A 113,070-nucleotide genomic window follows, 5' to 3' on the forward strand; every position below is an offset into this window, starting at 1 on the left:
TTCGTCACGGGTGCGCCCGTACCGGTGGACGGGGGGGGCCGCGCCGTCTGAGCCCTGACCGCCCGCGCTCCGGCCGGCCCAGGGCCGGCCGGAGCGCGGGCGTCAGTAGGCCGGACCGCTCAGACCCCCGCTCCCGCAAGGCCCCTGGACACGCCGTCCGCGCCGCCCGCGTCCGCGCCGCCGCCCCGCCACACCGTGCCGGCCGCCGCCTCCGTGTCCAGCGTGCGCAGCAGGGCGTCGTCGATCTCGTGCAGGGAGCCGACGAGGTGGCGTACCCCGGTCTCCCGCATGAGCTCCGCCTGATGGCTGTGCTCGAAGGTGCTGGGGTGGCCGATGAACGGCGCGCCCAGCGCTTTGGCCGCCTCGGCCACCCGCGCCACGTCGTCGATGAACAGCACCTCGCCGTGGTCGAGGCCGAAGTGCGCGGTGATCTCCTTGAGGCCGGGCCGCACCTCGTTCGTGCAGATGTACTGCGGCTCGGCGAACAGGTGGGCGTACGCGCCCAGATGCTCGTCGAAGTGCGACTTGTCGAGCCCGCCGTAGCAGACGAAGGGCAGGCCCGCGGCGCGCAGCCGGCCGAGGAGGCCGAGCGCGCCGTCCATGATCTCCACGGGGTGGTCGGCGAGATAGTCGGCGCGCTCCTCGAAGTACGCCTGAAGCGCCTGCGGGCCCGTCATGTCCTGCGGCACCGACTCCGCCATGGCCTGGCCGGCGACGGCCTGGCGCTGGGAGAAGATCCTGCGCTCGACGGCGGCCGAGTACACGCCGCCGCGTCCGGTGACGAACCGGTGGATCAGCGGACTGAACGTGTCGTTGAGCAGCACGCCGTCGATGTTGACGGCGGCGAGCCGCAGCCGGCGAGGCAGGTCAGTCATCTTCGCTCCCCTTGTCGTGCGCGCCCAGTGCGGTCCACAGGGACTTCGCGCGCTCCTGGCTGTTCTCGATCAGGCCGAGGGTCCGGTCGGCGGCGATGCCGGGCAGCAGCAGCTTCCACATGTTCACCGTGCGCCGCGGCAGGTCCGCCCGCTTGGAGACGACCTGCGCGTACTCCTGCATGCCGGTGCACGCGCCGACGACGAACTCGGCGAGCTCGCCGAGTTCCACGTGCTCACGCAACTCGCCGCTGTCGCGCGCCACTTCGAGGCAGTCCTCGAAGCTGCGCGCCCAGACCGCGTACGGGGACGCGTCCTGGAGGCCGAAGCTGGCCTGTTCGCCGGTGAGGCGCACGCCCGCCCGCAGCAGCGGGTCGGCCTGCAGCGAGTGCGACCAGATGAGGGTGATGTCCACCAGGCGCTGGAGCCCGGTGGACGGCACGTGCGGCTCGATGGTGGTGCGCTGGGCGTGCATGACTTCCAGCGCGAGGTCCTGCTTGTTCTTGAAGTGGAAGTAAAGCGCCCCCGCCGTCACGCCCGCCCGCTGGAGAATCTTGTTGATCCCCGCGCCGGCGTAGCCGTACTCGTCGAAGACCTCGGCCGCGGCCCTCAGGAGCTGCTCCCGGGTCTGAACTGCGCGTTCCTGCTTCGGTGCTGCCATGCCACGTCCCGGTCTCGACAAAAAAAAGAACGCCCTCTATGTTACTGGCTGTGGCGCGGATCCGCTACCGCGTCGGGGGCAGCGCATGACAGCGCTCACACAGGGGGGTCACTGATGAACGACATGGCTTCGACGATCACTTCGATACCTGCTCGCGTCACCAAGGAACTTGTCCACAAGCACGACGCCTCGCAGGTTCTCCTCACGGACCTCAGACGCATCGGCGACGACGAGTTCCTGATCACCGCGGACTGGACGGACACCAGCCGCCTGATGAGCACCCAGGACAGCCGCCGCGACGACGCGGTGCTGCTCACCGAGACGATCCGGCAGACCTTCCCGCTGCTCGCGCACGCGGGTTACGAGGTCCCGTTCGGCCATCACCTGCTGTGGGACGAGTACCGCTACGCGCTCGGCCTGGAGGCGCTCGGCCGCGGCGGCGCCGGCGGCAGGCCCCAGCTGCACATCAAGTGCTACGACATCGTGCGCCGCCGGGGTGTCGTCTCCGCGCTCTCCCTCGACATCACGGTCCTGCGCGACGGCGAGCAACTGGCCACCGCCCACACCCGGTTCGACATCCAGCCCGCCGCGATCTACCGGCGCCTGCGCGGCGCCCGCGGCGACGCAATGGAGATGCTGGCGCTGGCCCGCAGCCGCCCGCTGCCGCCCCCGGTCTCCGGGGCGAGCGAGGAGTTCCGCGACGCCGTCCTGTCGCCCACCGACGAGCGCGACCGCTGGCAGCTGCGCGTCGACACGCACCACCCGATGTACTTCGACCACCCCAGCGACCACGCGCCGGGCATCCTGCTCCTGGAGGCGGCCAAGCAGGCGGCCCGCGCCGTGCGGCACCCCAGGGCGGGGATCACCGAGGCGATGGAGACCGTCTTCCACCGCTACGTCGAGCTGGACAGCCCGTGCCGGGTGGACGCGCAGCCCCTGCCGGACGACCAGCAGGGCCGCGCCCGCATCCTGGTGACGATGCACCAGGAGGACAAGCTCTGCTTCACCGCGCTCGTGTCGGTCGCGAAGGCCCCGTCCGGCCGATAGCCCGGTCGTCCCCGGCGGCCGCGCCCGGCCCGGTCCCGGGCAGCGTGCGGCCCCCCGCCCGCGTGACATGGGCCCCGAGCACCAGGTCGTCCCCGACCGCCACCGGGTGGCCCACGGAACGCAGCAGATCCAGGTCGGAGGCGTGGTCGCCGTAGGCGGCGGCGCGCGGTGGGGACACCGCGCGCCGCGCCATCAGTTCCCGCGCAAGGCGGCCCTTCTCCGGGCCGATCACGGGTCGTTCCAGATGGCCGGTGAAGCAGCCGCCGACGATCTCCGGCTCGCTGCACAGGATCTCGTCGGCGCCCAGGAGCCGGGCGACGGGTTCCAGGCACGGCCGGAACGAGCCGGAGACCAGGGCGATCGTCGCGCCGTCGGCGCGGTGCCGGCGCAGGGCCTCGACCGCGGGCGGGTGCAGGAGCGTGCCGCCCGCGCACTCCGCGTCGAACCAGGCACGCCCGTGCGCGAACACCTCCTTCGCCGGACGCCCGGCGAACAGCCGGTAGTACTCGCGGTTCGTGTCCCGGCGGGACACCCCCGCGGCGGACCTGGCCCGCAGGTCGCCGGCCGCTTCGGCGTACGCCGACGGCGGCAGCCCGCGCTCCTGGAAGTGGAACTCGAGGAATCGGAACATGCTCTTGACGGTGATCAGGGTCTCGTCGACGTCGAAGAACGCGATGTCGACGGCTGAACCGCCGGTGCTGTCGGGGGAGATGGGGACGTCCGGCATGTGAGCCGCCTTCCGTACGGGGGCAGGTGCGGGGTGAGGGGGCTGCCGGGTCAGGCCGCGACCGGGGCGGGAACGGGGGCCGCGGCGCGCGCCGTCAGATACGCGCGCACTCCCTTGCCGGCCGTCTTGCGGCCCAAGTGCCGCGCGGTGACGAGCTGTTCGAGCAGCGCGGCGGGCGCCGGTGTCCACAGCGACGGTTCCGCGTGGAGCCGCCGCTGCACCTCCAGGGCCACGTCGGCGCCCACGGTGTCGAGCAGCCGTACGGGACCGAGCGGCTGGCCGCCCACCGACTTCAGCGCCAGGTCGAGCGTCGCCGTCGTGGTCTCACCGGCGTCGAGCAGGCCCAGGGCCTCGTTCAGATAAGGGAAGAGCAGGGCGTTGACGATGAACCCGGCCCGGTCGCCGCACTCCACGGTCTGCTTGCCGAGCCGCTCGGCCACGGCGCGGGCCCGCGCGAGGGTGTGCGCGCTGGTGCGCTCGCCGGGGACCAGTTCCACCAGCGGCATCAGCGGCGCCGGATTGAAGAAGTGCAGGCCGAGGACGTGCGCGGGGCGGCCCGCGGTCTCCGTGCAGGCGCCCACGGGCAGGCTCGACGTCGACGTGGCGAGCAGCGTGTTCGGCGGGCACACCGTGCCCAGTTCGGCGAACAGGCGCCGCTTGACCTCCAGGTCCTCCACGACGGCCTCGACGACGATGTCCGCCGAGGCGAGCACGGATCGGTCGCTCGTCGCGGTCCAGGAGACGGGGCCGGTCTCGTCGGAACCGGTGTCTGCGGAGGCGGAGTCGCGCCGGAGAGCGAAGTCGATGCGTTCGGCGGCGGCCGCGGCCTTCTCCTCGGAGCGGGCGAGCAGCGTCGTGCGGAACCCGCCGCGCGCACATGCCTCGGCGATCCCGGTGGCCATCGTGCCCGAGCCGATGACGACCACGTTGCGTCCGGGCGGGGCCGTGGGGCGAACGGTCCGCCGCGGGGCGTCCCCGTCCTCGTAACGGTGGAAGCCTCGGCCCGATTTGGCGCCGAGCGCGCCCTGCGCGACCAGCTCGTCCAGGATGGGGGCCGGGGCGCGCAGGCCGCCGCCGAGGTCGCCGAGGCGGGCGAGGACATCGCGCGCCGTGTCCAGGCCGATCTGGTCGAGCGCGGCCAGCGGCCCGTCGCTCCAGCCGCAGCCGAGCCGCACCGCCGTGTCGACGTCCTCGGCGCTCGCGTACCCGTCGTGGACCATCCACGCGGCCTCGTTGAGGAGGCCGAGGAGCAGCCCCGGCGCGAGGGAGCCGGGCCGGTCGCCGACCTGATGGGCCTTGATCCCGGCCGTCGTGAGGACCTCCACGACCCTGGCGGCCGCGGCGTCCCCGGCACGCGGGGCGCGGGCCAGCTCCACGGCGTCGAGCGCGTCGGAGCGCAGGAAGCGCAGCGCGAACAGGTCGGGTCCCGCGGCGTCCTCGAGGTCCCCGAGCGGGGTGGTGAGGGCGGTGGTGAGGACGGGCGTTCCGGGCCGGCGCTGCTCGCGCAACGAGGCGAGCACCGTCCGTTTCAGGGCCGCGGGTTCCGGGACGGCCTCGATGACGAGGTCGGCCGAGGCGACGCCGGCCGGGAAGCGGGTCAGGGTGCGCGGACGCTCCCCGGGGCTCAGTCGCAGGGCCCTGACCAGGGCCGCGGGGTCGTCGTCGATGCCTATGACGCGAAGCCCCGCGCGGGTCAGGCGGCGCGCGAGGGCGAGCCCGGTGCCGCCCAGGCCGACAACGGCCACGGTGAAGGGCGGCGGCGTGCCCTCGGCGGAGGCGACGGTGTCGGTGGTGGGAACGGTGTCGGTGGGGGGAGTGGTGCGGGTGTGGTCGGCCATGGTGCTGCTCCTGCCTTCGCGGGTGGGGGCATCAGTAGCGGCTGCCGGTGGCGGCGGGCGCGGCGTCCAGGTCGCGCAGGTCCTGGAAGGTGAGGCGCAGGCCGGCCGCGGCCAGGTTCGCCGTCAGATAGCGCAGCTGCTTGGTGCCGGGGATGGGGACGACGTGGTCGCCCTGGGCGAGCGTCCAGGCGAGCGCGACCTGGGCCGCGGTGGCTCCGTGCCGGGCGGCGACCTCTTCTACCGCCTTCACGATGCGCAGGTTCGCGGTGAACGCCTCGCTCTGGAAACGCGGGTTGGTGGCGCGGAAGTCGCCCTCCTCGAAGTCGTCGGGCCGGGTGTAGCGGCCGGTGAGGAACCCCCTGCCCAGGGGTGCGAAGGGGACGAACGCGGCGCCGTTGGCGGCGCACCACGTGGCGATTCCGGTGTGCGGGTCGAGCGGTTCGCGGGTCCACAGGGACAGTTCGGACTGGACGGCCGCGACGGGATGCGCCGCGTGGGCGGCGGCCGCCTGCGCGGGGGTGACCTCGGAGAGGCCGAGATGGCGCACCTTGCCCTGCCGCACCAGGTCGGCCAGGGCGCCCCAGGACTCGGCGAGCGGGACTTCGGGGTCGACGCGGTGCAGGTAGTACAGGTCGATGACGTCGACGCCGAGGCGGCGCAGCGAGGCGTCGGCCGAGCGCCTGATGTGCTCGGGGGAGCCGTTGCGGCTCAGGGTGCGGGTGGCGAGCTCGTCCACGACGATGCCGGTCTTGGTGGCCACGACGGCGTCGTCGCGGCGCCCGGCGAGGGCCCGTCCGACGAGGGTCTCGTTGTGGCCCGCCCCGTAGGCGTCGGCGGTGTCGACGAGGAGGGGGCCGGAGTCGAGGGCGCGCCGGATCACGTCCACCGAGGCCGCGTCGTCGCGCAGCGACTCGGCGTAGCCCCAGCTCATTCCCATGCAGCCGAGGCCGACGGGGGTGACGTCGAGGCCGGTCGTGCCGAGCTGACGCGTTTCCACGCGAACTCCCTTGTCGGTAGAGGTATGTGGAGATGTGCACAGAGGTGCGGGGGTGGTGCCGGGCCGGGGCGCCGGTGCCCCGGCCCGTTCAGGCGGCGGTGAGGACGAGGGCGGCGTTGTGCCCCCCGAACCCCAGCGACGTACTCGCGGCGACCTGGATCCGCTTCTGCCGCGCCTGGCCCGTCACCACGTCGATGTCGACGTCGATCGAGGGGTCGAGCGAGTTCACGTTGGCGGTGGGCGGCAGGGCGCCGTGGTGCAGCGCCAGCGCCGTGTACGCGGCCTCGACCGCGCCGGCCGCGGCCAGCGTGTGCCCGGTGACCCCCTTGGTGGAGGTCACCGCCGCCCGGTCGCCGAGCACCGAGTGCAGCGCGCGGGCCTCGGTGAGGTCGTTCATCGGGGTCGACGTGCCGTGCGCGTTCACGTGCTCCACCTCGTCGGGGAACACCCCCGCGTCGCTCAGGGCGTCCCGCAGGGCCCGGGCCAGGCCCGCGCCCTGCGGGTGCGGCGCGGTCGCGTGGTGCGCGTCCGACGTCGCGGAGAAGCCGGCGATGTCGGCGTAGCGCCGCGCGTTGCGGGCGGTGGCGTCCTCGCACCGTTCGAGTACGAGGATGGCCGCGCCCTCACCGGCCACGAAGCCGTCCCGGTCGTGCGCGAAGGGACGGGACGCCGCGGCCGGGTCGTCCGTGCGGGCCGACAGGGCACCCATGCGGGACAGGCCGTTGAGGGTGCCGGGGCTGATCGCCGACTCGGTGCCGCCGGCGAGGACCACGTCGCACAGGCCGGACAGCAGCCACTCGCGGGCGGTGCCGATGGCGGACGCCCCGGAGGCGCAGGCCGTCGCCGTGACGAGGCTGGGTCCGTGGATCTTCTGGTCCATGGCCACGTACCCGGCGACCATGTTGACCATCCCCATCGGGATCATCAGCGCGGACACGTCGTCGGGCGTGCCTTCGAAGTACGTCCGCAGCTGCTTCTCCAGGGTGGCGACGCCGCCGAGCGAGTTCCCGATGACGACGCCGACGCGGGTGCCGTCCCAGGACCCGCAGTCGAGCCCCGCGTCCGTGACGGCCTGCCGCGCGCTGACGATGGCGAGCTGCGCGAACCGGTCGAGCTTCCAGGCGTTGCGCCGGCCCAGTTCCGCCGTGGCGTCGAAGCCGGGGACGCGGCAGGAGATGTCGACCCGTTCGCCCTTGAGCTCCGGGTCGGTGGTGGCGGCGGACACGCCCGACAGGACGCGCCGCCAGTTCTCGTCGACGCCGATGCCGGCGGGGGTGACGAGGCCTATGCCGGTGACCGCGACTCCGCGGCCCCGGGCCACCCCGCTCATGCCTGGTCCGCCTTCGCGGCGATCACGGCGACGGCCTCGTCGAGGGTGAAGGACGACTTGAGCTCGCCCTCGACCAGGACGATGCCCATCTCCTTGCGCAGGATCAGGCTGAGCTCGACGAGGATCAGCGAGTCGATGTCGAGCTCGTCGAACGTGGCGCCCGAGAGCAGCTCCGCCTCGTCGAGGCCGAACTTGTCGCTGATGAGGCCGGAGACCTGGTGCTTGAGGGGGGACTCGATGGAAAGAGCGGTCATGACTGACTCCTGAATTCTGTGAAATGGGTGATGTGTGAGGTGAGTTGAGACTGTGCGGGTCACGGCCTACGGCTGGGTGACCGGTTCGATGTCCGGCCAGACCAGCGCGGCCGAGCCCCAGGTGAGGCCGCCGCCGAAGCCCGTGAGGACCACGCGGTGGCCCGGTACGAGGTCGCCTGCGGCGGCCGCGTCCGACAGGGCGAGCGGGATCGAGGCGGCGACGGTGTTGCCGACCCGGTCCAGGTTCACCACGATCTGCTTCTCCTCCAGGCCCAGCTGCTCGCCGACGGCGTGCAGGATGCGGACGTTGGCCTGGTGCGCCACGACCTTGTCCAGGTCGGCGGCCGTCCAGCCGACGCGGTCGAGGAGGCGCTGCGAGGACTCGCTCATGTTGATCACGGCCTCGGTGAAGACGGGCCGTCCCTCCATGGCGAAGTACTGGTCGCCCTCGGCGGGCGGTTCACCCGTCGAGCGCTGGCGGGAGCCGCCGGCGCGCACCGTGATGAGGTCGGCGCCGCTCCCGTCGCTGCCCAGGTCGAAGCCGAGGAGCGCCCCGGGTTCGCCGGACTCGCCGGCCCGCAGGACCACGGCGCCCGCGCCGTCGCCGAAGATGGCGCGGGTGGTGCGGTCGACGGGGTCGAGGATCGTCGAGAAGGTGTCCGCGCCGATCACCAGGGCCCGCCGGGCGACCCCCGCCGTGATCATGGAGGCGGCGGTGGCCAGGGCGTACACGAACCCCGTGCAGACCGCCGCGACATCGAACGCGGGGACCGTGCCGAGCCCGAGCCGGTGGGCGACGCCCGGCGCGGTGCCGGGGCAGGGCCGGTCGGGCGTGCTGGTGGCGAGGACCACCAGGTCCACGTCGGCCGCCTCCTCGCCGCCCGTCCTGCGGGCCGACTCCAGGGCGCGCTCCCCGGCCGCGACGGCCAGGTCCGAGGTGGACTCGCCCGGCGCGACGACGTAGCGCAGGCCGATGCCCGTACGCGTACGGATCCACCGGTCGGACGTGTCCAGCTGGGCGGCGAGTTCGTCGTTGCTGACGGCGGTCGCGGGCAGCGCGCCGCCCAGACCGCAGACCACGGCGGCGCGGCTCATGAGGCCAGCTCCTCGACCTCGTGGGCGGCCGGCACGGGCCGCGCGGGCACGGTCCGTACGGGACGTGCCATGGCCTTGAAGGAGCTGCCCGCCCGGCGCAGTGCCGAGCGCACCTCGGCCGGGTCGGGCGCGGTCAGCGCCGCGATGTGTCCGTCGGGCCGTACGAGTACGGCCTTGGGGGCCTTGCCGAGGAGGGGGGCGAAACCCGGCCAGGCGGAGATGTCCTGCACACGAACGCCCTCGGGCGCGGCGGCCGTCAGCGCTTCCCTGCTCGCCACCCAGTCGGAGTCCTGGCGCTCGCCCGCCCACAACAGCAGCGAGAGCCGCGCCGGGTCGACCGAGGGCCAGCGTTCGGCGCCCTTCTGGGGGGTACCGTGCGCGGCGAACACGGGGAGGCGGTCTCCGGCGCGGACCTTGCGGGTGAGGCCGGGCAGGGTGTCGCGCAGGGACTCGGCGGGCCGGTAGCTGACGTCGTGCTGCGCCATCAGCGGGGCGCCGAAGCGCTGGAGGAGACCGGTGCGCGAGGCCAGGCGCAGCGCGCCGTCGCGGGCCGCGATCTCGTGGCGCCGCTTGAACAGGCCCCAGCTGGTCTGCTTGGCGGTGGTCAGGACGATGCGCTCGGCGGCCAGGTGCCGGTCGGAGTCGTACGTGTCGAGGATGCCCGGCTCGAACAGGCCGCCCACGACCCCGGCGAGTTTCCAGGCGAGGTTGACCGCGTCCTGGATACCGGTGTTCATGCCCTGCGCGCCGGCCGCGCTGAACACATGGGCGGCGTCGCCCGCGAGGAACACGCGCCCCGCGCGCATCGTCTCGGCGACCCTGCGCCGGGCCCGGAAGATCGTCGACCAGTCCAGCGTGCCGACCAGGCCGGGGCGCGGCGAGCGCTCGTCGAGGAAGTGCTGGAACAGCTCGCGCGGCGGGCCCTGCTCCTTGTCCCAGTCCGGCACGCTGATCGCGAGCCGGAACTGCCCGTTGCCGAACGGCGCGATGCCGAGGGCGCCGGTGCGTGAGTAGCAGTAGACGAGCGAGTGGGGGTCCATGTCGCCGTCGACGGGGCCGTCACCGATGGCGAAGAGCACGTCGTTGCCGGTGCCGAGGAGTTCGATGCCGGCGAACTCGCGGACCGCGCTGCGGGCGCCGTCCGCGCCGATCACCCAGTCCGCCTCGATCTGCTCGACGCGTCCCTCGGCGTCCGCCACCTCGGCGACCGGGCGCGGCCCGGACGTGTCGAGGCCGGTGAGCGTCCCGAACTCGATCTCGCCCCCATAGGCGGCGAGCCGGGTGCGGATGACCTCCTCGGTGGTGTCCTGCGGGATGACCACGCCGAACGGGTACGGGGTGTCGGTCAGCCGGCTCATCTCGATGGCGCCGATGGCCCGCTTGTCGGAGTAGTACTGCACGGAGTCGAGGCGGTTGCCCGCGTCGACGACGCCCTGGGCGGCGCCGATCCGGCCGAGGAGCTCCAGGCTGCGCGGCCAGACCACGCTGGCCCGGGAGTGCTGGACGGGCCCGGCGGCCGAGTTGTCGATCAGTCTCACCGGGACGCCCTGGCTGAGCAGTTCGGTGGCGAGCACCAGGCCCACGGGGCCCGCGCCCACGACGAGGACGGGACGTCGTCCGCCGGGGCCCTCGCGCAGAGGGATCGTCATGACAGGTGTGCCTTTCGTCGAGTCGGTGGCTACGGCGGTCAGGGGCGGTGCACCACGACGGCGCTCCAGGTGAATCCCGCGCCGGCGCTCAGCACGGCGGCGTACTCGCCGCGTTCGAGGCGGTACGGGCTCGCGCCCGCGGACAGTGCGGTCAGGTTGGACAGGAGGTCACCCGCGCCGAGGTGCCCGGTGCGGTCACCCAGGTCGGCGACCGGCGCGTGCGTGACCTCGGCGACGGCCGGCCCGTACACGTCGCGGGCGGTGGCCCGGCCGAGCCTCGGCAGCAGTACGGTGCGCAGCTCCCGGCCGCCCCGGCCGATGCCCGCGTCGCGCAGCGCGTCGGCGAGGACCTCGCTGGTCTCGCGCCGCAGCCGGCCGAGGAACTCCGGCTTGCCCTGCGTGGCGAGGAAGGCCTTCTTGGTGCGGCGCACGTCCACGGCGGCGCTGCTCGTGTGCGGCGCCGGGTGGAACGCGCCGGTGTCGCGGTGGGCGCTCTCCAGTGCGGGGACGGCCCGGGTCCGCAGGGCGCACAGGGTGAGCGCGCCCTCGGGTACGTCGTCGGCGGTGGCGGCCCGCGCGACGACGGCCGCGGTGGCGCCGTCGCCGTACCAGACGCCGTAGTCGCCGGCCCAGCGGTCGAAGCCCGGCCGGGCGAAGCGGTCCGCCGTGGTCACGAGGACCGGTGCGTCGCCGCCGTCGGCCGCGATGCGGTCCACCGCGGTGCTCAGGGCGGCCGCCGCCCCGTTGCACATCTGCTGGATGCCGGTGGGAATCGCTCCGTGAGCGCCGGTTCCGGCCGCCACGTAGTGGGCGGGCGACCAGAAGTCGTGGCCCTGGTAGTAGGTCCAGGCGTGCAGGGTGGCCGACAGGTCACCGGCCTTCGCGCCGACCCGCGACAGCGCGCGGTGCGCGGCCCGTACGGCCATCTGCGGCGCCGACTCCCCGGCGGACACGGGCAGTTGCTCGTACCCCATGGCATCGGCCTCGGTGGCCGTCACCCGGCCGTCGGCGAGCGCGTCGACCGTCTTCTCGGCGGTGGGCGGCAGCCACTGGGCGGCCGACAGCCACACATGGCCGGGGATCACAGGCACTCCTCTCCCTCGGGCAGCGCGGTGACCGCCGCGGACGTCGTGGTGTGCATCCGGCCGGAGGCGATGACGTCGCCGTCCTGCACGAAGTCGATGTGGAAGGTCCGCAGGTCGGGCAGCATCAGGCTGAGGTTGTCCTCGTGCGCGTACGGCTCGGTCTTGCGGATGTGGACCGTGGTGGGCGCGTCGAGTTCGGCGTAGCGCATGAAGTCGAAGTCGAAGCCGGCGACCGTGGTGCGGCTGACGGAGGCGCCCCACAGGTCGGAGACGCCGAGCAGGCACAGCTGACGGGCGGCCTCCATGAGGACCATGCCGGGCACGTGGTCCTGGCCGTGGTCGAACATGCTGCGGTTGTCGAGGGGGATCCGCACCGTGGCGTGGGCGTTGTCGGTGTTGACGGTGGCGGAGGCGAGCACCACGTTCGACGGGGAGCTGCGGCCCACGAGGTGCGGGGCCACATACGCGTTCTCGCGCGGGATGTCCTTGAAGGGGACGAGTGGCTTGCCGCGGCCCTGGACGCGCACGGCGTCGTAGACCTCGGCCGGTATGTAGCCCACGTCCATCTTGACGAAGCCGAGGCAGCGCTTGGCCAGCTTCATGTCGATGCCGAAGGTCAGCCGGCGCACATCGCCCGGCGTGCCGCGGCGGTTGCTGGTGCGCACCGAGATCCGCAGCTCGCCCGGTGTCTCCTCCTCGGGCAGGGTGAGCAGGCCCGGCAGCTCCATGGACCAGGACCGCAGCAGGAACTTGCTCTGGCGCGACACCCCGGCGAACTCGTGCCCGCCGTACGTCTCGGCCTGCCGGCAGCACTCCAGGAGCAGCATCGGGTCGGGGGCACCGAGCCGCGAGGTGTGCTCGGTGTAGTAGGCGTGGGACGGGGGGAGCTGGGCCGCGGCGAGGTAGTCGTCCTCACCGGTCCGCCGGCTGTCCGTCAGAAAGACCTCGGAGAGCGCCCAGCGGTGGAGAAGGGAACGGTCCACGGTGCGCATGAATTCGAGGTTCGCGGCGCCCGGCAGGCAGGTCCTGGCTGCGGGGGATTCGGCGGTCTCGGTGTTCATATTCGTCCTCCTGATGCGGCGCGAGGCGAGCGGGGAATTCTCCCGGAATCCGGGATTTCCTTTTCTCTTTCCTCGCTTGATTCCATTGTCGAGGGGGGTGGCAAAGCGTTCACTAAAGGCAGCCTCAAAGGGCCGGCGGACCTGGCTCAGGCCGCCCAGGCGAGCGGGCTGCGGTAGCCGTCGGCGGGCCGGTCCCACACCGCGCGGGCGGGCACCACGGGTGCGTCCTCGCCGGCGTCGGCGCGGGAGCGCAGCGTCGCGGTCAACACCGCGACGAGCGCGGCCAGTTCCTCGGGTGTCGGGTTGCCGCGCACCACATGGAACGCGGCCTCCCGCAGCACGTCGGAGCCGCTCGCGGCGCTCACAGCGGGGTGATCCCGTGCTTGCGCTGCGGCAGCGCGCGGTGCTTGGTGCGCAGCATGGCCAGCGACCTGGCGAGCACGGCCCGGGTCTCGCCCGGCTCGATGACGTCGTCCACGAGACCGCGTTCGGCCGCGTAGTACGGGTGCATCAGCTCGGCCTTGTACTCCTTGACCATCTGCTCGCGCATCGCGGCGGGGTCGTCGGCGGCGGCGATCTGCCGCCGGAAGATGACGTTGGCGGCGCCCTCGGCGCCCATCACCGCCACCTCGTTCGTGGGCCAGGCGAAGGAGAGGTCCGCGCCCACGGAACGCGAGTCCATCACGATGTACGCGCCGCCGTACGCCTTGCGCAGGATCAGCTGGATGCGCGGGACGGTGGCGTTGCAGTACGCGTACAGCAGCTTCGCGCCGTGCCGGATGATGCCGTTGTGCTCCTGGTCGACACCCGGCAGGAAGCCGGGCACGTCGAGCATCGTGACCAGGGGGATGTTGAAGGCGTCGCACAGCGACACGAACCGCGCGGCCTTCTCGCTGGCCTTGATGTCGAGCACGCCGGCGCTGGCCATCGGCTGGTTCGCGACCACGCCGACGACATGCCCGTCGATCCTGGTCAGGGCGCACACCACGTTGTTCGCCCAGTCGGGCTGGATCTCGAAGTACTCGCCGTCGTCGACGATCTCCTCGATCACGGCCTTCACGTCGTAGCCCCGGGCCGGGTCGGCGGGCACCAGGTCGGCGAGCGCGTCGGTGCGCCGGTCCGGCGGATCGTCGGTGGCCGCCGCGGGCGGCGCCTGCCGGTTGTTCGACGGCAGGAAGGAGAGCAGGTAGCGCACGTCCTCCAGGCAGGACACCTCGTCGTCGTACGCGAACGCCGACACACCCGAGACCGACGCGTGCACGTCCGCCCCGCCCAGCTCGTCCATGCTGACGCGCTCACCGGTGACCGCCTGCACGACGTCCGGGCCGGTGATGAACATCTGCGCCACGCCCCGCACCATGAACGTGAAGTCGGTCAGCGCCGGTGAGTACGCGGCGCCTCCCGCACACGGCCCGAGGATCACGCTGATCTGCGGGATCACCCCCGAGGACAGAGCGTTGCGGCTGAAGATCCCGCCGTATCCGGCGAGCGCCGTGACGCCCTCCTGGATACGGGCGCCGGCGCCGTCGCAGAGGCTGACCAGCGGGGCGCCGGACGCCTCGGCGAGGTCCATCAGCTTGTGGATCTTCGCCGCGTGGGACTCGCCGAGCGCGCCGCCGAAGATACGGAAGTCATGCGCGTACACGAAGACCTGACGGCCCTCGACCGTGCCCCAGCCCGTGATCACACCGTCGGTGTGCGGCCTGCGCTTCTCCAGGCCGAAGCCGGTCGCACGATGCCTGCGCAGCGGCTCCAGCTCCGTGAACGAGCCCTCGTCCAGGAGGAGTTCGATGCGTTCACGAGCCGTGAGCTTGCCCCGGTCGTGCTGTGCCCGGGTCGCCCGCACCCCGGGTCCCGCATGGACCTCGGCGCGCAGCCGGCGCAGTTCCTCGACGCGCACATGCACGCTGTCGGGCCGCTCCGGTTCACTCTCCCCGGAGATGTCCGGGCTTTGTGCGACGGGTTTCTCGACCACAGTGGTCATGCCATGTCCTCCCATCCGACCGGCACCCGAATGGCGCCACCCGGGGAAAAGGATTCGGGGCGGGCGGCAATGCGCGACTCAAGGCCGGGAAAAACAGCATTCCTTTTCCACGCCTTGAGCGGGCGGGCCGCACGATGCCTACCGACCGCCACCGGAAGGGAAGATCATGACCACGCACCCTCACGAGTCGTCCGACTCCTCGCCGCGCTACGCCGTCCTCTTTCCCGGACAGGGAGTTCAGCGGCCCGGGATGGGCGAACCCTGGCGCGCCACCGAGTCCTGGGAACTCGTCGAGTCCGTCTCGCGCGCCTCCGGCTTCGACGTCGCCGAGCTGCTGCTCACCGCCGGCCAGGAGACGCTGTCGCGCACCGACCACGCGCAGATATCGGTGTTCACGGCCTCCCTGCTCGCGTGGTCGGAGCTGCGCAGGCGCGAGTCGGACGCCCGGGTCGTGGCGGTCGCCGGCCACAGCCTCGGCGAGTACACCGCGCTGGTCGCGGCCGGTGTCCTCTCCGTCGCCGACGGCGCCTGGCTGGTGGGCGAGCGCGGCCGTGCCATGGCCGAGGTCGCCCGGCGCCGGCCGGGAGCGATGGCCGCCGTCATGGGCGGCGACGCCGACGAGGTCGCCGCCCTCGTCGACACCTTCCGGCAGGAGGGCGCGGACCTGTGGGTGGCCAACCACAACAGCCCTCAGCAGACGGTGATCGCGGGCAGCCGTACGGCGATCGACGCGGCGGCGTCACGCGCGGCGGACGCCGGCCTGCGCTACAGCGTCCTGCCGGTGACGGCCGCCTGCCACAGCCCCTACATGGAGCCCGCGAGCGCGGCCCTGCGCCGGGCCCTCGAGCTGACCCACTTCGCGGCCGGCGTGCTGCCGGTCGTCGCGAACGTGGACGCCCGCGCGCACTACGGCGGCAGCCAGTGGCAGGAACTCAGCACCCGCCAACTGGTCAGCAGGGTCCGCTGGGTCGAGTCCCTGAACACGCTCCACGAGGAACTCGACTGCACCGCGTTCCTGGACATCGGTCCCGGCGGCACGCTCGCGGGTCTGGCCCGCCGGGCGCTGCCGGGCGTACCGGCCCACAAGTTCACGGCACCCGCGCCCCTGGCGGTGGCGGCTTAGCAGTCACTTACGTCGCCACGCGTGTCGCCACGCGCGTCGGTACGCGCAGAGGCCCGGCCCGGGGGTCAGAACCCCGGGCCGGGCCTCGGTCGTTGCGGCGGAACTCAGCTGATGCAGAGCAGGCCGAGCACGCAGACGGGCTCGGGCGACGCCGTGCTGGGAGCGGGCGCGGGCGTCGTCGCCTGGTTCCCGCCGGACGACCCCGACCCCGACCCCGACCCCGAACCCGTAGCCGTAGCCGTACCCGAGCCGGAACCCGTACCCGTGCCTGACTGGCCGGCCGACGCGGGGGAAGAGGTCTGCGGGGCGGGGGCGGCGGGCGTGGCGGTGTGTGCGGCGGCGGCCGGCGCGGCGGTGGTGTGCGGTGCGGCGGTGCGGGCCGGGGCGGCGTGGCGCGGGGCGCCGGTCGGCACCGTGGACGCCGCCGGCGCGGACGTGCCGGCCGGGCGGGCGTGGCGCGGGCCGGTGGACTTGTGCGAACGGTCGCTGCCGCTCCGCGAGGCCCGGTCGTCCGGCGTGTCCGTCGCGACGTCCGTGTTGGCCAGGGCCGGCGAGGTGGTCACCGGATCCGGGGCCGCGGAGGCGTGCGTGCGGTCCGGGGAGGCGTCGTTCGGCAGCGCGGCGATGGTGAGCCCGCCACCGACGATCGCGACGGCGGTCGCGGCGACGGCCCGGCGCTTGTTCTTCTTCCACTGCGCCAGCTTCCGCCGCCGTGCGGCGCGGCCGCCCCCGGACGCGGCCACGGGCGCCGATTCGTCCACGGCAGCGGCGGCCGTCTCGCCCGCGCCGGGCACGTCGAAGGCCTTGGCCGTGGAGAAGGGGTCGAAGTCGTCGAACGGGTCGGCGGAGCCGGAGGCGGCGTACGCCCCGGAGGCACCCGCGGGGGCGCCACCGTGGCCATGGTCGGCGGCGGGGGAGACCCCGAAGAACGCCGAGGAGGCCGAGGCCGACGCATGCGCCGAGCGGGCCGAGGACGAGGGGTACGACGAGAGCGACGTCGCCGCCGGCGGGGCTATGTCCGGGGCGTACGCGCCGCAGCCCGGGCACACCAGCGCCCCGTTGAGGGTTCGACGGCAGGAGGAGCAGTAGTCCATTTCGATCTTTCTGTGGCTGACTGCGCCGCCGGGACGCCGGGCATTTGGTCACGTTCGTACGCGAGATCGAGCGGCCAGCAACGCTATCGACGCTTTCCGAAGGCGATGCGCACACGGTGTGATGCTCCTGCGAAGATGTGTGACCGCTGTGACGGGAGAGGCCCGGACCGCAGCAGCGATCCGGGCCCCTCACCTCACAAGATCGTTACCTCTTGCCCCTCAGACCAGCGCGTTCTTGTAAAAGATGCTGGAACGCCGGTCGCCCTCCTCGCCGGAGGCGAATCCGAGGAAGAGACGAGACTCACCCGCGTCGGTGCGGTAGATCGCGAGCCCCTCGGGCTCCCGGTAGACCAGCGTGGAGCCGGCCTTGGTCAGGGTGGGGCCCTGGGCGATGGCACCGGTGTTGATGTTGATGCTGGTGATGTACGTGTTCCCCGGGTCGGGGTTGGACGCCGAGTACGCGTCACCGGTGATGAAGTACATGTACGAGCCGTAGAGCGTGTATCCCTGCGGCGTGCCGGAGATGGCCGGCGGGGTGAACATCGCGACGGGCGAGCTGAAGTCGCCCTTGTCGGTGTCCGCGAGGTCGTAGACGGCGATGTGCTTGGCACCGTCCTTGTGGTAGCGGACGATCATGCGGTCGTAGACCGGGTCGATGGAGCACGTGAACTCGGTGGCACCGGCGACCGGCGTGAACTTGCCGTAGCCCGGGGCGGAGGCGTCGACGGTGGTGCCGGGGTCGTATCCGATGAAGCCGAGCCTGGAGCCGTAGCCGTTGGCGTTGGCGTCGGTCTCGATCCACAGGTTGCTGGTGCTGCCGACGGGCCGCACGCCGAAGGCGACGCCGTGCCCGAAGCCGTTGAGGTGCATGTACGACACGTAGTTGCCGGCGAAGTCGAGCTGGCTGATGCACAGGTCACCGGCCGACTCCGGGCTGTCCAGCCGCTTGGCGGCGACGAACAGGCGCTTGTTGACCGAGTCGAACGCGAAGCTCTGCTGGACGCGGTTGCTGTGCAGATTCTTGTCGCGGAACAGGTCGTACGACGGCTGCGACAGATCGAACCGTGAGGTCGTGCCCACCGAGGCGACGGCACTCGCGGCCCCGTACCCGACCCCGAACGCGGCAAGGCCCACGCCGGTGGCGGTGCGCAGCAGCCCTCGACGGGTCAGTGACGTACGGGAGTTGTGCTCCATGAGGGAACTCCTGAGGAAGAGTGGAATCGGAGTCCCCAGACTTTACGCAGGGGGATCCCGTGCTCTTCGGCCGTACGTCTGACGGCTGCCGGTTGCCCTGGGCCGCCGTCACGCGGCCCAGGGCTTCAGCGGTTCAGCGATCCGGTCAGGACTGGAGGAGCCTGCGCTTCTGCTCCTCGAACTCGCTCTCGGTGAGCACGCCCTGGGCCTTGAGATCACCGAGCTGCTTGAGCTGTTCGATCTTGCTCGACATATCGGTGGTCAGGGGCGCGGTCGGGGGCACGGCGGGGGGCGCCGGGGGCGGGGGCGCCGGAGCTTCGTACTCCTGCTGGGCGGCCCAGCGACCCTGCTGGCGGCGGCTCACACGGTTCGACACGGCGGTCGCCGTTCCGGCGACCACGGCCGTGCGCGCGACCCCACGGAGTAGACCTGGCATGGCGGTATCCCTTCTGCTCGTCGGCGACTGCCGGCAGCCGCTCAGGCTTCCGTGCTGTCGAGCGCGGCCAGGATGGCAGGCACGGGGATCCGCCCGGAGGCGACCATCCTCGCGCCGCCGCGGCTGAGAGCCGCGGCGAAGGGCGCGGCCCAGCGGTTCTCGTAGATCAGGACGCCGGCGGAACTGCCGGGCTCCAGGGCCCTTGCGGCCTCCTCGATGTCGTCCTGGCCCAGCAGGCCGGACGACGCGCCTTCGAAGACGGCCAGGTCGAGGGCGCCGTCGCCGGTGACGTCGGCGAGCTCCAGGCCGCTCACGGAGCCGTCCTCCTCCTTCCTGACGAACGTCAGGTCGAGGATGCGAATGAGGCCGCGGTCCACGAGATCGACCAGGAGGGGCAGGCCCTCTCCCGTCATGCGGTTGCCGGGGAACTCCACGACCAGATAGTCGATCGGCCCCATTTCTTCGACTTCGTCGTTCACGGCACAACCCCTGTGTTCGTAAGCGCTGGTCTTCGTAGCCCGTGGTGTTCGTAAAGCCGGTCTGTCACTCCCGGTGTCCTGTTCGTGGCTCTCCATGTAGACCCATTGCATCACCGGTCCAGTGCCCTCGCACGTCGGTGCGCCTTTCACCCGGCCGCCCGCGGCCGGAGGGGCAGGAGCTTCCCCGGTTCCCGCGAGAGCAGCGGGGTGACGGCGGTCGACAGCCCGGCCGTACGGTCGGTGTCCGCCCGGCTCGGCCGCACGGCTGAACGCATTCGGTCGGGTCCGAACCGGCTGAATTCCACGGCGAATTGGCCAGTGGATCCGAACTCGCCGTATATGACGGAGGGTCATGTTGCGTTGTGTCGCGGGGGATTCAGGGAGATTTCTCGACCGGCCGGCCTTCTCACCACCTCGCATATCGCTGGATCTCCCGTGGAGTTGTAGTCGCCCATATGGGTGACTACAGTGGATTTGGCTCTATATGAGAAATTGGCCCGAGGGGACAGTTATGCTCGCCAAAAGAAAACGGCTCGCCCTGAGCTCGGTCTTCGTCGCCGCAACCATGGGCTTTGCGCCCCTCGGCTGGACGCAGGCTTCCGCGGCCGCACCGAGTGAGACCCACGTCGGCACCACTGCAACCGCCAAGGCCTTCAAGTCGCACCAGGACTACCGGCGCGGCTTCAAGGACGGCTTCAGGTCCGGGTTCCGCCAGGGGTCGCACAACTGCCACCGGCACGGAGACGGGAAGGGCGGGCAGGCCGCCACCGTCGTGCACAAGGACGCACGCCAGGACTACCGGCGCGGCTTCAAGGACGGCTTCAGATCCGGGCTCCGCCAGGCACAGAGGTCGTGCCACCGCTGAAGCTGTCGTGGTTCCCCGAGCCCGAGCGAGGCATCGGCCGGTGGCCCAGGCTCACATCCGCCGTCGCATCGGAAGCGCACAGCACGGGGCCCAGGTCGCTGACCTGGGCTTCTGTGATGGAGGCGGTGACGTGCGCCTGTGGTGCGCGACAGCTGAAGGAAGCTGAAGGAAGCTGAACAGGTCCAGGCAACGAACAAGGCCCAGGTCGCTGACCTGGGCCTCAACTGTGGAGCGGGTGACGAGAATCGAACTCGCACTCTCAGCTTGGGAAGCTGATGTTCTACCACTAAACTACACCCGCGTAAGACGCCGGTTGAACCGGAGTCGTAACGTCGCACACTGTACCTCATGCCAGGCCCCCGGTGCTTTCTCCGTGGGGCCTGGCTGCGTTGCGCGTGCCGGATGTGACTGCGGGTGAAGGGAGTTGAGGCGTACGGTGGGGCCGGCTTCGAGGGTCCTTCCGTGTCCGGAGCGCCGTCTGGAGCGGCGTCCCTTTCATCCCGTAATGTGACCCCTCGTTGTCAGCCAGAAATGGCTGAGTGGCTCGTGGGGAAGGGACTCTGGGACTCGATGGAGCGCACATTCGTCCGTTGTGCCGAGGGGCACGTGTTCAGCACCGCTTCGTTCCCGATGCAGCGTGCCGACCGGCTCGGACCCGGCCGGCTGATCCGATGTCCGCGGTGTGCGCGGCTGAGGAACGCGGTTCCTGTGGAGTTCGAGAAGCGGTAGCCGGCGCACAGTCGAAGGACAGGCGCGCGGGTGCGCCACAGTCGCGGTGAATGGCCGGATTGTGGCGGGCCCGCGCGCTCTGCGTATCCTCGCTACGTGCTTCTCTCAGACAAGGACATCCGGGCCGAGATCGACGCCGGGCGGGTCCGCATCGATCCGTATGACGAATCCATGGTGCAGCCCTCGAGCATCGACGTGCGGCTCGACCGCTACTTCCGGGTGTTCGAGAACCACCGCTACCCCCACATCGACCCCGCGGTGGAGCAGGCCGACCTGACGCGCCTCGTGGAGCCGGAGGGCGACGAGCCCTTCATCCTCCACCCCGGCGAGTTCGTGCTCGCCTCCACGTACGAGGTCATCTCGCTGCCGGACGATCTCGCCTCTCGCCTCGAGGGCAAGAGCTCGCTCGGGCGGCTCGGGCTCGTCACCCACTCCACCGCCGGCTTCATCGACCCCGGGTTCTCCGGGCACGTCACGCTGGAGCTGTCGAACCTCGCGACGCTTCCGATCAAGCTGTGGCCGGGTATGAAGATCGGCCAGCTGTGCATGTTCCGGCTGAGCTCGCCCGCCGAGTTCCCCTACGGCAACGAGCGCTACGGGTCCCGCTACCAGGGCCAGCGCGGTCCCACGGCCTCCCGTTCCTTCCTCAATTTCCATCGAACGCAGGTGTGAGCAGCAGCATGAGTGACGTACGCGAGAACCTTACGTACGAGAAGTTCGGCACCGCCGTGCGCGAGCTGGCGCAGACGATCGCCGACGACGGGTACGAGCCGGACATAGTGCTGTCCATCGCGCGCGGTGGCGTCTTCGTGGCCGGCGGGCTCGCGTACGCCCTCGACTGCAAGAACATCCACCTCGTGAACGTCGAGTTCTACACGGGTGTGGGGACGACGCTCGAGATGCCCGTCATGCTGGCGCCCGTGCCCAACGCGATCGACTTCTCGGACAAGAAGGTGCTCATCACCGATGACGTCGCCGACACCGGGAAGACCCTGAAGCTGGTCCACGACTTCTGCCTCGACACCGTGGCCGAGGTCCGCTCCGCCGTGATCTACGAGAAGTCGCACTCGCTCGTGAAGTGCGAGTACGTGTGGAAGCGCACGGACGACTGGATCAACTTCCCGTGGTCCGTCGAGCCGCCCGTGGTGAGCAGGGCCGGGCAGGTTCTGGACGCCTGAGCAGTTCGTGTACGTGAGTGGGGCCCGGCACTGTGTGCCGGGCCCCACTCACGTACACGGGTGGGCTATGGCGTCGCGGAGCGTGGCTGGGTCGTCGGGATCCGTGAGGTGAAGAACATGGCGAGCAGCGCCGTGAGGGCGAGGATGGCGAGCGCGGCGCGCAGGCCGTCGAGCCGCGCTTCGCGGTTCGCGTCGAGCGCCGCCCGCGAGACCTCCGTGCTCGTGCCGGACGCGTCGAGGGCGGTCGTGAGCTGAGCGTCCGAGAGGAAGGGCGCGCCGCTCTGGAGCTCGACGGAGGTCTGACTCTTGACGTCGGCCGGGATCGCCGGATTCTGCTCGATGCTGGTCAGGAACGAGGCCGTGAGCGCGGCGATGAGGATCGACCCGGCGAGTGCCGTACCGAGCGAGGCGCCCAGGTTGGTGACGGCGTTCTGGACCCCGCCGACTTCCGCGCTCTGCGCCTGTGGCACCGCGGACACGGTCACCGACCCGAGCTGGGACGCCAGCGCGCCCATGCCGAGCCCGATCAGCAGGAGGGGGAGGGTGACGATCTCCGCGCCGGCTCCCGCGTCGAGTGCGGCCATCAGGACCACCGCGCCGGCGAGCAGCGCGAGGATGCCGAGCCGCACCACCCGGCGCGGCGAGACGTCCGGGAAGAAGCGCGGGATCAGGACCGCGGCCGCCAGCAGCGTCAGCGAGAGCGGCAGGAGGCGGGCACCGGTCTCGAGCGCGGACAGGCCCAGGGCGATCGACAAATACAGCGGGACGACGAAGAACACGCCCATCTGCAGGAAGTACTGGAAGAAGAACATCGTCAGGCCACCGGTGAGCTGCTTGTTCTGCAGCAGGGCCGGGTCGATGAGCGGCTCCTTGCGCTGCTTCACCAGACGGGCCTCCCAGCGGAGAAACAGCCAGATCAGCAGCAGACCGGCCAGCGCCAGCCACACGACCAGCGAGATCCCGAGCCACGAGGGTGCGCCGGGTTTGGGCTGGAACCAGCCCCATTCGTCCGAGCGGAGGACTCCGTAGACGAAGATCCCGAGGCCGAGGGCGGAGAGCACGCAGCCGACGAGATCGATGCGGGTGCGTTCGCCGACCGGGGCGTCGGCGATGGGGCGGGCGAGCACCAGGATGCCCAGCACGACCACCACCTCGCCGGCGAACACCCAGCGCCAGGAGAAGTACGTCGTCGCGAGCCCTCCGACGAGCGGACCCACCGCGATCGCCACGGCCGCCGCGGCCGCGACGAGTCCGTATGCGGCGGGACGGCGTTCGGTGGTGAAGTTGCCCGCCACGAGCGCCACGATCGCGGGCAGGATGAGGGCGGCTCCGAGCCCTTCGAGCAACGCCCAGCCGAGCAGCAGTACGGGGAGGTCCGGTGCGAGCGACGTGGTCAGGGAGCCGCAGCCGTAGACGCAGCAGCCGATCATGAACGCGCGTTTGCGTCCGATCAGCGCTCCGACCTTGCCGCCCGGGATCATGAACATCGCCATCACGAGGGTGTACGCCGTGATGGCGCCCTGGATCCCCGTCACGGTCGTGCCCACGTCCTCGGCCACCGTCGCGATCGAGACGTTCATGACCGAGCTGTCGAGAGCCATCAGGAACTGACCTGCCGCGAGGGTCAGCAGGACAAGCCGCCCCGTCGCCGGACTCGCATCGGTGCCTGCCGCAGGTGTCATGGGCGAATCGTGGCAGTTTGCCGGGGGAGGCCGGTGCTTTGACCCGCCACCGGCGGCAATCTCCCGGCGACGGGACGAGGACGACCGCAGCGGGTTTGGCACGATGCGCGTGGGGCCCGGCACTGTGTGTGCCGGGCCCCACGCGCGTTCACCAGGTCTCTAGAACGTGCCCAGCTTGATGATCGACAGAAGCGCGATCAGCTGGATCGCGGAGGCGGCCAGCGCCTTCGGCCACGGCAGGTCGTGCGACCGGCTGACCATGAGCGTCAGCAGGAAACCCGCCAGGGCCCATGTCGCCCAGCCGAGGATCTGCACGAACGGGGCGTCGCCGCCGAGGAACATTGCGAAGAGCAGGCGCGGGGCGTCCGTGATCGCGGTGATCAGCATCGCCAGTCCGACCGTGGGCTGCCACGCTCCGTCACCGCCGAGCTGGCGGGCCAGCGTGTGCGTGACCACGCCCAGGACGAAGAGGCTGACCGTGATCGCGACGCCGGTCGTGAGGACGTACGGAACCGCCGACGAGAGCGTGGCATTGATCACGTCCTCGCGGGCCGAGTCGAAGCCGAAGATCGCGAGCAGCCCGTAGAGGAACGTCACGATGAGGGCGGGGCCCCACATCGCGTGGTCCCGCATCTGGAGGTATGTCTGACCGGGTCGCAGGACGACTCCGGACAGGAGCGGCTTCCAGTGCAGCCGCGGCCCGACGGGCGTGGCCGGGGCCGAACCCGCCCGGTACGTGTCGCCCTGGCTGTACGGGTCCTCGCCCACGGAGAACGCCTGGGTGTGCCCCGGGTTGTTCGCCGCGTACGGGTCGTAGCCCTGGCCCTGCTGACCGTGCCCCTGTGGGCCGTTCGGGTCACCGAAGTACTCCGGCTCCCCGTGGCCTCCGGACTGGGGCCACTGCTGCTGACCGTACGGCTGCTGCGGTTGCTGCCCGCCGTACTGGTGCTGCGGTTGCCCGTTCGGGGGCGCGGGAGGGTAGCCGTACGGGGCCTGCCCCTGGGGGGCCCGCTGTCCGTACGGTCGCGATTGCGGGGCGCGGTTGTCCCGGCCGCGTCCGATCCTGAATCCAGCCACGTCATCGAACGTACCTGGTCCCGGAGAGGGAGGTGCCGGGCCCAGTGGATCGGGCCCGGCTTTGCTGCCGAGCTGTGACATCCCCTAAGGGTGTCGGGAGGGTGTCTACGGGGTGGTCGGGGGCACGGATCCGTACCGCGGGGGATCGACGGTCAGGGCGGCCGCTACGAGGGCGGTCACGGCTGTGGTGGTGCGCAGGCGCACGTCGGGCTCCTCTGGGTGAGACCGGGAGGGGGGTCAGTCGGTGAGTTCGGCCCAGTAGAAGCCGGCGAGTTCCGGGGCCTGGACGAGGAACGAGCCCGTGCCGGTCGGGCCCGACGCCGTGCCGGGCAGAAGGTAGAGACGGTTCACCTCGGGGGCGGATGCGACCAGTTCGGCGCGGCCGTCGCGGTTGAAGTCGCGCAGCTCGACGGAGGCACCGAGCCAGCCCTCCTCGGTGGGCTCGCCCTCGACGCCCGGCGTGGCGTAGTCGTACCAGCGGGAGTTCGTGCCGGTGACGCCGGAGGAGGTGCCGCGCAGGACGGTGGTGCCGCCCGCGCGGAACGGGCCGTCGCCGATCATCTCGCCCTTCACGCCGACGGCCAGGTCCGGGTAGCCGTCGCCGTTGGTGTCCGCGGCCGAGACGTCGCTGCCGAAGGAGTCCGCGGACTCCGGGGAGCCCGCGATGCCGGACGTGGACTGGGTGATCTTCTTGGCGGAGGCGCTGGGGCCGGTGGACGTGCCGGGCAGGATGTAGACCGCGCCCCCGGTGCCGGTGCGCGGGGCGCCGACGGTCAGGTCGCCGTAGCCGTTCTTGTCGTAGTCGGCGATGGTGACCGAGGCCTCCATGAGGGAGGCGGCGGCGGGCAGGCTGACCTTCTTGGTCTTGGTGGGGCCGCTCGACGAACCCTTGTAGAACCAGACGCGGTTGCTGTCGGTGTCCCAGTCGTCGCCGAGGACCGCGAAGTCGGCGGTGCCGTCCTTCGTGACAGTGCCCGCGACGACGCGGTCGGGGGAGATGTTCTCGCCGTCGGTCGGGTCGAGGTTGGTGGCGCTGCCGCGCGAGCCCGATTTGGTGAACGGGCCGCGCAGATACCAGATGTTGTCGTCGTCGACGGCCACGACGTCCTGCTTGCCGTCGGCGTTGAAGTCACCGACGGCGAGGTCCTTGGCGAACCCCTTGTCCGGATACTTGGGGTTCTTGTACGCGCTGCCGCTGGTCAGGCCGGAGGCGGAGCCCCACAGGACGGTGAACGTGCCGTGGTAGCTGCCGTCGTTCTCGCCGGGCGCCGTGGTGATCACGTCGGCGTAGCCGTCGCTGTTGAGGTCGCGGGTGGTGATGTCGGTGCCGAACCCGTCGCCGGCCTCCGCCGAGCCGGGGATGCCGGCGCTGTTCTGGGAGACGGTGGTGTGCCGGGACGCAGGGCCGAGGCCGGTGGCGGAGCCGTACACGACGACGACGGCACCCGCCTTCGAGGCTCCGCCCACCGTGGCACCGCGGTCGCCGACGGCGAGGTCGCGGTAGCCGTCGCCGTTGAAGTCGTCCGCGGACGCCGCGGTGGCGGCCGTCGCCGGGGTCGTGAGGGCCGCGGGGGCGAGCAGGCCGGAGGTCACGGCCGCCGCCAGGGCAAGGGCGCGCTTGCGCATGATGTCGGGCTTTCCTGGGGTCAAGGGAGGCCGGGTCCGTGACGTGGGCGCGGACTCGGCCGGCGGGGGTGGTGCAATGGGCCCGCGCCGAAGAGGCGCGGGCCCAACAGGTCGGCCAGGTGGATCAGTTGGCCGCGTTTCCGCCCAGCTCCGGGTACGCGTCCGTGGAGACGCCCACCGACGTCGCCGAGAGGGAGCGAGATCCCGTCGTGGTGATCTTCGAGCCGTTCGACGGGAGGTAGGTCAGCGCGCCGTTGCCGCTGTTCTCGCCGTACGCGCCGATCGTCAGGTCGGCCTTGCCGTCGCCGGTGACGTCGGTGAGCTTGACCTCGTTGCCGAAGAAGTCCTTCGTCTCGTCCGAGCCGGGGACGCCGGCCGTGGACTGGGCGAAGAACTGGCCGCCGGACTGCGTGTCGATGCCGCTCGCCGAGCCGTAGAGGACCGTCACGGAACCGGTGTCGGTGACGCCGCCCAGGTTCTCGCCGGGGGCGCCGACGACCAGGTCCTGGTAGTTGTCGCCGTTGATGTCGCCGAGGGACAGCTCGCCGCCGAAGCCGTCGCCGCGCTCGGAGCCGCCGGGCACGTTGCCGGTGTCCTGGCTGATGGCGGTGGTGGTGGCGGGGCCGCTCGCCGAGCCGTACGTGATGTTGACCTTGCCGCCGTCGGTCGACTCGGTCGGGTCCGGGGACCCGTCCGTGGGCTCGTCCCACTCCTCGCCGGTGACGATGTCGCCGAACCCGTCGCCGTTCACGTCACCGATGTCGGTGATGACGCCGGGCTTCAGCGTCTGTGCGGACGCCACGACGAGGCCGGACGCGCTGCCGGGGACGTAGTAGTTGGTGTTCCAGCCGTCGCTGGTGTTCGTCTCGAAGCCGTCGACCACGAGGTCGGTGGCGCCGTCGCCGTTCACGTCCCCCGCGGTGAGGGTGAGCGGGCCGGTGCCGCCACCGGACTGGATCGGGGGCTTGAGCGTGTAACGCCCGCCCGCGGTACCGGTCTTGGCGATGCCGCCCTTGTAGACGTAGACCGTGGCGGCCGTGGAGCCGACCGCGAGGTCGTCCTTGCCGTCGCCGTCGAAGTCGCCGGCGGCGAGCGTCTTGCCCCACTGGTCGTGGGAGGACACGGCGGGGTCCGCGATCGTCGTGCCGCCGGTGAGGCCCGACGGGGAGCCCCACATGATCATGACGGTGCCGCCGTCGGTGTCGCCGTCCACGTCCTCGTAGCGCGCGGACGTGGCCAGGTCGTCGTAGCCGTCGGCGTTGAAGTCGCCGTACGCGCTGACCCAGCCGAAGCCGTCATTGGTCTCGGCGGTGCCGGGGACGCCCGTCGTGTTCTGGCTGACGGTCTTGCGGGAGGCGGCGTTCAGGCCGTTCGCGGAGCCGTACAGGGCGACGAACTCGCCGGCGCCCTTCTTGCCGCCGACCGTCGCCCAGCCGGCGGAGAACGCGACGTCCCCGATGTGGTCGCCGTTGAAGTCGGCCTCGTGGTGGTGGACGGAGTCGGCGGCGAGGGCCGAACCCGTGGAGAGGGAGAGCAGCCCGCCCGTCAGCGCGACCGCGGCGGCCGATGCGAGGGCGATACGTATGGGCTTGTGCATGCGGGATTCTCCTGCAGCATGCGGGGATGCCTGGCGGGCATCCGCAGTCAATGGGGTGCGTTCCGCCGGTGTTTGCCGGGAGTTGTCCCAGGCGTGGCCCTGCGGTTGGCGAACAGGAGACTCGTAGTGGGGCGGGAGGGTTGTATGGGGTGCACAGATATTTTCGTCCGCCCGGAATTTCCGTGGTTCCGGGGCCGGTTCAGCGCAGGACCGCCCCGAAGGCACGTCCCGCACCGCTCGTGGCCGCCCCGAAGTCCGCGCCGTTGAAGGACGTGGCGTAGGACGTGGTGACGTACGGGACCGCGCCGCGCAGGACCCAGACGGCGCCCGCGTCGGCCGAGGTGCCGATGTCCTCGCCGTTCGCGCCGATCGCCAGGTCGGAGCGGCTGTTCTTGTTGATGTCCTTGAAGCGCAGGGACGAGCCGAAGTGGTCGCCCGTCTCCGGGACGCCGGGCACCCCGGCCGTGTCCTGGTGGTAGGCGCGGCCCGCGGCGAGCCCGCCGGTGCCGCCCTTGAGGACGGTGACGCCGCCCGTTCCCGTGACCGTGCCGACGCTCTCGCCGGGTGCGCCCACGGCGACGTCCGCGTACCCGTCGTGGTCGAGGTCGCCGGCGCTCACGGCGGCGCCGAAGCGGTCCTCCGGCTCGTCGGCGCCGGGCACGCCCGCGGAGTCCTGCGTGTACGTCTTCGTGGCCCCGAAGGAGCCCTGCCCGCCGTAGCGCACGGTGACCGAGTTCGCGGCGGCGTTGCCGGTGACGAGGTCGGTGTAGCCGTCGCCGTTCACGTCGGCGGCCGCGGCCGCTTCCCGGGTGGCGCGCGGGTCGTCGCCCTCGGCGAGTACGCCCGAGTAGTAGCCGATGTCGCCGACGCCGCCCTTCATGTACACGGTGTAGGGCTTGCCGTCGGCGCGCTCCCCGTAGAGGACGTACGTGTAGCCGTCCTTGGAGAGGAACGTGGCCGCCTCCATGCCCTCCAGGCGGACGCCCTCGGGAAGGAAGTCGACCTCGGGCGCGATGGCGCGGGTCGGGTCCGCGCTCTCCGCGTAGTACCACCAGCCGTCGGAGCTGATCACGGCGAGGTTGGCGGATCCGTCGTCGTCGATGTCGGCGAAGGAGGCGGCCTCACCGAAGCGCTCGGTGTCGGTGGTGGGTGAGTTGAGGACCTTGGCTCCCCGGTTGAACGCCTTGGGGCCGCCCCAGACGATGGTGACGGAGCCCGTGGTGTTGCCGGTGACCCGCTCGCCGGGCGCGCCGACGATCAGGTCCGCGTACCCGTCGGCGTCGACGTCGCCCGAGGTGACGTTCTCGCCGAACTCGTCCTCCGGCTCGGTGACTCCGGGCACTCCGGCCGTGTCCTGGGTGACGGTCACGGAGCGGGACGGGCTCACGCCGCTCGCGGAGCCGAACGTGACCGTGACGGTGTTCGCGCCCGGAGTGCCGACGGCCAGGTCGCGGTAGCCGTCGCCGTTGAAGTCGTCCTTGAGCGTGGTGGCCGCGGTGGCGGTTCCGGCGAGCGGCAGGGTGAGTCCGGCCGCCGCGACGACGGCGGCACCTGCGGCGATGACGAGCTTGCGCATGCGCACGAGAAGCACTCCCGGGAAATGGGGGAAGGGGTTCCGGGGATGTGACGCGCGAGGTGTGGGGATGGTTGTGTCCGGGTGGCCGCTCGGTGAACGGCGGACACGGATACGTGGCGGACGCCAGCCCGCTCTCAGAACTCCGTGGTGGAGAAGGTCACTTGGGGCCTCCCGGCCAGGAGCGGGCCGCCCTCGACGCCGGGGTACACGGCGATCGTGTCCGTGTTCTCGCCGCGGTACGTGCGCACCACGAGGTCGGCGCGCCCGTCGCCGTCGAGGTCGGTCGCTTCGAGGACCTGGGTGGTGCCGCGGGCCCCCGGAGTGACGGTCACGGCCGCCCTGCCGTTCGCGGGAAGGATCTTCGGTGCCTTCGACGCGCCGCCGGACACGACGAGTTCGGCCACGCCGTCCCCGTCGAAGTCACCCGCGGTGATGGCCGTTCCGCCGCCCTTGAGGGTGGGGGCGCCCGGCCCGGAGAGGGTGACCCCAGAGGCCGTGAGCAGTGCGGTGTCCGCGCCGGCGCCCTGGGTGAAACGGCCGACGGCGAGGCCGAGGCCGGACGGCAGCGCGGCGCCGGAACGGGCCGGTCCCTGGGGACCTCCCCGCACGATCCGCGACGGCGACGAGCCGCCGGAGGTACGGCGCACGAGCAGGTCGTCGTACCCGTCGCGGTCGACGTCGAAGGCGGGGCCCACGGGTACGTTGCCGGGCGCGGTCAGCGGTTTCCCGGCCGCGCGCGGGGCGCCCTCGCGGGTGAAGGGGCCGCGCAGGAAGCTCAGCCGCCCGCCGCTCGCGTGCACCGTGAGGTCGAGCGAGCCGTCCCCGTCGAAGTCGCCGCACACCGGCTGGTCGGGCCAGTCGTTGCCGAACCGGGCCTGCGCGGGCACGACGAGTTTCACGCCCCGGTGGGTGAGCCCGCCCGGGCCGCCGAAGAGGATCTGCAGCGGTACCGGCGGCTGCCCCTGCCCGTCGAAGGGCGGATCCGTCGACACGACCAGATCGGTGAAGCCGTCCTTGTCCAGGTCGCAGCTCGCCTCGGAGTCGAACGCGGCGGGCGTCTCGCCCTTCGTGGGCGCCGCGTACTTCGTCGGACGCAGCAACTGCCGGGCCCCGGGCACGAGTCCGTGCCCCTTCTTCCCGTAGACGACCCCGATCCCGGCGTCGTCCCCGAGCCCGTCGTGCACGAGGTCGTCGAGTACGAGGTCGGGGGCGCCGTCGCCGTTGAAGTCGTCCGGCACCTTGCTGCCGCTGCCGCGCGGGACGGGGAGTGCGGCTGACTTTCCGGACACGGCCACGGGGTGGTGCGCGGCGGCGGGCTTGTCGTCGCCGCCGCAGCCGGTGACGGCGGCGACCATGAGCAGGGTGCACCCCGTCGCGGCCCCGCGTATCGCGGCGCTGCGGCCGCCTCGTGTGCCCACCATCGCCTCTGACCCCGCCCGCCTCATGCGCCACTTGACCCGTTCATGATGCCGTCGGGGTGAGGGAGGGGGTAGGGGCGGGTCCTGCCGGTTCGGTCACGGAGCGCGTCCCCTGGCCCCGTGGACGCCCCTCCTGTGTCCTGTGAACGCCCCCCGCGAACGCCGAAGGGGCCGACCGGGTCTCCCCGGCCGGCCCCTTCGCGTACGTCGGTACGGAACTACGGAACCGCTACTTCACCGGCTCCGGCTCCGGCGCGTCCTCGGTCTCGGTGTCACCGGCCGGGTCGACCGGTGTCTTCACGGAGTCGAGGAGGAGCTGGGCGACGTCGACGACGGTGACGGACTCCTTGGCCTGGCCTTCGTTCTTCTTGCCGTTGACGGAGTCGGTCAGCATGACGAGGCAGAACGGGCAGGCGGTGGAGACGATGTCGGGGTTGAGCGACAGCGCCTCGTCGACGCGTTCGTTGTTGATGCGCTTGCCGATCCGCTCCTCCATCCACATCCGCGCGCCGCCGGCGCCGCAGCAGAAGCCGCGTTCCTTGTGGCGGTGCATCTCCTGCTGGCGCAGGCCCGGGACGGCGTCCATGATCTGCCGCGGGGGCGTGTAGATCTTGTTGTGGCGGCCCAGGTAGCACGGGTCGTGGTAGGTGATCAGGCCCTCGACCGGGGTGACGGGGATGAGCTTGCCCTCGTCGATGAGGTGCTGGAGCAGCTGGGTGTGGTGGATGACTTCGTAGTCGCCGCCGAGCTGCGGGTACTCGTTGCCGATGGTGTTGAGGCAGTGCGGGCAGGTCGCGACGATCTTCTTCGCGGACTTCGGCTTGGCGGACTCGGCGACGACCTTGCCGTCGTCGTCGAGTTCCTCGCCGAACGCCATGTTCAGTGCCATGACGTTCTCCTGGCCGAGCTGCTGGAACAGCGGCTCGTTGCCCAGGCGGCGCGCGGAGTCACCGGTGCACTTCTCGTCGCCGCCCATGATCGCGAACGTGACGCCCGCCATGTGCAGCAGCTCCGCGAAGGCCTTGGTGGTCTTCTTCGCGCGGTCCTCCAGCGAGCCGGCGCAGCCGACCCAGTACAGGTATTCGACCTCGGTGAGGTCCTCGATGTCCTTGCCGACGACCGGGACCTCGAAGTCGAGTTCCTTGAGCCATTCCAGGCGCTGCTTCTTGGCCAGGCCCCAGGGGTTGCCCTTCTTCTCCAGGTTCTTGAGCATCGTGCCCGCCTCGGACGGGAACGCGGACTCGATCATCACCTGGTAGCGGCGCATGTCGACGATGTGGTCGATGTGCTCGATGTCGACCGGGCACTGCTCGACGCAGGCGCCGCAAGTGGTGCAGGACCACAGGACGTCCGGGTCGATGACGCCGTTCTCCTCGAGGGTGCCGATCAGCGGCCGCTCGGCCTCCGCCAGAGCGGCGGCCGGAACGTCCTTCAGCTGCTCCTCGGTCGCCTTCTCCTCGCCCTCCATCGACTTGCCGCCACCGGCGAGCAGGTAGGGGGCCTTGGCGTGCGCGTGGTCGCGCAGCGACATGATCAGCAGCTTCGGCGACAGCGGCTTGCCGGTGTTCCACGCCGGGCACTGCGACTGGCAGCGCCCGCACTCGGTGCAGGTGGAGAAGTCCAGCAGGCCCTTCCAGGAGAACTGCTCGACCTGGCTGACACCGAAGACGTCGTCCTCGCCCGGGTCCTCGAAGTCGATCTCCTTGCCGCCGCTGGTCATCGGCTGCAGCGCGCCCAGCGCCGTACCGCCGTCCGCCTCACGCTTGAACCAGATGTTCGGGAACGCGAGGAAACGGTGCCACGCGACACCCATGTCGGTCTTCAGGGCGACCGTGATCATCCAGATGAAGGAGGTCGCGATCTTCAGCCCGGCGAAGAAGTACGTGAGGTTCTGCAGCGTGGAGACGTCCATGCCGCGGAACCAGGAGACGACCGGGTACGAGACGAAGAACGAGGCCTCGTAGGAGTCCACGTGGTGCTGAGCGCCCTCCAGGGCGTGCAGCGTGAAGATGCAGATGCCGACGATGAGGATGACGGCCTCGACGAAGTACGCCTGGCCGGTGTTGGACCCGGCGAAGCGGGACTTGCGGCCCGGCCGGTCCGGCCGGTTCAGCTGCCGGATGGCGATCAGCGTCAGGATCCCGAGGGCCGTCATCGTGCCGAGGAACTCGACGAAGACGTTGTACGGGGCCCACTCACCGATGATCGGGAGCAGCCAGTCGGCCTGGAAGAGCTGGCCGATGGCGTTCACGATGGTCAGCAGCAGCGAGAAGAAGCCCACCGCCACGAACCAGTGCGCCACACCGACGATGCCCCAGCGGTTCATCCGGGTGTGGCCGAGGAACTCCTTGGCCACCGTCACGGTGCGCTGTACGGGTTCGTCGGTGCGGGTGCCGGCGGGGACGTTCTGGCCGAGCCGCATGAAGCGGTAGATCTGCGCGATGGCTCGGACGAACAGTGCGACGCCGACCACGATCAGGACCAGCGACACGATGATCGCGGCGAGTTGCATTCGGGGGCTCCTCGGGCCTGCGAGGGTGGATATCCAGCGATTACTAAGCGGTAACTTATTTCAGTCCATGCTGAGAGTACCCACTTGTGCGGCCGCACTGTAGCCAGCCGGGCGGTGATCTGCGTCGCTGAGGCCACCCTCGGTCGACAGTGAAAGCAGATCGTGTTATTCGCTCCATATTGCGACATAAGCGACTAGCTTATGAAGGTCTCCGGCCGGGCGTGGCCCTCCGGTGTCACCCCGATACCGCAAACCGAGCTGACGGGACGTCCGCCGTGTCCTACGGGATCGCCGCCGCCGCGACCGCCCTGCTGGCGGCCTCCGCCCTCACCGCCCTGCTGCGTGCCGTCGCCCTGCGCACCGGATTCACCGTCCGGCGGATCGGCCGCACGGGACGGCGAACGCCGCGCCTGGGAGGTGCCGCCGTCGCCACGGTGACGGCCGCCGTCACCGCCGTCGGGGCCTCGACCGGACTCGCCCCGCTCGGCTCCGGCGCGCTCACGCTGCTGATCGCGGCCGGGGTCGTCGCCGCGCTCGGATTCCTCGACGATGTGCGCCCGGTGGGGGCGCGGGCCCGCGTCGTCGTCGAGGCGGGGGCGGCCACCTTCGTCGTGAACGGCGCTCAACTCGGCTTTCTCGTCGGCGCGCTGGCCGTCCTGTGGATCGTCTTCGTCACCAACGCCTGCCGGCTCATCGACACCTCGGACGGGGTGTTCGGCACCGTCGCCGTCGTGACCGCGCTCGGCCTGAGCGCCTGCGCCGCCGCCGGAGGGCTCGGCACGCTCGCCGCGCTCCTCGGGGTGCTCGCGGCGGCGCTCACCGGGTTCCTCATGCACAACTGGTACCCCGCGCGGATGCACCTCGGGGGCTGCGGGTCCCTGTTCACGGGCTTTCTCCTGGCGTCCGCGGCGGTCCTGGTGAACGCGGGTCACGAGGCGCTGCCCGGCGCGGGCTCGCTGTTCGCCGTGACGGCCGTGGTGACCGCGGACGCGGTCCTGGTGGCGGTGTCGCGGCGGCGTGCGGGGCGGCCTCTGCTCCAGAGCGGCGCGGACCACATCGTCCACCGGCTCCGCCGGCTCGGCCTCACCCCGACGGGCGTGGCGGTGGTACTCGGTGTCGCGTCGCTGGCCGGTGCGGTCACCGCGCTCCTGCTGCACGACGGGACGCTGGGTCCGCTGGCCGCGCTCTGGCCGGTCGGCGCGGCGGCCGGGTCGGTCGCCGGGCTGCTGCGGGTGCCGGTCTACGGGGCGCGGCGGCGCGGTCACCGGCCCGTACGGACCGCTGTGGTGGACGTCGCAGGTTAGTGGCGAAGGTCCCGGCATGGTCGGTGACCTGCACAGATGCTTCGGCTGCCCATAAGTGCCGTATAAAAGTTGAGTCGGCTCGACTCAGCTCTGTTGACCGAACAGGCGTCGTCATGCATCCTTGAGCCAGATCCACTCAAGTAGTCATGCTGGAGGAATTGAAATGGCACGTGCGGTCGGCATCGACCTGGGCACGACTAACTCCGTCGTCAGCGTTCTCGAAGGCGGCGAGCCCACCGTCATCACCAACGCCGAGGGCGCCAGGACCACGCCGTCCGTCGTCGCCTTCGCCAAGAACGGTGAGGTGCTCGTCGGAGAGGTCGCGAAGCGCCAGGCGGTCACCAACGTCGACAGGACGATCCGTTCGGTCAAGCGCCACATGGGCACTGACTGGAAGATCGAGATCGACGGCAAGAGCTTCAACCCGCAGCAGATGAGCGCCTTCATCCTGCAGAAGCTCAAGCGCGACGCCGAGGCGTACCTGGGCGAGAAGGTCGCGGACGCGGTCATCACCGTCCCGGCGTACTTCAACGACTCCGAGCGCCAGGCGACGAAGGAGGCCGGCGAGATCGCCGGTCTGAACGTCCTGCGCATTGTCAACGAGCCGACGGCCGCCGCCCTGGCCTACGGTCTCGACAAGGACGACCAGACCATTCTCGTCTTCGACCTCGGTGGCGGCACCTTCGACGTGTCGCTCCTCGAGATCGGCGACGGCGTCGTCGAGGTGAAGGCCACGAACGGCGACAACCACCTCGGTGGTGACGACTGGGACCAGCGCGTCGTCGACTACCTGGTCAAGCAGTTCAACAACGGCCACGGCGTGGACCTCTCCAAGGACAAGATGGCGCTCCAGCGCCTGCGCGAGGCCGCCGAGAAGGCGAAGATCGAGCTCTCGTCCTCGACCGAGACCACGATCAACCTGCCCTACATCACGGCGTCCGCCGAGGGCCCGCTGCACCTGGACGAGAAGCTCACGCGCGCCCAGTTCCAGCAGCTCACGTCCGACCTCCTGGAGCGCTGCAAGACGCCGTTCCACAACGTCATCAAGGACGCGGGCATCCAGCTCTCCGAGATCGATCACGTCGTTCTCGTCGGTGGCTCGACCCGTATGCCCGCCGTCGCCGAGCTCGTCAAGGAGCTGACCGGCGGTCAGGACGCCAACAAGGGCGTGAACCCGGACGAGGTCGTCGCCATCGGCGCCGCCCTGCAGGCCGGTGTCCTCAAGGGCGAGGTCAAGGACGTCCTGCTCCTCGACGTGACCCCGCTGTCCCTCGGCATCGAGACCAAGGGAGGGATCATGACGAAGCTCATCGAGCGCAACACCACGATCCCGACCAAGCGTTCCGAGATCTTCACGACGGCCGAGGACAACCAGCCGTCCGTGCAGATCCAGGTCTACCAGGGCGAGCGCGAGATCGCGGCGTACAACAAGAAGCTCGGGATGTTCGAGCTCACCGGTCTGCCGCCGGCCCCGCGTGGTGTCCCGCAGATCGAGGTCGCCTTCGACATCGACGCCAACGGCATCATGCACGTGACCGCGAAGGACCTGGGCACGGGCAAGGAGCAGAAGATGACCGTCACCGGCGGCTCCTCGCTGCCGAAGGACGAGGTCGACCGGATGCGCCAGGAGGCCGAGCAGTACGCGGACGAGGACCACCGTCGCCGCGAGGCCGCCGAGACCCGTAACCAGGGCGAGCAGCTCGTCTACCAGACGGAGAAGTTCCTCAAGGACAACGAGGACAAGGTCCCCGGCGAGGTCAAGACCGAGGTCGAGGAGTCGCTCACCGAGCTGAAGGAGAAGCTCAAGGGCGAGGACACGGCCGAGATCCGCACCGCCACCGAGAAGGTCGCCGCCGTCTCGCAGAAGCTGGGCCAGGCCATGTACGCCGACGCCCAGGGCGCGCAGGCCGCGGGCGGTCCCGAGGCCGGAGCCCCGGGCGACGGACAGAAGGCTGCTGACGACGACGTCGTCGACGCCGAGATCGTCGACGAGGACCGCAAGGACGGTGCCGCGTGACGGAGGAGACCCCGGGCTTCAGCGAGAGCGACGAGCCTGACGTCCCCTCCGGCGCCACCCCCGACGACGCCGAGCCGAAGGCCGCTCCCTCGCCCGACAAGGGCGAGGGGGCGGCCCCGGCCGGGGACGCAGCAGCATCGGCAGGAGCCGCTTCGGCGGTTCAGAACGTAGGCCTGACGGCCCAGCTGGACCAGGTACGCATGGCGCTCGGTGAGCGCACCGCGGACCTCCAGCGGCTCCAGGCCGAGTACCAGAACTACCGTCGCCGGGTGGAGCGGGACCGGGTCACGGTCAAGGAGATCGCGGTCGCGGGCCTCCTGACCGAGCTCCTGCCCGTACTCGACGACATCGGCCGTGCCCGTGAGCACGGAGAGCTGGTCGGCGGCTTCAAGTCGGTCGCCGAGTCGCTCGAGACGGTCGCCGCCAAGATGGGGCTCCAGCAGTTCGGCAAGGAGGGCGAGCCCTTCGACCCGACGATCCACGAGGCCCTGATGCACTCGTACGCGCCGGACGTCACCGAGACGACCTGCGTCGCGATCCTGCAGCCGGGCTACCGGATCGGCGAGCGCACCATCCGCCCCGCGCGGGTGGCGGTGGCCGAGCCGCAGCCCGGGGCCCAGCCGGCCAAGGGCGAGTCCTCCAAGGGCGGGGAATCGGCTGCCGCCGACGACAAGGAGAGCGGTGGCCCGGACGAGGGCTGACGTCAGTGAACAGCGAGAGGAGGGACGTCGAGGATGAGCACGAAGGACTTCATCGAGAAGGACTACTACAAGGTCCTCGGCGTCCCCAAGGACGCCACCGACGCCGAGATCAAGAAGGCGTACCGCAAGCTCGCCCGTGAGAACCACCCCGACGCCAACAAGGGCAACCTCAAGGCGGAGGAGCGCTTCAAGGAGATCTCCGAGGCGAACGACGTCCTCGGCGACCCCAAGAAGCGCAAGGAGTACGACGAGGCGCGCGCCCTGTTCGGCAACGGCGGATTCCGTCCGGGGCCGGGCGGGCCGGGCGGCGGCACCTTCAACTTCGACCTGGGCGACCTCTTCGGAGGCGGCCCCCAGGGCGGTACGGCAGGGGGTGCCGGCGGGTTCGGCGGCGGACTCGGGGACGTCTTCGGCGGCCTGTTCAACCGGGGCGGCGCGGGCACCGGCACGCGCACGCAGCCGCGCCGCGGCCAGGACATCGAGTCCGAGGTCACCCTCAGTTTCACCGAGGCGGTCGACGGGGCGACGGTGCCGCTGCGCATGTCGTCGCAGGCGCCCTGCAAGGCCTGCTCCGGCACCGGCGACAAGAACGGCACACCGCGCGTGTGCCCGACCTGCGTCGGCACGGGCCAGGTCTCGCGCGGCGGTGGTGGCGGGTTCTCGCTGACCGACCCGTGCGTGGACTGCAAGGGCCGCGGCCTGATCGCGGAGACACCCTGTGAGGTCTGCAAGGGTTCGGGCCGTGCGAAGTCCTCCCGGACGATGCAGGTCCGCATCCCGGCCGGCGTCTCGGACAACCAGCGCATCCGGCTTCGCGGCAAGGGTGCGCCGGGCGAACGCGGCGGTCCCGCGGGCGACCTGTACGTGGTCGTGCACGTGGACTCCCATCCGGTCTTCGGCCGCAAGGGCGACAACCTCACGGTCACGGTGCCGGTCAGCTATCCGGAGGCCGCGCTCGGGGGCGAGGTCAAGGTCCCCACGCTCGGCGGGCCCCCGGTCACGCTCAAGCTGCCCCCGGGCACGCCGAACGGGCGGACGATGCGGGCCCGTGGCAAGGGCGCTGTCCGTAAGGACGGCACCCGTGGCGATCTGCTCGTCACGGTGGAGGTCTCGGTCCCCACGGATCTGACCGACGCTGCGAAGGACGCCCTCGAGGCGTACCGAAAGGCGACTGCGGACAGCGATCCGCGGGCAGAACTGTTCCAGGCCGCGAAGGGAGCATGAGCGTATGGACGGCCGTCGACGACAGAGTTCCTTTGTTGGCAGGGCCTATGAGCTGACCGACGAGACTCCGGTCTATGTCATCTCGGTGGCCGCCCAGCTCAGCGGGCTGCATCCGCAGACCCTGCGCCAGTACGACCGTCTAGGCCTGGTCTCCCCGGACCGCACGGCCGGGCGCGGCCGGCGCTATTCGGCCCGCGACATCGAACTGCTCCGTCAGGTGCAGCAGCTGTCGCAGGACGAGGGCATCAACCTCGCGGGCATCAAGCGCATCATCGAACTGGAGAACCAGGTCGCGGCGCTTCAGCAGCGGGTCGCGGAACTCTCGACGGCCGTCGAGGGCGCTGCGGCGGCGATGCAGCAGCGCGAGGCGGCCGTCCACGCCTCCTACCGGCGGGACCTGGTCCCGTACCAGGAGGTCCAGCAGACGAGCGCGCTGGTCGTGTGGCGGCCCAAGCGGTCGTCCGAGTAGCCCGGGCGAGCGGGCGTGAAGCCGGTGTGAAAGGGGCCGGGAGGTGAGAACCTCCCGGCCCCTTTCGTGTCGCCTTCACAGCCGCCTTCACGCACGTCTTCGGGTGCGCACGGGCTGGTCAGAGCTGGTGAAGACGGCAAGGAGGTCATGTGTTCGAACAGTGAGTTTGCTCACCGGATGGACCGGTGCGGGAGGGGTGAGGGGGCCGTGACTGGTGCGGCTACTGGGGTTACCTCGAGTACGGGCGACTTCACCTCCGGAACGCACGGGCCTGATCACGAGTCGTTACGGATTCACCTCTTGACGCTGCGATTCAGGCCGAGTTGGCTTCCAGCCACCTCGGCCGCAACGACGCGGTCACTTCAGGGAGGTATGGAAAGTGAATCCGCGTACGAAGCGCGCCGCCCTCGTCGGCGTGGCGTCCGCCATGGCAGTGGCCCTCACCGGGTGCGGGAGCAGCTGGCTCGAGCCGGACAGCGACGCGGCGGGCAAGGCGTCCGCCCGGCAGAACCAGGACCTGAAGATCGGCGTCCTCATGCCGGAGAAGGAGACCGCGCGCTACGAGAAGTTCGACTATCCGCACATCAAGAAGGAAGTCGAGGACCTCACCAGCGGCAAGGGCAAGGTCCTCTACGCCAACGCGGAACAGAACGCGAAGCGCCAGGAGAGACAGGTCGACCAGATGGTCGCCGACCGGGTCGACGTACTGATCCTGGACGCCGTCGACTCCAAGTCGATCAAGGGATCGGTCAAGAAGGCCAAGGACGCGGGCATTCCCGTCATCGCCTACGACCGCCTGGCCGAGGGCCCCGTCGACGGCTACGTGTCGTTCGACAGCGACCAGGTCGGCCATGTGCAGGGCATGGCGCTCCTCAAGGCCCTGGGCAGCAAGGCGTCCAAGAACAGCCGGATCGTCATGATGAACGGCTCGGTCACCGACCCGAACGCCGCGCTCTACAAGGACGGCGCCCTGGCCGAGCTCAAGGACCAGGTGACGATCTCGAAGTCGTACGACACCAAGGACTGGAAGCCGGAGAACGCGCGGGCCAACATGGTGACCGCCATCCAGGCCGTCGGCGCGCAGAACATCGCCGGTGTCTACTCCGCGAACGACGGCATGGCGGGCGGCATCATCACCGCTCTCAAGGCCGCCGGTGTCACGCACCTGCCGCCGGTGACCGGCCAGGACGCCGAACTCGCCGCCGTCCAGCGCATCGTGACGGGCGACCAGTACATGACGGTCTACAAGCCGTACCCCGAAGAGGCCTCCGCCGCCGCGCAGATGGCGGTCCTCATCGCGCAGCAGCGTGGCATCGAGTTCGACGCGCTCGCGAAGGACCGCGTCGACAGCCCCACCACCCCCAATGTCCCCTCGCTCCTGGTCCAGGTCGTCCCGATGACCCAGAGCAACATCAAGTCGACGGTGGTCAAGGACGGGATCTACAAGGTCGGGGACATCTGCACGGCGAAGTACGCGGCGGACTGTGCGCGGATCGGGCTGAAGTAGGCCGGCGGACGCCACGGCGCCCCGCGGTCCGGGGCGCCGTGCCGGGTCAGCTGCCGGAGATCGTGAACTCGGCCGTGACCGTGCCACCGGGCGCGACGGACGTGATGTCGCGCGCGAGGGCGACGAGGGGTGGCGTACCGGAGATCCTCTTCGCCCGTTCGCGGGCTGCCGGATCCTTTCGCGGAGGTCAGCGGTCCTGTTCCAGCATCCCGGACTGGCCGATGAGGTAGCCCAGTTGGGCCCGGCTGTCGCTGCCGAGCGTGCTGGCGAGCTTGGCGATGTGGACGCGGACGGTGCGGATGTTCATGCCGAGGCGTTCGGCGATGACGGCGTCCGTGTGGCCCTCGATGAGGAGGGCGGCGATGGTGAGCTGGCGGGAGGTGACGCCGTCCTTCGCCGGGGGCTGCTGCGCGGCGACGGGGAACATGGGCGTGGCCAGCCGCCACAGCCGCTCGAACGTCGTCATGAGGTAGGAGATGAGGGCGGGGTGGCGTATCTCCAGGGCCACGGTGCGGTCCGTGTTGGCCGGGATGAACGCGACGGTCCGGTCGAGCAGGACGAGGCGCTCGGTGACCTCGTCGAGGGTGCGGACCGCCACGTCGCCGCGCAGCTGTTCGTAGTGGGCCAGCACGGCGGGGGAATGCCGCGAGGTGTGCTGGTAGAGGGTCCGCATCCGGCATCCCCGGGCCAGGAGTTCCTGCTCGATCGGCCGGGCCGCGGCGAGGCCCGCCGGCGGGCGCCCGCCCCCGGGCTGGATCGTGAGGAGCTCCTGGGTGGCGACCGCGCTGGCCTCGCCGATGGCGTCGTTGATCCGCTGGGACCCCAACAGCACATGGATCATCGGCGAGTTCTGGAAGGACGCCCGCTCGGCGTCGAGCGCCATGAGCGGTGCGAACGCCTTGGCCAGTTTCGCCTCTCGGTGCCGCTGGTGCGCGATCTCGTCCTCGATACCCCCCAGCAGTCCCGGCAGGGCCACGGAGGGCGGCACGGGGCGCTGCCAGCGGGGGTCGTCCGGATCCGCGCGCAGCAGCCCGAAGTCCAGGAGGCACGGCACGGCCGCGGCGTCCTCGTCCTTGACGCGGCCCTCGCGCAGGGCCCGGGAGTAGAGCGCCGTGCCGGCGGCGCACAACTCCTCGGCTCCGTGAGTGTGGGCCTCGGCGGTCACGTGTGGCTCTCCTCGGTCGACATTCAGTGATCCTGGTCGAGGATTCCGGACTGCGCTATGAGAAAGCCGAGTTGTGCGCGGCTTCCGCTGCCGAGCGCGGCCGCGAGCTTGGCGATGTGGGCTCTGCAGGTACGCACGTTCATGCCCAGGCGGCGGGCGATCGCCTCGTCCACGTGGCCTTCGATCAGCAGCTTGGCGATCGACCGCTGGACCCCGGTGATGCCGTCGGTCGGGGGTGCGTAGGGGGTCTCCTCCAGGAGGGGGACCGCGCGGCGCCACAGTTGCTCGAAGACCTTGGCCAGGTATTCGACGAGGCCCGGATGGCGCAGTTCCAGGGCGACCGGATGGTCGCCGGGGACCGGTATGAACGCGACGGTCCGGTCGAAGACCATCAGCCGCTCTATGAGTTCCTCGAGGGTGCGTATCTCCACGTTGCCCTTGGCCATGTGCTCGGCGTACACGAGAGTTCCCTGGCTGTGCCGGGCCGTGTGCTGGTAGAGCGTGCGCATGGTGATGCCGCGCGCGATGACCGCCCGGCCCCGCTCGAGTGCCTCCGTCAGGGAGTGCTCGCTGCGCCCGCCGCCGGGCTGGACCGTGAGGATCTCGGACTGGCACTCGGCGATGGCGAGTTCGATGGCCGAATTGATCCGGTTGATTCCTTCGAGCACGGTGACGGCGTGCGTGGTGGGCAGATCCTGCGCACTGATGGCCATGAATGGCTCGAAGTAATCGGTCAGTTCGACCGCCAGGCTTCTTCGCTCCTGGATTTCCCGTTCGATGGGGTGGAGGCGCTGGGCCAGGGCGGCGGCGGGGGGAACCGGTCGGAGCCAGCCGGCGTCATCCGGGTCTGGGTGGAGAAGGGCGAAATCCATCAGGCAGGGAGCGGCCGTCGCTTCGCTTCGGGCGATGCGTCCGGAACGCAGAGCGCTGGCGTACAACCGCCTGCCCTCGTCGCACAGTTCAGTCGTGGCATGAGGATGTGTCCGATATGTGTCATCCGTGGTCATAGATCCACCCCCCAGGGTCCTGAACGTGCAGGAACATGATGCATCGATCCTGTGGTGTTTGGATGGCCGAATGAGCCATCGTCTAGTGAGTCGGGGGAGAGAAGCCATGGAAGTGAGGACGAAGCCCACTATGTGCAAGAGAATGCTTCGCTCGGTGATGGCTGTTGCCTTCTCCGCCGGTTTGGCTTTCGGTGTGCTCAGCACCCAGGACCTCTCCTGGAGTGGCACACCCGCCACTCACGTGTCCGCCGCCAAGAACATCGCGCCTCCGGACCTTTCCTGGAGTGTCGCTCCCGTGGACGCGGCCGCATGACCACTCCGCCCGACGACAGAACCTTTCGCCGTGAGATGGCGACGGCCTACCGGTCCGGGTGGCATTTCATCGACCTCGCCACGGCGATTCCCCATCGCGGCGATTCGTTGATGGTCACCCTGTTCGGCGAGCCGATCGTCGTCGTGCGGGACGAGTTCGACGACGAGGAGATCCGGGCCTACCGGTGTCTTCGCCGCCCTCGGGGCGCCCCGCAGCCCGTGCGGTGTGCCATCAGATACGGAATGGTCTTCGTCAACCTCGACCAGCGTGACCACCAGCTGGTCGGGGAGGCGGGACCGGAAGTTCCGCGTACCACCTCAGCCACCCCCCGCAGTGCCTGACGCGATTCCCCCGTCGTTGTAGATCGCGCAGGTGCTTCCCCCCGCAGCGGCGCCACCGTGGACCTGAACACGGTGGCGCCGCTGCAGCTTTGCGCGGCTGTCACGACGGGGACCCGTTGCCCGTCGCCCGCGTCAGCGTGATCTCGATGGCGACGCGGTCCGGGTTCGGCGCGGGCATGCGCTCGTAGCGCTCCGCGTACCGGCGTACCGCCTCCGCGACGCGGTCCGGTTCCGTGCGGACCAGCGCGAGCCCTTCGAGGGTCGCCCAGCGCCGGCCGTCGACCTGGCAGACCGCGACCCGGGCCCCGCCCTCCTGCGCCCCGGACCCCGCGAGCACGTGCGCCACCTTCGCGCTCGACTTGTTCGCGATCACCCGCGCGAGACCTGCCTCGGGGTCGTACGTGACGCCGACCGGCACCACGTGCGGGGTGCCGTCGGGGCGCAGCGTCGTCAGCGTGCACAGGTGCCGTTCCCGCCAGAAGCCGAGGAAGGTCGGGTCGGGGTTCAGGGGATCGTTCCGCTTGGCCATGCTCCGGAAGATATCCCCGTTCCAGGACATATCCCGCCTCGGGACACCCAGCTCCCACCCTTGAGTGGAATCGACTCAACTTTGTGTATGCTGACAGGGTCAGTGTGCTGGAGAGGCAGACGCAAGGAGGAGAGTGGGCACGTGGACGCCGAGCTGACGAACCGGAGCCGGGACGCGATCAACGCGGCCAGCAGTCGGGCCGTGTCCGCGGGGCACGCGGATCTGACCCCCGCGCATCTGCTCCTGGCCCTCCTCGAGGGCCAGGAGAACGAGAACATCACGGACCTGCTGACGGCCGTGGAGGCCGATCAGGCCGCCGTGCGGTCCGGGGCCGAGCGCATCCTCGGCGCCCTGCCCAGCGTGACCGGCTCGACCGTCGCGCCGCCCGGACCCAACCGGGACCTGCTGGCGGTCATCGCCGACGCGGAGCAGCGCGCCAAGGAGCTCGGGGACGAGTACCTCTCCACCGAGCATCTGCTCATCGGCATCGCCGCGAAGGGCGGCACTGTCGCCGACGTACTGACGGAACAGGGGGCGAGCGCCAAGAAGCTGCTCGCCGCCTTCGAGAAGAGCAGGGGAGGGCGCCGGGTGACCACACCCGACCCCGAGGGCCAGTACAAGGCCCTGGAGAAGTTCGGCACCGACCTCACCGCCGCCGCGCGCGAGGGCAGGCTCGACCCCGTCATCGGGCGCGATCACGAGATCCGGCGTGTGGTGCAGGTGCTGTCCCGCCGTACGAAGAACAACCCGGTCCTGATCGGCGAGCCCGGCGTCGGCAAGACCGCGGTCGTCGAGGGTCTCGCCCAGCGCATCGTGAAGGGGGACGTGCCGGAGTCGCTCAGGAACAAGCGGCTCGTCTCGCTGGATCTGGGCGCGATGGTCGCCGGCGCGAAGTACCGCGGCGAGTTCGAGGAGCGCCTCAAGACCGTCCTCTCCGAGATCAAGGAGAGCGAGGGGCAGGTCATCACGTTCATCGACGAGCTGCACACGGTCGTGGGGGCCGGCGCGGGCGGCGACTCGGCCATGGACGCGGGCAACATGCTGAAGCCGATGCTCGCGCGCGGCGAGCTGCGCATGGTCGGCGCGACCACGCTCGACGAGTACCGCGAGCGGATCGAGAAGGACCCGGCCCTGGAACGCCGCTTCCAGCAGGTGCTGGTCGCCGAGCCGACCGTCGAGGACTCGATCGCGATCCTGCGCGGGCTCAAGGGCCGGTACGAGGCCCACCACAAGGTCCAGATCGCCGACAGCGCGCTCGTCGCCGCCGCGTCGCTCTCCGACCGGTACATCACCTCCCGCTTCCTGCCGGACAAGGCCATCGACCTCGTGGACGAGGCCGCGTCCCGGCTGCGCATGGAGATCGACTCCTCGCCCGTCGAGATCGACGAGCTCCAGCGCGTCGTCGACCGGCTGAGGATGGAGGAGCTGGCCCTCTCCAAGGAGACGGATCCGGCCAGCAGGCAGCGCCTGGAGAAGCTGCGGCGCGACCTCGCCGACAAGGAGGAGGAGCTGCGCGGCCTCACCGCCCGCTGGGAGAAGGAGAAGCAGTCCCTCAACCGCGTCGGTGAACTGAAGGAGAAGCTCGACGAGCTGCGCGGCCAGGCCGAACGCGCCCAGCGTGACGGCGACTTCGACACCGCCTCCAAGCTCCTGTACGGCGAGATCCCCACCCTGGAAAGGGACTTGGAGGCCGCCACGGAGGAAGAGGAGGAGGCGTCCAAGGCCGACACGATGGTCAAGGACGAGGTCGGCCCGGACGACATCGCGGACGTGGTGGCGGCCTGGACCGGCATCCCGGCCGGGCGGCTCATGGAGGGCGAGACGCAGAAGCTGCTGCGCATGGAGGACGAACTCGGCAAGCGCCTGATCGGGCAGACCGAGGCCGTACGGGCGGTGTCCGACGCCGTGCGCCGCACCCGCGCCGGGATCGCCGACCCCGACCGGCCGACCGGATCCTTCCTGTTCCTCGGCCCGACCGGTGTCGGCAAGACCGAACTGGCCAAGGCGCTCGCCGACTTCCTGTTCGACGACGAGCGGGCCATGGTCCGCATCGACATGAGCGAGTACGGCGAGAAGCACTCCGTGGCGCGTCTCGTCGGCGCCCCTCCCGGCTACGTCGGGTACGAGGAGGGCGGTCAGCTCACCGAGGCGGTGCGCAGGCGCCCGTACAGCGTCGTCCTGCTCGACGAGGTCGAGAAGGCCCACCCGGAGGTCTTCGACGTCCTGCTCCAGGTGCTCGACGACGGCCGTCTCACGGACGGTCAGGGCCGCACGGTCGACTTCCGCAACACGATCCTCGTCCTCACCTCGAACCTCGGCAGCCAGTTCTTGAGCGGACACAGCCTGGTGGAGCCGACCACGAGTGAGGAGCAGAAGAAGCAGCAGGTCCTGGAGGTCGTACGGGCGTCGTTCAAGCCCGAGTTCCTCAACCGGCTCGACGACCTCGTCGTCTTCTCCGCGCTGAACAAGGAGGAGCTGGAGCGGATCGCGAAGCTGCAGATCGGCCGGCTCGCGAAGCGGCTCGCCGAGCGCCGGCTGACCCTGGACGTGTCGGACGCGGCCCTGGCCTGGCTCGCCGACGAGGGCAACGACCCCGCGTACGGCGCCCGTCCGCTGCGCCGGCTCGTGCAGACCGCGATCGGCGACCGGCTCGCGAAGGAGATCCTCTCCGGCGAGGTCAACGACGGCGACACGGTCCGCGTGGACGCCTTCGGCGACGGCCTGATCGTGGGCCCGGCCACCGGAAAGACGCTGTAGAGGAGACCCGGACACCGATGCCGGACCGGCTCGGGGCCCTGCCGCTCGCAAGGACGGGCGGCAGGGCCGCTGCTCCGCGGGGGTGATCCGGTCGCGCCGGTGGAGAACTCGCTCCGATCCAACCGGTTGGGGGTTGTCACTTCCCACCCGGCATGGGGGAGGATGGCGGAATCCGTACGAAGGGACCAAGCACGTGAGCATCGACCCGTCCTCGATTCCGAATTTCGGGGGACAGCCCCAGCAGCCGCAGGGCTCAGGACCGGCGGGCCCCGTCGTCCCCGATCAGGACCTCGTCAAGCAGCTCCTCGAGCAGATGGAGCTCAAGTACGTCCTCGACGAAGAGGGTGACCTCGCGGCTCCGTGGGAGGAGTTCCGCACGTACTTCATGTTCCGCGGCGAGGACGACCAGCAGGTCTTCTCGGTGCGGACGTTCTACGACCGCCCGCACGACCTCGAGACCAAGCCGGCGCTCCTCGAGACCATCGACGACTGGAACCGCCGCACGCTGTGGCCCAAGGTCTACAGCCACACCCACGACGACGGCACGGTCCGCCTCATCGGTGAGGCGCAGATGCTCATCGGCACGGGTGTGAGCCTGGAGCACTTCGTGTCGTCGACGGTCAGCTGGGTGCGCGCCGCCATCGAGTTCGACCGCTGGCTGGTCGAGCAGCTCGGCCTGGAGCAGGCCGTGGACTCCGCCGCCGACGACGAGAAGCCCTCCGACGACGAGTAGGCACGTCAGCGACCGATCACAGGGGCCTGTGCGCGAACGCGACCAGATACGTCCCGTACGCAAGTGAGAGCCCGGCCAGGGCGCCCATCACCAGGAGGGCGCTGCGCGGCCGGGCTCTCGCCGTTCGCGCCAGCGCGAGGGCCAGCGGCAGCAGCAGCGGGAACGCGGGCAGCAGGAAGCGCGGCTTGGACGGGAAGAAGCCGGCGCCGCCGAGCGCGACGAGCAGGAGTACGCCGCTGTAGACGATGAGCGGCAGCGGGGCCGCCCGCTCGGCGATGAGCAGCGCGAACAGCAGCACCGCGGCGGCGACGATGAAGAGTGTCACGGGGAAGACGAAGCGGTCGCCCCGGAGCAGCAGATGCCGTACGACGCGCAGCGCGCCGACGCCGAAGTCGAAGCGCGAGCCCCAGTCCCGCTGCACGGCGAAGTAACCGCCGAGCGGATCGCCTCTTCGGAAGCCGACCCACAGGACGTAGCCGGTCCAGCCGAGCGGGGCGATCGCGACACCTGTCCACAGCCTGTGGGAAACGTTTCTGCCGCGCTTGCGGATCACCTCGTACGCCGCCGTGACGAGGACCGCGGCGGCGACCGCGAAGCCGTTCGGGCGGGACACCCCGGCCAGCGAGGCGAGCGTGCCCGCCCAGATCCACCGGCCGGTCAGGACCGCGTACAGGGACCAGGCGGCGAAGGCGGTGAGCAGCGGCTCGGTGTACGCCATCGTGAGGATCACGGAGTGCGGCAGCAGCCCCCACAGCAGGACCAGGAAGACGGCGACGGGCCGCGAGTGCAGGCGCACCCCGATCGCGTAGATCCCGGCCGCCGCGGCCAGGGACGCGGTCCAGGCGATGAGCATCCCCGTGGCGCCGCCGCTGAGCGGGAGCACGGTTTTCACCGCGCGGACCAGGCCGGGGTAGAGCGGGAAGAACGCGAGGTCGTTGAAGATGATGCCGGGTCTGTAGTGGACGGAGCGGCCGTAGCCGTCCGCGGCGATCCTGAGGTACCAGAGCGAGTCCCAGGACCGGCCGAGCAGGGCGGCGCCGGAACGCTTTCCGGCCAGCGAGGCGGCGACCGTCATCGCGACGACACCGGCGAGCCGGACAGCGGCGAACAGTCCGAGGACGGTGAGCAGGGGGACGGCGGCCCTGAGCCGGGCCGAGCGGGAACGTGGTTCGGCGCCGGGCTCCGCGACGGGGACTGTGGCGGGGGCCGGGTCGAGTTGCTGCTGGGTCACATCTCCGCACCCTGCGGGCACCTCGAGGGGCGCGCGAGCCGGGAGGGTCCGCACGGGTACGGATGGGGGACGGTCGGCGCGGCTGCGTGACAGGAGCCGCCGGTACGCCCTTGTCGGATCGTCAGGAACCGCGCCCCGAGGACGAGAGGGACCGCGCGTCCGCGGCCGGGCCGGGGACGCGCGTGTGCGGGCCGCATCAATTGCCCCACGGGGCACGCCAGTTGAGTGTGCTGTCAACGGTGTGTCGCGGCACCGGATGCCGCCTCCCCCGGCCATGAATCGAACAATTCAAGCCTTGATGGCCACCGGAGCCCCTTTCGGCGCGGCTGACCACGGGCCACTATGGGAAGGAGGTGGGTCTGCGCCGCGGGGCCGCGAGCGGGAGCCGACAGGGGGAAGTTTGACGTGAGGACTTCTACGACTGACATCGAGACCGGACTTGTCGATCTCAGCCGTTGGGGCCTCAAGGAGGCCATGGCACTGAGGGACCCGCTCGTGGCGGAAGCGCAGCACGCGCTGCTCGAGCATCTGAGCGAGGACGCCGTCGGGCAGGTCGTCGGCGGTGGGGACGGGAGTCCGTACTTCAGCCCGCGACAGCACGGCGGCACGGCTCCCCAGGAGCCACGGCACGAACACGGGCCGCCCGCGCCGCCCGAGCCGGCATCCCCGCGCGACCTGCCCGATGAGGCCGACCGGCCTGCCCTGCCGTGCTGACGCGGCACCAGGTGCCGGTCGCCGACCTGGAGGCCATCGCGACCGGGCGCATCACCGCACCCACCGGGACCCGGATGGCGGCGGCGGAGCGCAGCCGCCGCATGCTCATGCTGCGGGCCCTGACCGACGCGGAAGGCGAGACGGAACACAGCGCGGGACCGCTGCCCCCGCTGGCGCACGCGTTCGAGCTGCTGGCCCGCGCGGAGGCCCTCGATCCGCGGGCGGTGGCGAGCGTGCTCGGGCACCCGCCGGTCGGCGTCTGGGCGGTCCGCCTGCTGGGGCGGCTGCGGACCGGCGCCGGGCCCCGGCCCGGCGAGCCCCCCTTGTGGCGGGAGGCGGGCTACGCGCACGCGCTCGCCGCGGCGGCCGCCCTGCGGGCAGGACTTCCCGCGTGCGTCCGCGTGCCCGCGTGGGCGGGCAAGGTGATCCTGCCGACGGTCGGGCACGCCGTTCTGGACGACGCCCCCGGCGACCACGACGTCGCCACGCTGGAGACGGACGGGCGCGGCGCGGCCCGCGTCACGCTCGGCCCGCACGCCGTCGAACTGCCGGCAGCCCCGCACCTGCCCGCCCCCGGCTGGCACCCCGCGCGCCTGCTGAGCTGGACCGCGCGCGAGCCGGGGCCCGGCGTCCTGCTGGACGACGCCGACCCCTACCGCGACTTCCGGTCCGCCTGGCCGCCCCCGGCCCCGCTCACGAACGGGGAGTCGGACACCTGGCAGCGGCATCTGCACGACGCGGCGCGCCTGCTCGGGGCCCGGCACCCGGACGCGGCCCGCATGGTGCCGCTCGTCCTGAACTCTCTCGTGCCCCTGCCGGGCACGCCCCGCTTCCGCGCCTCCAGCGCCTCGTACGCCGAGGCGTTCGGCAGCGCGCTGGTCTCGCTGCCCCGCGACGCCGTCGACTTCGCGGTCACCCTCGTCCACGAGTCACGGCACTCCGTGCTCAACGGCCTCAGCCATCAGATCCAGCTCGTCGACAGGTCGGCGCGCGCACCGCGGCAGGACACGCTGCTCTACGCCCCGTGGCGCACCGACCCGCGCCCGCCGTGGGGCCTGCTGCACGGCACGTACGCGTTCACCGGAGTCGCCGACTTCTGGCGCACCGAACGGCACGCCCTGACCGGCCACCGTGCCGTCCTCGCGCACTTCGAGTTCGCCGTGTGGCGCGACGCGGTGGCGATCGCCCTGCGCACGCTGGCCGGCCAGCCCGGGCTCACCCCGTGGGGCCGCCGCTTCGTCGCGGAGATGGCACGCCAGACCGCCCCGTGGGCCGGCGACGACGTACCGGCAGAGGCCCTCGCCCCGGCGGAAGCCGAACTCGCCGATCTGCGGTCCACGTGGTGCAGCCACAACCTCGCGCCCGACCCGGCCGCGACCCGGTTGCTCGCCGACCACCGGCTCGGCGGAGGTCCGGGCGAAGAGGCGGCCGTCCCGCGGTCGCGGCTGCGCGCGGACTCGCCACTGCGCCAGCCGGAGCTCCGCTGTGAACTACGGAGGTTGCACATCGCCGATGAAGGAACGTTCACCCCGGACACCCGCGCGCGCCTGTCCGGCCGGGAACGGTCCCCGGAACTCCTCGAAGCGGACATGTGCCTCCTGCGCGGCGGGCCGGCGAACGCGGCGCGCGCGGTGGACCGCTACCGCGCCGTGCTGAACGGCGCCCCCGGAACGCGTCCGGCCTGGGTCGGCCTCGGTCTCGCCCTGGAGGCGTCCGGCGAGGGCGCACCGGCCACGGCCCTGCTGCACCGGCCCGAACTGGTGCGGGCGCTCGCCCTGGAGGAGCTGGCCCGTGGCGGGCGGACGCCCGATCCGCTCGACCTGGCCCGCTGGACGGCGCGGATCCCCGGGCTCACCGCACAGCCCGCGACGGACCTGCCACAGCACTGACCCCGCCCCGGACAGGTCCCGGACGGGGTCGGACCGATACGGCCGATGTCACCTCGGCGGTGTCACATCAGCAGCGGGTCGATGTCGCAGTTCGCGGGCTTGCCCTCCGCGGCCGCCGTGGTCGCCGGGTGGTCCTCGCCGAGGGTGCGTCCGTAGCGCTCGGCCGTGTCGGCGTACAACGCGTCGGCCTCGTTGTCACGCCGCAGCTGCCGGAGCCCGAGCGACAGGTTGAGGGCCTTGGCGAGGGTGATCGGGTGGTCCTCGCCGAGGTTGGTGCGGCACAGGTCGAGCGCCCTTGTGGCGAGCTCCACCGACGCCTGCATCTCGCCGAGTTCGAACAGGTCGGCGACGAGATTCGCGGTGCAGGCAAGGGTGTTGGGGTGGTCCTCGCCGATCAGCTCGATCAGCTTCTCCCTCGAGTCCACGTTGCTCGTGCGAGCCTCCTCGGTCCGTCCGGCCAGGCGCAGACAGATCGCGTGGTTGACGCGTGCCGCGACGGAGTGCGGATGCCGCGGACCGAGCAGTGCCTCGTAGCCCTCGTACCCCTCCTGCCCGAGTTCGAGCGCCCGGTCGAGGTCGCCGCTGTGCCGTACGTCGATGGAGTGCGCGACCAGCGCGTTCACCGTCTGCGGGTACAGGTTGCCGTAGCGGGTGCGGAACATGGCGAGGGCCCGGCCGGAGAGTTCGAGGGCCCGGCCGTGCTTTCCCGCCCGCCGTTCGGCCACCGACAGGATGCGGATCGCGGAGATCGTGTCCGGGTGGGTGTCGCCGACGGTGTTGCGAAAGCGCTCCTCGACGTCGCGCGCCTGGTCGCGGGCCGCCAGGAACTCGCCGCCCTCCTGGAGGTCGAACGTCACCGACGCCATGGTCGACAGCGTCGACACCGCGTTCTCGCCGAGCTCCGCGACCTTGCGGCTGTGCGTCATGCGGTCGAGCGCGAGAGCCGCCCGGAAGTGCCCGATGAACCGCAGGTTCAGCCCGTGCCGGTGGGCGGCGAGGAGGGTCGACGGGTCGTTGGGTCCGAAGAGGCGTTCGCAGGTCTCGAAGGCGTGCCTGTCGAGTTCGAGCGCCGCCTGGAAGTCGCCGCGCAGCCGCAGGTCCCAGGCGAGCATGCTGGTGATGTCGATCGTCGACTCGTGCTCGGGGCCGAGGACCTCGGTCATCCCCGCCAGCGTCCGCTGGTCGAGTTCGTACGCCTCCGAGTAGCGGCCCAGGATGCGCAGGGAGTTCGTGTAGATCCGGGCCGCGGTGAGTACGTGTTCGGCCTTGTCCCCGTCGGCCGCGCGCCACGTCTCGTACGTCTCCCTGGCCAGGTCGAGGGAGCCCTGGTGGTCGCCCCAGTAGTACATGTACTGGATCTCGTTCAGGACGAGTTGCCGTACCCACGGGTCCGTCGACTCGACGGCCCTGCTGTTGAGGACGTGCGGCAGCAGGTCCCCGTACTGCTGCCACCGGTGGGACGCGGCGGGCTCGCCGGAGTCGTCCTTGGCGAGCAGCCGGTGGGCGCCGGCGCGCATCTGTGACTTCAGCGGCTCCGCCATCTGGTTGATGAGGACGCGCTGGACCAGGCGGTGCAGCTGGATGGTGTTGGTGTTGTGGTTGATGCGCGCCAGCGCGTAGCGGTTGATCTCGCGGATGGCGCGGCCGAGCCGGATCGGGTCGCTGAGCGCCGCGCTGAGCTCCGGGGGCACGGGGGCGTCGCGGACGCCGGTGAGCAGGCGCCGGGAGATCGGCTCGGGAGCGAAGAAGGCGCACATCTGCAGGAGTTGAAGGGCCGCGGGGTGGTTCTTGCGCAGCCGGTCCAGGGACACGTTCCAGGCGGCGGCGACGGACAGCGGATAGTCCACCGGCGGGTCGCTGACCATCAGCTCGTTGGCCTGCTGCTCGAACATGCGCAGGTACTCGTCCGCGGGCATGCCCGTCTCGGCCAGCCATACGGCGGCCTGCTCGATGCCGAGCGGCAGGTCGCCCAGGGTCTCGGCGAGCCGGTCCGCGGTCGTGTCGTCCAGGTTCGGTGCTCTCAGCTGGAGCAGCGAACGGCTTTCCTCGCGGGTGAACACGTCGACCTCCAGGGGACGCGCCGACGAGGCCCACTGCGAGTTCCGTGAGGTGACGAGGATGCGGCCCGGTCCGTTGGTCGGGAAGAACTCCCGCACGGATTCCGGGTCTTCCGCGTTGTCGAAGATGAGGAGCCAGTTCTTGAACGGTTCGCCGACGCGCAGGGCCTCGATGACGGCCGGCACCGCTGTGTTCGCCTCGCCGCTGCCGACGTTCAGACCGAGCCGGTTGGCCAGCTGCACGAGGAACTGCCGGATCTGCTGCGGCTGTTCCGCGGGGATCCACCACACGATCTGGTACTCGTGCAGATGCCGGTACACGTACTCGACCGCGAGCTGGGACTTCCCGACGCCGCCCATGCCCTGGAGCGCCTCGGGGAGCACCGCCGTGGTTCCTTCCTGGAGCCTGCGGTGCAGGTCGTCCAGGAGCTGGACGCGGCCGGTGAAGGCACGGTTTCGGGGAGGGACGTTGCCCCAGACGGGGGGCGGCTTCTGCAGCGCGTCACCCCTTGACCCGGCCTGGGTGGACTGCAAGCCGCTCACTTCTTCGACCCCTTCTTCGTTGCCGGTCTCTGGCGGGGCGGTGGGCTCGGCCCCACCGCCTAACTGACTGGGTTCTCCGGAGGTTGTGGCCACCGGAGGTGGAGGTTCGTCGAGGCGTGCCTCAAGCTCTCGGGCGGCGGCGGCATGTGGTCCGGCCATGGCCGCGAAAGCGGGCAGAATAGACGAAATCCATGGCCGTAAACCTTCCATGGAGACACTCCGCGCGCGATCCGGCTCGCGCAGAAGGGCGACGCCTTCCCCATACGCCGGTACGGCGACCGCCAAATGGTCCAAGGCGAGCATCAGCGCGCGGGCCGTCTCGCCACGCGTCCCGTCCGAGAGAAGCTCCCGCCGCACGCCGTCGCCGAATTCGAGCTCGACGCCCGGCCCGGCACTCTCGCCCGGCCCGGCCTCCGCGCGCCGCAGCAGCCCGCTCAGGAGCAGCTCCGCCACGTGCCAGTTCCGCGCCCCGGGGATCAGCCCCTCCTGGAGCAGGCGCAGCACGTCGAGGTTGAGCGGGACGGCCGCGGACAGGCGTGCCAGGTGGTAGGCGGTGGGGGAGAGCTGGGCCCGCACGGTCTTGACCTGGACGTCGGCGGGCAGCGTGGTGGCGGGCCTGCGCGCGACGGCGGCCTCGTCGCCGGGTGTCCGGTCCAGGCAGCGCACGGTGTAGCCGCCCTTGCCGTCGTGCGCGAGGAAGCGGGCGAGACCGCCGATCCCTTCGGGGGTCAGCGTCACCACGGGCAGCCGGACCCTGTCGGACGCGTCGGTCTCCTGGAGATCGGCGGTGGGCATGACCAGGCCCACGGGCTCGGAGGTCCAGGTGCTGTTGGGGGACGCGGGGCGCGGGCTGGTCACCATGTGGCTGCTGGTCTGCGTGCCCGCCCTCGCCCAGACGTGCTCGGGCAGCACATGGACGATCGCGACGGGCATCGTGCGGGCCCACCGGGCGAGCCTGCGCCGGGCGCTGCCGTCGCCCCAGTGGTCGGCGTGCAGGTCGGTGAGGACGAGGACCAGGTGCCGGCCGTCGGCGCCGCCGAAGACCTCGCCGCCCGAGCCGTCCTCCTGCCAGCGCACCGTCCGTACGTCACGGAAGGCGCCAGAGCAGTGCAGGGTCTCGGCGAGGCGCTGCGCGGTGTGCGACCACAGCCGCATCGAGTCGCCCGAGTCCACCAGGAGCGTCACGGTCAGCCAGCGCTCCTGGCCGGGCTCCAGCTGGGGCAGCCACATGCCGGTCTCGGCGTGCAGCTCGGCGGTGGCCTCTTCGTTCAGGAAGAACCGGCCCCGGCAGGCGATGCGCCGCTTCAGCGGATGCAGCGCCTTCTCGATCTCCCGCGAGCGGTCGAGCGCGAAGCCGTTCCCGAGGCTCATGAGGAGCGAGTCCACATGACCGCCGGGATCCGGGTCCCACGCCGGGGGCCCGGTCAGGGGCGCGGGCTGCTCCACGGGTTCCTCCGTGAGCCCCGGCACGGGGGTGTCCAGGTCCTCGGGGCGCGGGCCTTGTGCCTCGGGCGCTTCGGGCAGCTCGACCGGCGGGCCCGGCCGTGGCCTGTCACGCCGGGCGTCCTTCAGCCGCAGCCAGCGCTGCGCGGCGAGCCACAGGACCTCGCCCGCCTCGTACCAGTGCGGCTGTGGGGACGCCTCGGCCAGCGATGCGGCACCCGGCCCGATACCGTCACCCGCCACGCCGCCGTGGGAGGGCGACCGGTTCATCCAGTGCCGACCTCGTCGAGCCGTCGCCACAGCGCGTGCAACAGCGTGCTCATGGACCCCTCGTCGGGGCCCGCGGGCGTGGTGCGCAGGAACTCCGAGTTGAGAAGCTGGTCCGCGGCGAGCGAGCCGCCGGTCCTCGCGTGGCTGAGGAAGTCGCGGATCATCGCCGTGCGCCCCTCGTCGTCCTGCGAGAGCTGCGCCGCCAGCATGGCCGCGAGCTGCCCCGCGTCGGGCGCGGGGAGATCGAGGTAGAGGCAGCGCCGCAGCAGCGCGGGCGGCAGCGTGCGCTCGCCGTTGCTCGTGATCACGACGACGGGGAACGCGGCGCAGCGCACCGTTCCGTGGTGGATGACCGCCGTGCCGTCCGGGTCGTCCGTGTGCACCTCGGCGTCCGGGAGCCGGGAGCGCACCCGGGCCAGCTCGGGGATGCGGAACTCGCCCTCTTCGAAGACGCTCAGCAGGTCGCCCGCGAGGTCCGTGTCGGACTTGTCGAACTCGTCGACGAGCAGGACGCGCGGGGTCGTGCGGGGCAGCAGAGCGGTGCCCAGCGGGCCGAGCTGGACGTAGTCCCCGAGGTTGTTCAGGCCGTCCGGGTCGAGGGCCGGATCGCCGGCGGAGCCGGGCTCGGAGCCGCGCAGGGCGCCGCGGGTGGCCGCTTCCTGCACTCTGCCGATGGCGTCGTAGGCGTAGAGGCCCTCTTTGAGGGTGCTGCGGCTGGTGATCGACCAGCGCAGGACGCGGCCGAGGGAGAGTTCCCGGCTGATGCAGTGGGCGAGGCTCGACTTCCCGATGCCGGGAGGGCCCGCGACGATCAGCGGCCTGCGCAGGAACAGCGCGGCATTGACGAGATCGAGTTCCTGCTCGGAGGCTTTGCGGACGACGGGGCCGTCCGGCGGGCCGAGGCGGCGGGTGAACTCGTCCTCGTCGCCCGGGGGCGGATCGGAGATCAGGGGTGCGCCGGTGAAGCGGCGCCAGGGCGGGGGCGGGGGTAACTCGCGCGACACCGGCTCCTTGCCGCGGGGCCTCGCCGTGCCTCGGTAGATGCGCCATGCGCCGGGGTCGGCCGCGGCGCCGTCGGTCTGTGCCGGAACGTGCGGATCCCTGTCGGCCATCGACCGTTCCCCCTCACCCTGGTTCGTGCCCGGTCGGTGCACGTCCGTACTCCCCAACCGCCCCGGCCCGAACACCTGGTTGGGCCGGAAGTCTTCAACTCGCTGATTCCGGTACTTCGGGAAGGCGGCTCGGATCGTCCCACAGCACAGCGATACGAGAGTCGATGGAACCCTCCGGCCCATCGTCGCGTGTTCCGGGAGAGAAGCGCAAGCGCGTGACCGTCTCCAACAAGTCGTCCCAGGCGCCGGTTTCGGCGAGCCTGTGGAGTTCCGCGTGCTCGATGTCGTCGAGGGGTCCCTGGTGAGCCCAGAGCAGCACCGGCAGGCCCGCCTGGAGGCCGAGGGTCAGCTCGCTGAGCCCGTGTTCCGAGTCGGGTGACGACCCCAGAGTCATCAGCACAATGGCCTGATTGTGCTTCAACTTGGCGTAGAGCGCCTGCTGTTGGGAGCCGGCGCCGGTTTCGCACCGGTGCACGCGCCCCGCGCCCCCGCTCCTCAGCACCTCCCAGCGCGCGTTCCACACCCGGTGGACCTGGCGTGCCTCCATCCGCTCCAGGCTGCGTATGACGACCTTGTAGTCCATGCCCAGCGGAGGGCGGAACGGGGCCGACGTGCCGAGGCCGGGCTGCCGTGAGCCGAAGGGGGTCGGCCGGGTCCAGTCCTCCACCGGTGTGTTCGCCATCGCCAGGGAGAGGATGAACTCCACGACGATGCCGCCGTGGTGGTTGCGCAGCCGCTCTTCCTCCCGGTCGACGAGGGTGGCGACCCAGTCGGGCACCTCCGTCAGACGCAGTTCCCGGTCGTCCCGCTGGCGCGGCTCCCACGCGTGGCCGGTACTCGTCCAGCAGGTGAGTGCGACACGATCGGGTGACTCGGTCAACGGCTGGAGCCGGATCACCAGAAAGGCTTCGCGGCCGGGGGCTTTGCGCCAGCTTCCGGTGGAGGAGCGGACGGCGTCGAGCATGCGCTGCCCCTCCGGTCCCGTGTCGGCGAGGGAGCGGATGTGACGGCTGAGCCAGACCCTGAGCGGGTCGCCGCGCTCCGGTCCGACCAGATAGGCCAGTTCGTGCAGGAAGCGCACGCTCCTCGGTATCCCGTCCGAGGGAACGTTGCACTGCTCCAGGAGCTCGTACGCCTCGCGTGCCGTGCGGGTCGTCCTCGGCAGCGGCCCGAAGCTGTCCCCGGCCACATGGCGGAACAGGTCGGCGAGATCCGGCACGGAGCCGCGGTCCAGGCCGCTCAGGAGGGGGTCCAGCGCGGCCCGCTGCGCCGGGTCGCCGGCCGGGGGCAGCGGCGACTCCACGAGAGCGGACGCCTGGAGCGAGGCCAGGTCGTCGTCCGCCAGATACCGGACGGCCTCCACCAGGTGCAGCCAGCCCCGGGGCACCGCGCCGAACACCCGGACCATCTCGACGATGTGCGGCTTCTTCTCGCCGAACTCGGCCACGGACAGGCGCTGTCCGAGCCGGTGCAGCGCCCGGTCCACGCACATCCGGCGGCTGCGCCGGTCCTCCATGACGGACACCCGCATCAGCGCCTCCACGAGCTGCTCTTCGCTCGCGGGAGAGGCGGGGTGCGGGGACGGGCGCTCAGGCATGGCCGTCTCGGCGGTCGCGCCACCGGGTGGCACCCGTCGGATACATGTCCGCAGTCGGTCGAGCCACTTCCACGTGTCCCCCTCACGCGTCCCGCGGCAGCGGTCGTACTGTCGCTGCCCGAGCCAGCAAGGGTATGTCGAAGAGTCGCGTGTGGGTACGGTCGCAACCGTCCCATTTGGATCACGCGTTCATCGGGGTACCGCTCGGGACCCGGTTCTCAGGCGAGCTTCTTGAGGCGGTCGACCGCCTCTTCGAGCACCGGGATCCGCTTGCAGAACGCGAACCGTACGAAGGGGGCGCCCGCCTCGCGGTGGTCGTAGAACACCGCGTTCGGGATGGCGACGACGCCGGCGCGTTCGGGCAGCGCGCGGCAGAACGCGAAGCCGTCGCTCTCGCCCAGCGGGCGGATGTCGGTGGTGACGAAGTACGTGCCCGCGGGCCGGAACACCTCGAAGCCGGCCGCCGCGAGACCGTCCGCGAGGAGGTCGCGCCTGGCGCTCATGTCGGCGCGGAAGGCGTCGTAGTACGAGTCGGGCAGGGCGAGCGCCTCGGCGATCGCGTACTGGAAGGGGCCGGACGCGACGTAGGTGAGGAACTGCTTGGCCGAGCGGACCGCGGTGACCAGCTCGGGTGAGGCAGTCACCCAGCCGACCTTCCAGCCCGTGAACGAGAACGTCTTGCCGGCGGACCCGATGGTCACCGTGCGCTCCCGCATGCCGGGGAGGGTGGCGAGCGGGATGTGCCCCGCGTCGCCGAACGTCAGGTGCTCGTACACCTCGTCCGTGATCACCAGGAGGTCGCGTTCGACGGCGAGGGCCGCGATCGCGGTGAGTTCCTCGCGCGTGAGGACGGTGCCGGTGGGGTTGTGCGGGGTGTTGATCAGCAGGAGGCGGGTGCGGTCGGTGACCGCGGCGCGCAGCTCGTCCAGGTCGAGCCGGAAGGCGCCACCGTCGGGGCGCAGGGTGACGGGGACGCGGGTGCCGCCCGCCAGCGCGATGCTCGCCGCGTACGAGTCGTAGTACGGCTCCAGCGCGACGACCTCGTCGCCGGGTTCGACCAGCGCGAGCAGCGAGGCGGCGATGGCCTCGGTGGCGCCGGCCGTGACGAGGACCTCGCGGTCCGGGTCGAAGGACAGGCCGTAGCGGTGCTCCTGGTGGGCGGCGATCGCGGTGCGCAGCTCGGGGACGCCGGGGCCCGGCGGGTACTGGTTGCCGCGGCTGTCGCGCAGCGCCCGTACGGCCGCCTCGCGGATCTCCTCGGGGCCGTCCGTGTCGGGGAAGCCCTGGCCGAGGTTGATCGAGCCGGTCGCCGTGGCCAGCGCGGACATCTCCGCGAAGATCGTGGTCCCGAACTCGGCGAGACGGCGGTTGAGCAGGGGGCGCGCGCTGGAGGTCATGGGCGCCATCCTGCGCCGAACCTCCGGAGTTCCTCAACTCACCCTCGGGACGGGCCGCTGTGACGGCACCCGACGGATTTTCCTATTCCGACATGTGCTTCGCATGAGAGTTTATATGGCTATTCGCTACATATAGTGCTCCCGTGTGGACTGCCGGCGGGTGCGAGACGTCCGGCCTGCCGTCGGGGGCCGACACCCCTGAAAGACCCTCAGAAGTTGCTCAACTCTGCTTTGACGGGGCGCGGGCCCGGGAATCCCCGAGTCACGCCCGACGGGGGCGTTCTCGGGGGAATGAGAGGAAGGTGAGGGCCGTGATCATCGGAGCCATCATCTTTGGGCTTGTGATCGTGGGCATCGTCGTGGCGGTGTCGTCCGCGGGCGGCTCGGGCAGGGCGCGGAGCAGGAAGACGTCACTGAGCAAGGGCCGGTCGGGACGCTCCGGCAGCAGCAGCTGGTGGGCCGGCGGCGGTGCGGTGGGCGGGGCCTCCTGCTCGTCGGGCAGCTCCGGCGGACACCACGGGCACTCCTGCGGCGGCGGATCCTCGTGCGGGGGCGGAAGCTCCTGCGGAGGCGGGTCCTCCTGCGGCGGCGGGGGCGGGTGCGGCGGCGGAAGCTGACCGCGCCACCAGGACACGTACGGCCCACAGGGAGGCGGCTGACACGGGGCAGCCGGTCCGCGTGGGCCGTACGTATGCAGGGGACGACGAGAGGGGCGTGTGACGGTCGGGGCGCCATATGCGCCTGGAATGGTCCGTTGCGCGGGAACGGGACGCACGTTGCCCGGAGAAGTTGAACAGTTGAGCTGTGGGGTCCCCGGAGGGGATGGAAACCCGGCGAAGTTGGGTAAAAACGCTGTGGCGGCGCCACCGTTCATGATTCCCTCTTAACCGTCAAAGCGGCCCTCGTGCGTTCTCGTGGGCACGTGCCGGCCTCCCCCTTCAGCGCCGGCCTCACCTCCTTTTGCGTGTTAGCGGAGCCGACCCATGCTCACGACCCTGAACACCGCCTACACCGACACACGCGCGGACGACCTGGCCTGGGCTCTCGGCCGCGAACCGCTGCCCGCGCTCGCCACGCTCGATCTCGAACTAGCCGGTGCCAAGCTCCAGTTGAGACTCCTCGGCGCCTCGCACCAGGTACTCCTGGAGGAGGAGCAGGGCAGCTGCTCCGAGACCGTCGCCTGCATCCCGGGCAGCAGCACCCCGCTGCCGCTCGGCGTCGCCAAGCGCATGGGCGACTGGGAGTACGAATTCGCGGCACACGTCGAGACCCTCTCCGAGGGCTCGTTCGCGGGCCGCGCGCAGGAACTCATCGCGCTGGTGTCCGACCATCCCAACGGTCTCGCCGGGGTGTTCCCCGGCAGCCCGCACGCCTTCACCGCGCTGCTCGCCCACCGGCAGGAGGGGCAGGTGCGCTGGCGCACCTGGCACGCCTATCCGCAGGAGGGTCAACTCGTCGTCACCCGGACCCGGGTGGGCGTGCGGACCCCGGCCGCGATGCTGTGACGCCATGGGCTGCGGCCCATGCGCGTACGGGCCCACTTCCACACGTGTGGGTGACTGGACGGAGTTGCGCGGTGACGTAGCGTTCGCAACGTGATCGAGCCGCGCACCCCCATTCCGTCCGGCGTCCCGCGCGCCCGGAGCGAGGAGGGCAGGGCACCCCTTCCCGTGGCCCCTCTTCCCGTGAAGCAGGCGACGGGGCGGTTTCTCGTACTCGCGGGCGTCTTCCTCTGCGCGGCCTGCGGACTCGTCTACGAACTCGAACTGGTCGCGCTCGCCTCGTACTTGATCGGCGACTCGGTCACCCAGGCGTCCGTCGTCCTGTCCGTGATGGTCTTCGCCATGGGCATCGGTTCGCTGGGGGCCAAGCGGCTGCGGCTGCGGGCCGCCGCCGGGTTCGGCGCGGTCGAGGCCGCGCTCGCGCTGGTCGGCGGGTGCAGCGCGATGGCGCTGTACGCGGTGTTCGCGTGGACCGGCGACTGGGGCGGATCCTGGGCGGGCGGCTCGCGCTACATGCTCGTCGGGTTCTCCCTCGCCATCGGTGTGCTCATCGGCGCCGAAGTGCCCCTCCTGATGGTGCTCATCCAGCGGATCAGACGGCAGGACGCCGGCGGCGCCGTCGCCGACCTGTTCGCCGCCGACTACGTGGGCGCGCTCGTCGGCGGTCTCGCCTTCCCCTTCCTGCTGCTGCCGATGCTCGGGCAGCTCACGGGCGCGCTGCTCACCGGCGCGGTCAACGCGCTCGCCGGCGGCGCCCTCGTGCTCGGCCTGTTCCGCAGGGACCTCACGCGCCGCGGCCGCTGGACGCTCCTCGTGGCGAATCTCGTCGTGCTCGGCCTGCTCGCCTGTGCCGCGGCCCTCGTCGACGACTTCGAGCGGGCCGCCCGGCAGGCCATGTACGGCAAGGACGTCCGCGTCGCCGTCCAGACCGGCGTACAGGAGGTCGTCGTCACCGGTGGGAAGCGCGAGCCGCTCGACCTCTACCTCGACGGGCGCCTGCGCGTCAGCGGCCGCGACGAGCAGCGCTACCACGAGGCCCTCGTGCGGCCCGCGATGGCCGGACCGCACGCGCGCGTGCTCATCCTCGGCGGCGGTGACGGCCTCGCCGCCCGCGAGGTCCTGCGTTTCCCCGGGGTGCGGACGGTGGACATCGTGGAGATCGACCCGGGCGTCGTACACCTCGCGAGAAACGATCCGCCGCTCAGCGCGCTCAACGGGCACGTCTACGAGGACCCGCGCGTGCGGGCCGTGACCGGGGACGCCTTCCGCTGGCTGCGCGGGCACCACACCCCCTACGACGTGGTGATCTCCGATCTGCCCGACCCCGGGATCACGGCCAGCACGAAGCTGTACTCGCAGGAGTTCTACGGCCTGGCGGAGCGGGTCCTCGCCCCGGACGGGCGGCTCGCCGTGCACGCCGGGTCGCTGTCGTCGCGGCCCCGTGTGTTCTGGACGGTCGACACGACGCTGCGCGCGGCGGGCCTGCGGACGGTGCCGTACTGGGTGGGCACGGGCGCACCGCCGGCCCCGGCCGGGCGGCAGCACGGGGCGTGGGACCGGCTCACCGGGATCGCCGACGGGCCCGACCGGACGCTCGACGGGACGCGGGCGCCGAGCGACTGGGGGTTCGTGCTCGCGGGCCCGCGACCGCTGCCGAAGGGGGCCGTGCCGCGCGAGCGGGTGCGGGCGGCGGAGCGCTCGCGGATCACCGGACTCGCGCCTTCGACCTTGGTGCATCCGCGGTACGCGTACTGAGTACGGGCCGAACACGGGACGCGTGGGGCCGGGCGTGGGTAGGCTCGGGCGGCATGGAGCATGAGGTGTTCGTTCCGGTTCCGGCGGAGTCGTTGAGGGGCGCGCTGGCGGCCCCCGAGTTGGTGGCGAGGGCGGTGCCCGGACTTCAGCGGGAGGCCTCCGGCGACGGCGGCCGGCTGAAGCTCCGCATCGGCGGCCACACCATCACCTACCGCGGCTCCCTGCGCGTCACCGAGACGGAGACCGGGGCGTTCGCGGTCGAGGGCGACGGCACCGAGGCGCGGGGGACCGGTTCCGTGAAGTTCGCGGTGACGGTACGGGTCGCCGCGGCGTCCGGCGGCTCCCGCGTCACGTTCGTGGCGTCGGGCAGCGGGGACGGCCGGGTCGCCGAACTCCCCGACGACGCCGTGCAGTCCGCGGTACGGCGCCTGCTGACCCGCTTCGCGGAGGCACTCGGCACGGCGGCGGAACCGGGGACGGACCCGGGGGCGGAGGACGTGTCCCGTGCCGAGGACGCCGAGGACACGGAGGACTCCGCCGACGACTCCACCACCGTCTTCGAGACCGAGATCCCGCCGCCCTCGCTCGCCCCTTTCGCGGAGCTGCAACCCGAAGCCGACGAGGCCGGTGAAGACGCCGGGTTCGACGCCGACGTGCCGCCCGCCGAGGCCGCCCACGCGCGCCGCACCATGATCGGCCGCAGCGCCGAGGAGGTCGACCACGCGCCGCCGCGCGGCCGCTACGCCCCGGTGCCCGCGCCCGAGTCCACGACGGCCACCGCCACGCTGCGCTGGGCCGCGCCCGCCGCCGCGGCCGTGGTCGCGTCCGCGATCGTCGTCGGCCGGGTACTGCGCCGCCGGCGCTGATCGAAACGTAAGGTCGGCCCGTGACTACCCAGGAAACGACGCTGACCGCGGGCGACGCGGAAGTGACCGTGCAGCCGGGCAACGGCTGCCGCGTGAGCAGCCTGCGCATCGGCGGCACCGAACTTCTCCGGCAGGGGGATCGGTACGGCTGCTTCCCGATGGTGCCGTGGTGCGGCCGCATCCGGGACGGCAGGTTCCGGGACGGCGGGCAGACGTACCAGATGCCCCTGAACTCGCCGCCCCACGCCATCCACGGCTTCGCCCGCGACGCCGAGTGGACGACCGCCCGCGCGAGCGCCGACGAGGCCGTCTTCACGTACGACCTCGTCGAGCCCTGGCCCAGGCCCGGCCGGGTCACCCAGATGGTGCGCCTCACCGAGGACTCGCTCACGCTGACGCTCGGCATCGAGACGTACGGCGACTCGTTCCCCGCGCAGGCCGGCTGGCACCCCTGGTTCAACCGGACCCTCGACGGCGCCGCCGACGGCGTGCGCATCGACTTCTCCCCGGCCTGGCAGGAGGAGCGCGGCGGCGACCACCTGCCCACCGGCCGGCGGATCGACCGCACGGACGGCCCCTGGGACGACTGCTTCGGCATGCCCGACGGCGTCGACGTGACCCTGACCTGGCCGCAGCGGTTCGAGGTCAAGATCGCGAGCCGGGAGCAGTGGGTCGTCGTCTACGACGAGCAGGAGGCGGCCGTGTGCGTGGAGCCGCAGACCGGCCCGCCGGACGGCCTGAACACGCTGCCGCGCCACGTCACCCCGGTGGACCCTCTGGAGGCGACGACCACCTGGACGTGGCGAGCGCTCTAAGCTCGTAGCCATGACGAACGACGTGCGCGACGCGCTTCTCCAGCAGATCAAGGACAAGGCCGTGGTGCACGGCAAGGTGACGCTCTCCTCCGGTCTGGAGGCGGACTACTACATCGACCTGCGCCGCATCACCCTCGACGGCGAGGCCGCCCCGCTGGTGGGCCAGGTGCTCCTCGACCTGACCGCCGACCTCGACTTCGACGCCGTGGGCGGCCTGACGATGGGCGCCGACCCGGTCGCCGGCGCCATGCTGCACGCGGCCGCCGCCCGGGGCGAGCGCCTCGACGCGTTCGTGGTCCGCAAGGCCGCCAAGGCGCACGGCATGCAGCGCCGTGTCGAGGGCCCGGACATCGAGGGCCGCCGCGTCCTGGTCGTCGAGGACACGTCCACCACCGGCGGCTCCCCGCTCGCCGCGGTCGAGGCCGTGCGCGAGGCCGGTGCCGAGGTCGTCGGCGTCGCCACGATCGTGGACCGCGCGACCGGTGCCGCCGAGAAGATCACCGAGGGCGCCGGGGTCCCGTACCTGTTCGCGTTCGGCAAGGACGAACTGGGCCTCGACTGAGGCCGGTCGAGGGCGGGCCGGACCCAGTACGCCACCAGTACTGGAGCTGTCCGGCAAGTCTGGAAAGATGGGGGCGACGATGACGTCGCCATCCGGGGCCGAACCAGACGTGAGGCCCCAGGTCAGGGTCTGACAGCACACACCCGCACATCCCAAGGAGCGGACACATGCCCATCGCAACCCCCGAGGTCTACGCCGAGATGCTGGACCGGGCGAAGGCCGGCAAGTTCGCCTACCCGGCCATCAACGTGACCTCCTCGCAGACCCTGAACGCTGCGCTGCGCGGCTTCGCGGAGGCCGAGAGCGACGGCATCATCCAGATCTCCACCGGTGGTGCGGAGTTCCTGGGCGGCCAGTACAACAAGGACATGGTGACGGGCGCCGTGGCCCTCGCCGAGTACGCGCACATCATCGCCGAGAAGTACGACGTCACCGTCGCGCTGCACACCGACCACTGCCCCAAGGGCAAGCTGGACGGCTATGTGCGCCCGCTTCTCGACATCTCCGCCGAGCGCGTCAAGGCCGGCCGCAACCCGCTGTTCCAGTCCCACATGTGGGACGGCTCCGCGGAGACCCTCGCCGACAACCTGGCCATCGGCCAGGAGCTGCTCGCGAAGGCCGCCGCCGCGAAGATCATCCTCGAGGTCGAGATCACCCCGACCGGTGGCGAGGAGGACGGCGTCAGCCACGAGATCAACGACGAGCTGTACACGACCGTCGAGGACGCGATCCGCACGGCCGAGGCCCTGGGCCTGGGCGAGAAGGGCCGCTACCTGCTCGCCGCGTCCTTCGGCAACGTGCACGGTGTGTACAAGCCGGGCAACGTCGTCCTGCGTCCGGAGCTCCTCAAGGACCTCCAGGAGGGCGTCGGCGCCAAGTACGGCAAGACCGCCGGGTCGCAGCCGTTCGACTTCGTCTTCCACGGCGGCTCCGGCTCCACCGAGCAGGAGATCGCGACGGCGCTGGAGAACGGCGTCGTGAAGATGAACCTCGACACCGACACCCAGTACGCCTTCACGCGGCCGGTCGCGGACCACATGTTCCGCAACTACGACGGTGTCCTGAAGGTCGACGGCGAGGTCGGCGTGAAGTCGCAGTACGACCCGCGCACCTGGGGCAAGTCCGCCGAGGCGGGCATGGCCAAGCGCGTCTCCGAGGCCTGCGCCAACCTGCGCTCCACGGGCACGAAGCTCAAGTAGGCGCACGAAGCTCAAGCAGGCATGCGAATGCGACGCCGGGGCCCGGCACTCCTCTTCCTGGGGTGCCGGGCCTCCGGCGTCCCCGGAGGGAGATGACTGTGCGCTACGACTTCGACACCCCGGTCGACCGGCGCGGCACCTGGTGCGTCCAGTGGGACGGGGTCGCGGACCGGTTCGCGGTGCCCGATCTGCTGCCGTTCACCATCTCCGACATGGACTTCGCCTGCGCCCCCGAGGTGCTCGCGGCGCTCGGGTCCCGGCTCGCGCACGGTGTGTTCGGCTACACGGACTGGCGGCACGACGACTTCCGCGGCGCGGTACGCGACTGGTTCGCGACCCGGTACGGCACCGAGGTCGACGTCGACGGACTCGTGTACGCCCCGTCCGTGCTCAACCAGGTGTCCCAGCTCCTGCGCATGTGGACGCGGCCCGGCGACGGTGTCGTCCTGCACACCCCCACGTACGACGGGTTCCGCAAGGCGGTCACCGGCCTCGGCCGTGAGATGCGCACCGCCGGTGCCGACGACTGGGCGGGCCTGGAGCGGGAGCTGGCGCGGCCCGACAGCCGGGTGCTGATCCTGTGCTCGCCGCACAACCCGACCGGCAAGGTGTGGACGGACGCCGAGCTGACCCGGATCGCGGACCTCGCCCGGCGCCACGACGTCGCCGTCATCAGCGACGAGATCCACGCCGACCTCACGCACACCGGGCACGTGCACCGCCCGTGGACGCCGTACGGCGAGGGACTGCGCTGGGCGCTCGTCACCTCCGCCACCAAGGCCTTCAACTTCCCCGCGCTGAGCGGGAGCTACGGGTTCGTCGGCGATCCGGACGACCATGCCGAGTTCGTGCGGCGCATGGACACCGCGGAGGGCCTCGCCTCGCCGGCCGTGCTGTCCCTGACCGCGCACATCGCCGCGTACCGCGAGGGCGGGGCGTGGCTGGACGGCGTGCGGGAGTACACGCGCGGGAACCTGGCGATGCTCGCGGAGCGGCTCGGCGCCGCGTTCCCCGAGCTCGGGTGGCGGCCGCCGCAGGCCGGCTATCTCGCCTGGATCGATCTGCGTCCCCTCGGCGTCGACGACGACGCGCTCCAGCGGGAGCTCGTCGAGCGGGAGCGGGTGGCGATCATGCCGGGCGGAACCTACGGCGCGCCCGGATTCCTGCGCCTGAACGTCGGCTGCCCGCGCTCCAAGGCCGAGGCGGGCACGGACGCGCTGATACGGGCGCTGGACAGGCTGATGATCACCGGCATGGAACGCACCGCGGGTCATGGCGCAGACTGGAACCCATGAGCCTTCACGAGAACCTTCTCGGGGGACCGCCCCCGACCATGCTCCCCGACGACCCGGAGCCGCGCGAGCTGCTCGCGAGCGGCACGGCGCCGGCCGATGTCGCCGCGAAGTACCCGACGTCCTCCCTCGCCTGGGCGCGCCTCGCCGACGAGGCGTACGAGCGCGGCAGCGTCGTCGAGTCGTACGCCTACGCTCGTACCGGCTACCACCGGGGCCTCGACGCGCTGCGGCGCAGCGGCTGGAAGGGCCACGGCCCCGTGCCGTGGGAGCACGAGCCGAACCGCGGCTTCCTGCGCGCCCTGCACGCCCTCGCGCGCGCCGCGCAGTCCGTCGGCGAGCAGGAGGAGTACGAGCGCTGCGCGCAGTTCCTCAAGGACTCCTCGCCCGCCGCGGCCCAGACCCTGGGCTAGATTTCCGCGTTTTCGCAGGCCCGCCCGTGACGAGCTGACCGGGCGGGCCTTGCCGTTTCGGGGGACGATTGCGGAGGATGCCCGTGGGGACCGGGGCCCCCGTGCCGGAATCGGCAGGGGCGGACCGCTACCCGGAGTACGTTCAAGGAGACAGCGATGTCCCACGAGGCTCACGAGTCGAACGAGCCAGAGACGCCGTATCTCGACTTTGCGGGGACCACCCCTTACGAGGACTACGTCCAGGCCGACGTCCTCACCCACCTCCAGCACACCCGCTCCGACGACCCCGGAGAGATGGTCTTCCTGGTCACGACCCAGGTGATGGAGCTGTGGTTCACGGTCATCGTCCACGAGTGGGAGACCGCGTCGCGGGCCCTGCGCGCCGACGACGTGCCGACCGCGGTGGCCGCCCTGAAGCGCTCCGTGCGCGAGCTGGACGCGCTGAACGCGTCGTGGCGCCCGCTCGGCCAGCTGACCCCCGCGCAGTTCAACTCCTACCGGGCCGCTCTCGGCGAGGGCTCCGGCTTCCAGTCGGCGATGTACCGGCGCATGGAGTTCCTGCTCGGCGAGAAGTCCTCCTCCATGCTCGTCCCGCACCGGGGCGCGCCGCGGGTCTACGCGGAGCTGGAGAAGGCGCTGGAGGAGCCGAGCCTGTACGACGAGGTGCTGCGGCTGCTCGCCCGCCGCGGCCACGCCGTCCCCGAGACGGTGCTCAAGCGGGACGTGGCGCAGAAGTACGTGCCGTCGCCCGAGGTCGAGGCCGTGTGGACCGCGCTGTACGCCGGTGACGAGGGCGACGAACTCGCCCGCCTCGGCGAGGCCCTCACCGACGTCGCCGAGCTGGTGTGGCGATGGCGCAACGACCATCTGGTGGCGACCCGCAGGGCGATGGGCGCCAAGACGGGCACGGGCGGCTCCGCGGGCGTGGCCTGGCTGGAGAAGCGCGCGCAGAAGAACGTGTTCCCCGAGCTGTGGACAGCGAGGTCCCATGTCTGACGTGACCGCCTCCGACCTGAACGCCCTGGCCGAGAAGGCCCGGGAGCTGGACACCGCCGACGAGCTGGGCAAGCTGCGCGAGCGGTTCGTCCTGGACGACGCCGGCGACACCGTGTACCTCGACGGCAACTCGCTCGGCGCGCTCCCCGCGCATGTGCCGGGGCGCGTCGAGGACGTCGTGCGCCGGCAGTGGGGCGAGCTGCGCATCCGCTCCTGGACCGAGTCGGGCTGGTGGACGGCGCCCGAGCGGATCGGCGACCGGATCGCGCCCCTCGTCGGTGCCGCCGAGGGGCAGATCGTCGTCGGCGACTCGACCAGCGTCAATGTGTTCAAGGCGCTGGTGGGCGCGGTGCGGCTGGCCGGTGAGGGGCGCGACGAGATCCTCGTCGACGCGACGACGTTCCCCACCGACGGGTACATCGCCGAGTCCGCGGCCCGGATGACGGGCTGCACGCTGCGTCCGCTGACCCCCGCGGAGGTCCCGGGCGCGCTCGGCGACCGTACGGCCGCGGTGCTCCTCAACCACGTCGACTACCGCACGGGCCGCCTGCACGACCTGCCCGCGCTGACCGCCGCGGTGCGCCGCGCGGGCGCCGTGTCCGTCTGGGACCTGTGCCACAGCGCGGGCGCGCTGCCGGTCGGGCTCGACGCGCACGGGGTCGACCTCGCGATCGGCTGCACGTACAAGTACCTGAACGGCGGCCCCGGTTCACCCGCGTACCTGTATGTGCGCAGTGATCTCCAGAGCCGCTTCGACTCGCCGCTGCCGGGGTGGAACTCGCACGCCGAGCCGTTCGGGATGCGGCCCTCGTACGAGGCCGGGGACGGGGCGGTGCGGGGCAGGGTCGGCACTCCCGACATCCTGTCCATGCTCGCCCTGGAGGCGGCGCTCGACGTCTGGGACGGGGTGCCGGTGGACGCGGTGCGCGCCAAGTCGCTCGCGCTGACGGACTTCTTCCTGGAGTGCGTCGAGGCGTATGTGCCCGCGGGGCGGGTCGAGTCGGTGACGCCGGCGGCGCACGCCGAGCGGGGCAGTCAGGTGGCGCTGCGCACCGATGACGCCGGGGCCGTCATGGAGCGGCTGATCGCGGCGGGTGTCGTCGGCGACTACCGCGCCCCTGACGTGCTGCGGTTCGGCTTCACCCCGCTGTACCTCGGGTTCGCCGAGGTGGAGCGGGCCGCGCGGGTCCTCGCGGATCAGCTGGCGGCCGCCGCGGCGTAGTGACGCCTCAGGCGGTGTAGACGCCCGCTTCCGCCGCCGCGACGGCGGCGTCGGCGGCCTGGTCCGCGTCGGCTTCGGTCGGCGCGGATCCGGCCGTCAGGAGCTGGTAGTAGAGGGGCGCGGACACGGCGCGCACGACGGCGGCCGGGTCGGTGCCGGGGCTCAACTCGCCGCGTCGCACGGCTTGTTCCACGCACGGAGCCCACTCGGTGACCCGCACCTCGTAGAAGCGGCGCAGGGCCGCCGACGTCTTGCCGTCGCAGGTCGCGGCCGCGATGACGGCCCGGAACAGGGCGCCCTGGCGGGGGTCGGCCAGTGTGCGCCGCACCAGGCGGGCGTTGGCCCGCAGGTCGCCGCGCAGGGTGCCGGTGTCGGTGCGCGGCAGCGACTGCTCGGCCATGTCGGCGAGGAGATCGGCGACGAGTCCCGTGACCGAGCCCCAGCGCCGGTACACCGTGGTCTTGCCGACCTCCGCGCGCCGGGCGACGTCCGCCAGGTCGAGGTGGGCGAAGCCCTGTTCGGCGAGCACGTCACCGGCGGCGTCGAGGACGGCGGCGCGGACCCGTGCCGTGCGCCCGCCGGGGCGGACGGTGCCGGGCTCCGCCTGCACGGCGCCGGGGTCCGAAGGGGCGGCCCCGGGCTCTGCTTGTTCGGGCATACGGCCAGAGTAACGGCACAGGGGAACCGTTTGTCCGGTCACGGTGTGTGTCCGCCCACGTCACCGGCCTGGTAGCGTCCGCATACTTTCCAATTCCGCCGTGACGCTGAGAGGTTGGAGCATGCCGGACGACGACGCCGCCCGCGACGAGGCCGAAGAGGCATCGGCCTTCTCGCACCCCGTGGTCCCGCCCGATGCCACCGCCGCGTATGGGGACCACCCGGACCAGGTCGTCGACTTCTACGCGCCCCGCGATGGCGCGGACTCCGCGCCCCTGGTGGTGGTCCTGCACGGCGGCGCGTGGCGTGCCCCCTACGACCGGCAGCACCTCACGCCGTTCGCCGACTTCCTGGCGCGGCGCGGCTTCGCGGTCGCCAACGTCGAGTACCGGCGCGGGAGTTCACTGCCCCAGCAGGGCGGCACGGGTCCGGTGGCGGGGCGCTGGCCGGAGACGTTCGACGACATCGCCGCCGCCCTCGACGCCCTCCCCCGCCTCGTACGGGACGCGCTGCCGCAGGGTGACCCGCGACGCACCGTCGTTGTGGGGCACTCGGCCGGCGGGCAGCTCGCCCTGTGGGCCGCCGCACGGCATCTGCTGCCCGAGGACGCGCCCTGGCGCACCGCCGCACCCGCACCGCTGCGCGGCGTCGTCGCCCTCGCCCCGATCGCCGACTTCGGGACGGCCCGCGACCTCGACGTCTGCTCCGGCGCACCCGCCCAGTTCCTGGGCGGCGAGGCCGTGTTCGAGGAGCGGCTGCCGTACGCCGACCCCGCCGCGCTCCTGCCCACGGGCATCGCGACGACGCTGGTGCAGGGACGGGCGGACACGACGGTGCCGTACGCGGTCGCGGAGGCCTACGCGGACGCGGCGGCGAAGGCGGGCGAGGTCGTGGGGCTCACGCTCATGGAGGACGTCGGCCACTTCCCGCTGATCGACCCCGCCGCGGACGCGTGCGCCGTGGTGGCGGAGGAGATCGCCCAGCTGGCGTGGTGACGGCGCCCGGCCGCGGCGGGGGCGTGTAGTACCTGCGACGGAGGGCCCAGGACCCTCCTCCCGTGGGACGCCTTCGGGGCGGGCCCCCGCTTACGGTGCTGTACGTGACCGAGACCCAGACCCAGACGATGCCCACGGGGGCCAGGAGCCACAGCCCCGAGTACCGTCTCGCCGCCGGCGCGCTGAGCGGCCTGCGGCAGGACCTGTTCAAGGATCCCTTCGCCTACCGTCCGCTGCCGCCGTGGTCGCCGGACGGCCCGCTGCTCGGGCGGCTGCCGGAGCGGCTGCGCCGCTACGCGGTGTGGACGCCGCACGCCGTGGTCCTGGGCGCCGCCCTGTTCACGCTGCTGATCGCCTTCGCCGTCGGCGACTCGATGGGCGGGGACGTGATCCACGCGCTGTCGGGGTTCGTCCCGGCGCTCGCCGTGGCGATGACGCTGCTCAGGCCGGTCGGGGCGTGGTGGATGTCCCTCGTGTCGACGCCGTTCGTCGCGATCATGGGAGGGGACGGATTCGGCGCCCCGTGGGCGCCCGCCGGGTTCTTCGCGCACCTCGTCGTGATGACCGTGGTCGCGGCCAGGACCCGGCCCCGCACGGCGGCCTGGATGTGGGCGGGCACGGCCGCTTTCGGCTTCTTCGCGTCGGTCCTCTGGTACAGCCTGGACTCGGACACCGGACCGATGCTCTTCGTCTCCGCGCTCGCCCTCCTCGTCACCACGACGGTGCACATCAGGCGCGAGGCGAAGGTGGAGATGACCGCGCAGCGCCAGGTCACGGCGGTGGAGCGGGACAGGCGCACGCTCCTGGAGGAGCGCACGAACATCGCCCGCGAGCTGCACGACGTGGTCGCGCACCACATGTCGGTCGTCGCGATCCAGGCGGAGGCCGCGCCCTACCGCGTGGAGAACCCGCCCCCGGAGCTGGAGCAGGCGTTCGTCACGATCCGCGAGAACGCGGTGGCGGCGCTCACCGAGCTGCGCCGGGTCCTCGGCGTCGTACGGGCGGAGGACTACGAGGCGCCCGACGCCCCGCAGCCGACGCTCGCCGATCTCGGCAGGCTCCTGGAGAACGTGCGGGAGGCCGGGCTCCGGGTCGGGCAGACGGTCACGGGCGCGGTCCGCGACCTGCCTCAGGGTGTCGAGCTGTCGGCGTACCGCATCGTGCAGGAGGCGTTGAGCAACGCGCTGCGGCACGCGCCCGGCGCCGAGGCGCGCGTCGAGGTGGCGTATGTCCTCGGAGGGCTCGGCCTGCGCGTCGTGAACGGCCCGCCGACGGGTCTGGTCAAGCCCTCGCCGGGTGCGGGCCACGGGATCACGGGCATGCGGGAGCGCATCGCGATGCTGAGCGGCGAGATGACGGCGGGCCCCACGGCGGACGGCGGCTACGAGGTGGCGGCGTTCGTGCCGGTGGCCGCGCCCGAGCCCGGGCCGGAGCGCGAAGCGACGACGGCGACGGACGGGTCGGGAGGCCCGGCATGACCATCCGTGTACGGGAACCGGGAGGCCCGGCATGACCATTCGTGTACGGCAACCGGGAGCCCCCGCATGACCAAACGTGTACTGGAACCGGGAGTCCCGGCATGACCATCCGTGTACTGATCGCCGACGACCAGATGATGGTCCGCGAGGGCTTCTCCGTGCTGCTCAACGCGATGCCCGACATCGAGGTCGTCGGCGAGGCGGTCAACGGCCGCGAGGCGATCGCCCGGGTCCGTGAGCTCTCCCCGGACGTCGTGCTCATGGACATCCGCATGCCGGAGCTGAACGGCATCGAGGCCACCCGCGAGATCGCCGCGACGGACGGCAGCGCGAAGGTGCTCGTCCTGACCACCTTCGACCTCGACGAGTACGTCTACCAGGCGCTGCGCGCCGGCGCCTCCGGCTTTCTCCTCAAGGACGCCTCGGCCCGCCAACTGGCCGACGGGGTGAGGGTGGTGGCCCAGGGCGAGGCCCTCCTCGCCCCCTCGGTGACCCGCCGCCTGATCACGGAGTTCTCGAAGCTGTCCGAGATCCCGAAGCTGCCGGCGGTGGCGAACCCGGGGGCGTTCGGTGAGCTGACGGAGCGCGAGACGGAGGTGCTGGTCCTGATCGCCCAGGGCCTGTCGAACGCGGAGATCGCCGAACGGCTGGTCGTCGCCGAGTCGACCATCAAGACCCACGTCAGCCGGGTCCTCGTGAAGCTGGGTCTGCGCGACCGCACCCAGGCAGCGGTCTTCGCGTACGAGGCGCGGCTGGTCAGGCCCGCGTAGGGAAGGTCAGGCCCGGGGGCCGAGGTCGAGCGTCTCGCGGTGCGCGTGCCACCGCGTCATCAGGCCCTTCAGTTCGCTGTCCAGGAACTGCATGAACGCCGCCGTCTCGGCGAGCCGCAGGCCCGCGGGGCTGTCCGGGCCCAGTGACTCCACCCCGTCGCGAAGCACCTTCTCCCAGCGCGCGAGGAGCTGGTCGCGGCGGGTGAACGTCTCGAACCACAGGTCGTTGTGCAGCCGGTAGCGGTCGCGGCGCGAGCCGGGCTCCCGCTCGCGGCCGACCATGCCCGCCTGTGTCAGGTAGCGCACCGCCCCGGACACCGCCGCCGGGCTGATCTGCAGCCGCTCGGAGAGCTCCGCGGAGGTCAGTGCGCTCTCGTCGGAGGCGAGCAGCGAGGCGAAGACGCGGGAGGCCATCCGCTGCATGCCGGCCTCGGTCATCTCCGCGGCGAACCGCTCCACGAAGCGTGACACCGCCGCCTCGCCGTCGGCCTGGTGCGCCCCCGTGCTGCTCTCGCCGTCCTTCGTCGCGCTCATGTCCCGATCATCTCCCCTGGGTGACGTGCAGCCTCAAGTTTATACGCTTCCTTAACTTCACAAGTTTGTGAAAGTAGCGTACGTTCTGAAACATGACGAAGGCAATGACCGTCTCCGGACTGCACAAGTCGTTCGGCAAGACGCATGCTCTGGACGGCCTCGATCTGGACGTCGAGGCCGGCGAGGTGCACGGCTTCCTCGGCCCCAACGGCGCCGGGAAGTCCACCACCATCCGCGTCCTGCTCGGCCTGCTGCGCGCCGACTCCGGCGCGGTGCAGCTGCTCGGCGGCGACCCCTGGGCCGATGCCGTCGCCCTGCACCGCAAAGTCGCGTACGTGCCGGGCGACGTCACGCTGTGGCGCAACCTCAGCGGCGGTGAGGTCATCGACCTCTACGGGCGGCTGAGAGGAGGCCTCGACAAGGCGCGCCGGGCGGACCTGATCGAGCGGTTCGAGCTCGACCCGACCAAGAAGGGCCGCACCTACTCGAAGGGCAACCGGCAAAAGGTCGCCCTGGTCGGCGCGTTCGCGTCCGACGTCGACGTCCTCATCCTCGACGAGCCGACCTCCGGCCTCGACCCGCTGATGGAGGAGGTCTTCCAGGAGTACGTCAAGGAGGCCGCCCGCGAGCGGGGCCAGACCGTGCTGCTGTCGTCGCACATCCTCAGCGAGGTCGAGTCGCTCTGCGACCGGATCAGCATCATCCGCAAGGGCCGTACCGTCGAGTCCGGGTCGCTCAGCGAACTGCGGCACCTGACCCGCACCAGCGTCACCGCCGAACTCGCCTCCGCGCCCGACGGACTGGCCGGGCTCCCCGGCGTGCACGACCTGGACGTCCAGGGCCTGCGCGTCAAGCTCCAGGTCGACAGCGACAAGCTCGACGCGGTGCTCCGCTCACTCACCGGCTCCGGCGTACGGTCGCTCACCAGCACCCCGCCCACACTGGAGGAGCTGTTCCTGCGGCACTACCAGGACGACGGTGCGGACGGGGCCGAGGGCGCCCGCGCCGTCGAAGGGGCGGTGTCGCGATGACCGCCGCCGTGGCCGGCGCGCGATTCGCCCCGCGCGCCGCCGGAGCCCGCCAACTCGCGGGCACGGGAACCCTGTTGAGGCTCGCGCTGCGCCGCGACCGCGTCCTGATCCCCGTCTGGGTAGCCGTCGTTCTCCTGATGGTCCTGTCGATGCCGGGCTCGCTCAAGAGCGTGTACAGCACCGCCGCCGAGCGCGCCGACCTCGCGCAGTCGATGGCCACGAACAGCTCGATGCGCGCCCTGTACGGGCCGGTCTTCGCCGACTCGATCGGCGGACTCACCGCGTGGCGCATCGGGGTCTACGGCGGGCTGTTCGCCGCCGTCATGAGCCTGCTCATCGTCGTACGGCACACCCGGGACGAGGAGGAGAGCGGGCGTCAGGAGCTGGTGTCGTCGGCGATGGTGGGCCGGCGCGCCCCGCTGACCGCCGCGCTGCTCGCGGCGCTCGTCGCCGACGCGGCCACCGCCCTGCTGGTCGCGGGCGGCCTCGCCCCCCAAGGCGGCGGCGGGGCACTGGCGTTGGGGCTCGCGATCGGGGCGACCGGCATGGTGTTCGGCGCGTTGGCGGCGATCGTCGCGCAGCTCACGGAGAGCGCGCGCCTCGCCAAGGGCCTCACGTCGACGGTGCTCGGCCTGGCGTTCGTGCTGCGCGCGGCCGGGGACTCGGGGACCTCGGGGTCCCCCCGGGCGTTCGGTTCCGGGGGAGGTTCGTCGGTCCTGACCTGGCTGTCACCGCTCGGCTGGCTGGAGAACACAAGGGCGTTCGCGGACGAACGCTGGTGGGTGCTGCTCCTGTTCGTGGCGGGCGCCGCCGCGCAGGGGGCGGCCGCGTACGGGCTCGCCGGGCGGCGCGACATCGGGATGAGCTTCCTGCCGAGCCGTCCCGGACCCGCCTCGGGCCGGCTCGGCACGGCGGGCGCGCTCGCCTGGCGGCTCCAGCGCGGCAGCGTGTTCGGGTGGAGCGCCGGGTTCCTGGTCGCCGGCATCGCGTTCGGCGGGATGACGCAGGGCGCGACGGATCTCGTCGGCGACAACCAGAAGACGCGCGACATCATCGAGCGGATGGGCGGCCAGTCCGGCGTCACGGACGCGTTCCTCGCCACGATGGTCGGCATGCTCGGCATGGTCGCCGCGCTCTACGTCGTCTCGTCGGTGCTGCGCCTCGGCGGCGAGGAGACCTCACAGCGCGCCGAGCCGGTCCTCGCGGCCGCGGTCGGCCGGCTGCGGTGGGCGGCGGGCCATCTGGTCATCGCGTTCGGCGGAGCCGCGCTGATCATGGTGCTGGGCGGCCTCGGCCTCGGGATCGGCTACGGCAAGGACTTCGGCCCCGTCCTGGGCGCCTGCCTCACGCAGCTCGCCGCGATCTGGGTCATCGGCGGCCTCGCCGTGCTGCTGTTCGGGGTGTTCCCGCGTGCGGCGCTCGCGGCCTGGGCCGTCGCGGGCATCGCCCTCCTGATCGGCTGGATCGGCCCGGCGTTCGAGCTCCCGCAGCCGGTCATGAACCTCTCCCCCTTCGGCCACCTGCCGAAGCTGCCGGGCGGTGAGATGGCGTGGACCCCCGTCCTGACCCTGCTGGCGATCGCGGCGGCCCTTGTCGCGGCCGGCCTGACGGGCCTGCGCCGCCGGGACCTGTCGAACTGACCGGCACGTCACTTCGGCAGTGTCAGCCCCCACGCACCCGCCCGTACCGTCCACGTGCGGGTGCGTACGGGGCCGCCCACCACCTGGTCCGCGCGATAGCGGAAGTCCGGCCCCGACACCGTCACCGACCGCGCGAGGACCCGCAGGGGCCCCGCCTCCGCGCCCACCGAGGACGGTCGCACCTCGACGCTGGCCCGGCCCGCGGTGTCCGGGGCCACGCTCACGCCCTCGACCGGCCGGTCCAGATCGACCAGCGTCACCCCGTCCGCCTCGACCCGCAGCCGCTGCGGCCCCGGCGCGGGCGCCGTCAGGCGCGGCGGTCGCGCGGCGAGCGTGCGGACGAGGGACTGGCAGGTGCGCAGCCAGTGATGCGCGGGATCGGAGCCCAGTGCCGCCGGATGTGCCACGGGAGGGATCCGCAGATCCCCGAGCACCACCCCGTCGGAGTCGTCGACGAGCAGATCGAGCCGCCGCTCGACCCCTTCCAGGGCCGCCCGCGCCCCCGCCACCGCGTCGGTCGGCACGCCGAGGGAGCGCGCCAGCGAGAGACTCGCCCCGACCGGGACGAACGAGAGAACGGAACCCGCCAGCTCGCGCTCGCGGTGCAGCAGGGCCACCGCGCGCAGCAGCGCCCGGTCGTCCCCGATCACCACCGGCCGCCGGGAACCTCTTCTGACCAGCGCCTTCGCGAATTCCTCCGGCCCGTCCGGCAGGCACACCTTCACCGTCGCACCGGCGCCGAGCACGTCCTTCGCGATGCGTACCGACTCGCCGTCCGCACGCCGGGCGACCGGATCGACGACCACCAGTAGCTGGTCAAAAGCCGCCACCTCGGTCCTGCCTCGCTTCCTCGGGTAGCATCTTGGTGCAAGAGCCCCTTGCGCTATTGCGCCAGGGGCTTCGTCTATTCCGGGGCACACCAAGGCACACCCATACAGGCGGCTACGGCCCCTGACCTTGGTCTTGCCCCGCCCGGAAGGGGTGTACGCCTGTGCCCGCACTTGTGCTGCTCGGTGCTCAGTGGGGTGACGAAGGCAAGGGAAAGGCCACCGACCTGCTCGGTGGATCCGTGGACTATGTGGTGCGCTACCAGGGCGGCAACAACGCCGGTCACACGGTCGTCGTAGGCGACCAGAAGTATGCGCTCCACCTCCTCCCTTCCGGGATCCTCTCGCCGGAGTGCACGCCGGTCATCGGAAACGGTGTCGTCGTCGACCCGTCGGTCCTGCTCTCCGAGCTGAGTGGACTGAACGAGCGCGGCGTCGACACGTCGAAGCTGCTGCTCAGCGGCAACGCGCACATCATCACGCCGTACAACGTGACCGTCGACAAGGTGACGGAACGCTTCCTCGGCAAGCGCAAGATCGGCACCACCGGCCGCGGTATCGGCCCGACCTACGCGGACAAGATCAACCGCGTCGGCATCCGCGTCCAGGACCTCTACGACGAGTCGATCCTCACCCAGAAGGTCGAAGCGGCGCTCGAGGGCAAGAACCAGCTCCTCACCAAGGTCTTCAACCGGCGCGCCATCGAGGCGGAGCAGGTCGTCGAGGAGCTGCTCGGCTACGCGGAGCAGATCAAGGGCTACGTCGCCGACACCACCCTGATCCTGAACAAGGCCCTCGACGACGACAAGGTCGTCCTCTTCGAGGGCGGCCAGGGCACGCTGCTCGACATCGACCACGGCACGTATCCCTTCGTGACGTCGTCGAACCCGACCGCGGGCGGCGCCTGCACGGGTGCGGGCGTCGGCCCGACGAAGATCAGCCGCGTCATCGGCATCCTCAAGGCGTACACGACCCGTGTCGGCGCGGGCCCGTTCCCGACCGAGCTGTTCGACGAGGACGGCGAGGCGCTGCGCCGCATCGGTGGCGAGCGCGGTGTCACCACCGGCCGTGACCGGCGCTGCGGCTGGTTCGACGCGGTCATCGCCCGCTACGCGACCCGCGTGAACGGCCTGACCGACTTCTTCCTCACCAAGCTCGACGTGCTCACCGGCTGGGAGCAGATCCCGGTCTGCGTCGCCTACGAGATCGACGGCAAGCGCGTCGAGGAACTCCCTTACTCCCAGTCCGACTTCCACCACGCGAAGCCGGTCTACGAGTACCTGCCGGGCTGGTCCGAGGACATCACCAAGGCCAAGACCTTCTCCGACCTGCCGAAGAACGCGCAGGCCTACGTGAAGGCCCTGGAGGAGATGTCGGGCGCCCCGATCTCCGCGATCGGCGTCGGCCCCGGCCGCACCGAGACCATCGAGGTCAACTCGTTCCTCTAGGCCCCGCGCCCCGGAACAGCAGGCGCCCCGGTCCGCTTCGGCGGGCCGGGGCGCCGTCGTGTGTGCGGTCAGCCTCCGAAGACCGAGCCGAACTGCGGTGTGCCGGCCGTGGACACGCCCACCGCCGAGGGCGAGAGCGACACCGCGCCCGTCGGGCCGTCACTCCCTTCCACAGATCCGCAGCCCCACCGGCGTCCCGCACGGCAGATGGCCGTGGGTGCGGACGATGTCCTGGCCGGGGCCGCGGATCGCGTAGGCCAGGAAGCTGGAGGCGAGGGAGTCGGCGGGCGGGCGCCCGTAGGTGTAGGCGAACTCGATCTCGCGGTACGGGTAGCCGCTCGACTCGATGTGGTCGATGTCCGGCGCGTGGCCGTCGAGGGAGAGGCGGTGCAGGCCCTTCAGCTCGGTGGCGGCGCGCAGTTCGCTGTAGCCGAGCGCCCCGGGGACACGGGCTACGGCGTCCAGGACCTGGTCGGTGGAGTCGAGTTCGCAGCGCAGCACGGGTACCGACCGCACCGTCCTGTCGGTGCAGTCGTCCGACGAGGTGCGGGGCTCCTCGCCGCCGGCGAGGACCCGGTCCTGGAGAGCGCGCCGGGTGCCGGAGCCCGAGGTGCGGCTGACCAGGACGACGGGCAGGTCGGGGCCGCCGAGCTGGGCCCAGGAGCGGATCTCACCGCGGTAGAGACGGCGCACGTCGGCGACCCGCAGGTTCCTCAGCCGGACCCGGTCGTTGACGACGAGGGTGAAGAGGGAGACGGCGACGTGGTTCTCGCTGAGCTGGGTGTAGCTCGCGGGGCGCGGTCCGTCGGAGAAGGCGACCACGGCCGGCGATCCCTTGGCCGGCTGTCCGGGGGCGCCCGTTCCCTGCGCGCCCCCGAGGGCGAGTTCCCGTACGCCGGTCTGGCTGCCGTGGGCGCTGACCGTGATCGTCACGTCCGGGCAGTGCTCCTCGTACTTCTGCTTCAGCTCCTCGGCGACCGGCGCGAACGCCGTCGAGCCGGTGACCGTGAGCGTGCCCTTCTCGCAGTAGTCGGGCGGCGGCGGGGTGTCGGGCCACAGGGCGAGGGCCGCGAGCGCGATGACGAAGGCGCTCAGGAGACCGGTCACCCGGCGTGCCCAGACGCCGAACACGGGGGGTTTCTCGTCGGGCGTGACGCTGTGGTTCTCGTGCAGCTCGCCGCCCTCGACATCGCCCTGGACGGTGGTGTCGCTGTCGACCGGGCCGCCGGTGAGCAGGACGAGGAGCTTGTAGTACGCGCCGGGGTTGAGCGGCACCCGTGGGATGCGCAGCGCGCTGCCCGAACTGACCAGTCCCGGGCCCTGGTCGAAGTGGCCCATCAGGTGCTCCGCCTCGGGCGGCAGCGTGACGGCCACGCCCCGGACGGTGCGGTCCTCGAACACGGCGGTCAGGCCGTGGTGCGGTGACGAGTCCGTGTAGTCGTCCCGGCCGATGGGCACCGAGCCGTCGTTCTCGATGCGCAGCAGAACGAGCGTCGCGTCGGACATCTCGGGCATCTCGTCGAAGAGTCCGAGCCGTACGTTGCTGGCGCCCGCGCGGTTGCTGCCGCCTATGACGGTGTCCATCTGCTTGCGGTAGCCGATTCGTTTGCGGCGCGGGGCGCGGCGGTCGATCCACACGGGCGCGGCGATGGACGCGATGCCGATGAGCACACCGGCGCCACCCATCACGACGTCGACGTCGAACCAGCTCATGAGCCCCTCGCACGGGTGACCGACTTGATCGTGCGGTCACCGTACGAGGCGGGCGGCGGCCCGGGGGCGGAACGGCGGGCGCTTCGGCGGATGTTCGCCGGACGACACCCTTCCGTTCAACTCGGCCCAGCGGACGAGGTGTTCAGCCGCTCTTGCTGTACGTCAGCTCGTCGCCGTTGTTCATCGTGCGGCGCAGCTCGCCCGACGAGATCACCTCGACCGTGCTCGGCTTGCCCGGACTGCACGAACCGGAGGGGCCGGAGACGACATCGGTGGCGCCGATGCTCAGCGTCCCGCCGGAGGCCGACACCAGCGCGCCCTGGAACACGCAGTGGTACGTGCCGCCGCCCTTGAGCGGTCCGTCCGCCGTCATCGACAGGACCGTGTCCCCGGGGCTGCCCTGCCCAATGGTCAGACGGCGGGTGTTGTGGCCCGTGGCGTTGTCGATCGAGGCGGTCCAGGTGCCGAGGAACTCGGGGGGCACGTCCCCGCCCGCGGGCGGTTCGGAGGACTCGGGCGGCTGCGAGGTCCGGGGGTCCTGCGAGCTGGGCCCGCCCGTCGACGGGCCCTGACTCGTGGGGGCACCGGACGCCGGCTGCTTGGAGTCCTCGCTCTGGGAGGCCGGCTTGCCGTCGTCCTTCATCAGCGCGTACACCGATCCGCCCGCGCCGAGCGCCACGACGAGCGCCACCACGATCAGCGCGGCCGTGGAGCGCCCGCTGCGCCGCGGCTCCGGCTGCGGCGCGCCGATGGGGACGACGCCGGGGCCGTACGGGGGTGTGGCGGCGGGGCCGTAGGGCGGCGTCCCGCCCCAGCCGCCCTGCTGCGGATAGCCGTAGACGGGTGCCTGGGGATGCGCATGCGGATACCCGTAGGCGGCTGAGGCGGGCGGGGCCGCCGGCGGGAGCGCGGGGGCCGACGGGCCGGAAGGGGAGACCATCGTCGGGAGGTGGTTGACGGGGGTACCGCCGGGCTTGCCGGGCGGGGGAGGGGTCGGCTCGCCGTCGCCGGTCTCCGCGGGCGCGGCGGGTGGCGCGGGTGCGGGCTTCTCCTTGGAGAGGACGGGCGGCTTCCCGGAGCTCGCCCCGGTCGCGCCGTCGGGGTCCTCCGCGTCCAGCAACTGCACGGCGTGCCGTCCCAGTTGGGCGACGAGGGCGCCCGGCAGCCACGGGTCACGCGTGCGTCCGCCGTCGCCGAGCGTGTCCTCGGCGCCGGTCCGCTCCAGAAGCTGGTCCAGGGTGGGGCGGGCCGCGGGGTCCTTGTGCAGACAGTCCCGTACGAGTTCCTGAAGGCCCTCCGGGAGCCCTTCGAGGTCGGGTTCCTCCTGGGCGATACGGAACATCAGGGCGTGCACCCCGCTGTTGGCCGTGCCGAACGGCAGCGCGCCCGACGCCGCGTAGGCGAGGACCGAGCCGAGGCAGAACACGTCGCAGGCCGGGGTGATCCGGTCGCCGCGCACCTGCTCGGGGGCCATGAAGCCGGGCGAGCCCACGAGGGCGCCCGTTCTCGTGAGGCCGCCGTCCGTCACGGTCTCCAGGGCGCGGGCGATGCCGAAGTCGATGACGCGGGGCCCGTCGATCGTCACCAGGACGTTCGACGGCTTCAGGTCGCGGTGGATGAGGCCCGCGGTGTGGATGTCCTTGAGCGCGTGCGTGAGGCCCGCCGCGAGGATCCGCACGGAGCGCTCGGGCAGCGCGCCGTGGTCGTGCGAGACGACCGTCTGCAGCGAGGGCCCCGCCACGTAACCTGTGGCCACCCAGGGGATGTCCGCCTCGGTGTCCGCGTCGAGGACCGGCGCGGTCCACTCCCCGCCGACCTGCCGTGCGGCCCGGACCTCGAGCCGGAACCGGTTCCGGAACTCCTCCTGCTCGGCGAGCTCCTGGCGCACCAGCTTGACCGCGACCGTGCGCCCGCGGTCCGAGCGCGCCAGATAGACCTGGCCCATCCCGCCCGCCCCGAGCCGCGCCAGCAGCCGGTACGCACCGATGCGCTGCGGATCTCCCGCCCCCAGCTTCTCCATGTCGCGCCACCCTCCCCCATGTGTGACCAACATCCCGAGAATAGTGGGAGGTTGTGACACTGGGGACGGGGCGGCGTCTACGGTTCCGTAACAGGGTGGGCCGCGGGTCGGGCCGTCGAGTGATCCCTTCAGTGGTCCTCGGGGTGATCCGCCACCTCGTCCAGTGCCGCCGACAGCCGTTCGAGCATCCGCACCGTCGCGGCGAGTTCGTCCTCGCCGAGCGCCGCCGCGAGGCGGTCCGCGAGGGCCGCGTGGCCGGGGCCGATCCGCGCGATCGCCGCGCGGCCCTCCTCGGTGGGGGCCAGGAGCTTGGCGCGCCGGTGCGCCGGGTTCGGCTCGTACGCGGCGAGGCCCTGGGCGACGAGCAGATCGGCCACGCGCTGCACGCTCTGACGGGTGATGCCCATGACGCGCGCGATGCCGGCGACGGGCAGCGGCTCGGTCAGGACCGCGCCGAGCACCTGCCACCGGGCGGCGGTGAGCCCCGCGGGCCGTGACAGCTCCTCGGAGACGGACAGGAACTGGCCGTTGAGCCGGAAGACGCCGAGCGCGGTCCGGCTCAGCAGGTCCTGGCGCGCCCTGCTCACTCCCGCGCTCCCTGGAGGGACTCGTACGCCGTCACGTCCGAGTCGTGGAACAGGCGATACCAGGCGTCGAGCAGCTCGCCCTCGAACACCCCGAGCGCGCCGAGGACTTCGCGCGCGAACGCGACCGGTTCGGTCGGCCCGGCGGTGATCAGGCCGCCGTCCGTCACGGCGTCCGCGTCGACGTAGCGCTCGCCGCCCTTGTAGCCGGTGGCGTCGAGGTACAGGGGGACGGCGCTGGTGTGCGCCCGGTCGTCGAGCAGGCCCTCGCGCGCGAGTCCGGCGGTGGCCCCGCAGATCGCGGCGACCGGCACTCCCGCGTCGAGGAAGGCGCGGGCCTTGCGGGCGAAGGGCGCGAGGTCGTCGCCGGCGTCCCAGAGGTCGGCGCCGGTGAGGATCAGCAGCGAGCTGTCCTCGGGGCGCAGTTCGTCGAGGGCCAGGTCGGGCTGGATGCGCACGCCGCCGATGGTGGTGACGGCCCGCCCGGCGTCGAGCGCGACGGTGCGGATCGGGTAGCCGCCACGGGCCAGGTGCGCGGTGGCGTGCCCCGACTCCCAGTCGGCGAGCGTGTCGTAGACGGCGAGGTGTACGGGCTTCTCGGTGCGGCCGGCGGTCATGGCGTCCTCCAGAACCTCGGGTACCTGTCACGGCTCCTACTTTTATGACAGCATGCTGCCATGGCGACAGAATGCTGTCAACCATGCTCCGCGCGCACCCGGCCGTCCCGTGGAAATTTGTTTCCGTCAATCGGAACGATCTTGCGATCCGGCACGTAGTACTTCACGACGAACCGCAACGAACCACGACGACCACGTCACGACGTACCCCTTCACGTCTACGACCTCCCCCGACCGAGGAGACCGTGTGCTGAACAGGACGCCAGTCGCCGTCCGCGCCCTCGCGCGCGCCGCGCTCGCCGCCCGTCCCGTCGGACTGGACGCGGCCGACACCGAGGCCCCGCCGCTGCGCCACCACGGCCACAGCTATCTCGTCCCCGTCGAGCTCTTCCAGGACTTCGCCGCCCTGCTCACCGACCCCCGCAGGCCGGGCGGCCCCTACCGCTCCCTGTCCGTCGGCGGCCGCCGCTGGTTCGGATACCGCTCGACGCACTACGACACCCCCGCCCTGCGCACGTTCCACGACCACGCGCAGGGACGCGCGCCCCGCTTCGGCATCCGGGAGCGGCTCTACGAGGACAGCGGGAAGCGGCAGTTGGAGCTCAAGGTGCGCTGCGCGGACGGCGGGACGGTCAAGCACCGGACCCCGATGGGCGAGGGCGACCACCCCCTCGACGACACCCGGCGCGCCTTCGTCACCGCGCTCCTGCGCGGTACGTACGGCATCGGGGCGCCCGAGGAGCTGGCCGCCCGTGTCGTCACTGAGTACCGGCGCGCGACGTTCGTGGCCGACGGGCAGCGGCTCACCTGCGACGCCGGGCTCGTCGTGCGCGAAGCGGGCCAGGGGCGCGCGGTGCGGGCGGACGGCGGGTCCGTGCTCGTGGAGACCAAGGCGGGCGCGCCGGGGCGGCGGACGGACGCGGACCGGCTCCTCGCGCGGTTCGGGGTGGCCCCCGTCGCGTTCGGCAAGTACTGCGGAGGGCTCGCCGCGCTGCGGCCCGAGCTGGCGGCCGGACCGTGGGAGGGCGCGGTGCGGACCCTGTTCCCCGGGGCGGTGCCTCCCGGCGAGGGCGACAGTGTGTCGGGTTAGCGGCCGTCCCACAGACAGGACGCCGATGGTCCTTCCACCATGCGGACATTTACCCTCGGGCCCATGACCCCTCAGCCGAATCCCCAGGTCGGCGCTGCCGTCAAGGCCGCGGACCGTGCGCACGTGTTCCACTCCTGGTCCGCACAGGAGCTCATCGACCCGCTCGCCGTCGCCGGCGCCGAAGGCTCGTACTTCTGGGACTACGACGGCAACCGCTACCTCGACTTCACCTCCGGCCTCGTCTTCACGAACATCGGGTACCAGCACCCGAAGGTCGTCGCCGCGATCCAGGAGCAGGCCGCCTCCCTCACGACCTTCGCGCCCGCGTTCGCCGTGGAGGCCCGCTCCGAGGCCGCACGCCTCATCGCCGAGCGGACCCCCGGCGACCTGGACAAGATCTTCTTCACCAACGGCGGCGCCGAGGCGGTGGAGAACGCCACCCGCATGGCCCGTCTGCACACGGGCCGCCACAAGGTGCTCTCCGCCTACCGCTCCTACCACGGCGCCACCTCCACCGCGATCAACCTGACCGGCGACCCGCGCCGCTGGCCGAGCGACCAGGGCGCGGCGGGCGTCGTCCACTTCTGGGCGCCGTTCCTGTACCGCTCCCCGTTCTACTCGGAGACCGAGCAGCAGGAGTGCGAGCGCGCGCTCCAGCACCTCGAGGACACCATCGCCTTCGAGGGTCCGGCCACGATCGCCGCGATCATCCTGGAGACCGTGCCCGGCACCGCCGGCATCATGACGCCGCCGCCCGGCTACCTCCAGGGCGTGCGCGAGCTGTGCGACCGGCACGGCATCGTGTTCATCCTCGACGAGGTCATGGCGGGCTTCGGGCGCACCGGCAAGTGGTTCGCCGCGGACCACTACGACGTCGTGCCCGACCTGATGACCTTCGCCAAGGGCGTGAACTCGGGCTACGTCCCGCTCGGCGGCGTCGCCATCTCCGGCGCCATCGCCGACACGTTCGGCAAGCGCCCCTACCCGGGCGGCCTCACCTACTCCGGGCACCCGCTGGCCTGCGCCGCGGCCGTCGCGACCATCAACGTCATGGAGGAGGAGCGGGTCGTCGAGAACGCCGCCCACCTCGGCGAGACGCTGATCGGCCCGGCGCTGCGCGAGCTGGCCGAGCGCCACCCGTCGGTGGGCGAGGTCCGCGGACTCGGCATGTTCTGGGCCCTGGAGCTGGTGAAGGACAAGGCCACTCGCGAGCCGCTGACCCCGTACAACGCGGCGGGTGCGGCGAACGCGCCGATGGCCGCCTTCGGCGCCGCCGCCAAGAAGAACGGTCTGTGGCCCTTCATCAACATGAACCGCACCCACGTGGTCCCGCCGTGCAATGTCACGGAGGCCGAGGCCAAGGAAGGTCTCGCCGCTCTCGACGAGGCGCTGACCGTGGCGGACGGCTACACGGCGTAGCGAAACGGGTACTCCGTGTCGCTCCCCGTAGTGCGTAGGCTGACCAGCTGACCAGGAACAGCGTCACCAGCTGACGACGCACTACGGGGGAGGGACACCACGTGCCCGGAACCGACGGCGGAGCTGCCGTCCAGCGCAGCACGCTGCGCCAGCAGATCGCCGACGCCCTGCGCGACGAGATCCTCGCGGGGCGGCTCGAACCGGGCCAGGAGTTCACGGTCAAGGAGATCGCCGAGCAGTACGGCGTCTCCGCGACCCCGGTCCGTGAGGCCCTGGTCGACCTGTCCGGGCAGGGGCTCCTGGACTCCGCCCAGCATCGCGGCTTCGCGGTCCACGAGTACTCGCTCGCCGACTACCGCGGCATGATCGAGGCCCGCAGCCTCGTCACGGACGGCATCTTCCGCGGTCTCGTCGCGAACGCCGACGCGCACCACGCCACCCCCGCCGCCCTCGCCGGGGTCCGGCGCCGCGGCGAGGAGGCCGCCCGCGCGGCCGCGGCCGGCGACCTGAACGTGCTGATCGGCTACGACCTCCGGTTCTGGCGCGAGCTCAGTGCCCTGTTCGGGAACCCGTACCTCTCCGACTTCTTCCACCGCCTGCGCGTCCAGTCGTGGATGTGCGCGGTCCCGCACCTGCGCCGTGCGGACGACCTCAGGGGTCACCTCTGGTCCGGGCACTGTGGTCTCGTCGACGCGCTCGTGGACCGGGACGCCCGCGCCGCGCAGGACATCGTCACCGCGTACAACGCGGACTCCCTCGCCCTCGTCGAGCGGCTGGCGAAGCGGTGAGCACGGAACGGACCGATCGTCCCGTCGCCGCGCGGGCGGGCGTCGTGGACCTCACCGTCGTCGTCCCCGCGTACAACGAGGAGCACCGGCTCGGGCCCACGCTGGACGCGGTCACCGCGTACCTGGACGACAGTGACGGCGGGAACCGGTGGGGCGACTGGGAGATCGTCGTCGTGGACGACGGCTCCACCGACCGCACCGCCGAGATCGCGGAGCGCGCCGCCGCGGCCGCCCCCGAGGGTCCCGGCCGCACCCCCCGCATCCGGCTCGTCCGGAGCCCCCGCAACCGCGGCAAGGGCCACGCCCTGCGCCAGGGCGTCCTCGCCTCCCGCGGCCGCCGCGTCCTGGTCACCGACGCCGACCTCGCCGCGCCCATCGAGGAGCTGGAAGCCCTCGACAAGGCGCTCGGCGAGGGCCACGCGGCGGCGATCGGCTCCCGCGCCAGACCCGGCGCGACGATCGCCCGCCACCAGCACCGGCTGCGCGAACTCCTCGGCCGCACCGGCAACTTCCTGATCCGCGCGACGAGCGTCCCCGGCATCAGGGACACCCAGTGCGGCTTCAAGCTCTTCGACGGCGACCGGGCCCGCGCCGCGTTCGCCGCGGCACGCCTGGACGGCTGGGGCATCGACGTGGAGATACTGATGTACTTCCGCCGCTCCGGCTGGCCGGTCGCCGAGGTGCCCGTGCGGTGGTCGCACCAGGCGGGCTCGAAGGTCCGCCCCTTCGACTACATACGGGTCCTGGCCGAGCTGGTGACGCTCAGGGCACGCGCGGTGCCGAAGGGCCACCTCCTCGTGGCGGCCCTCTTCCTCGTCCTGTCCGTCGCCCTGTACTCGGGCCGCTGGGCGGCGCCCGCGCACCGCTACCTCCCCGACTCCCTCCAGGACCAGAACCAGTGGGAGTGGTTCTTCGCGGTGACGGCGGACAGCGTCCGCCACCTCCACAACCCCTTGTTCACGACGCTCCAGGGCTTCCCGGACGGCGTGAACCTGATGGCCAACACCGCGATGCTGGGCCTGACCGTCCCGCTCGCCCCCGTGACCTGGCTCTTCGGCCCCGCCGTCGCCCTGAACGTGGCGATGACGGGCGGCCTGGCCGTCACCGCGTTCGCCTGGTACCGGCTGATCCTGAAACGGCTCGTACGGACCCGGTGGGCCGCCGCGACCGGCGCGCTCCTCGCCGCGTTCGCGCCCCCGATGGTCAGCCACGCGCACGCGCACCCGAACTTCGTCGTCCTGTTCATGATCCCGCTGATCATCGAGCGGGCGCTGCGGCTGTGCGAGGGCAAGCGCGTGGTGCACGACGGCGTCGTCCTCGGCCTCTTCGCGACGTACCAGATCTTCCTCGGCGAGGAACCGCTCCTGCTCGCCGCCCTGGGCATCGTGCTGTTCGCGCTCGCCTACGCCGTCGTGCGCAGGGACGTGGCGAAGGCCGTGTGGCGCCCGCTCCTGCGCGGGCTCGGGGTCGCCGCCGCGGTCGCGCTGCCACTCGTCGCCTTCCCCCTGTACTGGCAGTTCCTCGGCCCGCAGAGCTACAAGAGCGTGCTGCACGGCGACAACGCGGGCAACAGCCCCCTCGCCCTCCTCTCCTTCGCCGAGCGCTCCCTCGCCGGCTCCCGCGAGCGCGCCGCCGCGCTCGCCCTCAACCCGACCGAGCAGAACGCCTTCTACGGCTGGCCGCTCGTCGCACTCGCCTTCGCGATCGTCGTACGGCTGTGGCGCAGCGCCGCCGTGAAGGCGCTCGCGTTCACGGCGGTCGCCGCGGCCCTGCTCTCGCTCGGCCCGAAGTTCCGCATCCCGCTGACCGACGTCGTGCTGCCGGGCCCGTGGGCGCTGCTCGCTCACCGGCCTCTGTTCGAGTCGGTCATCGAGTCACGGGTGGCGATGGTGTGCGCGCCCGCGCTCGGGATGCTGCTCGCCCTCGCGCTGGACCGGCTCGCCGCGGCGCGGGTCCCGTACCGGCTCGTCGGCTTCGCGGCGGTCGCCGCGGCGCTCGTGCCGATCGTCCCGGCGCCGCTCAGGGCGGTCGAGCGGGTCGATGTCCCGGCGTTCGTGGCCGACGGCACCTGGAGGCGGTACGTCGGCCCCGGCGAGAGCCTCGTGCCGGTGCCGCTGCCCGACCCGGGCAACGCGGAGGCCCTGCACTGGCAGACCGAGGCCGGCCTCGGCTTCCGTCTGCCCGGCGGCTACTTCAACGGCCCCTACGGCCCCGATCACGTCGGCATCTACGGTGCCTCGCCCCGCTGGACCTCCAACCTGCTGCGCGACATCCGCTACTCGGGCCGGGCCCCCGAGATCACCGACGCGTGGCGCGCCCAGGCCCGCCGCGACTTCGCGTACTGGCACGCCGGCGTCCTCGTGCTCGCCCCGCAGCAGAACGACGGGGTGCTGCGGGCGACGGTCGACCAGCTGGTCGGCAGGGCCGGTATGTGGACCGGAGGCGTATGGATCTGGGATCTGAGCAATGTGCAGAGGGGGAGCTGAACCGGCTCCCCGCGCATTACGCTGCCTTTCCGCCTTTCATTACGGCCTTCATCACCGGAGGAGTCGCCTTGGCCTGTGACCTGTGGCTGGTCCCGCTCGTCGATGTGCTGTGCCACAGCCCCGACAACCCCTTCGCCGAGGAACTCGCGCTCTACGACAAGGCGTTGCACGAGGCAGGACTGCCACCGGTCCCGGTCTACTCGTACATGCCGGGACTCTCCGGTGACGTGGCCCCCGTCGCCGGCTTCGACTACGACGCGCTGCACTTCCTGCGCCGCGCGTACCTCCTCCAGATGTGCGGCCTCGCCGTCACGCCGGTCGACGAACTGGGCGGCGACTACGAGCAGCTCCTGGAGATGTTCGAGACGACGGCCCAGCAGTCGCACCTGGTCTGGCACTACGACCACGCGGGCGCGTACGTCCCCGTGGACTTCCCGAGCCCGCTGTCCGACGACGAACTCCTCGCCGGCGGCGGCCCCCTCGGCTCCTCCCATGCGCTCCTGCGGGAACTGGAGTACGTGGCCCGGTCGATCGGTATAGACCCGGCCAACCCGCCGGCGCCCCCGGTCCCGCCGGAGGGCCCCACGGCCCTGGAGGAACCGGCGGCTCCGGCCCCCCTCGACGACAGCCCCTTCGCCCGTGAACGTCATGTCTGGCTCGGTCTGCACGCGGCCGCGACCCGGAGCCTGGCCCAGGGTTCCATGATCATCTTCAGCTGACCGGAACCCCGTGCCCGAGCCGTGGACAGGGGCCTCGACGAGGCCCTCTTCCGGCAGGCCGCCGGCGCGGGGTGCCGGGAGGTTCGCGCCCGGAACGGGTGCGGGGAACGGTGCGACCGGCCACGACGCACGGACGGTCGGCCACGGGCGGCTCGCCCCCGGCCGGCCCCTCGGCGAGGGGCGCTCAGCGCGGCTCGGGCGGGCGCTGGCGGGGCATGTTCGGGCGGGCGCCCGGGGGGAGCGGGAAGCGGCCCGGCGGCGGCTCCACGGGGCGGGTGCCCGGGGCCACGGAGGACTGCATCACCAGCGGCGCGGGACCCGAGCGGAACTCCACCATCCAGTCCGCCGTCTCCGACCGCACCAGCTCCGTCACGTCGTCCGTGAAGCGCCGCAGCACCGACAGGCACCGCTCGGCGGCCTCACTGGCCGTGCCCTCCGTCGGGCCGAGCACCTCCCGCACGCTCTCCGACGCCCAGTCGAACTGGAGCGCCTGAAGCCGCCTCTGCACCGCCTGGGCCGTGGCCACGTCCCTTATCCAGCCCGACGTGAGCCCGAAGTACCGGTCGCAGGCCACGCACGCCACCGCGAGCAGCAACGCCAGATACCCCCAGGGTGCGACCCCGCCGAGCGCCCCGGTCAGATCGAGCAGCGGGAGCGCCGCCCCCGCCACGGCACCGGCGACCGCGCCGCCCCGCAGCGCCCGCGCCCCGCGCCGCTTCCACACCCGGTCGACCAGATACCAGTGCGCCGTGTCGAGGGCCCCGCGTTCCACCCACCGGTAGAGCTCGTCGAGCCGCTCGGCGGGCTCGCCCCAGTCTCCGACGGGGAACGTCCGCCCGGTCAGGTCGCCCGGCCGCACCGCGTCACCCGTGCCGTCACTGCGCTCGCCCCGGGCGCCCCGCTCCTCCTGAGGCGGTCCCTCGGGCTGCATCTCCGGCTGGCTCACCCGGCACTCCCTACGACTCGTCCTGGTCACGGATGGGGCTCATGTGCAGAGCATCTTCCTACCGCCCAATGGGTGGCCAAGGACCCGTTTTCGCGGTATTTCCGCCCGGAAGTGGGTCTTGATCAGGTATAGGCAGGGAGCCTGTCTCACTCGAAAGAGTGCAGCGAAAGGTGCCGGGGCGGGCGACACCCCGACCACGTAGGCTCGTTCCAGGGCGGAGAACCCGCCCGTGGTCGCAGGTCGAAACAGGACGCAACAGGAGCTGAATCGTGATTCCCGGTGGTGGCCAGCCCAATATGCAGCAGCTGCTCCAGCAGGCCCAGAAGATGCAGCAGGATCTCGCCAAGGCCCAGGAGGAGCTGGGCCGCACCGAGGTCGAGGGCCAGGCCGGCGGCGGTCTGGTCAAGGCGACGGTGACGGGCTCCGGTGAGCTGCGCGGCCTCGTCATCGACCCGAAGGCGGTCGACCCCGAGGACACCGAGACCCTCGCCGACCTGGTCGTCGCGGCGGTCCAGGCGGCGAACGAGAACGCGCAGACCCTCCAGCAGCAGAAGCTCGGCCCGCTGGCCCAGGGCCTGGGCGGCGGAGGCATCCCGGGGCTTCCCTTCTAAGGAAGCCCCACCGCAACTAACGTACGTACTACTCGGCGGCTGGCATGCTCAGCGGCACAGCACCATCCAGCAGAAGTCGGAAGGCACTCCGTGTACGAAGGCGTGGTCCAGGACCTCATCGACGAGCTCGGCAGGCTGCCGGGCGTCGGTCCCAAGAGCGCGCAGCGGATCGCCTTCCACATCCTGCAGGCGGAGCCGACGGACGTACGGCGTCTCGCGCAGGCCCTGATGGAGGTCAAGGCGAAGGTCCGCTTCTGCGCGACCTGCGGCAATGTGGCGCAGGAGGAGCTGTGCAACATCTGCCGCGACCCGCGCCGCGACCTGACGGTGATCTGCGTCGTCGAGGAGCCCAAGGACGTCGTCGCGATCGAGCGGACCCGCGAGTTCCGGGGCAAGTACCACGTGCTCGGCGGGGCGATCAGCCCCATCGAGGGCGTCGGCCCGGACGACCTGCGGATAAGGGAACTCCTCGCCCGCCTCGCCGACGGCACGGTCACCGAGCTGATCCTGGCCACGGACCCGAACCTGGAGGGCGAGGCCACGGCGACGTACCTCGCCCGCATGATCAAGCCGATGGGCCTCAAGGTCACCCGCCTGGCCAGCGGGCTCCCGGTCGGGGGCGACCTGGAATACGCGGACGAGGTCACGCTCGGCCGCGCCTTCGAGGGGAGACGACTCCTAGATGTCTGACGCCACGCTGAACACCGTCAAGGACCATCCGGACGACTTCGCGGTCCAGATCTCGGACCAGGTCGAGTCCTTCCTCGTCGCGGTCGCCGAGGTGGCGAAGGGCGACGAGCCGGACTCGGCCGTGCCCTTCCTGCTCCTCGAGGTCTCCCAGCTGCTCCTCGCGGGCGGCCGGCTCGGCGCGCACGAGGACATCGTCCCCGACGAGCGCTACGAGCCCGATCTCGGCCCCGAGCCGGACGTCGACGACCTGCGCCAGAAGCTCGCCACGCTCCTGGAGCCGATCGACGTCTACTCCGAGGTCTTCGACCCGTACGAGCCCCGCAAGGCGCCGGTCGCCTGCCGGATCTCGGACGACCTGGCCGACGTCATGGCCGACCTGCGCCACGGCATGGCGCACTACCGCGCGGGCCGCACCACCGAGGCCCTGTGGTGGTGGCAGTTCTCCTACTTCTCGAACTGGGGCTCCACGGCCTCCGGCGCGCTGCGCGCGCTCCAGTCACTGGTCGCGCACGTCCGCCTCAACCAACCGCTGGACGACCTGGACGGCCTCGACACCGACGAGGACCTCGCCGAGGACGCCCTCGCCGAGGCCGCGGGCAAGGTCATGGCGGAGGAGATCGCGGGTCCGCTGGGGCTCCGTACGGTGAAATGACCCCCGCCCCGTGGGTGCTCACCGGTGAAACGAACCGGCCGGTGAAGTGACCCACCCCACTTTTCCGGTTGCCGGGCCGGGGCGCGGGCATGCGCCTGTCCGAGCGGCCGGAGCGTGAAGCCCCCGCCGGGCCCCTGTGCCCGGTGATCACTTTCTGAGCGGGACATCTCAGGATGTGGTATTCCCGGGGCTGATTTCGGCCGCTCGTTAGACTGAGCCGACCGAGACAAACTGAGCGAGGAGCGCACGTGGGCCTTGTCGTGCAGAAGTACGGAGGCTCCTCCGTAGCCGATGCCGAAGGCATCAAGCGGGTCGCCAAGCGAATCGTCGACGCCAAGAAGAACGGCAACCAGGTGGTTGTCGTGGTGTCCGCGATGGGCGACACGACGGATGAGTTGATCGATCTCGCCGGGCAGGTATCCCCGATCCCTGCCGGGCGCGAATTCGACATGCTGCTGACCGCCGGAGAGCGGATCTCCATGGCCCTGCTGGCCATGGCGATCAAAAACCTGGGCCACGAGGCCCAGTCGTTCACGGGCAGTCAGGCCGGCGTCATCACCGACTCGGTCCACAACAAAGCCCGGATCATCGATGTGACCCCGGGACGGATCAGGACGGCGCTCGACGAGGGCAACATCGCCATCGTCGCCGGGTTCCAGGGCGTCAGCCAGGACAAGAAGGACATCACCACGCTCGGCCGTGGCGGGTCCGACACGACGGCCGTCGCCCTCGCCGCGGCGCTCGACGCCGAGGTGTGCGAGATCTACACCGACGTCGACGGCGTGTTCACCGCCGACCCGCGCGTCGTGAAGAAGGCGCGGAAGATCGACTGGATCTCCTTCGAGGACATGCTGGAGCTCGCCAGCTCCGGGTCCAAGGTGCTCCTCCACCGCTGTGTGGAGTACGCGCGCCGCTACAACATCCCGATCCACGTCCGCTCGTCCTTCTCGGGACTGCAGGGAACCTGGGTCAGCAACGAACCGCACTTCGATCAAGGGGACCAGAAGGTGGAGCAGGCCATCATCTCCGGTGTCGCTCACGACACCTCCGAGGCGAAGATCACCGTCGTCGGTGTCCCGGACAAGCCCGGGGAGGCTGCGAACATCTTCCGCGCCATCGCGGACTCCCAGGTCAACATCGACATGATCGTGCAGAACGTGTCCGCGGCCTCGACCGGCCTGACGGACATCTCCTTCACTCTCCCGAAGACCGAGGGCCGCAAGGCCATCGACGCCCTGGAGAAGACGAAGACCGCGGTCGGCTTCGAGTCCCTGCGCTACGACGACCAGATCGCCAAGATCTCTCTCGTGGGCGCCGGTATGAAGACGAACCCGGGTGTCACGGCCGGGTTCTTCGAGGCGCTCAGTGACGCGGGCGTCAACATCGAGCTCATCTCGACCTCCGAGATCCGCATCTCGGTCGTCACGCGCGCAGACGATGTGAACGAGGCCGTGCGCGCCGTGCACACCGCCTTCGGGCTCGACTCGGACTCCGACGAGGCCGTGGTCTACGGAGGCACCGGCCGCTGATGGCTCAGACCGACAGGCCGACACTCGCGGTCGTGGGAGCGACCGGGGCCGTCGGCACGGTCATGCTCCAGATCCTTTCGCAGCACGCGGACATCTGGGGCGAGATCCGCCTGATCGCCTCCCCGCGCTCGGCCGGCCGCAAGCTGGCCGTGCGCGGGGAGGAGGTCGAGGTCATGGCCCTGAGCGAGGAGGTCTTCGACGGAGTCGACGTCGCGATGTTCGACGTGCCCGACGAGATCTCCGCGCAGTGGGCGCCCGTCGCCGCCTCCAAGGGTGCGGTCGTCGTCGACAACTCGGCCGCCTTCCGCCTGGACCCGGACGTGCCGCTCGTCGTGCCCGAGGTCAATCCGCACGCCGCGCGCGTGCGGCCGCGCGGCATCGTCGCCAACCCCAACTGCACGACCCTGTCGATGATCGTCGCCGTCGGGGCGCTGCACGCCGAGTTCGGGCTGCGCGAGCTGGTCGTCTCCAGCTACCAGGCCGTCAGCGGGGCCGGCCGCGCCGGTATCGACACCCTGCGCCAGCAGATGTCGCTCGTGGCCGGTACGGAACTCGGGACGAACCCCGGCGACGTACGCCGCGCCGTCGGCGACAACACCGGCCCCTTCCCCGAGCCCGTGGCGCTCAACGTCGTGCCGTGGGCCGGTTCCCTGCGCGAGGACGGCTGGTCCTCCGAGGAGATGAAGGTGCGGGACGAGTCCCGCAAGATCCTCGGCCTGCCGGACCTCAAGGTCGCGGTGACGTGCGTGCGCGTCCCCGTCGTCACCACGCACTCCCTCACCGTTCACGCCCGCTTCCAGAGCGAGGTCACGGTCGACAAGGCGCGCGAGATCCTCGCGACCGCCCCCGGGGTCGTGCTCTTCGACAATCCCGCGGCCGGTGAGTTCCCCACGCCCGCCGATGTGGTGGGCACCGACCCGACCTGGGTCGGCCGCGTCCGGCGCTCCCTCGACGACCCGGCCGGGCTCGAGTTCTTCGTGTGCGGGGACAACCTGCGCAAGGGCGCGGCCCTCAACACCGCGCAGATCGCCGAGCTGGTGGCCCAGGAGTTCCCGCCCGCCACGTGAGTTCGGCCTCTTCACCGTCCGTAAACCGGACTCGGTCTTCTTTTATCCGGTGCGCTTTATAGGATCTGTGAAGGACCTGTGGGCGGTCGGTGGTCTCACCACTTGAACGCGTCGGTCCGTGCGCCCGAAGATTCGTCGAAGATCCCTCCCCGTTCCGTGCAACCGCGCACGGGACGGGGAGCGTCTTTGCGATCGCCTTTCGGGGGCGTAGGGCCTAGGGGCGCCAGGGGAAACTGGGGCATAGGGGAAGAGCGGGTACGCATGAGGGCACTTGACGCAGCGTCATGGATGATGCCTGCCGCAAACAGGACGCCTGTCGCGTACAACCCTGACGGGGGGAAGCGTGTCCAACAGGCGTGGCAGAGGTACTCGATTTCACAGCGGTTCAGGCGAGGGGTGCAGCCCTTCGCCCGCCCCGGCGTCCCCGGATGTCCGGTTCGTCCGGCGGCATGCCGGTGATCGCCCCCATGCCAGCAGCGCGGCCTGCCCGCATACCCGCTCAGCGCGAAGGCGCTGAGGAGACGATGGCGGCAGGCACCACGGTCGACCATCTGACCGAGACCTATCGCGCCCACTACCGGTCGCTCCTCGGTCTCGCGGCCCTGCTCCTGGACGACACGGCCTCCTGCGAGGACGTCGTGCAGGAGGCGTTCATCAGGGTCCACTCCGCGCGCAAGAGAGTGCGCGACCCCGAGAAGACGCTCGCGTATCTGCGGCAGACGGTCGTGAACCTCTCGCGCTCCGCCCTGCGCCGCCGCATCCTCGGCCTGAAGCTTCTGACGAAGCCGATGCCCGACATGGCGAGCGCGGAGGAGGGCGCGTACGACCTGCTCGAGCGCGACGCGCTGAAGCAGGCGCTGCGCGGGCTCCAGCGCCGCCAGCGCGAGGTCCTCGTCCTGCGCTACTTCGCGGACATGACCGAGGCGCAGGTGGCGGAGGCCCTGGGGATCTCCCTCGGCTCCGTGAAGGCGTACGGATCCCGGGGCATAGCGGCGCTCCGCGTCGCCATGGAGGCCCCCGCATGAGCAGCGACAAGCACGGCAATGATCGGGATGAGCAGAACAGGCGTGTGGGATCCGGGGATGGAACTGTGAATCACGGCCCCGGCCAGGACGACATCCTCTCCGGCGGTCCCGAGGATCCCTTCGGAGGCCCGGACTCCGCGGGGGGCCCGGATTCTCCCGACCCCCTGGACTCCCTCGGCGGTGACGAGCTGGCGCTGCGGCGCCTGTTGCACCAGGCCGTGGAGGAGATCGAGCCGAAGAACGGGACGCTCGAGCATCTGCGCCGCGCCGTGCCCGCCCGGCGGGCCCGCAAGCGGCAGGCGGTCGTCGGCATGGCGGCCGCGGCCCTCTTCGTCGGCACGGCGATCCCCGCGCTCATCCATGTGACGGGCCAGAGCGGGGCGAACGACCGCCCGTCCATCGCCGGCAGCAGCGAGGCGACGCGCGGCGGTACGGGTTCCGGGAAGGGGCCCGACGGCGGCGAGAGCGGCACGGGGAGCCCTTCGGGCAAGTCCAGGTCCAAGGACAAGGACGGCAAGAAGGGCAAGCCCGGCGACAAGGGCAAGGGGGCGGGCGGTGGTGCCACCGGCGGCCCTGATCCCGCGAGCACGGCGGCCGCGAGCTCCCCGGTCTGCGGGCCGGCCGACCTCGGCGGCGCCTCCGCGAACCTCGGCGCGGCCGACGCGAGCGGCAAGGTCTACGGCTCCTTCCGCGTCACGAACATCTCCCAGGCGAACTGCTCCGTGGACGCCCCCGGCACCGTCTCCGTCGTTGCCCAGGGCGCGGCCGACCCGACCAAGGTCAACGTCGTCGACCACACGGCGGGTGACGCCGCGACCGGGCTGCCCGACCCGTCGACGGAGCCCAGCCAGCTCATCCTCGAACCGGGCATGTCGTACGAGGTCCGCTTCGCGTGGGTGCCGTCCGCGAGCTGCCCGACCACGGGAGGCGGGGGCGACGCGTCGCCCAGCCCGACCCCGTCCGGCGGCACCACGGGCGACGCGACGGGCTCGAACCCGGAACAGAGCGGCCTGTCCACGCAGCTGGCGGCGGAGGGCCCCGCGGCCGACGGAAGCGTCGCGGTCTCCCACACGGCGGAACAGGGCACGGCCTCGTCCAGCACGACGATCCCCAACGCGTGCGCGGGAACGGTGTACCGCACGGGGGTCCTGCCGGCCTCCTAGGGGCTTTCGCCCGGATCGTGCCGGGCTCACGGGTGCCGGCACCGCGCCTCGCGGCGTTGTCGTCAGTCGCCGACGCTCCGCGTGGGCTCCTCCGCCTTGCGGCACACGGCGCCGGCACCCGCTCCCTGATCCGGCCTGATCCAGACGACAGGCCCTGGGGGCGGGACCCGTACAGGCCGGTGCCGTGGGACGCGGGTGCGGTGAGATGCCGGTGCGGTGAGACGCGGGGGAGTGCTGGGCGCCTCCCGCTCCCGCCCGGACGGGGATCAGCCGCTGCGGTGATCAGCCGCGACGGCTCTTCCCGGCGGAGCCGGACCAGGGCCTTTCGACTTCTGGGTCATGCCAGGCCTTGCTCCCTGGGCCGGCCTGATCCAGATGAAAGGCCCTAGCCCCGGGCCGTCTCGGGGCTCGCGGACTGCGGGGAGTCTGCCCTGTCCGAGGCGTCTGCCGCGTCCGGGGCCGTGCCGGTCGCATCGGGTTCCGTGAGCCCCAGCGCGGCGTCCCGCTCGAACTCCGCCTCGCGGCGCAGCAGGCGGAACCACATGAAGACCACGAAGCCCGCGAAGACGAACCACTCGCCGGTGTAGCCCAGGTTCTGGAACGCCTTCAGGTCGAGGCCGCTGCCCTGCGGCGCCGTCGCCGGTACCGCCGTCATCCCGGAGTCCGCCGTGTCGAGCGTGACCCAGGCGTCGTAGACGTCGTACGGGACGAGGTTCACCAGGGACGCCGCGCTGATCGCGCCGAGCTGTCCGGCCGGCAGGCCCCCCGCGGCGGAAGCCCCACCCGAGCTCGGGCTCTCGGAGGCCTGGAGCGCACCGGTGACGGTGACCTCACCCCGGGGTGCCGCGGGAGCCTTCGCGGCGCTCGCCGCACCGGGCACCCACCCGCGTACGACGGGCAGCGCCTTGCCGGCGCCCCCCTCCGTGCGCAGCAACGTCACCACGTAGAACCCGGTCCTGCCGTCGAGTTCACGGTCGGGGACGAGGAGCTGCTTGCCGTAGTGCCCGGTCGCGGTGGCCCGCTTGCCGGACGTCTGCTGGTCCACGGGCAGCAGGGAGCCGAGCGGCCGGGGCGCGGCCTTCTCGTTCGCCGTCGACCGGGCCGAGGCGTCCTTGTGGCCCTGCACCCGGTCCTCGAAGCGGCCGAGCTGCCAGGAGCCCATGAAGATGCAGAAGGGGATGGCGAGCACGACGAACACGTTGATCCCCCACCACCGGGGGGTCAGGAGGAACCGGTACACCCTCCCCACGGTACGGCTCCCGCACGAGGACCCGGGCCGCGGGGTGGGCCCGGTCCCGCGCGGGAGCGCCGCCGCGTTCGTCAGCTCAGATGCCGCGCCGCGAAGTCTAGCTCCAGCCGCACCTGCTTGATCCGCTCCTCCACGACGAGCGAACCGTGCCCCGCGTCGTAGCGGTACACCTCATGCGTGGCGCCGCGCGCCACGAGCCGGTCCACATAGTTGTCGATCTGGCGGATCGGGCACCGCGGGTCGTTGACCCCCGCCGAGATGTAGACCGGGGCCTTCACCTCGTCCACGTACGTCAGCGGGGACGACGCGGTGAAGCGGTCGGGGACCTCTTCCGGGGTGCCGCCGAACAGCGTGCGGTCCAGCGCCTTGAGGGCCTCCATCTCGTCGTGGTACGCCGTGACGTAGTCCGCGACGGGCACGGCCGCGAGGCCCACCGCCCAGACGTCCGGCTGGGTGCCGACGCCGAGGAGCGTGAGGTACCCGCCCCAGGAGCCGCCCGCGAGGACGAGCCGGTCCGGGTCGGCGAGCCCGGACGACACGGCCCACTCGCGGACCGCCGAGACGTCCTCCAGCTCGATGAGGCCGACGCGGTGCTTGAGCGCGTCCGTCCACTCGCGCCCGTATCCGGTCGAGCCCCGGTAGTTGACCCGGACCACCGCGTACCCGTGGTCCACCCAGGCCGCGGGTCCCGCCGCGAACGAGTCGCTGTCGTGCCAGGTCGGCCCCCCGTGCACCTCGAACACGGTGGGCAGCGGCCCCGTGGCCCCCGCCGGCTTCTGGACGAGGGCGTGGATGCGGCCGCCGGGTCCCTCGACCCACACGTCCTCCACCGGCACGGACACCGGAGCCCTGAGCCCGGGCGGATCGAGGACCACGCCGCCCGACGTGGACCGGACGACCGACGGCTCGGCCGCCGAGGACCACAGGTACTCCACGCTGCCGTCGGGCCGCGCCGTCGCCCCCGACACCGTGCCCGGCGGGGTCTCGACGCGGGTCAGCGTGCCCGAGCCGAACTCGTAGCGCCACAGGTCGCTGCGGGCCTCGAAGCTGTGTGCGACCAGGAGCGCCGAGCCGTCCGGATACCACTCGGCGGAGACGTCACCGGGCAGGTCGAGGGCGAGATCGGTCTCCTCGCCCGACGCCACGTCCCACACCATCGGCTCCCAGCGCCCGCGCCGCTGGTGCCCGACGAGGAGCCGGGTGTCCCCGTCCACCGGAGCGAAGCCCAGGACTTCCAGGCCCAGCTCCTGCGAGCCGCCCTTGGTGTCGTCGAGCTCGGCGACCGTCGTCCCGTCGGGCTGCACCACACGCAGGGCCGAGTGCATGGCGTCCCCGTGCTCCGTGTGCTCGATGGCGATGAGGGTGCCGTCGTGCGAGAGGTCGCCGACGCCGGCCGACTCGCGGTGCCGGTAGATCTCCTGGGGCGCGCCGCCGCCGCGGACGACATGGATCGTCGTGCCGTCCTCGTCCGTGGAGCGGCCCACGACCGCCGTCGAGCCGTCCCTGCCGATGGCAAGGCCCGCCGGATACGAGGCTTCGAGCCCGTCCACCGCGGGGACGTCGTCGCCCCCGGCGAAGGGCTGGCGCAGCCAGACCCCGAACTCGTCCCCGTCCTTGTCGCTGAACCACCAGATCCACTCGCCGTCGGGGGACAGGACGCCGTCCGTCGTCCCGTTCGGCCGGTCCGTCGCTCTGCGCTGCTCGCCCGTCGCCCGGTCCCACGCGTACAGCTCGTACGTCCCCGTCGCGTTCGACACGAACAGGGCGCGGTCCGGGGCGTCCTCCGCCCAGTCGGGCAGGGACACCCGAGGCGCACGGAAGCGCTTCTCCCAGTCCGGCATGGATCCGCCGCCCGCCCCCCGAGGGGTCCCGTTGCTCTCAGTCATGGCCCCATAGTGCCCCCACCGGCCGACAATCCGCTGGCGAGGTTCCCCAGCCTGTGGATAACTGCCCGGCCGTGTACTCCCTCAGGGCGACGAGGGCGACGAGGGCGACGAGGGCGGCGAAGGCCGCGCAGGCGGCGAAGGCATGCCTCGTCACACGGGCGGCTCGGCGGGGGCCGGGCCGAGGGTCGTGGTGCCGGGCGCGGCGCGGTGCCCGAGACCCGTGCGGTACGTGTCGAGGGCGGCGTCGATACGGCCCGTGCGGCGGTAGAGGTCGCCGAGCAGACGGCACAGGTCGGCCAGGTCGCCCGCCGCGCCCGCCCGTTCGAGCAGGCTCAGCGCGGTGACGTAGTGCTCCTCGGCGGCCTCGGTCGCGGCCGTCGCCGAGCCGCTCCCCTCGGGGGCGCCCGCGGCCCCCGACTCCTCCGCGATGATGCCGAGCAGCCGGTGCGCGCCCGCGGCGTGGACGGCGCCGCGCTCCGGGTTCAGGTCGCCGAGCAGGGCCCGCAGCAGCGCGGCCGCCTCGTCGCTGCTGCCCCTGCGGCGCAGCACGTCGGCCAGCTCGACCTCGACCTGTGTCGTGTAGAGCGCCGCCCGCTTGGCCGACAGCATGTCGCGCGCCGTCCTCAACTCACGTTCCGCATCGGCGAGTCGGCCGTTCTGGGCGTGGACGTATCCGCGCATCCAGTGGCAGTGCGCGAGTTCGGTGCGGATCTGGAGCCGCTGGTACAGCTCGGCGGCCTTGCTCAGGGACGCGTCGGCCTCCGCGGCGCGGCCCTCGGCGAGGAGCGTGCGGGCCACCGAGCGGTGCATCTTGGCGACGAGCACGGGGTCCCCGGCCTGCGGGGCCAGCGAGAGCGCGAGCTCGGCGGCCTGCGCGGCGCGCGCGTGGGCGCCCATGTCCATGTACGGGGCGATGGCCGCCGTGTAGAGCAGCAGCAGGGCGTCCGGGTCGTGCAGGCCGCTGGTGTTCAGCTCGTCGAGCGCGGACTCGAGGAGGTAGCAGGCGTACCGCAGCTCTCCGGAGAGGTAGTGCGCGACGGCACGCGCGCGTACGACGGGGGCGCGCTGAGGCAGTGGCGCGCCGGCCGCGACGAGCAGCGCCTCGGCGGCTTCGAAGTATCGGTGGGCGTCGGGGAGTTGGCCGGTCTCCAGGGCGCACTCGCCGAGGCCGAGTGCGGCGGCGGCCTGTTCGGCGGCGAGGCCGTGCCGCTCGGCCTCGGCCCGCAGCTCCTCGTACAGGACGGCTGCCTCCTCGGCGGCGCCCGTGGTGAGCCCGCGCTGGGCCTCCGTGAGGCGCAGGCGCAGCCGGGTGGCGAGGTGGGCGGGCTGCCCCGTCGTGAGTTCCTCGTACGTGACGCCGAGCCGCTCGGCGACGTGTCGCAATGCGGCCTCGGAGGGGCGGACGCGGCCCGCTTCCAGCGTGGAGATGTAGGCGGGCGTGTAGGCGGGCTCGGCGACCTGACGCTGGGTCAAGCCGCGATCCGTGCGCAGGCGCAGGACGCGGCGGCCTATGGGTTCGTCTGCGGGCTCTGCGGGCTCTGCGGGCTCTGCGGATGCGGACGGGTCGCCGTCCGGTGCGGGGCCGGGGTCGCCCGGCTCCGGGGTGCTGTCGTGCGTCATCGTGCGGCGCGCCGCCCTTCCTGTCCCGCTCCGTGGTTCCGCTCCCGCAACTGGTGCTCGCCGCAGGGCACTTGAGTCTCACCCCTTGTCAGCCGCCACGCCACCCCCTAGGTTGATCGATCGATTAAGTCTGATTAACCCAGCACTTATCTCTCCTACTTGAGTACCCGAGGTTCTCGTGCCGATACCCAAGTCCCCGCGCCGTCCCCTGCCCGCGGCGCTCCTCGCCGGTGTACTCGCGGCCGCCGCCCTCGGCGGCGCGGGCCTCGCCGGTCACGCCGACGCCGCCGAAGCCGTGAGCGGGTCCGACACGGGGACCCGTACGGTCGAGTACTTCGCCGACTCCCACGGAGAAGGCCGTCACGTCCGGGTTCCGGCGGCCGTACCTGCACAGATCCGCAAGGACAAGCGCGCGCCCGCGACGGCCGCCCCGGACGGCGAGGTCACGGCGCTGCAGAAGACGGGCCCCTCCGAGGGCCGCCTCGACCTCGTGATCATGGGTGACGGCTACACGGCGGACCAGCAGGAGGACTTCAGGCAGGACGCCGAGTCCAAGCTCGGCTCGATCTTCGCGATCGAGCCGTACAAGAGCTACAAGGGCCTCTTCAACTTCTGGCTCGTCAACACGGTCTCGAACGAATCGGGTGTCTCCGGGGACCCCACCCAGGACGTCGTCAAGGACACCGCGCTCAGTAGTTACTTCTTCTGCGACGACGTCGAGCGGCTGCTCTGCATCGACGAGAAGAAGGTCGACTCGTACGCGCAGCGGGCCCCGGACTCCGACATCGTCTTCGTCGTCTCGAACGCCACGAAGTACGGCGGCGCCGGTTACAGCGGCGTCCAGTCGACCGCGGGGCACACCGGCATCGCCACGATGTCCTCCGACAACGACCGCTCGTACCTGATCGGCGCCCATGAACTGGGCCACTCCATCGGCCTGCTGGCCGACGAGTACCAGTACGCGGGTTACGGCCGGTACCCCGGCGCGGAGCCCGTCGAGCCCAACACCAGCGTCCTGACGGCGGACGGCATGTCCGGCGCCAGGACCAAGTGGTACCGCTGGCTGGGCGAGAGCGACCCGTCGGGCGGGACCGTGGGCGCGTACGAGGGCGGCGGCTACTACGAGTACGGGATCTACCGCCCGACCCAGAACTCGATCATGCGTGCCCTGGACACCGAGCAGTTCAACCTCGTCGGCCGCGAGGCGATGATCGCCGGCTTCTACCGCGACGCCGACGTGCTCACGGCCCGCACCCCCACCACCCGCACCCTGCGCCCCCAGGACCACATCCGCGTGGACCTCGCACCGCTCGCCAAGGGCCTGTCCGACGTGCGCGTGCACTGGTACGTCGACGGGGTCGAGGTGCGCCGCGCCGCCGCCGAGCGCACCGTCACCGGCAAGGAGCTGGGCGCGCGCAAGGGCACGCACACCGTCACCGCGACCGCCGTCGACAACAGCGCGTCGCTACGGGACCCGGCGGCGATCCGGGCGGCGTCCAACAGCGTCAGCTGGACGGTGAAGACGGGCAAGTGAGGGGCCACGCGCGCGTGGGGCCGGTTCAGCGGGCGGTCTCGCCCTGTGCGACCTCCACGCCCGCGTGCAGGTCGTGGGCCGCGTCGGCGACCGCGCCGGCCGAGAGCGCCGCGCACACCAGGAGCGCGCCGGCCAGCGCGCGCCGCAGCGCCCTGCGCGGGCGGGCCGCCGCGGCACTCGTGGTCAGCAGGGCGGTGACGCGCCGCGGCACCGGACCCGCCGTGACGGCGAGCGCCGTACGGGGGCGTGCCCCGGCCCCCGGGACGCGGGCCGCGGCGAGGGCGGCCCGGCCGATCGCCCGCGCGGTGAGCGCCCGGTCGCCCGTCGCGGTGGCGGCGGACTCGTCGGCCCAGCGCTCGAGCGCGTAGGCGAGCGGTTCGCGCAGTCCGCGCAGCATCGGGTGCAGGGTGACGGCCAGTTCGGCCGTCGCGAGGAACAGATGGTGTCGGCCCGCGAGGTGCGCGCGCTCGTGCGCGAAGAGCACCTCGCGCTCCTTCGCGTCGAGCGCCCGCAGCATCCCCGTCGTCACGACGATCCGGTCCGGGCGCCCCGGAAGGGCGTAGGCGTAAGGGAGTTCGTCCTGCCGTACGGAGAGTTCGTCGGCGGCGGCGGACCCGGCGCGGGCCGCCCGCATCTCGCGCCGCTGCCGCAGCAGCGTACGGACCAGCGCGAACGCGCCCGCCGCCAGCGCGAGCACGGCGAGGACCGACGCGGGAACGAGCACCGGGGAGCCGTCGCCGAGGAGCGGTGGTGACAGATGCCCGAGGGCGGCCACGGGAGGCAGCCGCAGCGCCCCGGCGGAGGCGAGGAGGCCGAGCGCGGCCGTGCTGGATCCGGCGAGGACCACGGAGAAGCCCGCCAGCGTCCAGGCCGCGGCGCGGGGCGGCAGCCACTCGGCGGCGCGGCGCGCGGCGGGTACGGCGAGCAGCGGCATGAGCAGCGGAATCCAGACGGCGAAGATCATCGGCCGGTACCTCCGCGGTCGCCGCCCGAGCCGCCCTCGGCGTCGCTGTCGGCTCCGCCGTCGAGCAGCGCGCGCAGCATCTGCTCGTCCTCGGTGCTCAGCTCGGAGACGAATCGGGCCAGGACCGTGCCGCGGTCCTCGTCCTTGTCGAGCTCGGCGTGCATGCGGCGGGCCGTCAGCCCGTGCGAGTCCTGCGCGGGCCGGTACGCGTAGCCGCGGCCCGCGCGGTCACGGGTGACCGTCCCCTTGGCGTGGAGCCGGGTCAGGATCGTGGTCACGGTGGTGCGGGCCAGGCCGTCGGCGAGCGCCCGCTGCACCTCGCCGGGGGTGAGCGGTGTCTCGGCGGCCCAGAGCGCGGCGAGGACGCTCGCCTCGAGCTCGCCCGCGGGACGCCGTTCCTGCTCGTCGGCCATGGGAACGATCCTCCGCTCTTCGTCGTCTACAGTTGAGTAGACCGTCTACACGACTGTAGTCGTATGGTCGGCGCGCCGACCCGTGGCCGCCGTTCAGCCCATTATGAGACGACTGAGAGAGGAGCGGCCCGCATGGCCGTAGACCCCCTCGCCGCCGCCCAAGCGGTGAACGTGCTGGACGCGGGCTCCCTCCTGGCCGCCTTCGGCGCCCTCGGCGTGGCCGTCGTCCTGTTCGCGGAGACCGGACTGCTCGTCGGGTTCTTCCTGCCGGGCGACTCGCTGCTCTTCACGGCCGGCCTGCTCTGCGCGGGCGGCTCGCACGGGCCCGTCCACCTCTCGCTGCCGCAGGTCCTTGCGGCCGCCGTCGTGGGCGCGCTGGCCGGGGCGCAGGCGGGGTACTGGATCGGGCGGCGCGGCGGCCGCGCGCTCCTCGCCCGCAGCAGAGCCAAGCGGCTGCACGAGGGTGCGGCCCGCGCCGAGGAGCTGCTCGACCGGTACGGCCACGCCAAGGCGATCGTCCTGGCCCGCTTCGTCCCCGTCGTCCGTACGGTGCTCAACCCGCTGGCCGGAGCGCTCGGGGTGCCGGCACGGGTCTTCACGGTGTGGCAGATCGCCGGCGGCCTGGTCTGGACGGTCGGCCTGGTCCTCGCGGGCTACGGACTCGGCTCGTCGGTGCCGAACGTCGACCGTTACCTCCTGCCGATCGTCGCCCTCGTCGTCATCGTCTCCCTGGTCCCGCTGGCCCTGGAGGTGTGGCGCTCCCGCGCCAGGTCACGCGAGCGCCGCGCCGCGGAGGAGGGCACATCATGACCACACCTCTCGCCTTCGGCGGCGCGTCGGTGGACGGCGGTCTCTACACCTGGGTGACCGACCTGGCGCACGGCACTCCGCCCCCGGTGAACGCCGTCGTGTCCGGCTGGTCGGACTACGGGCTCGCGCTCTTCGCCGTACTGATGATCGCGGCGTGGTGGCGTGCGAGAGGCGAGGGCGGCGTCCGGATGGCCCGGGTCCTCGCGTCCCCGTTCATCGTCGTGGTCGCCTACGCGGCGAACTCCGTACTCAAGTCGGTCGTCGACGAACAGCGCCCGTGCCACACGCTCCACACGGTCACCGTGGAGGCGTGCCCGGCACTCGGGGACTGGTCGTTCCCCAGCAACCACGCGGTGATCGCCGCCGCGGCAGCCGTCACGCTGCTGCTCGCCGACCGCCGCATCGGCCTGATCGCGGTCCCGGCGGCGGTCCTCATGGGCGCCTCCCGCGTGTGGATCGGCGTGCACTACCCGCACGACGTGGCGGCGGGCCTGGCCGTGGGCGCCACCCTGGCCCTCCTGCTCACCCCGCTCGCGACCCGGGCCGCCCCGCAGGTGGACCGCCTGAGAACGACCCGCCTGCGCCCCCTGGTGTCGACACACTGACGGGAGGGGCGAGACGACACAGGGCGGCGCCCCATGGCCGTGGACCTGCCCGAGGACCGGTATCCCGCGGGCCTGCACACGGCGGACGCCGCCCTGCTGAAGTAGCTGCCGACGGCCCTACTCCCCGGAGACCTCGATCCACCCGTTGTTCCCCGGGGCGGCCACGGAACCGGACGCGGGAGCAGGCACCTCCCCCTTGGCCGAACCCGAACCCGAACCCGAACCCGAACCCGAACCCGGCGCCGAAGCCGACGTGAGCCCCTTCAGGAGCGACGCCAGGTCGACCCCCGTGGTCGAACCGAGGAGTTCGACGCCCTGCGCGACGTTGTCGGCGACCGTACGCGACAGCCGGCTCGCGCCGTCCGTCGAGATCACCGTCATCTTGTCCACGGCGCTCAGCGGCTCGGACGCCTTCGCGACGACGCTCGGCAGCACCTCGACGACCATCTGGAGCACCGCGGCGTCGCCGTACCGTGCGAACGCGTCGGCCTTCTTGTGCATGGCCTCCGCCTCGGCCGCACCCTTCGCGCCGATCGCGGCCGCCTCGGCCTCACCCTCGAGGCGGACGGCGTCGGCGAGCGCCGCACGGTGCGCCTTCTCGCCCTCACCGGTCAGCCGGGCCCGCTCGGCGTCGGCCTCGGCCTGCTTGACCAGTCCGATGCGGCGGGCCTCGGCCTCCTGCTCGGCCTGGTAGCGCGCGGCGTCGGCCGGCTTACGGACCTGGGTGTCCAGCTCGCGGTCGGTCAGGGCGGCCTGGCGCTGGGCGACCTTCTCCTGCTCGGCGAGCACCTCCTGCCGGCGCGCGGCCTCGGCCAGTGGACCGGCGGCCCCGGCGCGCGCCGCGGCCTCGTCGGTCTCGGCCTTGATCTCGGCCTGCTTCAGGTAGAAGGTCCGCTGCGCGATGGCGATCTCTTCCTCCGCCTTCAGACGGGCCTGCTCGGCGGCGCGCCGCGCGACCGCCTCGGCGATGTCGGCCTCCTGCTTGGCGCGGGCGGCCTCGGGCCGGCCGAGGTCCTCCAGGTACGAGCCCTCGGTGGTGATGTCCTGGATCTGGAAGGCGTCGAGGACGAGGCCCTGCCCGGACAGGCTGGCCTCCGCCTCCTCGGCGACCTGCCCGGCGAACGCCGCCCGGTCACGGATGATGTCCTCGACCGACATCCGGCCGACGATGGAGCGCAGGGCGCCCGAGAGCACCTCCTGCGTGAAGCCGACGATGCCGCCCTGCTGGGCGAGGAAACGCTGGGCCGCGGCCCGGATCGAGTCCTCGGTGCCGCCGACCTTGACGATGGCGACGCCCTCGAGGTTGGCCTTCACGCCGCGCAGCGTGACCGCGCCGCGCACGGCGATGGGGATGTGCCGCGACGACAGGTCGAGGGTGAACTTCTGCTGGACGAACGGGACGACGAAGACGCCGCCGCCGACCACGACCTTCTGTCCGCTGTTGTCGGTGAACACCCGGCCGGTCTCCGGGTCGGTGGCCTTCTTGCCGCGCCGCCCGGTGACGATGAACGCCTCGCTGGGCCCGGCCACCTTGTAGCGGGTCACGACGACGAGTGCGAGCAGCACGACGAGTACGACGACTCCGATGACGGAGATGAGCACTGGACTCATGGTGATTCCCCCTCCTGCCCCCTGGGGGACGGTGGATCGATTACGTAGGGACGGCCCCGGCGGGCTTCGTGCGGACGGCTCCACGGACGGCGCCGGCCGACCGGGCGTGGACGGTGGTGGCGCTCACCGTCGGGAGGGCCTCAGTGCCGGACGGGCCGCACGGCCACCGACGTGGGCGAGAGCGATTCCTCGACCCAGACCTCGCTGCCCCGCGCCACGGCCGTCGCCCCCGCGCTCCTCGCCGCGAGCTTCACCGGCTGCCCGGCGAGCCGCAGCAGCACCTCGCCGTAGCCGTCCGCCGGGATCGCCGTGACGACGGAACCCGCCGTGCCGACGAGGTCGTCGCCGCGCGGGGCGGCCCCCTCCTGATCGCGCATCAGGGCCCGGCTCAGCCGCCAGGTCAGCCACCCGGCAGCGATGCCCGCGCCCGCCCCCACGGCGGTGGCGGGCCCGGCCCCCAGGCCGGTGGTGCCGAGTACGAGCGCCCCGCCGAAGCCGAGCATCGAGACGAATCCGGCGACGACCGGCAGTGAGAGCAGTCCGTCGAAGAGCCCGTCGAGGAATCCGGCCCCGCCGAAGAGCCCTTCGAGCACGCCGTCGAAGACGAGAGCGAGCACCAGCAGAACGAGCCCCGCGACGCCGAGCCCCAGAAAAACCGTCACCGCATCCCCCTTCCGGCCGTACCCGTACCGGCCGCCCCTTCGGTGATGGCCACATCGTCGCCCCACGAACGGGGCGCGCGCATTGCCATATCCCGGCAATCTTTACTGTTCATTGATGCCGGGTTTTGCCTCTCTTTGCGAGGCCGTTGCGGGAACTTTCGCCGCAGCACCGGCCGTTGGTCAAGCCGGGGTGACGCATGACCGAGAAGAAAGGCCAGGAAAGAAACCGGGGGAGAGGCCGGGCGTACGGCGTGCTGTCCGCGCTGCCTACGCGGTCATGGCCCTGGTCGCGCTCGCCGACATCGCCTCCGGTCCGCCGCAGTACGCGCTGCCGCTCGGCCTCGGTGTGCACGGCGCGGAGGGGCCTGAGCCGTGCCCGGTGGACTTCGCGCGCGGCGACCAGATCCTCCTGAACACCGACGGCGTCACGGAGGCGCGGGACCGGGCCGGAGACTTCCACTCCCTCGGCGACCGTGCCTCGCTCCTCGAGGACTCCGACCCGGAGGCCGCTCTCAAGGAGCTGCGTGCCGACCTGATGCACCACGCGGCGGGCCCAATGCACGACGACGCCGCGATGCTGCTCCTGCGCCACCGCCACGAAGAGCCGTCCGGCGCCGCGCCGCCATTCGTGCCCTCCGCCCCACGATAATTCGCGCCACGAATTCCGGCGATTTTCGACGCAGGCGGCCGGTGCAACAGAACTCGGCCATCCCTATTCCGGTGGAATCACCATAAATCGGGGTCCGTCGGATGGATGCCGTTAAGGCCGTTACCTGGACGCGGTGATTCCGTTGAACCCGGTATGCGGACGCGATCTTGCGGCCGTATCCGTCCAGCAAAAGGAGATCGTGATGTCTCGCATCGCGAAGGCCGCCGCTGTCGTGCTCGGCACCGGCGCCGTGGTGATCAGCGGTGCCGGCCTGGCCATGGCCGACGCCGGCGCCCAGGGTGAGGCTGCCGGTTCGCCCGGACTCGTCTCGGGCGACGCCGTCCAGGCCCCCGTCCACGTCCCGGTCAACGTCTGCGGCAACACCGTGGACGTCATCGCTCTGCTGAACCCGGCCTTCGGCAACCCCTGCGCCAACACCGGGGGCAACGACGTGGGCACCGGCGGGGGTGACAACGGCGGCTACGGCGGCTGACACCCGGAAAAGGCCCCCGGCGCGGATGCGCGGGGGGCCTTTTCTCATGAGTGACGCCGATTATCCGTACTGATACAAATGCCCGTGCTCGATCATCGAACTCGGCTTCACTTTCCAGGGCGGCATCGGTTCGTCCAGAGTCACGACACCCCCCGCTCCCGTCGACTCTCCGTCCGGCAAATAGGGGGCCGAGTCAGGGTATTTCCGGTGCCAGCGTGACCAGAGCAGATCGACGAACGCGTGGTTGAGCCAGAAGACCGGATCGTTCACGGAGTCCGCCCCGAGCATGTGTCCGCCGACCCACCGGTGCACCCGGTTGTGATTACGGAACCTGCTGTTCCCCCGCCCCGACGTCCAGCCCTCGACCTTGTTGCGGAACCCCTGAGATGACGTCGAGTTCCACGGCGCGGAGTCGTACAGCTCGTCCCGCATCGCCCAGGCCAGTTCGTCCTTCGTGGGCAGCTCGATCGGGTCGTGGGGGCGTCCGAAGTCCCGGGTCAGGAACTCGCCCTCCGTCACGCCCTCCTTGATGGGCCAGTGCCCGCTCCCGTAGGCGAAGGGTCCCGTCATCACCCGCCGGTCGGAACGTCGGCCGTTCCCGCCGAGGAACCCCTCGCCCCACAGGGACGACGTCGGGGAACGGTCCACCGTCCAGTCCCAGTAAGGGACGGAGACTCCGGGATCCACGCGCTGCAGCGCGCCTTCGAACTCCAGGAGGAACTGCCGGTGCCAGGGCAGGAACGTCGGCGCCATGTGCGCGACCCGCTGCCCGCCGTCCCCGTCACCGGCGTAGAACTCCATGTGCGTGCGCACGAATTCCTCGTACTGCCCCTTGCGTTTGACCGCGAGCACCGCGGACACGAACCGCTTCTTCTGCGCCGTCGTGAGCGAGCTCTGGTTCTGCCGCGTGTAGACCAACGCCGTCCCCCTTCTTCAACTTCGGCTGCGCCGCGCCGCTCAGAGCGCGCGCCGACGCAGCATCTGGTCACCGAGTTCGTCCACGGCCCCTCTCGCCGCGGCCAGGGGGGTGGGATACGACTGGTAGTGGTCGACCATGCTCAGATAGCTGCCGTCGGCGCGGCGCATCAGATGCAGCGGCCGACCGTCCACCGTGACGTCCCAGCGCCCGGACCGCTGCCCGGAGTCCTGCCCGATGTGTGCGCGCGCCATCGGGCCCTGCCTTCGCGTCCCGCGGATGTGGCGGCCGCGGTAGGTCTCCTCGAAGCCCCCGCCGGCCGCGTCCTTGAGGTCGTCCTGCGGGTGGCGGAAGGCCCGGCCGACGAGTGCTGCGGCCGGCACCACGGCGACGGCCAGCGCGACGCCGATCAGCCGCCGCACCACGGTCCGACGCGTCATGAGCCCCTGGCCGGCGGGACCGAGACCGACAGGCGGGGTACCGGCTTGCACTGGGCGTCTCCTCTTTCGGACCTCAGGATCTCCGTGTGCGGGTCACGCGATGCCGAGTGCCGCACCCGGCGCCGCCGTCAGAAGCGGCGCGGCGAGCGCGGCCTCGGGCAGTGCCGGGCCCGGCAGCCCGAACCGGTCGCCGATCGGGCCGGTGAGCGGCGGGTTCACCGACGCTCCGGGGGTGGCCGTCCGCACGTCGGACCCCGCGGTGGTCAGGGCCAGGTGATCGGTCTTGTGGTCTCCCGTCGCCCGGGAGAGCGGCGCCTCGACCCGCGTGTCGGGCAGCTCGCTGCTGAGCGGGACCGCCGGCAGCAGCGGCTCGGGCAGCATCCGCCCCGCCGTGAAGCGAGGGGCATCGGGTCCGCCCGGCATCGGGATCGGCACTCCGGTCGACAGCTCGGGCGCCTTCACGTGCAGCGCGTTCTCCACACCGGTCAACGGAACCGCTACGGGTACCTGCTCGCCCGCGGCGGCGGGAGCGGCGCCCGCGCCCACGGAGGCAAGGCAGCCGGCCAGGACAGCGAGCGTCCCTTTGGTAGT

Annotated in this window: 99 protein-coding genes, 1 tRNA gene and 1 pseudogene (1 of these 101 only partly in view); 49 read left to right on the forward strand and 52 right to left on the reverse strand. The window is 71.7% G+C overall.

The genetic code is table 11. From position 1 onward, the window contains the following. Positions 1 to 119: 119 nt before the first annotated feature. Positions 120 to 875 carry an HAD family hydrolase gene (locus ACFC96_RS19330; protein WP_376613282.1) on the reverse strand — a complete coding sequence of 252 codons (756 nt, stop codon included), beginning with the start codon at positions 873 to 875 and terminating at the stop codon, positions 120 to 122. Further along, positions 868 to 1,533, reverse strand: coding sequence for a ScbR family autoregulator-binding transcription factor (locus ACFC96_RS19335; protein ID WP_376255570.1), 666 nt, complete (start codon positions 1,531 to 1,533; stop codon positions 868 to 870). The genes ACFC96_RS19330 and ACFC96_RS19335 overlap by 8 nt, the downstream gene beginning before the upstream one ends. 114 nt (positions 1,534 to 1,647) lie before the next feature. On the opposite strand from ACFC96_RS19335, the gene ACFC96_RS19340 reads away from it, so the two are divergent. Next, positions 1,648 to 2,580: a ScbA/BarX family gamma-butyrolactone biosynthesis protein gene (locus ACFC96_RS19340; protein ID WP_376255571.1), complete on the forward strand. Its 933-nt coding sequence runs from the start codon at positions 1,648 to 1,650 to the stop codon at positions 2,578 to 2,580. Here the strand turns inward: ACFC96_RS19340 and ACFC96_RS19345 are convergent. The 11 genes from ACFC96_RS19345 to ACFC96_RS19395 all read right to left on the reverse strand — a co-directional run bounded on the left by ACFC96_RS19345 (position 2,537) and on the right by ACFC96_RS19395 (position 14,600). Next, on the reverse strand, positions 2,537 to 3,307 hold the full coding sequence (locus ACFC96_RS19345; protein ID WP_376613284.1) for an HAD family hydrolase: 771 nt from the start codon (positions 3,305 to 3,307) through the stop codon (positions 2,537 to 2,539). The two genes, ACFC96_RS19340 and ACFC96_RS19345, sit on opposite strands and share 44 nt — an antisense overlap. A 50-nt stretch (positions 3,308 to 3,357) precedes the next feature. Further along, positions 3,358 to 5,145 (reverse strand): 3-hydroxyacyl-CoA dehydrogenase family protein, encoded by a 1,788-nt coding sequence (locus ACFC96_RS19350; RefSeq protein WP_376613286.1) that lies wholly within the window; start codon positions 5,143 to 5,145, stop codon positions 3,358 to 3,360. Positions 5,146 to 5,176: 31 nt separating this feature from the next. Next, positions 5,177 to 6,142 carry an aldo/keto reductase gene (locus tag ACFC96_RS19355; RefSeq protein WP_376613287.1) on the reverse strand — a complete coding sequence of 322 codons (966 nt, stop codon included), beginning with the start codon at positions 6,140 to 6,142 and terminating at the stop codon, positions 5,177 to 5,179. An 88-nt stretch (positions 6,143 to 6,230) separates the two neighbouring features. Beyond that, positions 6,231 to 7,472, reverse strand: a complete 1,242-nt coding sequence (locus ACFC96_RS19360; RefSeq protein WP_376255579.1) for a beta-ketoacyl-[acyl-carrier-protein] synthase family protein — start codon at positions 7,470 to 7,472, stop codon at positions 6,231 to 6,233. Next, the gene (locus ACFC96_RS19365) at positions 7,469 to 7,726 is read right to left on the reverse strand and encodes an acyl carrier protein (RefSeq protein ID WP_376613289.1); all 258 of its coding nucleotides are present in this window, start codon (positions 7,724 to 7,726) and stop codon (positions 7,469 to 7,471) included. The genes ACFC96_RS19360 and ACFC96_RS19365 overlap by 4 nt, the downstream gene beginning before the upstream one ends. Before the next feature lie 66 nt (positions 7,727 to 7,792). Further along, positions 7,793 to 8,821: a beta-ketoacyl-ACP synthase III gene (locus ACFC96_RS19370; RefSeq protein WP_376255583.1), complete on the reverse strand. Its 1,029-nt coding sequence runs from the start codon at positions 8,819 to 8,821 to the stop codon at positions 7,793 to 7,795. Beyond that, positions 8,818 to 10,470 carry an FAD-dependent monooxygenase gene (locus ACFC96_RS19375; RefSeq protein ID WP_376613290.1) on the reverse strand — a complete coding sequence of 551 codons (1,653 nt, stop codon included), beginning with the start codon at positions 10,468 to 10,470 and terminating at the stop codon, positions 8,818 to 8,820. Before ACFC96_RS19375 ends, ACFC96_RS19370 begins: the two co-directional genes overlap by 4 nt. Positions 10,471 to 10,508: 38 nt before the next feature. Continuing rightward, a complete protein-coding gene (locus ACFC96_RS19380) occupies positions 10,509 to 11,555 on the reverse strand; it encodes a 3-oxoacyl-ACP synthase (RefSeq protein WP_376613291.1) in 1,047 nt (348 codons plus the stop codon). Then, positions 11,552 to 12,616 carry an AfsA-related hotdog domain-containing protein gene (locus tag ACFC96_RS19385; RefSeq protein WP_376255589.1) on the reverse strand — a complete coding sequence of 355 codons (1,065 nt, stop codon included), beginning with the start codon at positions 12,614 to 12,616 and terminating at the stop codon, positions 11,552 to 11,554. The genes ACFC96_RS19380 and ACFC96_RS19385 overlap by 4 nt, the downstream gene beginning before the upstream one ends. Before the next feature lie 146 nt (positions 12,617 to 12,762). Next, positions 12,763 to 12,981 carry an acyl-CoA carboxylase subunit epsilon gene (locus tag ACFC96_RS19390; protein ID WP_376613293.1) on the reverse strand — a complete coding sequence of 73 codons (219 nt, stop codon included), beginning with the start codon at positions 12,979 to 12,981 and terminating at the stop codon, positions 12,763 to 12,765. Then, complete coding sequence (locus ACFC96_RS19395; protein WP_376613295.1) at positions 12,978 to 14,600, reverse strand: acyl-CoA carboxylase subunit beta; 1,623 nt, start codon at positions 14,598 to 14,600, stop codon at positions 12,978 to 12,980. The genes ACFC96_RS19390 and ACFC96_RS19395 overlap by 4 nt, the downstream gene beginning before the upstream one ends. Positions 14,601 to 14,766: 166 nt before the next feature. On the opposite strand from ACFC96_RS19395, the gene ACFC96_RS19400 reads away from it, so the two are divergent. Further along, positions 14,767 to 15,723 carry an ACP S-malonyltransferase gene (locus ACFC96_RS19400; protein ID WP_376613297.1) on the forward strand — a complete coding sequence of 319 codons (957 nt, stop codon included), beginning with the start codon at positions 14,767 to 14,769 and terminating at the stop codon, positions 15,721 to 15,723. Positions 15,724 to 15,827: 104 nt separating this feature from the next. Here ACFC96_RS19400 and ACFC96_RS19405 read toward each other — a convergent pair whose 3' ends face one another. The 4 genes from ACFC96_RS19405 to ACFC96_RS19420 form a co-directional block, all read right to left on the reverse strand. Next, complete coding sequence (locus ACFC96_RS19405; RefSeq protein ID WP_376613298.1) at positions 15,828 to 16,817, reverse strand: hypothetical protein; 990 nt, start codon at positions 16,815 to 16,817, stop codon at positions 15,828 to 15,830. 219 nt (positions 16,818 to 17,036) lie between these two features. After that, a complete protein-coding gene (locus tag ACFC96_RS19410; protein ID WP_376613300.1) occupies positions 17,037 to 18,011 on the reverse strand; it encodes a teichoic acid biosynthesis protein C in 975 nt (324 codons plus the stop codon). A 145-nt stretch (positions 18,012 to 18,156) separates the two neighbouring features. Beyond that, on the reverse strand, positions 18,157 to 18,447 hold the full coding sequence (locus ACFC96_RS19415; RefSeq protein WP_376255601.1) for an SHOCT domain-containing protein: 291 nt from the start codon (positions 18,445 to 18,447) through the stop codon (positions 18,157 to 18,159). A gap of 41 nt (positions 18,448 to 18,488) precedes the next feature. Further along, the gene (locus ACFC96_RS19420; protein WP_376613529.1) at positions 18,489 to 18,905 is read right to left on the reverse strand and encodes a DUF6325 family protein; all 417 of its coding nucleotides are present in this window, start codon (positions 18,903 to 18,905) and stop codon (positions 18,489 to 18,491) included. 532 nt (positions 18,906 to 19,437) lie between these two features. Between ACFC96_RS19420 and ACFC96_RS19425 the strand changes: the two genes are divergently transcribed. Next, positions 19,438 to 19,791 carry a hypothetical protein gene (locus ACFC96_RS19425; RefSeq protein ID WP_376613302.1) on the forward strand — a complete coding sequence of 118 codons (354 nt, stop codon included), beginning with the start codon at positions 19,438 to 19,440 and terminating at the stop codon, positions 19,789 to 19,791. A gap of 227 nt (positions 19,792 to 20,018) precedes the next feature. Here the strand turns inward: ACFC96_RS19425 and ACFC96_RS19430 are convergent. Continuing rightward, a tRNA-Gly gene (locus ACFC96_RS19430) sits at positions 20,019 to 20,092 on the reverse strand. A 524-nt stretch (positions 20,093 to 20,616) separates the two neighbouring features. On the opposite strand from ACFC96_RS19430, the gene dcd reads away from it, so the two are divergent. Both dcd and ACFC96_RS19440 read left to right on the forward strand, forming a co-directional pair. Beyond that, positions 20,617 to 21,192 (forward strand): dCTP deaminase, encoded by a 576-nt coding sequence (gene dcd / locus ACFC96_RS19435; protein WP_100596440.1) that lies wholly within the window; start codon positions 20,617 to 20,619, stop codon positions 21,190 to 21,192. An 8-nt stretch (positions 21,193 to 21,200) separates the two neighbouring features. Next, entirely contained in the window at positions 21,201 to 21,698 is a 498-nt protein-coding gene (locus tag ACFC96_RS19440) for a phosphoribosyltransferase (RefSeq protein WP_227296323.1), read from the forward strand. Positions 21,699 to 21,763: 65 nt separating this feature from the next. Here ACFC96_RS19440 and ACFC96_RS19445 read toward each other — a convergent pair whose 3' ends face one another. From ACFC96_RS19445 to ACFC96_RS19475, 7 genes are all read right to left on the reverse strand, one after another. After that, a complete protein-coding gene (locus ACFC96_RS19445; protein ID WP_376613304.1) occupies positions 21,764 to 23,380 on the reverse strand; it encodes an MFS transporter in 1,617 nt (538 codons plus the stop codon). A gap of 159 nt (positions 23,381 to 23,539) precedes the next feature. Then, positions 23,540 to 24,538, reverse strand: a complete 999-nt coding sequence (locus ACFC96_RS19450) for a Yip1 family protein (RefSeq protein WP_376255609.1) — start codon at positions 24,536 to 24,538, stop codon at positions 23,540 to 23,542. A gap of 156 nt (positions 24,539 to 24,694) precedes the next feature. Continuing rightward, entirely contained in the window at positions 24,695 to 26,083 is a 1,389-nt protein-coding gene (locus ACFC96_RS19455; RefSeq protein WP_376613305.1) for an FG-GAP-like repeat-containing protein, read from the reverse strand. A gap of 124 nt (positions 26,084 to 26,207) precedes the next feature. Next, a complete protein-coding gene (locus ACFC96_RS19460; protein WP_376613307.1) occupies positions 26,208 to 27,680 on the reverse strand; it encodes an FG-GAP and VCBS repeat-containing protein in 1,473 nt (490 codons plus the stop codon). Positions 27,681 to 27,879: 199 nt separating this feature from the next. After that, the gene (locus ACFC96_RS19465) at positions 27,880 to 29,256 is read right to left on the reverse strand and encodes an FG-GAP-like repeat-containing protein (RefSeq protein WP_376613530.1); all 1,377 of its coding nucleotides are present in this window, start codon (positions 29,254 to 29,256) and stop codon (positions 27,880 to 27,882) included. Positions 29,257 to 29,390: 134 nt separating this feature from the next. Further along, entirely contained in the window at positions 29,391 to 30,677 is a 1,287-nt protein-coding gene (locus ACFC96_RS19470) for an FG-GAP repeat domain-containing protein (RefSeq protein ID WP_376613309.1), read from the reverse strand. A 226-nt stretch (positions 30,678 to 30,903) separates the two neighbouring features. Beyond that, the gene (locus ACFC96_RS19475; protein WP_376613310.1) at positions 30,904 to 33,186 is read right to left on the reverse strand and encodes a (Fe-S)-binding protein; all 2,283 of its coding nucleotides are present in this window, start codon (positions 33,184 to 33,186) and stop codon (positions 30,904 to 30,906) included. A 275-nt stretch (positions 33,187 to 33,461) separates the two neighbouring features. On the opposite strand from ACFC96_RS19475, the gene ACFC96_RS19480 reads away from it, so the two are divergent. The 6 genes from ACFC96_RS19480 to ACFC96_RS19505 all read left to right on the forward strand — a co-directional run bounded on the left by ACFC96_RS19480 (position 33,462) and on the right by ACFC96_RS19505 (position 40,408). Further along, on the forward strand, positions 33,462 to 34,490 hold the full coding sequence (locus ACFC96_RS19480) for an MraY family glycosyltransferase (RefSeq protein ID WP_376255617.1): 1,029 nt from the start codon (positions 33,462 to 33,464) through the stop codon (positions 34,488 to 34,490). Positions 34,491 to 34,653: 163 nt separating this feature from the next. Next, positions 34,654 to 36,507 (forward strand): molecular chaperone DnaK, encoded by a 1,854-nt coding sequence (gene dnaK, locus ACFC96_RS19485; protein ID WP_116511850.1) that lies wholly within the window; start codon positions 34,654 to 34,656, stop codon positions 36,505 to 36,507. Then, positions 36,504 to 37,208, forward strand: coding sequence for a nucleotide exchange factor GrpE (gene grpE / locus ACFC96_RS19490; RefSeq protein ID WP_376613312.1), 705 nt, complete (start codon positions 36,504 to 36,506; stop codon positions 37,206 to 37,208). The genes dnaK and grpE overlap by 4 nt, the downstream gene beginning before the upstream one ends. A gap of 33 nt (positions 37,209 to 37,241) precedes the next feature. Continuing rightward, positions 37,242 to 38,432, forward strand: a complete 1,191-nt coding sequence (gene dnaJ, locus ACFC96_RS19495) for a molecular chaperone DnaJ (protein ID WP_376255621.1) — start codon at positions 37,242 to 37,244, stop codon at positions 38,430 to 38,432. 4 nt (positions 38,433 to 38,436) lie between these two features. Then, positions 38,437 to 38,901, forward strand: coding sequence for a heat shock protein transcriptional repressor HspR (locus ACFC96_RS19500; protein ID WP_116511846.1), 465 nt, complete (start codon positions 38,437 to 38,439; stop codon positions 38,899 to 38,901). A 379-nt stretch (positions 38,902 to 39,280) separates the two neighbouring features. After that, a complete protein-coding gene (locus ACFC96_RS19505; protein WP_376255623.1) occupies positions 39,281 to 40,408 on the forward strand; it encodes a sugar ABC transporter substrate-binding protein in 1,128 nt (375 codons plus the stop codon). Positions 40,409 to 40,595: 187 nt separating this feature from the next. Here ACFC96_RS19505 and ACFC96_RS19510 read toward each other — a convergent pair whose 3' ends face one another. After that, positions 40,596 to 41,573: a LuxR C-terminal-related transcriptional regulator gene (locus tag ACFC96_RS19510; protein WP_376255625.1), complete on the reverse strand. Its 978-nt coding sequence runs from the start codon at positions 41,571 to 41,573 to the stop codon at positions 40,596 to 40,598. Between the two features lie 23 nt (positions 41,574 to 41,596). Then, entirely contained in the window at positions 41,597 to 42,580 is a 984-nt protein-coding gene (locus tag ACFC96_RS19515) for a helix-turn-helix transcriptional regulator (protein ID WP_376613314.1), read from the reverse strand. A 309-nt stretch (positions 42,581 to 42,889) separates the two neighbouring features. On the opposite strand from ACFC96_RS19515, the gene ACFC96_RS19520 reads away from it, so the two are divergent. After that, entirely contained in the window at positions 42,890 to 43,234 is a 345-nt protein-coding gene (locus ACFC96_RS19520; RefSeq protein ID WP_266562002.1) for a hypothetical protein, read from the forward strand. Between the two features lie 100 nt (positions 43,235 to 43,334). Here the strand turns inward: ACFC96_RS19520 and ACFC96_RS19525 are convergent, their stop codons facing one another. Then, entirely contained in the window at positions 43,335 to 43,763 is a 429-nt protein-coding gene (locus ACFC96_RS19525; protein WP_376613316.1) for a pyridoxamine 5'-phosphate oxidase family protein, read from the reverse strand. Positions 43,764 to 43,904: 141 nt separating this feature from the next. Between ACFC96_RS19525 and clpB the strand changes: the two genes are divergently transcribed. Both clpB and ACFC96_RS19535 read left to right on the forward strand, forming a co-directional pair. Further along, the gene (clpB, locus tag ACFC96_RS19530; RefSeq protein WP_376255631.1) at positions 43,905 to 46,520 is read left to right on the forward strand and encodes an ATP-dependent chaperone ClpB; all 2,616 of its coding nucleotides are present in this window, start codon (positions 43,905 to 43,907) and stop codon (positions 46,518 to 46,520) included. A gap of 193 nt (positions 46,521 to 46,713) precedes the next feature. Further along, positions 46,714 to 47,253 carry a YbjN domain-containing protein gene (locus ACFC96_RS19535; protein ID WP_116511832.1) on the forward strand — a complete coding sequence of 180 codons (540 nt, stop codon included), beginning with the start codon at positions 46,714 to 46,716 and terminating at the stop codon, positions 47,251 to 47,253. A 16-nt stretch (positions 47,254 to 47,269) separates the two neighbouring features. Here ACFC96_RS19535 and ACFC96_RS19540 read toward each other — a convergent pair whose 3' ends face one another. Further along, positions 47,270 to 48,484 carry a hypothetical protein gene (locus ACFC96_RS19540; protein ID WP_376255633.1) on the reverse strand — a complete coding sequence of 405 codons (1,215 nt, stop codon included), beginning with the start codon at positions 48,482 to 48,484 and terminating at the stop codon, positions 47,270 to 47,272. Between the two features lie 474 nt (positions 48,485 to 48,958). Here ACFC96_RS19540 and ACFC96_RS19545 point away from each other — a divergent pair, with 474 nt between their 5' ends. Continuing rightward, entirely contained in the window at positions 48,959 to 49,198 is a 240-nt protein-coding gene (locus tag ACFC96_RS19545; RefSeq protein WP_376255635.1) for a hypothetical protein, read from the forward strand. Next, positions 49,192 to 51,087, forward strand: coding sequence for an HEXXH motif domain-containing protein (locus tag ACFC96_RS19550; RefSeq protein WP_376613318.1), 1,896 nt, complete (start codon positions 49,192 to 49,194; stop codon positions 51,085 to 51,087). The genes ACFC96_RS19545 and ACFC96_RS19550 overlap by 7 nt, the downstream gene beginning before the upstream one ends. Before the next feature lie 62 nt (positions 51,088 to 51,149). Here the strand turns inward: ACFC96_RS19550 and fxsT are convergent, their stop codons facing one another. From fxsT to ACFC96_RS19575, 5 genes are all read right to left on the reverse strand, one after another. Further along, complete coding sequence (gene fxsT / locus ACFC96_RS19555; RefSeq protein WP_376255638.1) at positions 51,150 to 55,400, reverse strand: FxSxx-COOH system tetratricopeptide repeat protein; 4,251 nt, start codon at positions 55,398 to 55,400, stop codon at positions 51,150 to 51,152. Next, positions 55,397 to 56,512 (reverse strand): AAA family ATPase, encoded by a 1,116-nt coding sequence (locus ACFC96_RS19560; RefSeq protein ID WP_376613320.1) that lies wholly within the window; start codon positions 56,510 to 56,512, stop codon positions 55,397 to 55,399. The genes fxsT and ACFC96_RS19560 overlap by 4 nt, the downstream gene beginning before the upstream one ends. A gap of 94 nt (positions 56,513 to 56,606) precedes the next feature. After that, positions 56,607 to 58,109: a hypothetical protein gene (locus ACFC96_RS19565; RefSeq protein WP_376255641.1), complete on the reverse strand. Its 1,503-nt coding sequence runs from the start codon at positions 58,107 to 58,109 to the stop codon at positions 56,607 to 56,609. 218 nt (positions 58,110 to 58,327) lie between these two features. Beyond that, a complete protein-coding gene (locus ACFC96_RS19570) occupies positions 58,328 to 59,515 on the reverse strand; it encodes a pyridoxal phosphate-dependent aminotransferase (RefSeq protein WP_376255643.1) in 1,188 nt (395 codons plus the stop codon). A 253-nt stretch (positions 59,516 to 59,768) separates the two neighbouring features. Further along, complete coding sequence (locus ACFC96_RS19575) at positions 59,769 to 60,140, reverse strand: hypothetical protein (RefSeq protein ID WP_376613321.1); 372 nt, start codon at positions 60,138 to 60,140, stop codon at positions 59,769 to 59,771. Positions 60,141 to 60,489: 349 nt separating this feature from the next. Here ACFC96_RS19575 and ACFC96_RS19580 point away from each other — a divergent pair, with 349 nt between their 5' ends. The 10 genes from ACFC96_RS19580 (at position 60,490) to kynU (ending at position 70,128) form a co-directional block, all read left to right on the forward strand. After that, the gene (locus ACFC96_RS19580) at positions 60,490 to 61,011 is read left to right on the forward strand and encodes a DUF2617 family protein (protein ID WP_376255647.1); all 522 of its coding nucleotides are present in this window, start codon (positions 60,490 to 60,492) and stop codon (positions 61,009 to 61,011) included. 90 nt (positions 61,012 to 61,101) lie between these two features. Further along, positions 61,102 to 62,763, forward strand: a complete 1,662-nt coding sequence (locus ACFC96_RS19585) for a polyamine aminopropyltransferase (protein ID WP_376255649.1) — start codon at positions 61,102 to 61,104, stop codon at positions 62,761 to 62,763. A gap of 53 nt (positions 62,764 to 62,816) precedes the next feature. Next, on the forward strand, positions 62,817 to 63,629 hold the full coding sequence (locus ACFC96_RS19590; RefSeq protein ID WP_376613323.1) for an SRPBCC domain-containing protein: 813 nt from the start codon (positions 62,817 to 62,819) through the stop codon (positions 63,627 to 63,629). Positions 63,630 to 63,649: 20 nt separating this feature from the next. Continuing rightward, positions 63,650 to 64,444, forward strand: a complete 795-nt coding sequence (locus ACFC96_RS19595) for an aldose 1-epimerase (protein ID WP_376613325.1) — start codon at positions 63,650 to 63,652, stop codon at positions 64,442 to 64,444. Positions 64,445 to 64,454: 10 nt separating this feature from the next. Beyond that, positions 64,455 to 65,006, forward strand: a complete 552-nt coding sequence (gene pyrE / locus ACFC96_RS19600) for an orotate phosphoribosyltransferase (protein WP_376255655.1) — start codon at positions 64,455 to 64,457, stop codon at positions 65,004 to 65,006. A gap of 167 nt (positions 65,007 to 65,173) precedes the next feature. Continuing rightward, on the forward strand, positions 65,174 to 66,205 hold the full coding sequence (fbaA, locus tag ACFC96_RS19605) for a class II fructose-bisphosphate aldolase (protein WP_376255657.1): 1,032 nt from the start codon (positions 65,174 to 65,176) through the stop codon (positions 66,203 to 66,205). 92 nt (positions 66,206 to 66,297) lie between these two features. Continuing rightward, entirely contained in the window at positions 66,298 to 67,500 is a 1,203-nt protein-coding gene (locus ACFC96_RS19610) for a MalY/PatB family protein (protein ID WP_376255659.1), read from the forward strand. Next, complete coding sequence (locus ACFC96_RS19615; protein WP_376255661.1) at positions 67,497 to 67,910, forward strand: DUF3151 domain-containing protein; 414 nt, start codon at positions 67,497 to 67,499, stop codon at positions 67,908 to 67,910. Before ACFC96_RS19610 ends, ACFC96_RS19615 begins: the two co-directional genes overlap by 4 nt. A 156-nt stretch (positions 67,911 to 68,066) precedes the next feature. Continuing rightward, positions 68,067 to 68,906: a tryptophan 2,3-dioxygenase family protein gene (locus ACFC96_RS19620; RefSeq protein ID WP_376613327.1), complete on the forward strand. Its 840-nt coding sequence runs from the start codon at positions 68,067 to 68,069 to the stop codon at positions 68,904 to 68,906. After that, on the forward strand, positions 68,899 to 70,128 hold the full coding sequence (kynU, locus tag ACFC96_RS19625) for a kynureninase (RefSeq protein ID WP_376613329.1): 1,230 nt from the start codon (positions 68,899 to 68,901) through the stop codon (positions 70,126 to 70,128). Before ACFC96_RS19620 ends, kynU begins: the two co-directional genes overlap by 8 nt. 7 nt (positions 70,129 to 70,135) lie before the next feature. Here kynU and ACFC96_RS19630 read toward each other — a convergent pair whose 3' ends face one another. After that, a complete protein-coding gene (locus ACFC96_RS19630) occupies positions 70,136 to 70,786 on the reverse strand; it encodes a TetR/AcrR family transcriptional regulator (RefSeq protein ID WP_376255667.1) in 651 nt (216 codons plus the stop codon). 121 nt (positions 70,787 to 70,907) lie between these two features. On the opposite strand from ACFC96_RS19630, the gene ACFC96_RS19635 reads away from it, so the two are divergent. The 3 genes from ACFC96_RS19635 to ACFC96_RS19645 all read left to right on the forward strand — a co-directional run bounded on the left by ACFC96_RS19635 (position 70,908) and on the right by ACFC96_RS19645 (position 74,028). Continuing rightward, complete coding sequence (locus ACFC96_RS19635) at positions 70,908 to 71,780, forward strand: alpha/beta hydrolase (RefSeq protein ID WP_376613331.1); 873 nt, start codon at positions 70,908 to 70,910, stop codon at positions 71,778 to 71,780. 104 nt (positions 71,781 to 71,884) lie between these two features. Beyond that, a complete protein-coding gene (locus ACFC96_RS19640) occupies positions 71,885 to 73,258 on the forward strand; it encodes a sensor histidine kinase (protein ID WP_376613333.1) in 1,374 nt (457 codons plus the stop codon). Positions 73,259 to 73,359: 101 nt separating this feature from the next. Next, entirely contained in the window at positions 73,360 to 74,028 is a 669-nt protein-coding gene (locus tag ACFC96_RS19645; protein ID WP_376255673.1) for a response regulator, read from the forward strand. Positions 74,029 to 74,034: 6 nt separating this feature from the next. On the opposite strand, the gene ACFC96_RS19650 is transcribed toward ACFC96_RS19645, so the two are convergent. Then, positions 74,035 to 74,562, reverse strand: a complete 528-nt coding sequence (locus ACFC96_RS19650; protein ID WP_376613335.1) for a GbsR/MarR family transcriptional regulator — start codon at positions 74,560 to 74,562, stop codon at positions 74,035 to 74,037. 92 nt (positions 74,563 to 74,654) lie between these two features. Between ACFC96_RS19650 and ACFC96_RS19655 the strand changes: the two genes are divergently transcribed. After that, positions 74,655 to 75,593 carry an ATP-binding cassette domain-containing protein gene (locus tag ACFC96_RS19655; RefSeq protein WP_376613337.1) on the forward strand — a complete coding sequence of 313 codons (939 nt, stop codon included), beginning with the start codon at positions 74,655 to 74,657 and terminating at the stop codon, positions 75,591 to 75,593. Then, positions 75,590 to 77,233: an ABC transporter permease gene (locus tag ACFC96_RS19660; protein WP_376613339.1), complete on the forward strand. Its 1,644-nt coding sequence runs from the start codon at positions 75,590 to 75,592 to the stop codon at positions 77,231 to 77,233. The genes ACFC96_RS19655 and ACFC96_RS19660 overlap by 4 nt, the downstream gene beginning before the upstream one ends. 8 nt (positions 77,234 to 77,241) lie before the next feature. On the opposite strand, the gene ACFC96_RS19665 is transcribed toward ACFC96_RS19660, so the two are convergent. Continuing rightward, positions 77,242 to 78,063: a diacylglycerol kinase gene (locus tag ACFC96_RS19665; RefSeq protein ID WP_376255678.1), complete on the reverse strand. Its 822-nt coding sequence runs from the start codon at positions 78,061 to 78,063 to the stop codon at positions 77,242 to 77,244. A gap of 161 nt (positions 78,064 to 78,224) precedes the next feature. Here ACFC96_RS19665 and ACFC96_RS19670 point away from each other — a divergent pair, with 161 nt between their 5' ends. Further along, complete coding sequence (locus ACFC96_RS19670) at positions 78,225 to 79,508, forward strand: adenylosuccinate synthase (RefSeq protein ID WP_266672685.1); 1,284 nt, start codon at positions 78,225 to 78,227, stop codon at positions 79,506 to 79,508. Positions 79,509 to 79,667: 159 nt separating this feature from the next. Here the strand turns inward: ACFC96_RS19670 and ACFC96_RS19675 are convergent, their stop codons facing one another. The 4 genes from ACFC96_RS19675 to ACFC96_RS19690 form a co-directional block, all read right to left on the reverse strand. Next, positions 79,668 to 81,221, reverse strand: a complete 1,554-nt coding sequence (locus ACFC96_RS19675) for a substrate-binding domain-containing protein (RefSeq protein WP_376255679.1) — start codon at positions 81,219 to 81,221, stop codon at positions 79,668 to 79,670. A gap of 142 nt (positions 81,222 to 81,363) precedes the next feature. Then, complete coding sequence (locus ACFC96_RS19680; RefSeq protein ID WP_376613341.1) at positions 81,364 to 83,241, reverse strand: serine/threonine-protein kinase; 1,878 nt, start codon at positions 83,239 to 83,241, stop codon at positions 81,364 to 81,366. Positions 83,242 to 83,369: 128 nt separating this feature from the next. Beyond that, a complete protein-coding gene (locus ACFC96_RS19685) occupies positions 83,370 to 83,828 on the reverse strand; it encodes a MarR family winged helix-turn-helix transcriptional regulator (protein ID WP_376613344.1) in 459 nt (152 codons plus the stop codon). After that, positions 83,825 to 84,442, reverse strand: coding sequence for a DJ-1/PfpI family protein (locus tag ACFC96_RS19690; protein ID WP_376613346.1), 618 nt, complete (start codon positions 84,440 to 84,442; stop codon positions 83,825 to 83,827). Before ACFC96_RS19690 ends, ACFC96_RS19685 begins: the two co-directional genes overlap by 4 nt. A gap of 247 nt (positions 84,443 to 84,689) precedes the next feature. Here ACFC96_RS19690 and ACFC96_RS19695 point away from each other — a divergent pair, with 247 nt between their 5' ends. The 5 genes from ACFC96_RS19695 (at position 84,690) to ACFC96_RS19715 (ending at position 90,944) form a co-directional block, all read left to right on the forward strand. Further along, positions 84,690 to 85,532, forward strand: coding sequence for a VTC domain-containing protein (locus tag ACFC96_RS19695; RefSeq protein WP_376613348.1), 843 nt, complete (start codon positions 84,690 to 84,692; stop codon positions 85,530 to 85,532). Positions 85,533 to 85,595: 63 nt separating this feature from the next. Continuing rightward, complete coding sequence (locus tag ACFC96_RS19700; protein ID WP_326711943.1) at positions 85,596 to 86,951, forward strand: aspartate aminotransferase family protein; 1,356 nt, start codon at positions 85,596 to 85,598, stop codon at positions 86,949 to 86,951. 101 nt (positions 86,952 to 87,052) lie between these two features. Further along, positions 87,053 to 87,739: a GntR family transcriptional regulator gene (locus tag ACFC96_RS19705; protein WP_376613350.1), complete on the forward strand. Its 687-nt coding sequence runs from the start codon at positions 87,053 to 87,055 to the stop codon at positions 87,737 to 87,739. Continuing rightward, a complete protein-coding gene (locus ACFC96_RS19710) occupies positions 87,736 to 90,225 on the forward strand; it encodes a dolichyl-phosphate beta-glucosyltransferase (RefSeq protein ID WP_376613352.1) in 2,490 nt (829 codons plus the stop codon). The genes ACFC96_RS19705 and ACFC96_RS19710 overlap by 4 nt, the downstream gene beginning before the upstream one ends. Positions 90,226 to 90,293: 68 nt before the next feature. After that, entirely contained in the window at positions 90,294 to 90,944 is a 651-nt protein-coding gene (locus ACFC96_RS19715) for a hypothetical protein (protein ID WP_376255691.1), read from the forward strand. Between the two features lie 184 nt (positions 90,945 to 91,128). Here the strand turns inward: ACFC96_RS19715 and ACFC96_RS19720 are convergent, their stop codons facing one another. Continuing rightward, positions 91,129 to 91,890, reverse strand: a complete 762-nt coding sequence (locus ACFC96_RS19720) for an SLATT domain-containing protein (RefSeq protein WP_376613353.1) — start codon at positions 91,888 to 91,890, stop codon at positions 91,129 to 91,131. Positions 91,891 to 92,159: 269 nt separating this feature from the next. On the opposite strand from ACFC96_RS19720, the gene ACFC96_RS19725 reads away from it, so the two are divergent. The 7 genes from ACFC96_RS19725 to ACFC96_RS19755 all read left to right on the forward strand — a co-directional run bounded on the left by ACFC96_RS19725 (position 92,160) and on the right by ACFC96_RS19755 (position 98,627). Beyond that, positions 92,160 to 92,501: a YbaB/EbfC family nucleoid-associated protein gene (locus tag ACFC96_RS19725; protein ID WP_362901186.1), complete on the forward strand. Its 342-nt coding sequence runs from the start codon at positions 92,160 to 92,162 to the stop codon at positions 92,499 to 92,501. A 90-nt stretch (positions 92,502 to 92,591) separates the two neighbouring features. Next, the gene (gene recR, locus ACFC96_RS19730; protein ID WP_116511760.1) at positions 92,592 to 93,191 is read left to right on the forward strand and encodes a recombination mediator RecR; all 600 of its coding nucleotides are present in this window, start codon (positions 92,592 to 92,594) and stop codon (positions 93,189 to 93,191) included. Next, positions 93,184 to 93,843: a DUF5063 domain-containing protein gene (locus ACFC96_RS19735; protein ID WP_376255695.1), complete on the forward strand. Its 660-nt coding sequence runs from the start codon at positions 93,184 to 93,186 to the stop codon at positions 93,841 to 93,843. The genes recR and ACFC96_RS19735 overlap by 8 nt, the downstream gene beginning before the upstream one ends. A 248-nt stretch (positions 93,844 to 94,091) precedes the next feature. Beyond that, a complete protein-coding gene (locus ACFC96_RS19740) occupies positions 94,092 to 95,372 on the forward strand; it encodes an aspartate kinase (protein ID WP_116511757.1) in 1,281 nt (426 codons plus the stop codon). After that, complete coding sequence (locus ACFC96_RS19745; RefSeq protein ID WP_376255697.1) at positions 95,372 to 96,439, forward strand: aspartate-semialdehyde dehydrogenase; 1,068 nt, start codon at positions 95,372 to 95,374, stop codon at positions 96,437 to 96,439. Before ACFC96_RS19740 ends, ACFC96_RS19745 begins: the two co-directional genes overlap by 1 nt. Positions 96,440 to 96,795: 356 nt before the next feature. Further along, the gene (locus tag ACFC96_RS19750) at positions 96,796 to 97,464 is read left to right on the forward strand and encodes a SigE family RNA polymerase sigma factor (protein ID WP_323136338.1); all 669 of its coding nucleotides are present in this window, start codon (positions 96,796 to 96,798) and stop codon (positions 97,462 to 97,464) included. Between the two features lie 65 nt (positions 97,465 to 97,529). Continuing rightward, complete coding sequence (locus ACFC96_RS19755; RefSeq protein ID WP_376255701.1) at positions 97,530 to 98,627, forward strand: hypothetical protein; 1,098 nt, start codon at positions 97,530 to 97,532, stop codon at positions 98,625 to 98,627. Positions 98,628 to 99,012: 385 nt separating this feature from the next. Here the strand turns inward: ACFC96_RS19755 and ACFC96_RS19760 are convergent, their stop codons facing one another. The 3 genes from ACFC96_RS19760 to ACFC96_RS19770 form a co-directional block, all read right to left on the reverse strand. Next, complete coding sequence (locus tag ACFC96_RS19760; protein WP_376613355.1) at positions 99,013 to 99,867, reverse strand: SURF1 family protein; 855 nt, start codon at positions 99,865 to 99,867, stop codon at positions 99,013 to 99,015. Positions 99,868 to 99,947: 80 nt separating this feature from the next. Then, positions 99,948 to 101,762: a prolyl oligopeptidase family serine peptidase gene (locus ACFC96_RS19765; protein ID WP_376613357.1), complete on the reverse strand. Its 1,815-nt coding sequence runs from the start codon at positions 101,760 to 101,762 to the stop codon at positions 99,948 to 99,950. A gap of 150 nt (positions 101,763 to 101,912) precedes the next feature. Continuing rightward, positions 101,913 to 103,382 (reverse strand): helix-turn-helix domain-containing protein, encoded by a 1,470-nt coding sequence (locus tag ACFC96_RS19770; RefSeq protein ID WP_376613358.1) that lies wholly within the window; start codon positions 103,380 to 103,382, stop codon positions 101,913 to 101,915. A 178-nt stretch (positions 103,383 to 103,560) separates the two neighbouring features. On the opposite strand from ACFC96_RS19770, the gene ACFC96_RS19775 reads away from it, so the two are divergent. Beyond that, entirely contained in the window at positions 103,561 to 104,916 is a 1,356-nt protein-coding gene (locus tag ACFC96_RS19775) for a M64 family metallopeptidase (protein WP_376613360.1), read from the forward strand. Positions 104,917 to 104,941: 25 nt separating this feature from the next. On the opposite strand, the gene ACFC96_RS19780 is transcribed toward ACFC96_RS19775, so the two are convergent. Both ACFC96_RS19780 and ACFC96_RS19785 read right to left on the reverse strand, forming a co-directional pair. Beyond that, complete coding sequence (locus ACFC96_RS19780; RefSeq protein ID WP_376613362.1) at positions 104,942 to 105,880, reverse strand: M56 family metallopeptidase; 939 nt, start codon at positions 105,878 to 105,880, stop codon at positions 104,942 to 104,944. Further along, complete coding sequence (locus ACFC96_RS19785) at positions 105,877 to 106,293, reverse strand: BlaI/MecI/CopY family transcriptional regulator (RefSeq protein ID WP_376255713.1); 417 nt, start codon at positions 106,291 to 106,293, stop codon at positions 105,877 to 105,879. The genes ACFC96_RS19780 and ACFC96_RS19785 overlap by 4 nt, the downstream gene beginning before the upstream one ends. Before the next feature lie 132 nt (positions 106,294 to 106,425). Between ACFC96_RS19785 and ACFC96_RS19790 the strand changes: the two genes are divergently transcribed. Continuing rightward, complete coding sequence (locus ACFC96_RS19790) at positions 106,426 to 107,103, forward strand: DedA family protein (protein ID WP_376255715.1); 678 nt, start codon at positions 106,426 to 106,428, stop codon at positions 107,101 to 107,103. Beyond that, positions 107,100 to 107,708, forward strand: a complete 609-nt coding sequence (locus ACFC96_RS19795) for a phosphatase PAP2 family protein (RefSeq protein ID WP_376613364.1) — start codon at positions 107,100 to 107,102, stop codon at positions 107,706 to 107,708. The genes ACFC96_RS19790 and ACFC96_RS19795 overlap by 4 nt, the downstream gene beginning before the upstream one ends. A 117-nt stretch (positions 107,709 to 107,825) precedes the next feature. Here ACFC96_RS19795 and ACFC96_RS19800 read toward each other — a convergent pair whose 3' ends face one another. Next, positions 107,826 to 109,319, reverse strand: a complete 1,494-nt coding sequence (locus tag ACFC96_RS19800; protein ID WP_376613365.1) for a flotillin family protein — start codon at positions 109,317 to 109,319, stop codon at positions 107,826 to 107,828. 140 nt (positions 109,320 to 109,459) lie between these two features. Further along, positions 109,460 to 109,981: a hypothetical protein gene (locus ACFC96_RS19805; protein WP_376255721.1), complete on the reverse strand. Its 522-nt coding sequence runs from the start codon at positions 109,979 to 109,981 to the stop codon at positions 109,460 to 109,462. 313 nt (positions 109,982 to 110,294) lie between these two features. Between ACFC96_RS19805 and ACFC96_RS19810 the strand changes: the two are divergent. Beyond that, positions 110,295 to 110,630, forward strand: a pseudogene (locus ACFC96_RS19810) (SpoIIE family protein phosphatase); the annotation flags it as partial. A 202-nt stretch (positions 110,631 to 110,832) separates the two neighbouring features. Further along, complete coding sequence (locus ACFC96_RS19815; RefSeq protein ID WP_376255723.1) at positions 110,833 to 111,123, forward strand: chaplin; 291 nt, start codon at positions 110,833 to 110,835, stop codon at positions 111,121 to 111,123. Positions 111,124 to 111,183: 60 nt separating this feature from the next. On the opposite strand, the gene ACFC96_RS19820 is transcribed toward ACFC96_RS19815, so the two are convergent. From ACFC96_RS19820 to ACFC96_RS19830, 3 genes are all read right to left on the reverse strand, one after another. Continuing rightward, positions 111,184 to 112,041, reverse strand: a complete 858-nt coding sequence (locus ACFC96_RS19820; protein WP_376255725.1) for a tyrosinase family protein — start codon at positions 112,039 to 112,041, stop codon at positions 111,184 to 111,186. A gap of 39 nt (positions 112,042 to 112,080) precedes the next feature. After that, the gene (locus ACFC96_RS19825; RefSeq protein ID WP_376613367.1) at positions 112,081 to 112,479 is read right to left on the reverse strand and encodes a tyrosinase family oxidase copper chaperone; all 399 of its coding nucleotides are present in this window, start codon (positions 112,477 to 112,479) and stop codon (positions 112,081 to 112,083) included. A 93-nt stretch (positions 112,480 to 112,572) separates the two neighbouring features. Beyond that, positions 112,573 to 113,070: the 3' portion of a hypothetical protein gene (locus tag ACFC96_RS19830; protein ID WP_376613369.1), read on the reverse strand. The gene runs 9 nt beyond the window's last position; 498 of the gene's 507 nt are visible here — the last part of the coding sequence; the start codon falls outside the window, past its right edge — the gene reads right to left on this strand; the stop codon is at positions 112,573 to 112,575.

Origin of the sequence: Streptomyces sp. NPDC055955 (assembly GCF_042270245.1) — a bacterium.
In the GTDB taxonomy this organism is placed as follows: Bacteria; Actinomycetota; Actinomycetes; order Streptomycetales; family Streptomycetaceae; genus Streptomyces.

Coding starts and splice junctions, on each gene's coding strand:
- ACFC96_RS19330 (WP_376613282.1), bottom strand. CDS start 875: ATGACTGACCTGCCTCGCCGGCTGCGGCTCGCCGCCGTCAACATCGAC.
- ACFC96_RS19335 (WP_376255570.1), bottom strand. CDS start 1,533: ATGGCAGCACCGAAGCAGGAACGCGCAGTTCAGACCCGGGAGCAGCTC.
- ACFC96_RS19340 (WP_376255571.1), top strand. CDS start 1,648: ATGAACGACATGGCTTCGACGATCACTTCGATACCTGCTCGCGTCACC.
- ACFC96_RS19345 (WP_376613284.1), bottom strand. CDS start 3,307: ATGCCGGACGTCCCCATCTCCCCCGACAGCACCGGCGGTTCAGCCGTC.
- ACFC96_RS19350 (WP_376613286.1), bottom strand. CDS start 5,145: ATGGCCGACCACACCCGCACCACTCCCCCCACCGACACCGTTCCCACC.
- ACFC96_RS19360 (WP_376255579.1), bottom strand. CDS start 7,472: ATGAGCGGGGTGGCCCGGGGCCGCGGAGTCGCGGTCACCGGCATAGGC.
- ACFC96_RS19365 (WP_376613289.1), bottom strand. CDS start 7,726: ATGACCGCTCTTTCCATCGAGTCCCCCCTCAAGCACCAGGTCTCCGGC.
- ACFC96_RS19370 (WP_376255583.1), bottom strand. CDS start 8,821: ATGAGCCGCGCCGCCGTGGTCTGCGGTCTGGGCGGCGCGCTGCCCGCG.
- ACFC96_RS19375 (WP_376613290.1), bottom strand. CDS start 10,470: ATGACGATCCCTCTGCGCGAGGGCCCCGGCGGACGACGTCCCGTCCTC.
- ACFC96_RS19385 (WP_376255589.1), bottom strand. CDS start 12,616: ATGAACACCGAGACCGCCGAATCCCCCGCAGCCAGGACCTGCCTGCCG.
- ACFC96_RS19395 (WP_376613295.1), bottom strand. CDS start 14,600: ATGACCACTGTGGTCGAGAAACCCGTCGCACAAAGCCCGGACATCTCC.
- ACFC96_RS19400 (WP_376613297.1), top strand. CDS start 14,767: ATGACCACGCACCCTCACGAGTCGTCCGACTCCTCGCCGCGCTACGCC.
- ACFC96_RS19405 (WP_376613298.1), bottom strand. CDS start 16,817: ATGGACTACTGCTCCTCCTGCCGTCGAACCCTCAACGGGGCGCTGGTG.
- ACFC96_RS19410 (WP_376613300.1), bottom strand. CDS start 18,011: ATGGAGCACAACTCCCGTACGTCACTGACCCGTCGAGGGCTGCTGCGC.
- ACFC96_RS19415 (WP_376255601.1), bottom strand. CDS start 18,447: ATGCCAGGTCTACTCCGTGGGGTCGCGCGCACGGCCGTGGTCGCCGGA.
- ACFC96_RS19420 (WP_376613529.1), bottom strand. CDS start 18,905: ATGGGGCCGATCGACTATCTGGTCGTGGAGTTCCCCGGCAACCGCATG.
- ACFC96_RS19425 (WP_376613302.1), top strand. CDS start 19,438: ATGCTCGCCAAAAGAAAACGGCTCGCCCTGAGCTCGGTCTTCGTCGCC.
- ACFC96_RS19440 (WP_227296323.1), top strand. CDS start 21,201: ATGAGTGACGTACGCGAGAACCTTACGTACGAGAAGTTCGGCACCGCC.
- ACFC96_RS19445 (WP_376613304.1), bottom strand. CDS start 23,380: ATGACACCTGCGGCAGGCACCGATGCGAGTCCGGCGACGGGGCGGCTT.
- ACFC96_RS19450 (WP_376255609.1), bottom strand. CDS start 24,538: ATGTCACAGCTCGGCAGCAAAGCCGGGCCCGATCCACTGGGCCCGGCA.
- ACFC96_RS19455 (WP_376613305.1), bottom strand. CDS start 26,083: ATGCGCAAGCGCGCCCTTGCCCTGGCGGCGGCCGTGACCTCCGGCCTG.
- ACFC96_RS19460 (WP_376613307.1), bottom strand. CDS start 27,680: ATGCACAAGCCCATACGTATCGCCCTCGCATCGGCCGCCGCGGTCGCG.
- ACFC96_RS19465 (WP_376613530.1), bottom strand. CDS start 29,256: ATGCGCAAGCTCGTCATCGCCGCAGGTGCCGCCGTCGTCGCGGCGGCC.
- ACFC96_RS19470 (WP_376613309.1), bottom strand. CDS start 30,677: ATGGTGGGCACACGAGGCGGCCGCAGCGCCGCGATACGCGGGGCCGCG.
- ACFC96_RS19475 (WP_376613310.1), bottom strand. CDS start 33,186: ATGCAACTCGCCGCGATCATCGTGTCGCTGGTCCTGATCGTGGTCGGC.
- dnaK (WP_116511850.1), top strand. CDS start 34,654: ATGGCACGTGCGGTCGGCATCGACCTGGGCACGACTAACTCCGTCGTC.
- dnaJ (WP_376255621.1), top strand. CDS start 37,242: ATGAGCACGAAGGACTTCATCGAGAAGGACTACTACAAGGTCCTCGGC.
- ACFC96_RS19500 (WP_116511846.1), top strand. CDS start 38,437: ATGGACGGCCGTCGACGACAGAGTTCCTTTGTTGGCAGGGCCTATGAG.
- ACFC96_RS19515 (WP_376613314.1), bottom strand. CDS start 42,580: ATGACCACGGATGACACATATCGGACACATCCTCATGCCACGACTGAA.
- ACFC96_RS19520 (WP_266562002.1), top strand. CDS start 42,890: ATGACCACTCCGCCCGACGACAGAACCTTTCGCCGTGAGATGGCGACG.
- ACFC96_RS19525 (WP_376613316.1), bottom strand. CDS start 43,763: ATGGCCAAGCGGAACGATCCCCTGAACCCCGACCCGACCTTCCTCGGC.
- ACFC96_RS19545 (WP_376255635.1), top strand. CDS start 48,959: ATGGCACTGAGGGACCCGCTCGTGGCGGAAGCGCAGCACGCGCTGCTC.
- fxsT (WP_376255638.1), bottom strand. CDS start 55,400: ATGAACCGGTCGCCCTCCCACGGCGGCGTGGCGGGTGACGGTATCGGG.
- ACFC96_RS19560 (WP_376613320.1), bottom strand. CDS start 56,512: ATGGCCGACAGGGATCCGCACGTTCCGGCACAGACCGACGGCGCCGCG.
- ACFC96_RS19565 (WP_376255641.1), bottom strand. CDS start 58,109: ATGCCTGAGCGCCCGTCCCCGCACCCCGCCTCTCCCGCGAGCGAAGAG.
- ACFC96_RS19570 (WP_376255643.1), bottom strand. CDS start 59,515: ATGGCGCCCATGACCTCCAGCGCGCGCCCCCTGCTCAACCGCCGTCTC.
- ACFC96_RS19580 (WP_376255647.1), top strand. CDS start 60,490: ATGCTCACGACCCTGAACACCGCCTACACCGACACACGCGCGGACGAC.
- ACFC96_RS19590 (WP_376613323.1), top strand. CDS start 62,817: ATGGAGCATGAGGTGTTCGTTCCGGTTCCGGCGGAGTCGTTGAGGGGC.
- pyrE (WP_376255655.1), top strand. CDS start 64,455: ATGACGAACGACGTGCGCGACGCGCTTCTCCAGCAGATCAAGGACAAG.
- fbaA (WP_376255657.1), top strand. CDS start 65,174: ATGCCCATCGCAACCCCCGAGGTCTACGCCGAGATGCTGGACCGGGCG.
- ACFC96_RS19610 (WP_376255659.1), top strand. CDS start 66,298: ATGACTGTGCGCTACGACTTCGACACCCCGGTCGACCGGCGCGGCACC.
- ACFC96_RS19615 (WP_376255661.1), top strand. CDS start 67,497: ATGAGCCTTCACGAGAACCTTCTCGGGGGACCGCCCCCGACCATGCTC.
- ACFC96_RS19620 (WP_376613327.1), top strand. CDS start 68,067: ATGTCCCACGAGGCTCACGAGTCGAACGAGCCAGAGACGCCGTATCTC.
- kynU (WP_376613329.1), top strand. CDS start 68,899: ATGTCTGACGTGACCGCCTCCGACCTGAACGCCCTGGCCGAGAAGGCC.
- ACFC96_RS19630 (WP_376255667.1), bottom strand. CDS start 70,786: ATGCCCGAACAAGCAGAGCCCGGGGCCGCCCCTTCGGACCCCGGCGCC.
- ACFC96_RS19635 (WP_376613331.1), top strand. CDS start 70,908: ATGCCGGACGACGACGCCGCCCGCGACGAGGCCGAAGAGGCATCGGCC.
- ACFC96_RS19645 (WP_376255673.1), top strand. CDS start 73,360: ATGACCATCCGTGTACTGATCGCCGACGACCAGATGATGGTCCGCGAG.
- ACFC96_RS19650 (WP_376613335.1), bottom strand. CDS start 74,562: ATGAGCGCGACGAAGGACGGCGAGAGCAGCACGGGGGCGCACCAGGCC.
- ACFC96_RS19655 (WP_376613337.1), top strand. CDS start 74,655: ATGACGAAGGCAATGACCGTCTCCGGACTGCACAAGTCGTTCGGCAAG.
- ACFC96_RS19660 (WP_376613339.1), top strand. CDS start 75,590: ATGACCGCCGCCGTGGCCGGCGCGCGATTCGCCCCGCGCGCCGCCGGA.
- ACFC96_RS19675 (WP_376255679.1), bottom strand. CDS start 81,221: ATGAGCTGGTTCGACGTCGACGTCGTGATGGGTGGCGCCGGTGTGCTC.
- ACFC96_RS19680 (WP_376613341.1), bottom strand. CDS start 83,241: ATGGAGAAGCTGGGGGCGGGAGATCCGCAGCGCATCGGTGCGTACCGG.
- ACFC96_RS19690 (WP_376613346.1), bottom strand. CDS start 84,442: ATGACCGCCGGCCGCACCGAGAAGCCCGTACACCTCGCCGTCTACGAC.
- ACFC96_RS19700 (WP_326711943.1), top strand. CDS start 85,596: ATGACCCCTCAGCCGAATCCCCAGGTCGGCGCTGCCGTCAAGGCCGCG.
- ACFC96_RS19735 (WP_376255695.1), top strand. CDS start 93,184: ATGTCTGACGCCACGCTGAACACCGTCAAGGACCATCCGGACGACTTC.
- ACFC96_RS19745 (WP_376255697.1), top strand. CDS start 95,372: ATGGCTCAGACCGACAGGCCGACACTCGCGGTCGTGGGAGCGACCGGG.
- ACFC96_RS19765 (WP_376613357.1), bottom strand. CDS start 101,762: ATGACTGAGAGCAACGGGACCCCTCGGGGGGCGGGCGGCGGATCCATG.
- ACFC96_RS19770 (WP_376613358.1), bottom strand. CDS start 103,382: ATGACGCACGACAGCACCCCGGAGCCGGGCGACCCCGGCCCCGCACCG.
- ACFC96_RS19780 (WP_376613362.1), bottom strand. CDS start 105,880: ATGATCTTCGCCGTCTGGATTCCGCTGCTCATGCCGCTGCTCGCCGTA.
- ACFC96_RS19785 (WP_376255713.1), bottom strand. CDS start 106,293: ATGGCCGACGAGCAGGAACGGCGTCCCGCGGGCGAGCTCGAGGCGAGC.
- ACFC96_RS19790 (WP_376255715.1), top strand. CDS start 106,426: ATGGCCGTAGACCCCCTCGCCGCCGCCCAAGCGGTGAACGTGCTGGAC.
- ACFC96_RS19795 (WP_376613364.1), top strand. CDS start 107,100: ATGACCACACCTCTCGCCTTCGGCGGCGCGTCGGTGGACGGCGGTCTC.
- ACFC96_RS19800 (WP_376613365.1), bottom strand. CDS start 109,319: ATGAGTCCAGTGCTCATCTCCGTCATCGGAGTCGTCGTACTCGTCGTG.
- ACFC96_RS19815 (WP_376255723.1), top strand. CDS start 110,833: ATGTCTCGCATCGCGAAGGCCGCCGCTGTCGTGCTCGGCACCGGCGCC.
- ACFC96_RS19825 (WP_376613367.1), bottom strand. CDS start 112,479: ATGACGCGTCGGACCGTGGTGCGGCGGCTGATCGGCGTCGCGCTGGCC.